We start from the raw sequence: 105,431 nt of genomic DNA on the forward strand, positions 1-105,431 counted from the left end.
TGAATATGTTATAATATATTCAATGACAATTAAATATCGGAAGGGTAGCGAAGAGGCTAAACGCGGCGGACTGTAAATCCGCTCCTTCGGGTTCGGGGGTTCGAATCCCTCCCCTTCCATAGTTTTACGGGCATAGTATAAAGGTAGTACAAAGGTCTCCAAAACCTTTGGTGTGGGTTCAATTCCTGCTGCCCGTGTTTGTATTATGGCGGATGTGGTGAAGTGGTTAACACACCAGCTTGTGGCGCTGGCACTCGCGGGTTCGATTCCCGTCATCCGCCCTTTTAATGGGGTATAGCCAAGCGGTAAGGCAAGGGACTTTGACTCCCTCATGCGTTGGTTCGAATCCAGCTACCCCAGTTCAAATATTTTATTTGGAAAAGTCTGTTGCCGAAGTGGCGGAATAGGCAGACGCGCCAGACTCAAAATCTGGTTCCTTCACGGGAGTGCCGGTTCGACCCCGGCCTTCGGCATAAAATAAAAGATCTAAGTATTCTTAGGTCTTTTTTGTTTTTATCTAAATGTAAAAACCACTTTCACAAAAAGTAAAAGTGGTGTAATATGTTTAGGCAAGAAAAGTTTTGTTGAGTTTTTTGATAATGAACTTTTCAATTTCTATCACGATGAAAATCACGAGAGAGAGGAGTATAGCGATAAGCCAGTGTGTTGTTGTGAGAGGTACTACATCAATGAATGTTCGTAAGGGTGTAAGTGTGAAGACAAAGGTTATGATTAAGGATATAATGGTTGTCAAGAAAATTGTTTTATTTGAATATAAACCATCTTTAAATATAGAATCGTTACTCCGAGCATTAAAGATATGGTAGGTTGAAGCGAGGGCAAGAACGAGAAATGTCATCGATTGTCCGACTTGCATACTTGGAGTAGTTCCCGCTATCTCTACAAATCTACCAAGATAGAATCCGATAAGCGAAATAATGATAAAGGTTGTGGAGGATGTGAGAATACGTTGTGAAACACCTCTAGAGAAGAGACTTTCGTTTACATCGATTGGTGGTTTTTTCATAATATACTTATCAGAGGTTTCTCGACTTAAGCCAAATCCAGGAATACCATCTGCGAGAACATTGATATAGAGAAGCTGCATACCTGTAAGTGGCAGACCCCAACCAATAATAGCCCCAAATAGCATAATAAGGATTTCGGCAACATTGGCAGATAGAAGATAATAAATTGTTCTTTTAATATTAATGTAAACACGGCGGCCTTCAGCAATTGCACTAACAATAGTTGCAAAGTTATCGTCGCCTAAGATGATGTCAGAGGCATTTTTGGCCACTTCTGTTCCGGCGATTCCCATTGCGGTTCCGACATCTGCTGCTCGTAGAGAGGGAGCATCATTGACACCGTCACCGGTCATGGCAACTATATGTTTTTTATCCTGCCATGCTTTAACAATCCGGAGCTTGTCTTCAGGCGAGACACGTGCATAGACTGAAATTTTTTCAATCTTTTCCTTGAGGTCCTCATCTGTCATGTTTGCCAAGGTAATGCCGTCTACGACCTAGTCTCCTTCACGAGATAAATATCAAGTTCCTGTGCGATTGCTTTAGCAGTTAAGGCATGATCCCCTGTAATCATTACAGGAATAATTCCAGCAGTACGGGCTTCGGCTACAGCATGTTTACTTTCGGGCCTTGGAGGATCAATCATTCCAATTATTCCTAAGAATGTTTGGTCTTCTTCCAAGCTTTGATGGTTTTCTGGAATCTCTTCAATTACTTTGTAGGAAAGTGCGAGGACACGCAAGGCATTTTCTGCAAAGGTGTCGTGAATATTATGTGCTTTGCTAAAGTGATTAGGGACAAGCCGATCAAAGGCTCCTTTTGTAATAACGAGGTAGCCCCCGCTTTCGTTAGATACAACAACCGTCATTTTTTTTCTGGTCGAATCAAAAAGGAAGTTCTAAGAGACGTGGGGGATTTTTATCAGGATGATAAGAGTTATGTGCGATAAGGAAGTTGATGATGGCTGTTTCTGTTGGATCGCCGTATGTTACCCATTTCCCCTCGTCTTTTACGGCTGTTGCATTAGATACTAAACCAAACTTGTAAATTAAATCTTTTTCTTTATCAGAGAGTTGGTCCTTATGCCAAATATCTTCTCCCTGTACCCAAAGCCGTTGAATAGTCATCTGGTTTTGAGTAAGTGTTCCTGTTTTATCGGAAGCAATGACCGAAGCATTTCCCAGGGTTTCAACAGCAGGAATGTTACGAATAATGGCTTTTTTATATGCCATATTTTCTACACCATAAACGAGTGATAAGGTCACGATGACAGGAAGAGTTTCCGGCACGGCAGCAATACCAAGAATAACAGCCGTCATCATATTTTCACTGAAGGGAATGCCACCGTGCAATAAGTTGACAATAAAGATGATTGCCCCTGCACCAAAAGCAATTGCAGCAAGGCGTTTTGCCAGAGAATCAATACGTTTTTGTAAAGGTGTTTTCCCTTTAACCTGGTCTTCTAAAAGTTGGGCAATTTGTCCCATCTGACTTTTCATTCCTGTAGCTACAACAATTCCCTGAGCTGTACCGTTAAGCACATTTGTTCCCGAGAAAACCATGTTCACTTGGTCTCCCAAAGGCACATCTTCGAGGATCTCACGTGAAGCATCTTTTTCTATTGGTTCAGACTCTCCTGTTAGGGAGGATTCATCGACTTGTAAGCTATTTGCTGAAAGGAGACGAACATCAGCACCAACCTGTTCTCCAGCGCTCAGTTGAAGCAAATCACCGACAACCAATTGCTCAGAAGGAATTGTGCTGAGCTTCCCTTCACGTATAACCGTAGAATTTGGAGCCGATAATTTCTTGAGGGCGGATAAGGCGGTTTCGGCACGTTCCTCTTGCATGTGGGCAACGATGACATTGATGACCACGATTAACAGAATAACGATTGGTTTGGTGAAGTTTCCAGTATCCATCGATAGGTAAAAAGCAGGAACTGAGACAATGATTAAAACAAGATTCATTACCTCAAGTAGATGTTTCAAAAGCTTTTGAAAAATACTTTTTTCTTTGGCTTCTTGAAAAACATTGCTGCCGTATTTGGCTCGGTGAGCAGTAACTTGTTTTTTATTTAAACCCTCTGAAGCGCTTGTTTTATAGTACTCTTTAATCTTTTTTATATTACTTTTCTTATAATTCATAAATCCTCTATTCTACTTTTGTCATATTTATAAAATGTTTTATAATAGAATTATAATATTTTTATCATTTATTACAAAACGATTTAGCATTCAGAAAAAGCTGTATAAATAGCTAAAAATGTGGTATTATGGTAGATATGGAAACGAAAACAGTAAGTGAACTTGCAGAACTTTTTGGTGTGACTCGCCAAGCGATGAATAAACGCATCAAGCAGCTAGACGAGCAATATGTAGAGAAAAATGAAAAAAATGTTACTGTAATTAACGAAGGCGGTATTCATGAACTTGAACGCCTTTATGGCAAAGTTGTGACAGCGCAGGCGGAAGTTGTTGATGGTAAAGATGAAACACAAGAACTTTCAACAGCGCCAACGGACACAGCTGTTTTTGAGTTGGTTTCAAACCTGATGAAAGACAAGAATGCAGAAATTGACCGTCTAAATCAGCAATTGATGGCCAAAGATGCACAAATTGCAGAAAAAGATAAGCAAATCAACCGTCAACAAGAACTGATGGAAAAATCTTTGAGTGATAATAATCAGTTTTTACTTGAAATGAAGGCTGAATCAGAAAAAGGCTTCTTTGCCAAACTTTTCGGAAAATAATAACAGTGGCAAAACTGTTATTTTTTTATTAGAAATATAAGGAAGTAGACAAATGTAAACGTTTTCCTCTTCGTTCCCACGGTTGTGCCTATTTTCCGGCTTTTATGTTTGCAAAATCTCAAAAAAGTGTTAAAATGTAAGAGTAAGTTAAATGATTAACTTAGTGATAGAGAATTTCTCTATAAACAAAATTTTAAACCTATAAGGAGACTTACTCATGGTAGTTAAAGTTGGTATTAACGGTTTCGGACGTATCGGTCGTCTTGCTTTCCGTCGTATTCAAAACGTTGAAGGTGTTGAAGTAGTAGCAATCAACGACCTTACAGATCCAGCAATGCTTGCTCACTTGTTGAAATATGACACAACTCAAGGTCGTTTCGACGGTGAAGTTGAAGTTAAAGATGGTGGTTTCGAAGTTAACGGTAAATTTGTAAAAGTTACTGCAGAAGCTAACCCAGCTAACATCAACTGGGCTGAAGATGGTGCAGAAATCGTTCTTGAAGCAACTGGTTTCTTCGCAACTAAAGAAAAAGCTGAACAACACTTGCACGCTAACGGTGCTAAAAAAGTTGTTATCACAGCACCTGGTGGAAACGATGTTAAAACTATCGTTTTCAACACTAACCACGAAATCTTGACTGGTGAAGAAACAGTTATCTCTGGTGCATCATGTACTACTAACTGTCTCGCACCAATGGCTGATGCTTTGAACAAAAACTTCGGTCTTAAAGTTGGTACAATGACAACTATCCACGGTTACACTGGTGACCAAATGACTCTTGATGGCCCACACCGTGGTGGTGACTTCCGTCGTGCACGTGCTGCAGCTGAAAACATCGTACCTAACTCAACAGGTGCTGCTAAAGCTATCGGTCTTGTATTGCCAGAATTGAATGGTAAACTTCAAGGTCACGCACAACGTGTACCAGTTCCAACTGGTTCATTGACAGAACTTGTATCAGTTCTTGATAAAGAAGTTACTGTTGAAGAAGTAAATGCAGCTATGAAAGCAGCATCTAACGAATCTTACGGTTACAACGAAGATGAAATCGTTTCATCTGATATCGTAGGTATCTCTAACTCTTCACTCTTTGACGCTACTCAAACTGAAGTTACTACAGCTGACGGCGTTCAATTGGTTAAAACAGTTGCTTGGTACGATAACGAAATGTCTTACACATCTAACCTCGTTCGTACACTTGAATACTTCGCTAAAATCGCTAAATAATTCTGTTATTTAACGTTAGAAACAGAGAAGCTTAGCTCCTCTGTTTTTTTGTTGTCTTTATTTTTTAGAGCGTCTTTGAGATTTTTTTCATAATATAGTACACTATAGGGAGTAGTGGTTGAGAAAGCAGGAATTGGATTATGGATAAAAATTCGAAAAAGCGAAGAGTTATTTTTGGAAGTATCCTTACGGGTCTTTTACTTGTTGGCATAGCTATATTCCTGATTGTTGTTGTCTATTCAACACCTAAAAAAGATACCTCGCGGGCTTTAAATCATCATAAAACTTCAGAAAGTTCAAAGATGAAGATGAGTTCAACTCAAGGGAGTAAATCAGATCCGATACAGACAGCTTTAACGGAATGGAAGGGTTTAGCTCTTAACCAACAAATTGCTTTATTGGCTCAGTCCTATGCTAAATTAAATCCTCAGTCCACAATTTTATCATCGGACCATATGGCAATGACAGGGGATATTGATGATGGTACAATAGAGTGGTATGATTCAAACAAAATTATCCATAAGGTTAATGTGAAAATTAACCAAACGATGATTAAATATAACTACATCAATGCTGAAACATGGGAAACAGAAGAGCAAGTAACAAGGATAGATACGGTTCTTGCAGATTATTTTGAAACCCCCACAGCTAAACAAGTTACTGAAGAAATAGCTTCCAGGCTAATCGATTCTGCCAGATTGACAAGCTTAAATGCTGAGATGAATTTAGAACAAATTGCTCAAGGAGATTATTCAAGTGTGCAAGGCACTTGGAAAAATTTGGCAGGCAGCACACTAACTTTTGAAACTAATCAGTGTTACATAGTGGAGGGTGAACAGAAAACCAGACTTATTCTGACTACTCTATCAGCAGATAATCCGCAAAATCAAGGATTCCTTATGGTAAATAGCAATCCTGAAGGCTCTCCTGCTGGAGCGGGACTCTCCTTTATTCCAACAGGTTATGATTGGGCAGATACAGACAAAGCGAAACCTCGTATTTGGTTGTCCAACACTTTTGGTCCAAGTGTACAGAACTTACCAGAGAGACAAAAATTAGGAATACAAGAAGCAATTTACTATAAAGTAGATTAAACACATAATAAACAATAAAAAAAACAGAAAATGGAGAAAAAATGGAAACACCTAAATGCCCAACTTGTTCAAGTGAATATACTTATGAACTCTCAGACACGACATTTGGATGCTCAGAATGCGGCAACGAATTTACACAAGCAGATTTAGAAGCAGATAAATTTGTTGTGCTTGACAGTGTCGGACAACCTTTAGCTGATGGGGATGCTGTAATTATCATACAAGATCTTCCAGTAAAGGGAATGCCAAAGTCCATTAAAAAAGGTACAAAAGTTAAAAACATACGTATCAATGAATTTGGGAAAAATGAACACTATATTGATTCAAAAATTGATGGTTTTGGGGCCATTGGATTGAAGGGATCTGTTGTCAAGAAAGCATAAGCAATAGAAAAATGACCTTCTGGTCGTTTTTTTTATTTGAGTATAAAGGAGAAGGTAGTAAAACAGCTTTTCTGCTATAATGAACTTATGAAATATATGTATGTATAACTACGAGTAATAAGGCTTTAATAGCTGTCAATAAAAAATACTAACCAAGAAACTAACCAAGCAAGAGTAATTTTTTTTGTGTTTAAAATTTATAAAATAAAGGGTTGCTAAACTGTAAAATATTTAGCAATTTTTTATTGTGTTAATTTGTAAAGGAGTATTTTTACATTGGGAGAAAATACTATCTAAAAAATTGTATTGTGTATCAGATGAAAAAAAGGACTTTTGTTGATATAATAAAAATAAAATAATATCTAGGAGTTTAAATGAGCTCAGGAAAAATAAAATCGAGTACTGTCGATGCTCAAAATGCAATTTCAGAACTAACTGGACTTAAAGGGATAACCACATCTAAAACAGTAGATTTTGGAGAAAGTACAGTTTCGTCTATGCTTAATGGCAAGCAATTAGCCAACTCACTTATGGGAGATGTTTCCCAAGTCATTTCTTGTGTGCTCACACAAGCCAATAAATTCCCAGAGCTGGCGCAAAGTATTGAAGAACGTGATAATCAAGATGCTAAAAATTGGAATTAGAGGAAAATATGCCTAAAATTTTATATGAAGCCGATAATTTTAGCTCTTTCACTTGGAAGGACTTACCTAAAGAAGCCCTTGCATTTGTTCATGAACATTTCATTAAAGAAAAGATGACCTTTGAAGAGTATACTAAAACTTACTTTGATAATAAAATTCCAGACTTTAAACATGAAACGGATCGACTTTTTGAAGAAGGAAAGAAGAAAGCTCTTGCGGAAGGAGCTTTTCCTAAGTCCTTATCGGAAATTTGGACAAGTCAGGTTATAAAAAAATCAGAAGATACCTCTGCTCAGAAAATAGTTTCTGTGTCTCCCAAAAAACTAAAGGATAAGAATGCCAGCCAACGTGCAAAGCTTAACCAGAAAATTAATCAAAATGAAGAAGAGTTAGAGGAACTCACTCGTATGAGTTATAGTGTTGAGGAGAACAATGCGCAGGTCATTAGGGGAATGAATAACCTCATGAGTGACACAGAGGCGCTTATAGATTCCAATACTAAACAGGGTGCCAAGGAACACTCCTTATTGTTAGAAGTACAACATGCTCTCTTCTCTGGAATAAATCGTCAAAATGAAACTTTTGAAGATATCGGACAAAAAACGAAACGGAAAAAAGAAGAAAATCTTGACAGACTCCAGCAAGAAAGGAACAAACTTGAATGGTAATTTATAACAGTGGGGATTCTGATAATCTCATTCAGACACTCTCTGAAAATCTCAAAAGTGCTAAACAGATTTTTGAAAAAGTCAATCGAGGAACACAGCATCTTAATTCTGTCATTGATTCTGGCACATTATCTGGTGCAGCCTATCGTGCAGGACAAACCCTCTTCCAATCGAAGATTACACCGATGATTCAAAAACTGAGTTTGGCAATCAACGATATTCAAGGTGACCTTGACAGCTACAAGAAAGCTGAACAAGAAGTTCGAGCCTTAGATAGTCGTCTTGATGAGGAGTACCTCACACACATGCTTAACAATGTAAATCAAATGATTCATCTTGTCGAGCAAAAGATTGAAGAGGATAAAAAAATACTTAAAAAGTTTATGTCTGGGGGATTTGATGAACTTGCACAGGGATTAGCAGAGATACCGGGACTTGAGCAACAACTTGAAAATCTAAAACAATTGAAATCTGATTATGAAAAGAAAATCCAAGCCCTTCAAAAATTTGCGAGCCTAACAAACTCACTCTTCACGGACAGTATGCAATCCTTTAAGTATGCTTTGCAAGGCGTTGATATTATTAATCAATCCAAAGCAAGTTCGGACGGCACAATCACTTTCCCTGCAGGAGCGAATATGTCATGGTTATCCAATCTTCAAAAACAAAAACTAAGTTCTAGTCTTTCAAAAGATACAACAACCAAGCCAGAAAATATTACTGTTAAGTGGACATCGATGAATGGAATGGGTGAAAGTTACCCTGAAATTTATGTGAATGGGAAATTAGATAAAGAAAAAACAGCCAATGCACGTTGGGCTATGCAAAAAATGGGCTGGGCTAATTTCAAGAAACTTGCGCCAGATGTCCTTGCAGAGCTTCTCTGTATCAATGATGTGAAAACTCTCTTAGATCCAAATTCGAGCTTTGCACAAGATGGAATGAGTCTATTTTCAATTCTGTTAACCTATTTCCCAGCTTCAAAAGCTGTAAAACTAGCAAAAGCTATGGAAACTGCGAAATTGCTTGAAGCAGGAGGAGAAATTGCAGTTGATTTAAATAAAATCGGGAAAACTGCAGGTCTTACAGAAAAGGAACTTGAAGCATTTAAGGACATGTGGAAGACAGAGCAAGCAAGCGGAAAATTTGCGACTGAAGTCGATAAATTACAACCTAACAAAGTTCACCACATTATGCAAGGGCATCATGATTGGGAAAAAGTAGTCAATCCTCCAATTTGGGAAAACGTGAAACCGCTTGTTGCTGAGGTTATGCAAAACGGAATTGAAGAAATTTCAGGAAAAGCATTTAAAAAAACATTAACAATTAATGGCAAAACTGTTGAAGTAACCTATCAAAAATTATCTAATGGCAAAATTGCCATTTCTGATGCATGGGTTAAATATTAATACTTTCGAAGAAAGAAGGTTCTACTATGAACATAGAAAAATTTAAGAAAGCAATTATAGATGGAGATTTTACAATTGCAAAAAAATATATAGATATTAAAGATTATGACCTTTTAGAAAACGAGTTGATGGATATGGGGGGGATTGATTCTGACAACCTTTCACCTTACTTTTTTATTTTATATTTAATATTTGAAAACGATAATGCTAAACTCAATGAAATTGCTTCATCATTATTAAGTTTTCCTTTTGCTTGGATTTCTGGAGCATACTCAGTGGCTTTCAATCATTTAAAAAAAGCAATGATGTTTGACCCTGAGAACATGTACTATAAAGAATTAATATTGTTTTATCACAATATTCCAGATCGCCTCTTATCTAAAGACGATGCAATTAAATACGCAAAACAAATACTAGAAGTTGATCCCTCAGTAAAAATTGCACAAGACATTATTGTTCAATATAATGAAAATTAATATTTTTATAGTATTTCTTATTTCAACAAATAAAAACTAATCACTCGTTCATACGGATTTATTAAAAGTGCCAATTATTCTGGATGAAAATAAATTGATGATTGGATTTAATTCAGAAGAGATTAGGAAATTTACCTCACGGGCTTACCGTCGATTTGAAGTATAATAAAATATGTTATAATAAGGGTCTGTTCTATTAGGTAAGGCTCTATAATTATAGAGTCTTTTGATATTATAAGACTAATATTTGTTATAAAAGAAATCATTTGTTTTTTATGTAAATGATCATTAAGTGGATGTATTTCAAGAAGAATAGGAAGAGTTTAGAATGAAGATGAGATCCGAGAGAAGGAAAACAAAAAATAAAACATGGAAGAATAAGGTTATCAATATTTTTATTATTTTGTTGTTTATAGTGGGTTTAGTTCTCGTATTTAATAAACCGATTAGAAATTTTTTTATTAGTAAAAATATCAATCATTATCAAGTCAACAAAGTGTCTCGAGAAGCTATTAAAGATAATGAGAAAGCAAAAGCGAGCTTTGATTTTGATGGAGTAAAGCCAATTAGTTCAGAGAGTATTGCAAGTAGTCAACTCAATGCGCAACATATGCCAGTTATTGGTGGGATTGCAATTCCAGAAGTAGGAATTAACCTTCCAATATTTAAAGGTTTAGCCAATGAAAATGTAGCATATGGTGCAGGCACAATGAAAGAAAATCAAATTATGGGGCAAGGGAATTATGCCTTAGCAAGTCATAACGTTACAGGATTTAATAGTAATACGGATTTACTTTTTACACCTTTAGAACATGCAAAAAAGGGAATGGTGATTTATGTTACAGACAAAGAAGACATTTATCAGTATCGCATTGATAATGTATCTGTCGTTTCACCAGAGCATTCAGAAGTTATTGAGGATCATGTTGGGAAAACTGAAATAACTTTAGTGACTTGTGCTGATCCAGGAGCAGTGAATAGAATTATTGTACATGGTACATTTGAGAAAAAAGTAAGTTATTCTGAGAAAACTGATGATATGGATAAGGCATTTTCAAAAAGCTATAATCAAATCCTTTGAGGAAGCTGTGTATAATCGAAAATTAAAATTAACTAAGCAATGAAAATATGTGTGTACTGAAACTTATAAAATAAAGGAAGATATGGAATGGATACAAGAGAAGATACATTGAAGTACCTAGGTAAAGTTGGTAGTGTATTAAAACCATTTTATGATTTTGAGACGAAAGTATATGGATTTCAAGAAGTAGGGAAACGAAAAAGGCCAATTTTTCTTATTAGCGGTATTATTTTTATTTTTTTAGCATTTACTGAGGGAAGTAAAGTTTTCTTAGCAGCTCATAATATGAAGATAGATCAAAATATAAATGTAATTCCTCTTTATATAATTGCTGGGATTCTGATATTCTTTTTGGGAGGTATAGGGCTATTTTTATTAAAAAAATATGTTGGTAGTATAAAGAGACATGATGAATTGAAAAGAAGAAATGAAGAAATGAAGAGTTATTCTTTTCAAGAGAGCAGGATTCTTTAAAACTACAGCCTTTTGTTGCTGATTATAAAAAATATGAAACAGTGTTTCCTAAAGAATTTTATAACTTTCAAGATGTATCAACTCTGTATAATTTGATAAAAACACAACAAGCTGATAACCTGAAAGAAGCATTTCAAGTTTTAAGGAATAGAAGATTTCAACAAGAGCAACAACAAAAGTTGGATAATATTCAAAACCAACAAAATATGATTCAACGCAAACAAAATTTAGCTTTAGTTTCTCAATTATTGATGAGTAATAAACAAAATGCGATGCAAAGAGATATTAATAAACTAAAAAAGCGCTAATTTTAGCGTTTTTTTAGTTTGTTTGTTTTATATAATATTCTTCCATAATAAGTTGTTCGAGTAAATGATTACGTGTAGAGTGTGCATATTCCAGTTCTAGAATTAGTTCATTAATGGATAGGCGTTTTAAAAAGGATGAACAGGCTGTTTTATTTATGAAGTTTCCGTTACTGATTTTAATTGGAGGGCTATTGTCAATTGAGTGTTTTGTATTTTTCTGTAGTACAAGATATTTTATTTTATCAGAAGCTTTTTGATTATTATTCTTAAGTCCTAGTACAAGTTCTAAGGCTTGTGGGCGAGGAAGTCTCAAAATATAATATAAATAATTTATTAGTCGATTATGTAGCGCTTTATTGCTCATATTAGTTACTAAGGCTATTTTATTAAAAGAATAATTATTATAAAATAATGATTCTAGTTTAGTCGTAGGACAGAATAAAATGGAAGTAATAACATTCGCTTCATCTTCATATGGGAGGACACTATTAGAATAAATTCCATAGAATTTTGAAGCAAATATTTTTTATTTTCTTCTATGTTATGGAAGTATAAATGACAAAGTTCATGAAGAATTGTATAAATAACTCGAGAACGTGGCAAAGTTTGATTAACCATAATAACGATTCTTCCATTACTAGGGTAAGTAAATCCTGGCAGACGATTAGCTAATTTAATGTTTACACATTCGAAGCTAGAATTTCGTACCAGACCTTCAAATTTATTTATATTGTGTGAAGGTGCTTCTTCAAAGAAAGTGAAAAGGATATTATAATTTATTTCAAAAAATTCAATTATATCTAAAGGAGTTATTTTTATTTTAGGTTTATTTAAAGTTTCAGATATTTGCTTTAAAAGTATATTGGCTTTTGTAAGACATTGATTATAAAATGTAGGACTTACTGCTCGATATTCGAATTGTTTCATAAAAATAACTTATTTTTTCCATTTAGAATCGTCGTTTAAAAGTCGTTTTGCTATTGCCATCATTTCTTTAATGGCTTCATTATATTCGGCTTGTTCTTCTAAGCTCATATTATTATTATCCAGACGAAAAGCAGCAATAACTTCGTTTTCTTCTTCAGTTAAATCAATATCTGTTCTATTTTCTTTACGCCCAAGAAGATAATCAGTGCTTACACCAAAATATTTAGCAATTTCTTCTAATCTTTTTGCAGAAGGTTTTGAGCGTTTGTAGCTTTGGAGGGTATTCCGAGGGTAATCCAATTCAGTTTCAATTTGATTCATTGATTTTCCGGTTTCTTCAATCAATTTTGTAAGTCGTTCGTAGAGCATACTATCTCCTTTAAAATAAAAAATAATTTTTTTGATTTATTTCTTGACATATGTAGAATTGAATGCTACAATAATAAATGTAGAAAATAATTCTACAAAATAAATAAGCAAATAGCCCCAATAAATGGAGCTTTTGCAACATTATAAATAACTCAATTAAGTAAAACAAAAAAGTTAAACCTAATTGTGCTACTAATAGTACATGAACACTACTATTATAGCATGAAGAAGTATTTGCTTCAAGTGTGATTAATTGACTGATGGTGGTTACGCAACAGTAAAGAAGCTGTAAAAGGTGAGATAATGTGTATCAGACTCTGCAGGTGAATGAAAGATACGACTGAGCGGAGCAACTTCAGAGAGATAGGAGAGCCTAGAAAATCTGAAGGAGTATAAAGGTGGCAGGAAACTGCCCTTTGGGATATAGGATTCATGCTAGCATTATGCAATAGCAGAAGAACTCGTGTGAATCGGAAACCAAACCGACTTTCATTGCGTTTGTTATCCTAAAAGTCCGTGCCTTTCTTGCTCTTGGTGACAAGGGATTAACAAGTTGCTCAAACAAAAAACTAATAAGACTGCTGAGTTTCAGGGTATAATATCCACGCTTTCTCAGCTAAAACAAAAATATTTAAAGAAATAGTGATAATGTTGAACGATTGATTACATTATCTGGATATTGAGTTTCAGGGTATCTTCCACGCTTTCTCAATTCAATCAAAAATATCTAAAGAAAAGAAAGAATATCTGACCTTCTGAAATAATAGATAGGGCTTGTTCTGAAAAACAGTAAAAACTTAAGTCAATGAACAACTAAATAGATTGTGTTTGTTTTTTTTATTTATAAAGAGAAACTTAAGTCAATGAGTTGCTCCTAGAGTAATGTTTGTTTTACTGGCAGTAATGTATGATGAAGATATTTTAATAGTATATGTTATAAATTTTAAAAAATCGGCTTTTACAGCTGATTTTATAATGACTGTTAGTTTAATGCAAAACACCTTTGGTTTTCATCAGAGTACCAAAGAAAATACAGGTTCGATTCCTGTACGGTCAATAGTGAATGCTTAAAGGCTTCACTGCTCTCTTTCTTCTTGGTCGTGGAAAGAGCTTTTTTTGTTTTTCAAACCTTGAACTATTTGCTAGTACGGCAGACGGAAGGCGGTAGTCGATAAGCAATGAAAATCAAAAAGTATAACGCAAAGATAAAATCTAAAAGAAAGTAGGACAGTTTATAGAGTTATAAAGCTATGGTATAATCAAAGTAGAAAAAGTAAAGGAGATAAGTTATGGCTATGCTGAATATATCACGTGAGGAAATGGTTACCATTTCTAAAAGAGAATATGATGATATGCAGAATGAACTGCGAAAACTCCGTAATCAAGTTATCCTAGATGGCAAACTTATGGAGGGCTTATCTTCTGCTTACAGAGAAGGGACAGTAGATGCTGATGAAGCATTGGGAAGATTAAAGGTTAAAGATGAACAACGTACGTTTATCGACTAAAGCAGCTCGTGACCTAGAACGCTTAAGGGACTTCCTTTATCATCAAACAAGGTCAAGACAAGTTTTAAGAAAATTTGATAGAGAGTTTGAAAATGCTAAGGATAGTATTTCAAAGAATCCATCAGGTTATCCTTTACTTGAACACAATAAAAAAATACGTAAAAAATACCAATGGAAATATTGGTATTTTTTTATTGATTATTCAGATGAAGTTGTTATTCAAAGGATTTTTCATGAGAGTGAGAACTGGTTGAATAATTTAGAATAAGAGAGGAAACTATTTGACAGAAATAGAGCGACGTTGCAATTTGATATATGATAATTTTCATATGGACTGTTGTTTACGTTATGACCAAAGAACAGCCTTGCAACTGTCGTATAAAAAAGCGATAGATCAGCTACAAAAAATAAAAGCTTCCAGTAATGACTGGGGCTTTTTGAATGCAGAACGGACTTTAACACGTGTTAAAGCAACATATAAAAAATTTATGTCTTAAGTAAATATTTATTGAGGTTATGAAAATATGATTTATGATTATTATGAAGTGCCAAATGAAGATGAAGAAAATGTTTCTTTAGTGATTATATTAATGGCTATGGTTATTTCAATTGTGTTATTACCATTATTAATTTTCAAATTCATATTTAACCTGAAAAAATGATGTCCTAACTTTGTCTGCTATGACATTAACTAGTAAAAATACATTAATCTTAAGGAGAAAAAATGATTAAAATTCCAATTAAAGCAAAAAGTTTCCTAGGTGAAAAAATCACTGTTGATAAAAAAATCGAAATTGTTCCAAAACGTGGTGTTGAATCAGGTTATACCTTATATCATGCCACAAGTAAACGTCATCCAGAAGGCTTTGAAATCCGTGTCGAAGGCTCTAGTGCCGCAAAACCTACACGCCGTCAAGAAGTAGCGTTAACAGGTGTTAAACTGGCACAAGTTCGTAATCGTACTCAAAAAGGAAAGTTTGTTTATGAGTATGTAATTTATGCCGAATCATTGAAACTAGTCTAAAAGGAGAAATGTATATGACATTGAAATTAAGTACAGTATTTGAAAAACAAAATGTATTGACTGAAGAAATTGCGGATTTTGATAAAGCGCTTGGGAAATTGCTCTTTATGTCTGCAGAGCCGCAAATGGTTTTTGAAGATTATGAAGCAGAAGAAGGCGAAATCAAGAGCCGTATTACTGAAGAAGTGGATTATTACAATGTGAAATTGTACTCTGAAGCTATGGAAGAACAAATTGAAGTGAAAATGCCTGCATCCACAAAATTTGATGGTATTGATTATGAAGATGAAGTTAAGCTCGGCAATCGTTCTGCTTTCTTCTGGAATGATAAAGAAGTAACGACTTATGCTGGTCAAAACCGTACAAATTACTATGATGGTGTGAAGTTCCGTGCTGATAGTATTGAAAAAGCAAGTAAAGTTAATCACTCCAATCCAACTGCTGCTCCAAAAACTGAAAATAAATCAGAAAATAAAGCTGCAGACCAAAAATAATAGCCTATGGGACAAAAAAATGTGTCTAAGGGTTCTCGGTTAAGGCTGTCTGATAAATATGACCGTCAAAGTTTTGTAGGCATTGTAGGGCTTATTTTGAGTAGTCCTAGTGCAGCTTTTTATAAAGATTTTCAAGCAATGGATTCTAAAATGCTCGCTCTTGTTTTGACAGGCATTTTTTTTGTTGCTTTTTCTTTAGGTTTTGGTCTGCTCATATTCACGTATAGTCACTTTAGAAGTTTTTCTATGAAAAATTATAAACGGCTCTTATTGAATTATTTGGTGCAACATAATCTTATTGAGAAAGTGACGGTTAAAACAGATAAAGGAACAAGAGAACGACATAAACTTGCTCGAATCTATGTGAAACAGCCCAATTCTTATGAGTTACATACTTATTTCCCAATTGATGGAGGTACACATCAAGAAAAATTCTTATCTCTTTCTGCAGAACTCGAAACAACTTTTTTTGCGGACTTTCAAGAACAAAACTTTATTAATGAAAATAGGGTTTTAGCTAAAAGGTCTTATGTGGAATATGTGTTTGCGATTGATGGAGAGCGAAATAGAATTGGTGTTGATGATGTTGTTATCGATAAGAAACTAGGTTTGAAACTCATGAATGGGGTGTACTGGAATTATGAATCAGACCCACATTTACTGATTGCAGGCGGTACAGGGGGAGGTAAGACAGTGCTTTTAATGTCCTTACTCTCAGCCTTAGCTCGTGTAGGTAGAGTGAGTATCTGTGACCCTAAGCGCTCGGACTTTGTCGGTTTAAAGGATGTTCCAGTTTTTAAAGACCGTGTTTTCATCGATAAAGAAAGTATGATGAATTGCTTAAGGCAAGCTGTTGAATTTATGGATCAGCGCTATGATACCATGACCAGTCATCCAGAATATAAGCCAGGCAAAAGGTATTCAGATTATGGGTTACCTCCTGACTTTATTCTTTTTGACGAGTGGGCAGCATTCATTGCAAGTTTATCTTACCAAGAATATGATGAAGTGATTCAATGGGTCACTCAAATTGTCTTAAAAGGCCGTGCTTCAGGTGTATTTCTTATCTTGGCTATGCAACGCCCTGATGGGGAATATCTTAAAACAGCACTCCGTGATAACTTCATGAAACGTTTGGCGGTTGGTCGTTTAACGGCTTCAGGTTATCGTATGATTTTTGGGGATGAAAACGAAAAGAAAACCTTTAAATACATTAAAGGGAAAATCGGTCGTGGCTATGTTTCAAATAATGGTGAATTGGCACGAGAATTTTATAGTCCACTTGTGCCTATTGCGGAAGGCTATGATTTTATCTCAGAGCTTGCAAAACTTCCTGTGTTGGAAGAAGTTCAACCTGTTCAGCTTGAAGTACCTCCTATCTCAAATACAGAGCAGGAACGTGCTGAAGCAGGACAACTAGAAGATAAAACTTATACTATCACATCTTTAAGTCGCAAATTGGAACAGCCAAATAAAACTGTAAAAACAGTTATTGAACGTTTAGCTGCAGGGGGTTTTTCTATTCGAGAAGAAGCTCCTTATACTGAAGATGATTACTATGCCATTCAATCTGTCTTTTCTGCCAAAGAAGCAGGAGAGTTGACCTTGAATGCGGCTATCGATGAAATCTTGGCGGATGAAGCGGAGTACAAAAAAGATTTTGAGAATTTCAATAAGCCTGTGGCTTAGATTTATTCAAAAAAATTGCTAAAACCTGCAGTCGGCGGTGCGTAAATTATAGGACTTGTCCGTCTGTCCGAAGGACACTTGCCAAAGGCAAGCAATTTTCCACGGTCGCACTGCCCTCACAAACGGTAGTGCGTGACAGCAGTTTCCACTTATTGAGAAGTAGCTTTCTCTATTTGGATTTAATGCGTGCAGTAGCGTAAGCATAGCTCCGTGCGCAGCGTAAGGAGTGAGCGTGCGAATGCACGGAGTGGTGGCGTAAGTCGCCACTCGATAAACCCCCAGAGTGCTAATGAGGGGGGTAAGAAGTGACACTAGCGTAACAATCCCAGTAAACAAGCGAGTTCAGCAGGTGTCACCTGTATAAAATGTTCTGAGATATGACATAATCGTGTGACTGGTGCTTGATTGCAATTAGATAGTGATTAAATAAATTTACTGAGAAGGAGGTCTACAAAAATTGATGTAAAATCTGTAAGGAAAGGCGCTCATGTTACACAACAATTTATGTCTGATGTTCTTGGTATTTCTTTAAGTTATTATAGAAAAATCGAGAAAGGAATTAAACCTCTTACTCCTGAATTAAAGGAAAAGATAAAAATGGCTTTCTTTAAAAGATTTGATAGTCACTACAAAATTATTGCGACGATTGACTATGTGAATATTCGATTTCAAACTTTAAATGTCAACGAAGTGATAAAAGAAGTTTTGGGGTTAAAAATCGAAAACTTTCACTTGAATGATATGAAACGTTACAATTATCCCTTCTTTCTTAATTATGGACATATCAATGTTTACTATCATGATAAAGACTCTAAAGCAGGTGTCTTGATTGAAATGAGTGGTCAAGCATGTCGTGAATTAGAATATGAGTTTGAATATCACCAAAATAAGAAAACATGGTATGACTTCTTTTCAAATGCTATTGATTATGGGTTAAGAAAAGCGCCTGAAAATGAAAATTTTGTAAAAGTAACACGTTTTGACTTGGCACTTGATGAACAGTATAACGAAAAAGAAGGAAACTTCGATTTATTTAGCTTATTGAGTGCCGCACGTGATGGACGGTGGAACGGTCGGAAAAAAAGTTATGCGGCTATTTTGGGAGGAAGAAGAACTGCAGAGGGGTTAGTCAATGATGGCTTATCTCTTTATTTTGGTTCAAAACGTACACACTTATTTTTTCGTTTCTATGAAAAAGATTATGAACGTGCAGAACAAGAAAAAGTTTCAGTCGAATCTGTTCGAGATCTCTACGGTTTAAAAAATCGCTATGAAATAGTCATGCGTAAAGAAATTTCTAATGCTTTTGTAGAGCGTTTTGTCAATGAAAATTTTAATTTTGCGGAAGAAGGGGTTAAGTTGATTAATGATAACTTGACCTTTTATGATAAAGAAGGCAATTTGGATATGGACTGGTATAAGTTGATGGGAACAATGAATGCTTATCACTTTACTGTGCAGCCTGAAGAACCTGATGTCAATAGTATGTTTCATTGGTTTGAAAATGGTGGACCTGCTTCAACATATTTATTATTGAGTAAATATGATGAAATGATGGGAGATAGTCGTTTACAAGAAATCATAGAATCTGCGGAAATAACAGAAAGAAATGAAAAAATACTGGAACAACTCGAACTTATCAAAGGAGGTTAGCCATAGAAACTAATTTGAAACACTTTCACAAAATGCAGGAAAAGCGGCTTTCAAATCATGCAAGATTGCTGAAGATAACTTTAAGCAGTTATACGTTTGATAAAGAAAAGTATGATAATAAAGTTCATGATTCTTTGTACTTTCAACTTACAGATGAAGAATCGGCTCTAAAGACATTAGATGAAGTAGGCTTAATGTTTCCTCATGAAGCGCAACTTTCAAGAAAAAGTTATTATGAAAAACATAAAAATCAAAAAATAGGAACGTTGCCCTATGGTTATAGATTAGCTGTGTATTTTTTAATTGATAATGGTTATGCGGAAGCCGTTTTGTAGAAATTAAAACAATTAAGGAGAATTAATGAAGAAAGTTTTAGGAGTAGTATTGGTCTGGTTTGGTAGACTGGTACTGTTTATATCATTTTGGGTGTGGCTTACAACTTTACTGGCTTGGGAAATATTTACTAATTTAACTGCAGCAAAACTAATCTATCCCTCGTTTTTTATTATGCTTTTCGGCTTAGTTTTTTTGTTAGTTGGAACGCATATAATTTTTAAAGAGATGAAGGAATAAATTTAGAGAAAAAATCTCTTAAAAAAAGAGTAAAGCTGTTATGAAAGCGGCTTTTCAAAAATAATAACATTCAACGTAAGGGAACAGAGGTTCTCTATTTTTTATTTAGAACGGAGGACAAAGTGTTATTTTATCAGAGAAAGAATATACGGAATTAATGGAAAAAATTCAAGCTGGAGAAGAATTGACTGATCTAGAATATCGTTTAATCTTTTCTAGCTTGGATAAACGCCTAGGTTACAATGCAGACGGTACAAGTCGTATTATAGAAGTTTTTGCGGAACGTTGGACTGCTGAAATTTTTGGATAAACATTTTTTATTGAATAATTTCAGATGTGTGAAGGCAAAATCAGAGGAGGGAAAAAATAGAAAGAATAGGAAAACAATATGCCAACACTATCACAAGAAATTAAATCACTTCAAGCAGAAGTAAACGACATTGAAGCACTCTTTGCTGCAGGAAACACTTTTCAAGAAGCAGCTCAAAAGCTCAAAGGAAAAGGTAAAGTTTTACGAACAGTTGAAAATGATACAACGATTTTGGATGATACAATTGAAATTATTGCAAATCGTACAAATGATGTTATTAAAAACTTGGTTAAAGCTTCATCATCTTACAATTTTTCAAAAAAATCTTTCAATGAATTGAAAGCAAAACTTGAAGATGTACAAGCGCAAGCTCGCCGTAGCGCAAAATAAAAAAACAGCGAAAATAGTATAAAAAATGGGTGGGATTTTGCTTTCACACATCTGAAATTATATTAAAAAAGTACTGTTAAACCCTGTATTTATAAGGGAAAAATGGTATAATAGTTATATAAATAAAGCCGAGCAATAATAGCTTCTCGAAGGTGTGGATTTGGGCAAAAGCACCGTTTATTTTCAATAAAAAATGAAAATGGAGAAACTCTGATGAAATTAAACAAAAAACAAACTATTGTAGGTGTTAGCTTAGCAATTCTTTTGCTTGGTGGTGCAGCAGGCGCTACATATTCTCACAATGTGAGAGCTGAAAAGGCTAAACAAGTCCAACAGGAAAAAGAGAAAAAACAAGCAATTGAAAATGCAAAACAAGCAGATAAAGAATTATTGATAAAAGCTAAAGCAAGTCTTGCTGAAGCACAAAAAAGCCCTAGTGCTAATAATTTAGAACTTGCGAAAAAAGCTATTTCTCTTGTAAAAGATGATAAAGCAGCTCAACAACTGACGAAAGAATTAGACGGTATTAAAAATCGTGTAAAACTTGAAACGGAAGCTAAAAAAGCAGTTGCGGATTATCAAAAAAATGCTACAAACGCAGATAAATTGAAAAAAGCACAGACTGCTGTATCAAAATTGACTTCTGATTATAGCAAAACTTTAAAAGCAAAATTAACAAAAGATATTGCAGCTTCAAAAGCACAGGCAGATAAAGCCAAAAAAGCAGAAGAAGCTAAAAAATCAGCTCAAGCTGCAAAAACTGTAGACAATTCAAATCAAACAGCCAAAAGTAATGCTTCAGAAGTGAATCAACCACAAGCTGAAAATTCAGTTGTGACTGATCCAGCACCTGTAAATGATGGTGTAGCTACAAATGATAATGTTAATGCTTATCAACCTACCCCTCAAACGCCACAAGCTCCTGCAGGTGGTGGAAACACCTCAAATCCTAATCCTCCAAGTACTGGTGGCGGTAATGCTGTAACACCACCAACAGGTGGTGGAAATGGGAACTCAGGAAATAATGGTGGCGGAAACGTTACACCACCACCTGCAGAGACATTTACTGGTTGGGTAAAAAATCGAGCAGGACAAACAGTTTGGTCACAAGGTGGTTTTCCTTCACTTGAAGCAGCAGCAAGTGCAGCAGCAGCTTGGGCAAATGCTCAACCTAATCCAGAGGACGCATGGTCATCAGGTGCTTATTAATATAAAAAAGAACGGTGGTTTCTTGTGAAACTGCCGTTTTTCTATTTTGCCCTCAATCAAGGCATAAAAAGGTTTGTAGGAAGAAGAGGATAAAAATAATTTGAAACATGAAGCCTAGAGCCACAACTAGGCTTTTTTATTTTGCGCAAAATAAAAAGATACATAGGAGAAAATTTATGTCTAAATTTAGAAAGAAAAAATTACAAAAAGCACTCACAGAAGAAAAACAAACCCGTTTTCGATTACGTAAATCGGGAAAACATTTTGTGACAACAGCTATGTTATTACTTACCGTAGGTGGGACAGTCGCAGGTCTTGCACAAGCAGATGTCATTAACATTAAACCTTTTTCAAATCCTTCACGTTCGCTTACTCTTCCTGATAAAGGGAGTGTAAATTATAAGTTTTCAGGTACAGGGACGGTCAAGTGGTCGAATGGGCATGACGCTTCCGCAAACTTTATGGAAGTTAACGGTGCGACAATATTCTGTTTAGAACCATTTGTAGATGTCTTTAATGGTGCTTATGCGACAAAGGCAGGGCAAAGTGAAGCAGTTTATCAATTGTGGAACAACATGACAGAGTATCAACGTAATCTTGTAAATAATATTACTTACATTGGTGAAGTGAATAATGCGGAAGCAGACAAAAACATTAACCTTGCGACACAGTTTGCTTTATGGTTGGTTGAAGCAGGACAAAATGAAGTTTCAGGACTTCTTCCTAAAGTTTCAGAGGTTGACACTTCAAAACTGAATAATGTTGTAGGTGGGAATAAAATTACAGGTTTAGAGTCTACTGGTGCGGATATATCTGAGGTTGTCAAATATGCGACTACAATTTTGAAACAAGCAGTCGAAAGTTCTAAAAATCCGGATTTTAACCCTAATCCTTTGACCGTTATTGCAGGTTCAAGTGCAACTGCCACAGATAAAATAGGAGTGCTTGCAGGCGGCGCAGGTGGATACGGTACTCCATTTGATAAGCTTGTTCCTTCAAAAGGGCTGAGTGCTAAACGTGAAGGAAATTCCTTAGTAGTTTCTGCCACTCCATCAGCTATTGGAAATGGTGGTAATGTTAAAGTTTATAACAACATTAATGAAAATTTTGTTCCACATTATATTTACGGCACAATTAATCCTGATGGAAAAGTTGGACAAACGTTATTCGCTACAACAGACCCAGCTCGTTTAGATGGGGAGTTGAAAATAAAAGTTATTGGCTTAGGCGAAGTGACACTTCAAAAAACTTCCACAAACAATGCTTTTGCCAATAAGAAAATGGCAGGCGCAGAATTTACACTCTATACTTCTGATGGCAAACCTGTGAAATGGACGGATGGACACGCAGGATATCCGATTACTTCTACCGCAGGTACGAAAGCTAACAATACAAATGTCGTATTGAAAATGGGTGAAGATGCGAAACTTGGTGTCAAGAACCTTGATTACACCAAATCATATTATTTCATGGAAACAAAAGCTCCAGCTGGTTTTGCTTTAAATGCGGTTAAAATTCCTGTGACTTTTGACGAAAACTCTAAATTTGATGGTACAACAAAGAACTATCAAGATGATGTAGCCACCCAAGATATTCCTACAGGATCAACAACTTTAACAAAGGTGGATGCTGACACTGACTCTTCCGAGACACAAGGTGAAGCCACACTTAAAGGTGTCACTTACGGTCTTTTCCATACGGACGGTAAAGCTGTTGAATGGTCTGAGGGGCTGACAGACAAAACAGCAGGTTCAACTGAAAATCTTCCAATTACACCTACATTTGGTACAAAAGCAGATGATAAGAAGGTAGAGTTGACCATTGACGACTCTAACAAAGTTGGTGTTCAAAACTTACCGTTGAAAGAGAATGGCAAAGCCTTCTACTGGCAAGAGCTACGCACTTCATCAGGTTATTCTCAATCTTCTAAGAAAATTCCAGTGGTCTTTGATGATAAGAGTGAAGTAGATGTTGCGACAAATGACTTTGCGGATAAAGACAAGGCTTCAAACAAAGTTAATGTCTTTAACTTCATGTTTAATAAATCGCAAGAAGTCAACGGTTCACTTACAGGCCTGAATGGTGCAGAGTTTACACTCACGCCAAAAGAAGGGACAAAGGGTAATCCGATTAAAGCCATATCTGGTACAGGAGTAGACTCTAACGGCTTTACTGTCAATGGCTTAACGGTCTTTGATGGTAAAGCCAATGAAGAAGCAGGAAACCCTTCTAAAGATGGTATTGCTATCGGTGACTATACTCTATCAGAAACAAAAACACCAAACGGCTTAAAACCAATTAATGATGTGGATGTTTCGATTGAAGATGAAGTGGACGACAAAGGCAATCCTTTATCTTACACTGCAACCTTTACAGATACAGTCACAGGGCAAGTGATTGATAAAATTAAAGTTGATGCTTCGAGCTTAGTAGATAACAATTTGATGTTTAAGGTTAATCTCGGTATCTTTACAGATAAAATGCAAGCTCAACCTAAAATCACAACAACTGCGACAGACAAAGCAGATGGCGATAAGACATTGGGTGTTGGTCATGCACAAGTTACAGACTTGGCGAAAATCTCAGACCTTCTGCCTAACACTGAATACACGCTTACAGGTACGGTGGTTTATAAAGGCACAGGAAAACCTGTCATGGGTAAAGATGGTAAGCCTGTGACTGCAACGAAGAAATTTACCACGGACAAAGAAGGGAATGCGGAAGTACAACTGGACTTTCCACTTATTGACAATTCACAAGATGAAAACAAGGAGTATACTGTGACAGAGCTTGTGAGTGACAAAGAAGGGAACACGGTTGTAGAAGAAAATAACTTTAAGGAAAATCCTTCTCAAACAGTAAAAGTTGCGGATGCGGACGGTCACACTGAAGTACAAACGAAGGAACTTGAAGTCGGTAAAAATTCTATCACGGACAAATTCTATTATAAGGATTTGGTCGAAGGTACAGAGTACACGGTAAAAATCAAGCAAGCCTATGACCATAACTTGAAAAGAGTGATTGATGTGGATGGTGAGTTAACCTTTACAGCTAAGGGTTCGTCAGGTACGGTTGATGTGCCTGTCAAAATTGATACAGCAAAATATGCAGGGCATAAGATTACCTTGTATGAGGATGCTTGGGTAGGCAAGGAAACGGAGAAAAACCGTCCTATCATCCATCACCACGATAAGAATGATGAAAGTGAAACATTCACTGTTAAGCCAAAAACACCAACTCCTACACCAAAAACGCCTGACACTCCAAAGAGTGTTCTCCCTTCTACAGGTGAAGAAAAAGCTATTTGGAGCTTGGTAGGTATTGGTGCAATCCTTGTAGCATTAGCTGCTGCTCGTCGTGACAAGATTAAAGCTTTTTTTAACAAAGATAAAAAATAATAATAAATATTGACCGTGAAAAGCGGTGAAGTGGTGGGATGGTGGAAAAATATGGAGGTAAAACTTGATAATTTATGAATTGGCAAGGGAGTTAGGTGTGGATAGAGAATCGCTTCTTTTCTTTGCTCAAAAACAAGGTATTGAAGCGAAAAGTATAGCTTCAGAACTGACTTCTGATGATAAGGTTAAATTACTTCAAGCTTTTGATGAAGCAGGAGGAGTTTTAGAACCTGTTGAAGCTGTTTCAAAAATCACAGCACCTCAGGTCACTAAAAATGAAGTATCGCAAAAACAAGGTTTTTTCAAATCAGGTCTTTCTAATTTGAAGAAATATGAAAAGCAGCCAAAAGAACCTAAAATTCCTAAAACTAAAGCAGTAAAAGAAGGAACAGCGCTACGCATTTATAGGCTAGTTGCTCTACTTGTTATTGCTTTGTTCATTGGATTAGGCTATTCGGCTTATAATGCAAATATTCAAGTCACAGAATTAACAAAAAAAGTGAATGAAACGACTCAAACTTTGAGTGAGAATCAAAAAGTTCTTATGGATCAGAGTGAAAAATTGACAGGTCGTGTAAAAACATTAGAAGATGGTCAGAAAAAGTCAGAATCATCCTCAAAGAGTACTGATAAAACGACTTCAGCGCCTAAAGCTAAAGTACAGCCGTCTAAAAATAAAAAATAGAAAGTGGGATTAAAATATGAGTATTGAAGATATTAAACGTGGTTTTATAGTGTTACTCGCTATTGTTGCAGGGGTAATGATTTTTAAGCATTGGAAAAATGGAGCTTGGGTCGAGATACTATCTGTTCTTGGAATTGGTGGTATTATGTGGGCGCTATTCTCAGGTAAAGATATTTTTGCTATGATGTGGCAATTTATCACTGCTATTCTAAAAGTATTTGGAATTCATATAGCGTGATTGCCTATGGAAAAACAAGAGAAATTACATTATGATTATGCGATTGGCTTAGAAACACCTTACTGGATTCAAGAAATCAGGCTACGTGGGAAGGTTTACTGGACTTTTCAAACGCCCTTATCCGTTCCATTTTTAGGTGTCATGAGTTTAAGTGCAGTCGCAATTTTTCTTTTCATTCATCCGCTGCTGCCTGTTTTAAGATATGTGCCTTTTGTGCCAGTTTCGCTCTGTACGATAGTTCCTTGGTTTATAGGAAAAGCCTATGTTGAAAAAGAGCCTGACGGTAAAAAAATGCACTACTTTATTTATGGTACATTTCGGTTTATAAAAAATTTCGGTTTTGATAAACGTTGTATTTATGGTGAGGAACGGAGGGAAGAAGTGCAAGAAAAGATTGTATTTGAAAAAGTAATGCTTTAGATAAAGCTAGAAAGAGGAATATGAAACTTAGTTACCCAATAGAACGTTATAAGGAGAATTTAGTCTTAACCAAAGAAAGAGAAGTAATGGCATTTTATACTATCCCTTATTTTTCTTCTTCTCCAATCAATTTTAAGAAAAAAAGAGAAACAAAAGAAACAATAGAAAAAGCAGTAAAAAAATTATTGCCAAATGCCTATTTTGAACTTTCTTTAGTCTCACGTGATTTTCTTTTGGAAGAAAAAATGTCAGACCTTGCGGAAACATTCGTATCTGAAAATAAAAAATCAGGAGAAGTTTATCTTAAAGAAGTAACGGAACGTTATAAAAAAGAGATGGAGATTCCTTATAAGTATGTTTGGTTACTAGGGGTCTATCTCTCAAAAGAAATGAAAGATATGTCTTTCAAAGAGCTTATTCAAAATGCAATTACAAAACAAACAACAGCTTTGATGAATGCTTTAGGGCGATATGTTCAAGTAGGAGAGGATTGGTCAGAAAATTGGTATCATGCAGAAATGGAACTCAGACAAACTCTTTCAGCGTTAAAACCTGTACCTTTGTCTGATGAACAAATGTATTATTACCAAAAACTTCAATTTTTACCTTATATCCCACATTTGTTTAAAGATGTACTGGAATCAAGAAGTATCAACAATATTACGGATACTATGATTTATGCGAATAATATGGGGGAGTTACAGTTTGTGAGTCCTTATGGTACAAGTTATCTTTCAATTTTACCTATCGGAAAGTCTACAGGAATATTGACCAACAATCATATTGATGAAATTGTTCAAAGTTTCAACTTTCCAATTGGTCTTAAGAAGAAGTGCCATTTTCCTGATATGAAGAGTACTTTTGGCTATAAATCTAAAATGAGCCAAAGTTTAGTTCGTTCAAAAACAATTATGCGAGAAACGGCAAATACAGGAAATGTTATGCACGACCGTATTATTATTGGGCGTAAAGGTTTAAACGACATGGCAAAAAAAGTTCAAGCAAAAGAGCCTATTATTGAATATGGCGCTTTTTTATTTATCGCAGCTTCAAGTCGTGAACAATTGAGAAGCCGTGTAAAAACAGCAATTGGTGCATTTGAAGGTAAATTTGAATTGGAACGTGCACGTATGGATCAAGCCTATCTTTTTCAATCGTTACTCTATGGCGCAAAATTAGACCGTACGACACGTTTTTGGTATCACTCTTCAGATTCTGCAGGTTTTTCTCAACACTTGCCATTTACTACAACAAAGAGCGGTTCAGATTCAGGTTTTCCTTTAGGTCGAGTAGACACAAATTATCACAAGTGGGAAAACTTAGACCAAGCCATCCATGCTTCTAGAAATATTGTTCTCTATAACCCTATGCTTGCCAATAAAGAAGGGATTGCAGGGAAAATTACTAATAATCTCTTAACTACAATTACTGGTATGACAGGTTCTGGGAAGACAATTCTTGCACAAAATCAATTTTTACAAAATGTTCACTCTAAAATTAAATCACTTTATATTGACCCTAAACATAAAGTTAGAGAACAATGGCAAAGTAAATTGAAAGACCCTGTGTGGTGTAAGAAAAATCCTGAGTTGGCAGATGTTGTTGAGCGTATCAATTATGTGACACTTGATTATCAGCAATCAGAAAATACAGGTGTTCTTGACCCTATTGTCTTTTTGAACCCAGAAGATGCTTTGACTGTGGCTAAAACCATGCTTAAGTATTTGGGTGAGGGAACGTGGAAAAAAGATGAAACCACAGCTATTTCTCAGGCAGCAAAGGAAGTTGTCAAGCGTAAAATTAAAGGCGAAACAGTTGGCTTTATGCATGTTATTGAACTTTTAAGAAAATCAAAAAATGAAGTTGTAAGGGCTGCAGGAGAGTATCTTTTTGAAGCAGTGGATGGCTCTATTTTGTCTTTAGCCTTTTCTTATGGTGATGTCAAGGGGATTTCTTTTGAAGAACATGGTACGCTCTTAGAGATTGCGGATTTAGAATTGCCTGAATCTGATTCAGATGATGAACTTTCAGAAGAAGAACGTAACTCTGTCGCAGTGATGATGGCATTAGGGACATTCTGTAAACGATTTGGTTCAATGAATGATAAAGAAGAAACAGTCGAATTTATGGATGAAGTTTGGGTGATTACAACTTCTAAAGAAGGTAAACGTATCATCAAAACTATGAAGCGTGTCGGACGTTCTCAAAATAATAAGTTAGTTCTTATTTCGCAGTCTGTCAATGATGTGAAAGATTCAAAAGATACAACGGGCGCAGGTGAACGTTTTTGTTTCTATGAGGACGGAGAAGAAGAACAAATTTTACGTACCTTGAAATTAGAAGTCAATGAAACTAATCTTCAATGGATTCGTAACATGAATCAAGGGCAATGTGTGTACTTAGATGTTTTTGGTAATATTAATCGTATTTCAATTGAAATCCCTGAAGCGTGGCTAGAATTATTCTCACCAGAAATTGATTCAGAACAATCTCAGTTAGAAAAACAATATCAAAAACGTTAGGAGGTAAATATATGGATTTTAGTATTCTATATAAAGGTATAATGAAATATGAAATTTACCGAGAAACAGTTGGAGGTAAGATTGCAGAGCCAGTGCCTTTATTTTGGAATTTCATATCAAGTATTCTTATTGGTATGCCATTCCAAATCTTTAAAATACAGGCAGTAATGGTTAGTTTTTTGACAAATCTTCTTAATATTTCAAGCTCTTTGAAATCTGTTCAAGCAACCATGATGACCAATGCTAAAGCTATCTTCTTAGGTTTTATTGGTGGTTCAAATGGTGCAATTGCGCAGGCTTCAGGGGCAGGAATGTTATTGGTTTTCACAGGATTTTACTTGTTTTACCAATATACTAATGGTAAAGGCAATTTCATGCGTGCCTTTATACATTTGATGGCAGTTGTTGCGACTATGTTTTTCTTTTTTGGAAATTTTACGGTAACAACACAAGCAGGAAATAGTAAAACAGCTATGGGCGGTCAAATCCTCTTTGATACAGTAACCAATATTGCAGATACTGCTAAAAAAGAAATTAATAACGGTATGACTGGTTTTTCTAATACAGAAGAATCAGGTGATTTTATTGAAAACTATGTGGTTAAACCTACCGCAAATTTTATCAATACAGGTAACCCTGCAGGGATCATTGATTTTGAAACTGGAGAAGCATTTGATTACAATAAAGCAAATGGAAGTGGTGGACAAGCATATGTAGATAATTTAGCTAGAGGAGGTAAAGGAAATCCTTATCTTAAAAATACAGGTAAGCAGTTAGGATTTCAAGTTGCTGCAGGTTTCATGGGAGGTATGAATTTATGGATTTATGCTGTTCCAATTATTGCAGTCAATTCTACTATATCAGCTCTTTCACTCTTGGTTTGTGTTTTTGTTATACTCATACCTTTGAGCGCTCTGTTGAGTTTTGTTCCGTGGTTTAGAAATGCTTTCTTTACGACAATAAAAACAACGCTTGGCTTATTGGTTGCACCGTCTATTTTAAGTGTTATGCTTGGAATGTTATTCTTTTTAATGATACAGATTGATTATGGTGTGTTAAGTCTGATTATTGGTAAACCACAAACGAATTTAGAAGCCGCAGTATCAGGGTTAAGCAGTATAGAATTTCTTATATTTTTCCCAGTTGTTTTTATCCTGAAAGTAGTATTCATGACGATATTATGGAAAAATCGCTCTGGTATTTCTCAAAAAGTTGCAGGTACAAATATGGCTACAGGCAATGCGGAGCTTTCACATATGAAGATGGAATGGGAAAACTTTAAAAATGGGTTTAAGGAAAAAGCAGAAGGTGGTGCTAAGGTTGCAGCAGGTGTTGCGACAGAAAATCCAGCACTTATTGCTGATGGAGCTTCCATGGTTGCGCCTAATATGACGAATGGATATAATCGTTTTCAAGAAATGAAGCAACAGTCTTCTGAAAATATTCAGGAACCTGAAAAACAGCCTGAAGAACAAAATTCCAATGATAGTCAAGTTTCAGATGCAGCGCAGCCTGAAGAACAGAAATTTGCAGAAGAAAATCCAAATATTGAAATATCACCTGAAGCAGAGGTATTAACTATGGAAGATGATAATACCGAACATGAAAATACAGAAAACTTTATCTCTGAAGAAACACAAACTATTGAAAATGAGAATGAAGAAACAATGGAACAAGTAAACATACAAGTTTTACAAGATAATTCTTTTATTGAAAATTCATTTGCAACGGAAGAAGTTCCTATTATTGAAGGGGCTATTGATGAAAAAGATTTAATTAGTTGGGAAGAAGCGAATCATGATCTCCAAGAAGTGAGGGTATAGTATGAAGAAAATAGGGTTAATAATTGCAGGAGTTCTCACTCCTGTTTTTCTTTTCTTTGGACTTATCTTGGTTCTCTTTGGCTCAATGTTAAGTATTGGTAGTCAAGAAGAGCTACCTGATATTTCAGGGAACGGCACACCGCCAGTCACAGGACAAGCCCTTGAAGTTGCGACAAAAACTTATCAGCACTTGATGAAAGAACATAAGTTTACTTCGGCAGGTGCTTCAGGGGCGCTTGCAGTAGGTCAGCGTGAAAGTATGTTTAACCCACAAGCTATCAATCCTGCGGGAGGTGTTGCAGGACTTTTCCAATGGTCTGGATGGGGGAGTTTCATTAATGGAGACCGAATTCATTCAGAAGGTTCGATTCAAGGTATGGACTTGTCTACACTGACACTTGAAAATGAATTTAAACTGATGGATAAAGAATTAAACGGTTCTTATTCAAAAGTAAAAACTTTGTTAAGCAAATCCAAAGACCCTGTGCAGGCAGCTAAAGATTGGTCGCTTTACTATGAAGGTGTGAGCCTATCTGATGGACAAACAAATTTGGAAATGATTTCTCAGTTAGCGAATCAATGGTATGCCTACTTTAACGGTTCAGGTTCATCAGGTGGAGATATAAAACTCCTTAATGATGTATTAGGTAAAAAGGTAGGGACAGGACAATGTTATGCTTTATCTGATTACTATGTGAATAGTATCAGTGGTTTTCATCTTCAAGGACTTTGTGCGTTTAATATTGGTTCAGACAACTTTAGTGCCTTTACTTCTCACGGTTGGAAGGTCATTATGAAACCAAAAGCCAGTGAACTTGTAGCAGGTGCAGTTGTCAATTGGGGCTTCGGACCAGTCGCAGGTTCGGCAAGTGAGAATCCTTACGGACATACTGGTGTCATCAGTACAGTAAAAGGGAATAGTTTTACAACCTATGAGCAAAATGTAGGGGGAGTTCAAATTGTTCAAAAAATGAATCGCACATGGGATGACAGTATTACAAGTATTGCTATACCACCTAAAAAATAGTAGGGGAGACAAAAAATGAAAAGAGTAAATTTATTAATATTTGGAGTTTCTTCATTGTTGTTACTTTCAGCTTGTGGCAATAACGAAATTGTTAAGCCAGATAAAGTAGAAGTATCATCTTCGCAACAAATAAAAAAATCATCTTCAAATGAAAAGGTAGAATCGAATAAACCTTCAAAAAGTGCATCAACCTCTGAAGATAAATTTGAAGCAGCAAAAGCAAGAGATGTAGTCGGAGAATTTCTTGGCAGTTATTACAATTATGATTCAGAAAACAAGCGTAATGAATTGACTAAAGCTTTTTGTACTTCAGAGGTTCAGAAGAAGCTGCACTTAGTCAAAGTGGAAAAAGAAATAAAAATGGAATCATCCATCATTTCTTCAGATATTTATGAAGGAGAAGAAGGACAATATTTAGCTTTGGTTACTTATTCACTTAATGGCAATCAAGTGACACCACAGGTATTAAAAATAAATGTGGAGCAAAAAAGCAATCAGTACTTAATATCTAGTGTTGATTTTCCATTAATGAATTGAGGAGGATGTTTTGAGTACAAATAGAATAAGAGATGAATCATGAGGTTCATTTCATATAAAAATTAAGAAGTAAAGACTTGTCGTGGAACAAGTCTTTTTTATTTTAAAGGAGAAGATATGGAAACACCCAAAATATATATTGTAAACTTAAGCAGCTATAATAATGGCAATACAAGGGGCAAATGGTACGAACTGCCAGTTGATATTGGTAGAGTTGAACGAGAATTGCAGCTTGATCCAGAGCATGGGGAAGAATATGCAATTCATGATTTTGAAAATTTTTATGGATTTTCAGTAGGCGAATATTCTTCTATTAGTGAACTTAATGATTATGCGGAAAAACTAGAAGAAATATCAGATTTAGACCACATCAAAGAATTTTTGGAAATATATTCAATAGAAGATGTTATTTCTTCTAAAGATGATTTGGAATTTGTAGAAGCTGAAGATGATGAAGATTTAGCAGCGGAAGTGGTTGCACAAATGGGAGGAGTAGAAACTCTAAGCCAATCCACTTTGGAACAGTATTTCAACTATGCAGCTTTTGGTCGTGACTTAGCAATAAGTGATTATTCTCAAACGTCACATGGCTATGTACGTAACATTTAGGAAATTAGTTTAGGCAGTGATAATTGCTGCAATGTAAAAATAAAATCGGTGAATATTAAGGGTGAGAGAAATCTCGCCTTATTTTTGGATAAAAAGAGCTTATCAATGTTTGATGGGTTCTATTGTGTCTAAAAAATAGAGAAGGGAAAAAGAAATGGAAGAACGATTTACAGATTTATGCACACCAAATAAGTTAGCAGAAATTTTTGAATATGAGAAAAAGACAATACAAAATTATATTAGTCAGATGAGAGGGAATCATGAGTTCAGTAAATATGTAGTTGGACCACGAGGGCACACTATGGTAAGTTATGCAGGGTTTTACGATTATTGGATAAGTAAAGGAGAAAAGCAACGAGAAATGTTATAATAACGGTATACACATTTTCTTGCTTGGTTTACAGGGAGAATAAATGTTTTATAAAAAGTTAGAAAATGGTAAGTATCGCTATTTTGAAAAATTTTTTGACAAAAATCAAGGGAAATGGCGACAAACAACAATTACACTTAATTCAAAAAGTAGAATTGCACAGTCAGAAGCAAGAAATAGATTATCTTTAAAAATTGAAAAAATACTTTTAAAAGAAGAAGTTCAAATTCTACAAGAAGTACCTACAGTTGACGAAGTTTTTAAAGAGTGGAGAGAAATTCGAGATGAAGAATTAAAGGCTTCATCTGTTCATACTGAAACATGGGCTTTCATTAAGTTTTTGAAAAAGTTTGGAACAAAACCAATATCCAATGTTACAGGACAGGAAATACAGAGATTTATTTTAGATTTAAATTTAGCACCGACAACACGTGTGATAAGAAAAACTTATTATAATTTGTTATTCGAGTATGCTCAAAAGGTTGGATATATAAAAAGTAACCCAATGTTGCAGGTTGTTTTACCTAAAATTAGAGCTACTTCAGATGATGTAAGAAGAAAACAAAATGGGTTTCTTGATCGTAAAGAAATGAGATTAATTCTTAATTATGGGTATAGTTTGTCAAAGTATCGAAGACAGACAGCATTATTTGAATTTATGTTTCTAACGGGTTTACGTATAGGAGAATTGCTTGCTTTAAAATGGGAAGATATTGATTTTCAAAAAATGTCTCTAACTGTTAATCATACTTTAAATTTACATGGTTATGTAGCGAATGCAAGACAGTTGCTTTCACCTAAGACTGCGCATTCATATCGTACTATTTCATTGAATAAAAGATGTATGGAAATATTAGAGTTATTTTCTAAGGATAGTTATGATAAAGAATTTATCTTTGTAAGTGAAAAAGGTCGTATTTATGGGAGAGACGAATTATCAACCTATTTTAAGAGAATTTGTTCTAAAAAGTTGGGGAGTGAAGGTGAAGAACGGCGTTATCATTTACATATGTTAAGACATTCTCATATTTCATTATTAGTTGAAATGAATGTACCTATCAAGGTGATTATGGAACGAGTGGGGCATTCAAATGAGAAAATGATTTTACAAGTGTACAGTCATGTGACCAAAAATATGCGAAATGATTTAAATTTTAAAATGAATGAGCTTAGTTTTTAGGACTAACCAAAAACTAACCAAACTAGGCGGAAAGAGAGGGAAAGTTAGGGAAAACAGAGGAGGTGAGATTATCTTGAATAGCTGTGAAACAGCTTATTTAAAGGGTTTATGGGCTTCTGTTTTCTAAAATGAACTTATGAAACTAACAGACAGTATACAATACCTGAAAGGTGTCGGACCTAAATCTTTTGAAAATTATCAAAAGCTTGGCATTTCCACAATACAGGATTTATTGCTTTATTTTCCTTTCCGTTATGAAGATTTTGCTGGACGCTCCATTTTTGAGTTAGTAGATGGAGAAAAAGCAACGGTGATTGGTGAAGTGGTAACACCCGCTAATGTCCAGTATTATGGATTTAAACGCAACAAACTTACTTTTAAACTCAAACAAGGGGAAGCTGTAGTTGCTGTGAGCTTTTTTAATCAGCCCTATTTAGCGGATAAGATTGAGGTTGGAAAAGAGGTTGCGGTTTATGGCAAATGGGAACAAAAAAAGCAGCAACTGCTGGGCATGAAAATATTAACACAAGCAGAAGATGGCTTTTCCCCCGTGTATCATCTTACCGCAGGGATGAAGCAATCCAGCTTGGTGAAAACAATTCAAATGGCTTTTGAGAGTGGGCTTTTATCGGAATTAAACGAGAATCTGCCAGACTATTTATTGAAAAAGTACCGATTGATGCCTCGGCAGGAAGCGGTACGTGCCATGCATTTTCCAGATGATATGGAGATGCACAAGCAAGCTTTAAGGCGCGTGAAGTTTGAAGAACTCTTTTACTTTCAACTGAAGTTGCAGGCTTTGAAACATAAAGAGAAAGCACAACGCTTTGGACGAAGGGTTATTTTTGACCAGCGGTTGATGGAAGAAAAAATTAAAAATCTTCCTTTTGAACTGACAGGAGCCCAACAAAAATCCTTAGACGAAATTTTAGCAGATATGTCTTCAGCTTACCATATGAACCGTCTTTTACAAGGTGATGTCGGTTCAGGGAAAACAGTTGTTGCTAGTTTAGCAATGTATGCAGCAGTCTTATCTGGGCTTCAAGCTGCTATAATGGTTCCGACTGAAATTTTAGCGCGACAACATTTTGCTAACTTACAAAATCTTTTTCCTGAACTAAAAATTAGTCTTCTTGTTTCGGGATTAAAAGTTGCGGAGCGAAGAGCGATACTAGAAAGTTTAGCAAGTGGTCAGACACAAATGGTTGTGGGAACGCACGCTTTAATTCAGGAAGGGGTTGATTTTTATGATTTGGGGCTGGTCATTACCGATGAACAACATCGCTTTGGGGTTAACCAACGGAAAGTCTTACGCGAAAAGGGTCAAAATCCTGATGTACTTATGATGACTGCGACACCAATTCCTCGGACCTTGGCGATCACAGCTTTTGGTGATATGGATGTCTCCATTATCGACGAATTACCTAAAGGGCGGCAACCGATTACGACCAGATGGGTAAAACACGAGCAACTTCCAGAGGTCTTGAAATGGATAAAAGAAGAACTGGAGCAGCAGGCACAAGTCTATTTTATTTCACCACTTATTGAAGAATCAGAAGCTTTAGATTTAAAGAATGCTGTAGCTCTTTATGAAGAACTAAACCAATACTTTGGCGAAGAAACAGGCATAGGTTTACTGCACGGGAAAATGAAAAATGAAGAAAAAGACCAGATCATGCAGACCTTTAAAGCAGGGGATTTGTCGGTTCTGGTTTCCACAACGGTTATTGAAGTTGGTGTGGATGTGCCAAATGCAACGATTATGGTGATTATGGATGCGGATCGTTTTGGGCTCTCTCAGTTGCATCAGTTAAGAGGCCGTGTAGGACGGGGGAGTAAGAAGTCCTATACGATTCTCGTTGCCAATCCCAAGACAGAATCAGGTAAAAACCGGATGAAGATAATGTGTCAAACGCAGAATGGTTTCCGTTTAGCTGAAGAAGACCTGAAGATGCGCGGATCCGGAGAAATATTTGGCGTACGTCAATCAGGTTTACCAGAATTTCTAGCAGCTGATATAGTGAATGACTACAATATTTTAGAAGTGGCACGTCAAGAAGCGCAGGAAATTTTTAAAACACCTGACCGTCCAGAATATCAGATGATGCTTGCAGACTTGGATGTTGACGGTGGTTTTGATTAACGTTTCAATTATGAATTCAAGAAAGGATGATAAAAATGGGACTTCTCTTAGCATTTCTAGGTGGTGGACTTTCTTTGCTGAACTTTTCTGCCGAATGGCGGTTTCTTTCCTTGCAGCTTATTTTCACTCTCCTTTCCTTAAGTAGTATGTTCGCCTATAAAGGAAAGCGCACAAGAAGATCCTATGAAGGAGATGGCACAAGTATCTTCACCTTTGGCTTTGCCTTGTGTTTCCTTTCATTTATCGGATCAGCATCGATTCTTCTGGCCTTATTCATGGGCTGGCAGTGAATAAAAAAACATAAGTAGAATATCTCCTACTTATGTTTTTTATTTTCCTAAGCAGAACTGACTGAAAAGCTGAGTAATCAGTTCATCTGGTGCAGCTTCTCCAGTTATTTCACCAAGCAATTGCCAACAACGTGTGATATCTACTTGGATGAGGTCCACAGGAAGTCCCATCGCCAAACCTCTATTTGCTTCCTTCAAGGCATCTAAAGCTTGTTCGACTAGGCCGATATGACGTGCATTGGAAAGAGTAGTTGCATCTTTTGTTTCAATCTCCCCAGAGAAAAATAGCGCGCGTATTTGTTTTTCGACGGCATCAAGATTTTCATTTTTTAAGGCAGAAATTCTGATAAAGTCTTTAGGGAGTTTTTCGAGCTCAATTTTTTCTGGTAGATCGGTCTTATTCAATAAGACGATACGGTTTGTCGAAGAAGAAAGTTCCAACAATTCCAGATCTTTGGGAGTTAAAGGTGACGAAGCATCAAGCACAAGTAAGACCAAGTCGGCTTCTTCTAAGGCTTTTTGACTACGCTCAACACCGATCTTTTCGACGATATCCTCAGTTTCTCGTATACCAGCAGTATCAATTAACTCAAGGGGCACACCACCAATATTGGCAAACTCTGTGATAACATCACGTGTTGTTCCGGCTATGTCGGTAACTATGGCTTTTTCCTCACGTAAAAGTTGATTGAGCAAACTTGATTTACCAACATTTGGTCGGCCAATAATTGCTGTTCTCAAACCTTCACGCAGAATCTTACCGCGTTTAGCTGTGGCAAGAAGTGTTTCCAGAAGTTGCTCAAAATGGGCTGTTTTTTCCAGAAGCATTTGACTTGTCATCGTTTCAACGTCATCATATTCGGGATAATCAATATTGACTTCCACTTGCGCGAGCGATTCTAAAATTTCTTGACGAATGTTGTTAATCAAGTTAGAGAGGCTTCCATCGAGCTGTTTTACAGCAATATTGGCTGCCTGATCTGTTTTAGCACGAATCAAATCCATTACGGATTCGGCTTGCGCCAAGTCAATACGTCCATTTAAAAATGCACGTTTAGTAAATTCACCTGGTTCAGCGAGGCGAGCGCCAGAGCGCAGCAGGAGTTGCAAAATTTCTTGGGTGACAGCAATTCCGCCGTGTGTGTTAATTTCCACAAGATCTTCACGCGTAAAGGTTTTTGGAGCTTTCATTACAGAGAGCATAACTTCATCAACGAGACGGTCCTCGTCAAAGATATGACCATAGTTGATGGTGTGTGAAGCAACTTTATCGAGATCTTTCCCTTGAAAGACCTTTTTAGCGATTGAGACAGCATCGCTACCAGACAATCGGACGATAGCAATTGCTCCTTCACCTAAAGGTGTGGAGATGGCTGCTATAGTATCAAATTCTTTTGTTATCATATTTTTATCCTAATTACTAATTTCAGTATGCCCTATTATATAACAAGTCGTCATAAAAATAAAGATTCGTCAACTCTTTCTTAAAGGTTTATCTTATCCATATTAAGCAAAATTCTAGTAAAATAAAAGTATGAGATTGGATAAATATTTGGCGGAAGCCGGGCTGGGATCACGTAAAGAAGTTAAGGTGATTCTCAAGACAGGAAAAGTGACAGTGAATGATCAGAAGGTGAAAGACGGCAAACTACATGTTGAGCCAGATAAAGATTCTATAAATTATGATGGGCAACCCATAGGCTATCAAGAATTTTATTATTACCTCCTTAATAAACCCGCTGGTGTTGTTTCGGCAACGAAGGATAATAAGGACAAAACAGTTGTCGAATTATTAAAGGGAAAAGATTTTCGCGAAGATCTTTTCCCTGTAGGGCGCTTAGATAAAGATACAGAAGGCCTTCTGTTGCTTACAAATGATGGGCCACTGAGCCATAATCTTCTGAGCCCTAAAAAACATGTAGAAAAAGAATATTTTGCTCAAATCCAAGGCCAGGTTACACAAGAGACTGTTCGAGAATTTGCAGCAGGTTTGACCTTGAAATCTGGAGAAAACGTCAAACCAGGTCAACTTTTTATTGAGAAATCAGAGGAGAATAAAAGTGAAATTCGCCTGATTATTCATGAAGGTAAATTTCATCAGGTCAAACGAATGTTTGAAGCTGTAGGGATGAAGGTAACTTATCTCAAACGGTTACGTATGGGAAGTTTAAGATTGGATCCGGAATTAACTAAGGGAGCATACCGTCCGCTCACAGAAGAGGAAATTTTAAAACTCAAGGAGTAGCTATGGAAGAAATAGTTTCTGTAAAAAATCTAAGTGTCCAATTTGAAAAAGAAGAGGTTTTAAAAAAACTATCTTTAAGTCTCTTTGCAGGAGAGATTGTTGGACTCATCGGTCCTTCAGGTTCGGGAAAGTCAACTTTTATGAATGCATTATTCGGGATTGTTGCTCCTAATAGTGGAGAAATCAAACTACTTGATATCTCGATTCCTAACCGCAAAGTGATGCGCAAAATTGGCTATATGGCACAGTCGGATGCCTTGTTTACAGAACTTACAGGGAAACAAAATATGGAATTTTTTGGAGCCCTGCAAGGAAAAATAAGTGAAGAGGAGCTGCTCAAAGCTGCTCAAACCGTTGGGTTAACATCAGCTTTGTCCAAGGCTGTTTCGAAATATTCTGGTGGAATGAAGCGTCGCTTATCTTTAGCAATTGCTCTCCAGACGGGTGCTCCTCTCTGATGCCTAGATGAGCCCACAGTTGGTATTGATCCAGAACTTCGACAGGAAATATGGACAGAGCTTAAGCGACAAGCAGAGATGGGCAAAGCTATTCTCTTGACGACACACGTAATGGAAGAGGCAGAGCGGTGTGATCGAGTTGTTTTATTAAGAGACGGGCACTTTGTGGCCCAAGGAAGTCCTGAAGCCCTTAAATCCCAGTTTCATGTTACTACTGTGGAAGAGGCATTTATTCAAGCAGCTCAAGCAGGTGATTATGATGAGAATTAAAGCGATTTTTAAACGTATACTGCTACAAAGGTTGAGAGATAAACGAAGCTTGGCTTTACTTTTCTTTGCTCCCCTTGGCATTATCAGTCTTTTATATTTTCTTCTTCAAGTTCCTTCGGATATAAAATATCGTGTGGGTCTACAAGAAAACCAACCTGTTTTAGCACAAGTTCTCAAGCAGAACGAAAAACTAAAAGTGATTGAAATAGAAGAAACGTTAAATACTCGAGAAACAGTAAATACTCACAATTTAGATGCTCTGATACAGCTGGTAGGAGATGAAATAGAAGTAACTTATGCAAATAGAGATACGTCAAAAACACAGGCACTTACTCAGATGATTGGACAAATTGCTCAAAAGATCCCAGCGAGTATGCGAGAAAACCAAGCAAAAAGTTCTGCAGAAAAAGTGCCGCAAGCCTCGTTAGAAACACTAGCTCTGAACATAAAAAGTCATTATCTTTATGGTGACAGTTCCCTGAGTATGTTTGATAATTTAGCGCCACTGCTGGTAAGTTTCTTCGTTTTCTTCTTTGTCTTTTTAATATCAGGCATTTCACTTGTTAATGAACGAAGCAGTGGTACACTTATGCGAATGCTGGTTACACCTGTAAGACGTACTGAAATTGTGGCAGGTTATACTTTAGCCTACGGTTTCCTCGCACTACTTCAAACAAGCTTAATTGTACTTTGGACACGTTATGTTTTACAAATGCAGATTTTGGGGAACTTTATATTAGTCTTGTTGATTAATTTATTGATTGCTCTGATTGCGCTGTTGATTGGACTTTTGTTGTCTGCCCTTGCGAAAACTGAATTTCAATTTATTCAGTTTGTTCCGATAGCTGTCGTACCACAATTCCTTTTTTCAGGTATTATTAATGTCGACACAATGGCAGCGCCCTTACGCTGGATTGCACATCTTATGCCTCTGTATTATGGCGTTGATGCACTTCAAAAAGTAGTGAAACAAGGCGAAGGTTTCTCTCAAATTGGAAACAACCTGTTTATTTTAGGAATGCTTGCTCTTGTATTTTATGTAGCTAATGTAGTGGCTTTGAAAGGTTTAAGAAAAACTTAGATATTCAAATAAAAAGCGAGTTGTTTTCGCTTTTTTGTTATAATGATTGAGAAGAGTATTTGAAGGGATTTTACAAATGGAAAATTTAAAAAAACAAGTGGGTATAAAAGCAGCTGAGTACGTGAAGTCTGGTATGATTGTTGGATTGGGAACAGGTTCAACGGCAGCTTTCTTTGTGGAAGAATTGGGGCGCCGTGTTAAAGAAGAAGGTTTAGATATTGTTGGAGTAACGACGTCAAATGTAACCAGTCAGCAAGCTGCAAGTCTTAATATCCCTTTAAAATCAATTGATGAAGTGGATTATGTTGATTTGACAGTAGACGGTGCAGATGAAATTGATACAGCCCTTAATGGTATTAAAGGTGGTGGTGCGGCCTTGCTGATGGAAAAAATCGTTGCAACATATTCTAAAGATTATATTTGGATTGTTGATGAAAGTAAACTTTCAGAAAATCTTGGCAGTTTTAAAGTTCCTGTCGAAGTTATCCCTTACGGCTCAGAGCAGTTGTTCCGAAAATTTGCAGCGGCTGGTTATGCACCAACATGGCGGATGAATGCCCAAGACAAGCTCATCACTGATATGCAACATTATATTATTGATTTGCATATTGAGAAGATTACTGAGCCAGAAAAGCTGGCTGAAGAGCTTGATTTAACAGTGGGAGTTGTCGAACATGGTTTGTTTAATAACATGGTCAAAAAAGTTATTGTTGCAGGACAAGGCGGAGTTAAACTTATAGAAAAATAAAAAGAAGGAGTGTGCTCCTTCTTTTTATTTGTTCTTAAGCCATTGTTCTACGCCCCACTTATGAGAACCGCGCTTGAGTTTAACCAAAGCAGTCGGAACGTCAAACCAGAAAATTTTATTGAAATCCTCAAGAGGAACCTGATCAAAATGAACTTCCAAAGTCTCATAGATATAAGCAGGATTGCAAAAATATTTATCCCGATGTGAGCTATAAAAATATTCGTCGGCCTGTCCGAAATAACGTCCTAAAGTCGCAGTCGCACCTAACTCTTCCAGAAGTTCTCTTTCTAAGGCGCGAGCATGGTTTTCATCTGCTTCAATTTCTCCACCAGGGAGAAAAAAGGCTCCGTTTGGTGCTTGCACAAGACAGATTTGGCTCTTGTTTTCACGTGAAACAATACCATACACTCCATAGCGGTATTGGTAATCAACTCCGGCAATTTTTTCACCGAAGACTGGAATTTCTTGTTGTGTCATATTTACGGACCTCCGATATAATTTTATAGAAGAAAATTTAATTATATTCTATCAAAAAGTTGACAATTTTGATAAAATAAAGAGGCTAAACAAAGCTCTTGCGAAGGGAAATATGAACAGTGAAAAAATTCAATCTTAGTAAAATGATTATTATCGCCTTAATTATTGTTATTTCAGCATTTACAGCAATCTTCATCTCGGCTGATAATTTTAAAAATAATAAAAATCCATCAACGATGACACAAATTATTAATGATGGTACAGGAACCATAGACAGAATCATTGGTGCACCGATCCGCTTTGTTCAAGACAAAGCCAATCAAGTGGGCAATCTTTTTGATACATACAAGCAAAATCAGTCCCTAAAAACGCAGGTGGCAGACTTAAGTAGTTCAAAAAATAACCAAGAAAGTCTAGAAGTTGAAAATAAAGAATTAAAAGAAGCATTGAAGCTTCAAGAAACATTGACAGACTATAAGAGTATTTCTGCAAATGTGATTACCCGTAATCCGGCCAGTTGGGCAGATACGCTCGTAATTGATAGCGGCAGTAAACAAGGCATCAAAAACCGTCAACTCGTCATGGCTAATGGGGGTGTTATTGGGCGTGTAAGTCAGGTAAACGAAAATTCCTCTAAAGTTTCCTTGTTGAGCTCCGATAAAGGTATTGACGCTAAAATCCCCGTTCGCCTTGGTAGCCCGAGTGATCCAGTAAATGGACTTCTTGCGAGTTATGATGATGATCAGAATGCTTATGTTGTCACTTCTTTAGTAGGGGAAGGTAATATCGAAAAGGGAAGCCAAGTTGTTACTAGCGGTCTTGGAGGAGATTCGCCGCGGGGTCTCTTGCTTGGAACCGTAATTGATGTTAAAGAAACAGATCAAGGCTTGAACCGTAAAGTATATGTGAAACCTGCCAGCAATTTGTATGATATCCGGTTTGTCTTTGTGATTCAAGGCATGATTGGAGGCAACTAAATATGAGTCGTTTTAGCTTCCAATTTTTTAGTCCCTTATTTCTTTTTTTCCTACTCTTGCTTGATGGGCAGCTGACGCATTTCTTTACGGCTTTGTCTGGTGGAAGTATCATGCCTGTAAGCCACTTGTTGCTCATTTTTATGGTATATACTGTGACACAGCACCGTCATAGCTATGTTCTTATCGTAGGTGTTCTTTTGGGAATTATCTATGACAGTTACTTTTTGGGAATTTTTGGTATTGCAAGTTTGATTTTACCTCTTATTGCTCTTTTCGTTTATCAAATCCAAACGGTTGTCTTTACCAATCGTTGGACACGTTTATTTACAGTGATTATCATTGTTTTTGCTTTTCAAGTTTTAAGTACGCTTATTGTTAACTTAGTTGGTGTTGTCAATGTCAACTTTGTCTCATTTATCGTTAGGCAACTTGCACCAACGTTAGCCCTAAATATTGCCTTTGCAATACTGCTGCAATGGCCTTTAGAAAAGATGTATCGCCTTCGGTGAACATCTTTTTGTAATTAAAGAGTAAAAAAAGTATTCTTAAAGAAATTAAATTGACTTGATTAAGTTATAAAAGAGTGTTATACTTGGGACTATCTTAGCGTTATATTTATAAATTATAGAAAACGGGAAGAAAAGAAAACTATGAAAAAGAAACTTATCACAGCATTGATGTTGTCGACAGTCATTTTATCTTCGGGTGCAAGCCTTGGAGCGGTAAAAGCGGACAGCACAGACGATCAAATCGCAAAGCAAGATGCAGCAATCAGCGCTGCTAAAAGTTCTTCTGCTGAAGCGCAAGCAAAAGTAGATGCGATTCAATCACAAGTAAATAGCTTACAATCTAAAAAAACTTCAACAGCAAATGAAGTAAATAAATTGATGAAGGAGCAAAAAGAACAATCAACAGAGATTGCTCGTTTGCACAAAGACATCAAAGAACGTAACACAGCTCTTGAAGCACAAGCACGTAGCGCTCAAACAAGCGGTTCAGCGACAGACTATATGTCTACTATCTTGGATTCAAAATCTTTGACTGATGCAATTCAAAAAATGACAGCGATGGCAACCGTTTCTGGTGCCAACAAAGCCATGCTTGAAAAGCAACAAGAAGATGAAAAAGCTATTCAAGCTAAGTTGAAAGATAATGAAGCAAAATACGCTAAAGCTACAAAACTTCAACAAGAGTTAGAAACACAAAGTAACGAGTTGGCAAGCCAAGAAGCCGCCCTCAAAGTTGCTCAGTTAAATTATCAAACAACAATTGCTAACTCTGAGAGTAAAAAACAAAGTTTGATTGATCAAAAAGCAGCTGCAGTAGCTGCCCAAGAAGCTGCAGCTAAAAAAGCTGCAGAAGTGGAAGCTGAACAAGCTGCTCAAGCTGCTCAAAAAGCACAAACAGAACAAGCTGCAGCATCTAAGAGCGAAAATAAATCAGATGCAAGTACAGTAAATACAGAAACAGTACCTGTTGTTACAGCACCTGTTGAGACTACTCCAGCGGCTTCTGCACCAGCAGCATCAACGCCAGCTGTAGAAGAAAGCAAACCAGCATCAAACAATAACACAACAACTACGAATACTGGTTCAAACTCAACTACAACTACTGATACTGGGTCAAATAATACTAACAATAATAATGTATCTGGTGGTTCAGGTTCATCAAGTACTCCAGGAACAAGCTTGAGCAATCCTTACCCTTGGGGACAATGTACTTGGGGTGTTTGGGAATACTTCGGTGGAAGTATTCCTACTTACGCTGGTAACGCCGGTGACTGGGTAGTTTACGCAAATAGTGGACCAGCAGTTGGTACAATTGCGGTATTCCCTCCAGGTAACCAAGGCGCAGGTGGCGTAGGTCACGTTGCTGTGGTCACAGCTGTAAATGGTGATAAACTTACTGTCTCAGAAACAAACTTCTCAGGTCCTAATGGTGGAGGCCTCGGCATCCGCACAACTCGTGAAGTGTCAGCTGCAGGTGTAAGTTTCATCCGCCCATAAGAAATAACTCAAAACAAGTAATGAAATATTGCTTGTTTTTTTGTGCATTGATAAAAAACAGAAACCGACAGAAACAAATTTAAACGTAACTGTAATTTATTTGTTACAAAACAGGTGAAGGCACATGATACAATATACTATATTCACCGAACTAACCTAGGGAGGCAAATTTAAAATTTTATGAAGAAAAAACTTATTACAGCATTGATGCTCTCGACAGTCGTGCTTACGGCTGGCGCACCTTTTGCTGCCGTAAAGGCTGATTCAACAGATTCAAAAATTGCACAACAAGATTCAAAAATCGCTAATGCAAAGAATGAAGCTGCTAAAGCGCAATCACAAGTTGATTCAATTCAATCACAAGTAAGCACTTTAAAATCAAAGCAAACATCAATGACTAAAAAAGTTAATGAGTTGATGGCTCAACAAAAGGAACAATCACAACAGATTCAAAAGTTGAGTGAGAGTATCAAGGAGCGCAATACTGCCCTTGAAGCTCAAGCACGTAGTGCACAAACTGATGGTTCAGCAACAAACTATATATCTGCTGTACTAGACTCAAAATCTTTAACAGATGCGATTCAAAAAATGACAGCAATGGCAACTGTTGCTGGCGCTAACAAGTCAATGATTGAGCAACAACAAGCTGACCAAAAAGCTATTCAAACGAAGTTAGCTGATAACCAAAAGAAATATGCTGAAGCAACAAAACTTCAACAAGAGTTAGACGCACAAGCTAATGAGTTGGCGACACAAGAAGCTGCTCTCAAAGTTGCTCAGTTAGACTACGAAGCTACAGTAACTACTGCAGAAGGCAAAAAACAAGATTTATTGAGCCAAAAAGCAGCAGCAGAAAAAGCAGCTCAAAAAGCAGCAGCAGCAGAAAAAGCAGCAGCAGCGAAGTCTGTAGTAGCTCAACAAGAAAAAGCTGTAGCTGCAGCACCTGCAGCTTCTAATCCAGCTCCAGCTGCTAATAATACTGCTGACAATAGCAATTCGTCTACACCATCGACTGGAAATAATACAGGTGGCAATGGTAATTCTTCTAAACCAACGCCAACACCAGATCCAGACCCAGAACACAGTGGTACTAACCCTTATCCAGCTGGTCAATGTACTGCATTTGTTTGGGACTACTTTGGTGGTAACATGCCAACATACATGGGAAATGCTGGTGACTGGGTGGCTTATGCAAACAGTGGACCTGCAGCAGGTACAATTGCTGTATTCCCTCCAGGTAATCAAGGCGCAGGCGGCGTAGGACACGTTGCAGTTGTTCTTTCTGTATCTGGTTCAAAAATGACAGTTATTGAAGGAAACTTCAACGGCGGTTGGGGAACAACACGTGAATGTTCAACAGCTGGTGTAAGTTTCATTCGACCATAATTAAATAAAATTTAAATACAAACTACGGTTTGTATTTTTTATCTCTAGGATTTAGCACTCTTTATATAAGAGTGCTAATTTTTTTGCCAAAAGTCATAAAAAATGCTAAAATAGATTATGGTAGAAGTGAATATAGTCTACTTTTAGAGAGTAAGTGGTTGAAAAACCAAGTAAATCTCTAAAAATTCCATGTCAAGAAGGTTTAAATCATATGAATAACACAGAATTTTACGAACGCCTAGGTGTGGATAAAAATGCCAGCCAAGACGAAATTAAAAAAGCTTATCGAAAGATGTCTAAAAAGTATCACCCAGATATTAATAAAGACCCGGGTGCAGAAGACAAGTACAAAGAGGTTCAAGAAGCTTATGAAACTTTAAGTGATGAACAAAAACGTGCCAGCTACGATCAATATGGTGCTGCAGGTGCTAATGGTGGTTTTGGCGGAGGTCAAGGTGGTTTCTCTGGCTTTGACGGTTTCCAAAGTGCAGGCGGCTTTGGCGGTTTTGAGGATATTTTCTCAAGCTTCTTTGGTGGAGGCGGTGGCCAAGCTGATCCAAATGCACCACGCCAAGGAGATGACCTACAATATCGTATCAATTTGACGTTTGAAGAAGCTATTTTTGGTGTTGAGAAAGAAATCAAATACCATCGCGAAGAGATTTGTCACACTTGTGCAGGATCAGGTGCCAAACCAGGTACTCATGCTGAAACATGTCATAAATGTCATGGACGAGGACAAACACAAGTTATTCGAGACACTCCATTAGGGCGTATGTCAACAAATGTCGTCTGTGATGTTTGTCATGGTACAGGTAAGGAAATCAAATCTCCTTGTCCAACATGTCACGGTACAGGTCACGAAAAATTGGCACACACAGTTAAGGTAAAAGTACCGGCTGGTGTGGAATCAGGTCAACAAATGCGCCTCCAAGGTCAAGGTGATGCTGGGACAAACGGTGGCCCTTACGGTGATCTCTATGTCCGTTTCCAAGTTGCTGCAAGTGATAAGTTTGAACGTGATGGTAGCGAAATTTATTACAAGATGCCATTGAACTTTGTTCAGGCAGCCTTAGGGGATGAGATTGAAGTTCCAACTGTTCACGGTAATGTGAAGTTGAAGATTCCTGCTGGTACGCAAACAGGTACTAATTTCCGACTTAAAGGTAAAGGTGCACCTAAATTACGTGGTAGTGGTCAAGGTGATCAACACGTTGTGATTAATATTGTAACACCAGAAAAATTGAATGATGCTCAACGTGATGCTTTGCGTGAGTTTGCAAAAGCTAGCGGACAAAATGTATCAGAACAGAAAAAAGGATTTTTCGATAAATTTAAATAAAAAAGCTGTCGTTAGACAGTTTTTTTGTTTATCAATTAGGTAAATGCTGCTGTATTTGGTATAATGTTTTTATGAAACTTGTGAATTATAAACCAGACTATCTTCTAGAAGCTGTGTATAACTTGGATGTGGAAAACTTAAAAAAGCGAGATATTCGAGGAATTATGGTGGACTTAGATAATACACTTATTGCTTGGAATAATCCCGATGGAACACCCGAATTGCATCAATGGCTACAAACAATGCGTACAAATGGTATAAAGGTTATTGTTGTCTCAAATAATAAACATGACCGTGTCAAACGTGCGGTAGCTAAGTTTGATGTTGATTTTGTTTCGCGTGCGATGAAACCTTTTGCTTGGGGAATAAATAAAGCCTTAGTTAAACTTAACGAACGACCGGACCATGTCATTATGGTTGGTGACCAATTAATGACAGATATTCGAGCTGCACACCGTGCTGGGGTTCGCAGTATTCTTGTGAAACAATTGGTAGAGTCTGATGGTTGGAGTACCAAGTTTAACCGCTGGCGTGAACGCCGTGTGTGGAAAAAGTTGATTCGGAAATACGGCTATCCTAAATGGAATACAAGATTATAACTCTGCAGAGGCAGAGTTATTTTCTATTATTGGGCTTTTCCCGAGGTTTTCCACTGTATTTTTCTACTTATCCCAAGTTTTCCACAGTTTTACACACCTTATTCACAAAAATGTGGAAAACTGTGAATAAATGTGTGGAAAAAAAGAAACCTCAATGAAGTTTCTTTTTTTTATTTACATTAAACCGCGTTCTTTATACCATTGATCAGGTTGCCAGATCCACTGTCTTCCATCTTTTTTGAGAAGTTCAAAGGCTTCCTGTGGTCCCATGCTTGCTGCAGGGTATTTCGGAAGGTCTTGATGCGCTTCATCCCATGCTTGGCGGATAACATCAATAAGTTCCCAAGAACGGGAAACTTCTTCCCAGTGGGAGAAGTTAGTGCCATCACCATGTAAAACGTCAAGCAAGAGTTTTTCATAAGCTTCAGGAGAATTTCCTAAAATTGCTGCATCATGACGGTAGCCCAATTTGATAGGCGCGATATTGAATCCTTGGCCAACTTCTTTCCCATTAATTGTAAGGGAGAAGCCTTCAGTAGGCTGGATATAAATGGTAAGGATGTTTTCCCCAAGATCTGTATCAAAAATATTATTAGGGTCCTGTTTGAAAACAATGTTAATTCGTGTTCCTTTTTCTGTCAGACGTTTTCCACTACGTACGTAGAAAGGAACACCAGCCCAACGGTCATTATCAATAAGGAATTTTCCAGCGACAAAAGTTTCTGTGTTAGAATCTGGCGCTACAGAGGGTTCAGAACGATAATCTACAAAGTTCTTACCGTCAATCTTACCCTCAATATATTGTCCAGGGATGAAAGCTTCAAGCGCTTCTTGTTTGGAATATTTACGAATGCTATGAAGGGCCTTAACCTTTTCGTTCAAAATATTTTTTTGTGTAAAAGTCTGAGGCTTTTCCATAGCCAGTAAAGCCAAAACTTGAAGCACATGATTTTGAATCATATCCTTGAGCGCGCCGCTCGTTTCGTAATAACCACCGCGATCTTCAACGCCAATACTTTCAGCAAAAGTAATCTGTATATTATCGATGTGGTCCTTGTCCCAGATGGATTCAAACATTTGGTTGGCAAAGCGGATAGCCGAAACGGATTGAATCATTTCTTTTCCGAGATAGTGGTCAATACGGAAGGTTTGATCTTCTGAAAAGACATCTTTAAGTGCAGTATTCAGTTCTTGAGCTGTTTCCAAATCACTTCCGAAAGGCTTTTCGATAATCACACGTTCAAAACCTTTACCTGTCAGAATCTTTTCTGATTTGAGGTGGTTAGCAATGATTGAGAAAAATTGTGGCGCCATAGCCAGATAGAAAACTTGGTTGCAAGCAGTATTATACTTTTCTCGGAGTTCATCTCCGAGCTCCTTGAGGGCATGATAGTGACTGCTGTCATTTACATCATGGCTTTGATAGTAGAAGTGGCTCGAGAAGTCATTGAGTTCTTCTTGGTCACTGCTTAAACCAGCTAAAGATTCCATAACGATTTGGCGATAATACTCATCGGTCCATGGGCGACGAGCAGTACCAATCACTGCAAAATTTTCTGCAATTTCGCCTTTTTTATAAAGTTGGAAAAGGGCGGGATAAAGTTTCCGTTTTGCGAGGTCACCAGTAGCCCCGAACATGGTAAAAAGTACTTGTTTACTCATAAGTCTCTTCTTTCTATTGATTATCAAACATCATTTTCAGCATAGTCGATATAAGTATCAACATAATCCAGATAGTCTTTATTTAACTGGGTCTTTATATCTTGATACTCAGCTTCAGTATAATCACGCTCAGCAATTTTAGCACGATAAAAAGGTAAGTTTAATTCTTTTTGAAGTCTCTCTTCAAGCTCTTTACGATTCATAATGATTTCCTTATATGAGAAAAATTTACTACTAAGAAAATTATATCACAAAAATATCTTTGCGCCCTCCAACTGAGATTCTTTCGAATGAAAGTGATAGAATAGGAATATGTCTTTATTAACTTTTACACTTTGCATGCTCATACTTGGCGTTGTTGCCGGTATTGTAGGAAGCATTTTAGGTCTCGGTGGTGGAATTATCATCACACCGATTATTACCTCTTTTTTTGGGGTTGATATAAAATATGCAATCGGTGCAAGTATTGTCGCTGTTATTGCAACGAGTTCAGGTGCTGCCATTTCTTATTTGAAAGATGATCTGGTCAATGTTCGGGTCGCCATGTTTTTAGAAATTTTTACCACAATTGGTGGATTACTAGGAGCGATTTTGGCCGGACTGTTTAATGCTGCGGTATTAAATATACTTTTTGCTTGTTTATTGATTTTTCAAGCCTATAATATGTGGCGTAAGCTACATCAAGGTGAAAAAGTCTTGCAAAATGTTACCTCAGACAAATGGGCAGAAAAGATGAAGCTTAATTCTTCTTACTTTGATAAGCAAACAGGAAAAGAGGTCGCTTATCAAGTGGAAAAAGTCCCAGCTGGTGCATCGATTATGTTTGGTGCAGGAATAGCTTCAGGACTTTTAGGAATCGGTTCGGGGGCATTTAAGGTTTTAGCTATGGATACAACGATGAAAATGCCATTAAAACCGTCAACCGCAACCTCAAATCTCATGATTGGGGTAACTGCAGCAGCTTCAGCGACGGTCTACTTCTTTAACGGCTATGTTGATCCGTCCTTAGCAGGACCTTTAGCGATAGGAATTGTAGCTGGCGCAGCTATTGGTTCGCGTATTATGCCACATTTGCCTGCTCGGACGATTCGCTTGATATTTATTCCTGTAATTGGTCTTATGGCTTTACAAATGATACTTAAAGGACTTGGTTTATGACGGAAGAAAAAGAAAAATTACTTGAAATTGAACTCAGAATAGGAAAAATTTTAAGAGCGGGTGTGTTTATTAGCTCGGCAATTATCATTATTGGTTTAATTATGTTTGTTTTCACGGGGCATTCTGGTTACCCCGGGACGACTTATCCTCGAGGCTTGTCGGAAATTGCAGAGGGGCTTGTCGCTTTTAAAGCCTTCGCTTGGCTTATGACTGGTCTGTTTCTTTTGATTTTAACACCTGTCCTTCGGGTAGTTGCTTCTATTTTTGCCTTTGCAAAAGAAGGTGATAAAATGTATGTCATTATTACGATGATGGTACTCGCTGTATTGATTATAGCTATCCTTTTAGGGCATACAGGTGCGTAAGCTATTTCTTGCAAAACACTATTGAAACTGGTATTATAGGTAGTGCTGGGGGAGTGGTGGAATGGCAGACACGCATGCTTCAGGTGCATGTGCTCGTAAGGGCGTGGGGGTTCAAATCCCCTCTCCCCCATAACCAGTTACAATCTCGCTTAGGCGGGATTTTTTATTTAAGAGGTGAATATATGGCAAGAAGATTGACAAAAGAAGAGCTACAGGAGCGTATAGATGAAAATCCCCTCCGTGCTCTAGCAAGTATAGGAGAGGAAGTAGGTTTAACACGTGTTGGGATTGAAAAATTGCTGAAAAGCTATAAATTAGAAGATTATCGTAATCAAAAGATTAAAGCCTTACGTCGAACAGTAGCAAGGCAAAGAAGATTGAACAAATAAAGGAGAAATCATGGCAAAAATCGGATTTATCGGTACAGGAGTAATGGGCGCAGCAATGGCAGGTCATCTACTTGATGCAGGCAATGAACTGTATGTTTATAATAGAACAAAAGCAAAAACTGATTCTTTAGTAGCGCGTGGAGCAACTTACTGCGCGACACCGCAAGAAATTGCAGAAGTAACGGATATTGTTTTTTCTATTGTAGGCTATCCCAAAGATGTTCGCGAAATTTATTTCGGCGAAAAAGGTGTATTTAAGGCAGATGTACAAGGCACGTTTTTGGTGGATATGACGACATCAGAGCCGGCTTTGGCTCAAGAGATTTATCAGGCTGCAAAAGAAGCAGGAGCTTCGGCTTTAGATGCTCCAGTATCGGGAGGTGACATTGGGGCAAAGAATGCCAGCTTAACAATTATGGTAGGTGGTGAGAAAGAAGCCTATGAACATCTCTTGCCTTACTTTGAAGCTATCGGCAAAACGATTACACGTCAAGGAGCAGCAGGAGCGGGTCAACATACCAAAATGGCCAACCAAATTGCTATTGCAGGAACGATGACTGCAATGACAGAGCTGATGGTTTACGCAGATAAAGCTGGTTTAGATGTGGAAAAAGTTCTTCAAACAGTAGGAGGAGGCTCGGCAGCCACTTGGTCAATGACTAATTATGCACCGCGTATTTTACGTGAGGACTTTAGTGCGGGTTTCTTCGTTAAACATTTTATTAAAGATTTAGGAATTGCTTTAGCTGAGGCTGAAAAAATGGGGATTGAACTTCCTGCCACAGCAGGAGCGAAAAAACTTTATGATCGTTTAGCAGAAAAAGGATATGAAAATGATGGCACTCAGGCGCTGATTAAACTTTGGTGGCCAGAAGGCGTGAGACCGAATAAATAAAAAATAGACCATGTGGTCTATTTTTTTATTTGAAAACTTACATTTCCTCTGGTGCTTCTACACCAAGCAGACGCAATGCTTCTTTTAAGACAAGAGAAGTTGCATTAGCAAGTGCTAAACGTGCTTGAAGCCCTTCGTTGTCCTCAAGGATACGTACATGTGCATAATATTTGTTAAAAGCTTGTGCTAAGGAAATTGAGTATTTCGCAATGATAGAAGGTTCATACTTATCGGCAGCACGTTTAACAATGTTACCAAAGTCTTGGAGTAGTTTCACAATTTCCCAAGCTTCAGCTGGTGTTTCTTCAACATTGACTGGCTGCGGTACATAGTTTGCTTTACGTAAGATTGAACGGATACGTGCATACGCATATTGTACGTAAGGGCCAGTCTCACCTTCAAATGAAACCATCTCTTCAAGGTTGAAGTCATAACCATTGTTACGGTCGGTTTTTAAGTCGTAGAACTTCACGGCACCAACCCCAACTTGTTGTGCAACACGCTCTTTGTTTGGCAAGTCAGGATTTTTATCGTTGATTTGCTTCAGAGCACGTTCTACCGCTTCGTCAAGTGTTGTTTCTAACTTAACAACGTGACCTTTACGTGTTGAGAATTTTTTCCCGCCTTGCGTTACCATACCGAAGGACACGTGTGTCATGTTGTCTGACCAGTCATAACCGGCTTCCTTGAGTACTGCCTTCAATTGTTTGAAGTGGTTTTGTTGCTCGCCACCAACAACATAAAGTGATTTTACAAAATCAAAAGTTGCTTTACGGTACATTGCTGTTGCTAAGTCACGTGTAATGTATAATGTTGCACCGTCAGTTTTTTTAATCAAGGCTGGGTTGAGGTTGTATTTTTCGAGGTCTACAACCATCGCACCTTTAGATTCGTGCATTAAGCCTTTAGATTCTAGGTCTTCAACAACGGCATCCATCTTATCAGAGTAGAAAGATTCACCTGTAAAGTGATCAAACTCAATGCCTAATTTACCGTAAATACGGTTAAATTCAATCAAGCTGACATCAGAGAACCATTTCCAGATGCGAAGGGCTTCCTCGTCACCTTGTTCCATTTTAAGGAACCAAGCGCGACCTTCTTCGTCTACCGCGGGATCTTCTTTAGCTTCGGCATTGATTTGTACATAAAGCTTCAATAACTCATCGATTGGATTGGCAGTAATTGTCGCTTCATCACCGTATTTTTTATAAGCAGTGATCAAGAGACCAAACTGTTTGCCCCAATCTCCCAAGTGATTGATTTTGATTGTATTGTAACCAATCTTTTCATAAATTTTTGAAAGCGAGTCTCCGATAACAGTTGAGCGCAAATGACCAATAGAAAAAGGCTTGGCAATATTTGGAGCCGACATGTCAATAGGAACATTAGCACCATGACCGATATTTTGGTCGCCATAGTCTTCTTTTTCAGTGATAACTTCGTTGATAACTGCTGTGGCAACAGCTTTTTTGTCAAGGAAGAAATTCACGTAAGGACCAGTAGCAACTACTTTATCAAAGCCAGTAGCATCAATGTTCTCAGCGATTTCACCAGCGATGATTTGTGGGGCTTTGCGCAAAGTCTTGGCTAAACTGAAAGCTGGAAATGCGATATCGCCCATTTCTGATGATTTTGGTTTTTCAAGCAAATTTTCGATTTGTTCGAGTTCAAGCGCACCATCGAGTACGGCGAACAAAGATTTTGCTGCTAATAGTTTTTCATTCATGGAATAATTATACCATAATAGAAATAAAAAAGTATAGTGCTTATTGTGTTAAATTTTAAGCTTTATGAGTGAAGTGAGCCAAATAACTTATAGGATAAGGAGCATTCTTTTTCAGAGATGTTTTTTTGTGTGATGTGTTGAATTTACGGACTGAAAAAATTATAAAAGATATATTTTGTATTTTTATACATTTTTGATTAGAAGGTGGAATGGTTGAAGCAAGGAAGAGGTCTCTTTATTCATTGGTATTATGAGGATAGGTGCATATATTTTTATCCTAAGAGGTAAAATGTGTATAAATAATAACTTAAAATAATGACAAATGTACCTTCATTCTTGTATTTTGTTGAGTATTTTTATGCTATAATGAGACTATGAAAAGAGAAGAACGATTAAATTTAATTAAACAAATTATCTCTGAAAATAAGATTGCGACACAGGAAGAGCTTCAAAGTGTCCTAGAATCTAGAGGGGTAAAGATTACGCAGGCGAGTCTGTCACGTGATATTCGTGAGCTGCATATTATTAAAAAGCGTGAAGACGGCAAGAGCTTTTATGTTTTTTTGACAGAGCTTAACTCGCCTTCCCAATCTTTGCTGCAACAATATCTGACTAACTTTGTACTGAAAGTTGATGTTGCCAGTGTTAATGTAGTTGTACACACGCATCTGGGTGAGGCAGATCTTTTGGCGAATGCTTTTGATGATGAGCAACGCCCGGAAATTTTAGGGACTTTGGCTGGTGCAGATACTTTACTACTCATTTGTAAGGATGAAGCGGCTGCAGAAAGCTTAGCCTTGGAGATTGAAGATGCCTTATAATGCAAGTAAAGAAAAATTGATTGCGCATATTCTTGATTTGGATTATGTTAAGGCTTTTCAAAAAGCAGAAAATACCTTACAGGAAGAAAAAGAGCTGTTTGAGCAACAAAGTAAAATGAAGGAGCTGCAGAAGGAAGCTGTTCTCTATCAAAAAATAGGTAAAATACAGGCCTTTAAAGAAACATCTAATGCAGCACAAAAGATACACAAGTCTTTAAAAAATGATCCCTTAGTTGAGGATTATCTTTTAAAAATGCAGCCTGTTGATGCTCTTTTGAATCATGTGACAGGTGAAATTGAAAGGAAAGTTAATGAAGCCTTAGGACATTAGGTCGCTAGGAGAAGGACCTTGTGTCCTTTTTGTTTTTACCTACAAGCTTAAGCTGGCTTTTTGTATGTTATAATAGAAGCAAACAATTTTCAAAAGAAAGAAGAATTATATGTCTGAAAAAATTTCACCAGGAATGCAGCAATATCTTGATATCAAAGCTGATTATCCGGATGCTTTCTTGCTCTTTCGTATGGGAGATTTTTACGAGCTTTTTTATGAAGATGCGGTGAATGCAGCCCAAATTTTAGAATTGTCTCTGACTTCGCGCAATAAGAATGCAGAAAATCCGATTCCAATGGCAGGTGTTCCTCACCATTCAGCAGATCAATATATCGAGCAGCTTGTGAATTTAGGCCATAAAGTTGCCGTGGCAGAGCAAATGGAAGACCCTAAAACAGCTGTCGGTATTGTCAAACGTGCCGTCACTCAAGTTATCACACCAGGAACAGCTGTTGATGTGGGCTTAACAACGGAAAATAACTTTTTAGTGGCCCTGGATAAAGCTTCTGAAACATTTTCCCTAGCTTATATGGATCTATCGACAGGCGAATTTAAAGCGACACAGTTCTCTGATTTTTCAGCAGCCCTCAGTGAGATATCATCTCTAAAAGCACGTGAGATTGTCGTCGGTTATGAGCTATCAGATGATGACAGGCAAGTCTTTGAAAAACAGTTGAACGTGATGGTTTCAGAGCAATACGAGTATGAAGACGTTGCTTCCACACTTACTCCTTTGGAAAATCAAGTGGCTTCAAAGCTCTTGGCCTATGTTAATCGCACTCAATTGCGGGATTTGAGTCACTTACAGGAAGTGGAACACTATGAAATAAAAGACTTTCTGCAAATGGACTTTGCAACAAAATCTTCTCTAGAGTTAACCGCAAATAAACGCGAAGGAAAAAAACATGGGACACTCTATTGGTTGCTTGATGAAACCAAAACAGCTATGGGCACACGTTTACTCCGTAACTGGGTAGATCGTCCGTTGATTTCTGCCAGCGCAATCAATAAACGTGCGGATATTGTACAACTTTTCGTGGACAATTTCTTTGAACGGGCAGATTTGATTGAGGCTCTAAAGGGAGTTTACGACCTTGAGCGCTTGGCTTCCCGTGTGTCCTTCGGTAAAGTTCTTCCCGTGGATTATTTACAGTTAGAAAATTCTTTATCTAATGTCCCAGGCATTAAAAATGTTTTACTGACCATGAACAATCCAGCCTTGAAACCCTTGATCTCTCAACTGGATGAAATTCCAGAGCTTATCTCCTTGATACGTCAGGCAATTGACGAATCGGCGCAACGTGTCATCACTGAAGGGGGTGTCATTAAGTCAGGTTATAATGAGCAACTGGACAAGTATCGCGAAGCTTTAACAAATGGTACCTCGTGGATAGCAGAGTTGGAAGCGAAAGAAAAAGCCAACACCGGAATCTCGACATTAAGAATTGATTTTAACCGCAAAGATGGTTATTATTTCCATATTACGCAGAGTCAGCTTGGTAGTGTTCCTGACCACTTTTATCGTAAGGCAACGTTGAAAAATTCAGAGCGTTTTGGCTCAAAAGAGTTGGCTGAAATCGAAGAAATTATGCTTGAGGCACGTGAAAAATCAAGTATTTTAGAATATGATCTTTTTGCGCAAGTACGTACAGAAACTGAACAATATATATCGCGCCTGCAGAAATTAGCAAAAGCAATTGCCAGTATCGACTGTTTGCAAAGCTTAGCGACTGTTGCCGAAAAATATCAGTATATCCGTCCAATTTTTACTCCAGAACGTAAGGTTAACATTATAAAAGGGCGTCATCCTGTGGTTGAGAGCGTTCTTGGGGCACAAGAATATGTACCCAATGACATTAAGCTACCGGACCAAACTGCAATTCAACTCATCACTGGGCCAAATATGTCTGGTAAATCAACTTACATGCGTCAATTTGCGATGATTGTTATTATGGCACAGCTAGGTTCTTTCGTACCAGCTGAGGTTGCTGAACTTCCAATATTTGATGCGATTTTTACACGTATTGGTGCAAGTGATAATCTAATCTCAGGAGAGTCGACCTTTATGGTAGAAATGATGGAAGCCAATCATGCTATCCAACATGCTACGCCGCATTCTTTAATTATTTTTGATGAACTTGGACGAGGCACTGCAACCTATGATGGAATGGCTTTGGCGCAGTCGATTATTGAGTATATTCATGATAATATTCATGCTAAAACACTCTTTGCGACGCATTATCATGAGTTGACGGAGTTGGCAGATAATCTTAAGGAGTTAGAAAATGTTCACGTTGCCACCTTAGAAAAAGGCGGTAATGTGACTTTCCTGCATAAGATTACGGAAGGTCCAGCAGACAAATCCTATGGTATTCATGTGGCTAAAATTGCAGGATTGCCAACAAAATTACTTGAACGTGCCGATATTATTTTACAAAAGTTGGAGAATAAGCCTGTGATGAGCAAGGCACATGAAGTTGAAAAAGAGCAATTGAGCCTTTTCACTTTTGAAGATAACCATCAAGAGTTGATTGAGATGCTAAAAGAAACGAATGTCGATAATATGACAGCACGCGAAGCTTTGAACTTTTTGTGGGATCTCAAAGACAGGCTGTAAGATTTGGTTTTTAATGGTAAAATTGTTAGAATAAAGTGAATAAATATAGAAGTGTTAAAAGGAGAGTGTATGGCGGAAGATAAAGATAAAATCGTAGAAACACCTGAAGTCCCCGAAGTTGAAACTATGGAAGAAGATGGTGTTGGCGTAACTCCTGAAGGTAAACAGGAAGAAACACTTATAGTATCAGAAACAGAGCGCTCTGTCTCGCCTGTTTCGGAGCCTGTGGAAATCGTGGAAACTACAATTGAAGAAGAGGTTGCAGCTCCCGATGTAGCATCCAAAGACGAGATTCTTCCTGAAAAAGAAGAAACTGAAGCACCTCAAGTTTCTCCATTTGATTATGCAGATGAGCCATTTTTGGCAGACAACCGTGTCAAATCAGGAATAACTCCAAAATGGAACTGGGGTGCAATGGCTATGCCCGTCTTCTTTGGTGTAGCTAATCGCTCTTATCTCGGTTTGCTCAGTTTACTTGTATGTATTCCTTGGCTTGGCTGGATTTTTGGTATTGTTTGGGCTATTGTTTTCGGTATTAATGGAGAACGTTGGGCTCTACAAAATCCAGACAATCGCTACCGTGATGAAGAAGAGTTTCGTAAGGTTATGGACGGTTGGAATCGTGCTGGATTAGTTGCCTTTATCATTGGTGCAGTAGTTATCGTACTTCTCTTGCTTTTCTTTATGATTCTTGGCGCAGCTATATTCAGTAACATGGATCAGCTTCAGTATTAAAATAGATTAATGAAGTGATAATATGAGAGACCTCTCCGGTGTATTTCAGGAGAGGTTCTCTTTGTTGTCATGAAGCTCTTCAGCTTTCAAATTTCTCTCTTTAAAATATGCTATAATAAGTACTGACTATGAAAAAGAGAAACAGTCGCTTGATGCGGAGGTCTGAATAAGTGGGAAAAATAATCGAACTTGATGAAGCACTTGCTAATCAGATAGCAGCTGGTGAAGTGGTAGAACGGCCTGCTAGCGTTGTAAAAGAATTAGTAGAAAACTCAATTGATGCCGGTGCAACGCGTATCATTGTGAAAATTCAAGAGAGTGGCTTACGACTCATTGAAGTGATTGACAATGGAACGGGGATTGAAAAAGAAGATGTTGCTAAGTCTTTGAAGCGGCACGCAACCAGTAAAATCAAAAATAAAGCGGATTTGTTTAAAATCCGTACTCTTGGATTTCGGGGAGAAGCGATGCCTTCAATTGCTTCAGTCAGTGAATTTTCTATTGAGACAAGTGTGACAGATGAAGAGTCAGGTACACGCTTGATTAGTCATGGTGGAAAAGTGGACACATTAGAAGCAATTGCCCAAAGAGAAGGGACCAAGGTTACTGTACAAAATCTTTTCTACAATACGCCGGCACGCTTAAAATATATTCGCTCCTTGCAAGCAGAACTTAGCCATATTACGGATGTCATTAATCGTCAAAGTATGGCTCATCCCGAGATTTCTTTCACACTGATCAATGAAGGCAGAGAATTGATGAAAACGGCGGGAAATGGTGATCTACGTCAGGTTATCGCCAGTGTTTACGGCCTTTCAACTGCCAAAAAAATGTTAAAAGTAGAAGCGGAAGATTTAGATTTTACGATTTCGGGATACGTGAGTTTGCCTGAGCTGACACGTGCTAACCGTAATTACATTACCTTGATGATAAATGGCCGATTCATCAAAAATTTCTTGCTAAACCGTGCAATCCTTGAAGGATACGGTAATCGTTTGATGGTGGGGCGTTTTCCTATCGTTGTGCTTTCTATTGAGATTGATCCGCAATTAGCTGATGTCAATGTGCACCCGACAAAACAAGAAGTACGCTTATCAAAAGAGCGTGAACTAATGCGTTTGATTACAGAAGCTATTCAAAGTGTTTTTGTAGAGCAAACTTTAATTCCTGATGCATTGGAAAACCTTAATTCACGGCGGGCGAAAGTAGAGGAACAACCAGAAGTTACAAATGAGAGCAAATCAACAAACCTTTATTATGATAAGGTAAGTCAGGATTTCTTTGTGAATAAGACTCAGGTACATGAGGAGTACAGCATGCCTCAGGAGAAGGTTGTTCCTCCAGATGAAGCCCGCACACCTTCTATTTTCGAAGAAACTGTGGTCGAAGAAAAACAACAGGCTGAAAGCTCAGAGAAAATAGAAGAAAAAACGGCCTTTCCTGATTTGGAATACCTGGCACAACTGCATGCTACTTACCTGCTTTGCCAAGCGCAAGATGGACTTTATATTATTGATCAACATGCCGCCCAAGAGCGGATAAAATATGAATATTGGCGTGATAAAATTGGTGAAGTAAGCATGGATCAACAAATTTTACTGGCCCCTTACATTTTTAGTCTACCTAAGAATGATTTTTTGATGTTTTTAGATCGAAAATCTATTTTGGAAGAAGCAGGATTGTTCCTTGAAGAATATGGAGAAAATCAATTAATTCTCCGTGAGCATCCCACTTGGCTTCAAGAAAATGACTTAGAAGAAACAGTTTATGAGATGATTGATGAAATCCTTTTGACAAAAGAATTCTCAGTCAAAAAATATCGACATGATTTAGCAACAATGGTGGCATGTAAGAGTTCGATTAAGGCAAATCATCCGCTTGATGTAGAATCAGCGCGGGCATTAGTCAAAGAACTTGCTACTTGTGAGAATCCTTACTCTTGTGCGCATGGACGTCCAACAATTGTCCATTTTAATGGCGGAGATTTAGAAAAAATGTTCCGACGCCGTCAAGAAACACATCTTTCCAAAGCCGCAAGTTGGAAGAATATAAATTAAAAATAGGAAAAGAAGAAAAATGACAACTTTATACATGGTAGTCCCTTGTTACAACGAAGAATTGGTACTTGATGAAACATCACGCCGCCTTGAAGAGAAATATGCAGCTTTGAAGCAAGCTGGCAAGATTGATGAAAAAAGCCGTGTTGTTTATGTTAATGATGGTTCGCGAGACAGTACCTGGGAAAAAATTCAAGAAAAACATGCGGCCAATCCGATGTTTAGTGGTATCAATCTCTCACGCAACAGAGGGCATCAAAATGCGCTCTTGGCAGGTTTGATGCAAGTTAAAGACTTAGCAGATGCCGTTATTTCAATGGATGCAGACTTACAGGACGATATCAATGCGATTGATGCGATGCTTGAAGAGTACGAAAAAGGTTACGAAGTAGTTTATGGCGTACGTGATAATCGTGACACAGATACGGCATTTAAACGTCGTACAGCTATGGCTTTTTATGGCTTGATGAAGAAACTAGGCAGTGAATCTGTGCCCAATTCGGCAGACTTTCGCCTGATGAGCAGTCGCGCCTTAAATGGTTTAGCTGAGTATGAGGAAGTAAACCTCTTTTTACGTGGAATGGTCCCTCTTGTGGGATATAAATCAACAAATGTTTACTATAAACGTGGGGAACGTTTTGCAGGGGAAAGTAAATATCCTCTCAAAAAGATGGTGAGTTTTGCGATTGATGGTATTACTTCAACTTCAGCAACACCGATGCGCTTTATTTTTTGGACTGGATTGACAATGTTCCTTCTTGCTTTTGTAGCTGGAATTTATGTTGTAGCGCGTCATTTCATCGGAGGCTTTCCAACGACTGGTTGGGCCTCAATCATGGTTGCTATTATTGGTCTGGGTGGAATTCAACTCTTGGCTCTTGGGATTATTGGTGAGTATATTGGTAAGATCTTCCTCGAAGTTAAAGCACGCCCACGTTTTATTATCCAAGACTTTATTAACACAGAAGGTGATGAGGGCTAATGTACGAATACTTCCAAGGCAAGTTAGTTAAAATTACACCAACATATATCGTTGTTGATGTCGCAAGTGTTGGCTATCTCATCAATGTAGCAAATCCTTATGCTTGGTCCCATATGATGAACCAAGAGATTAAAATATATGTACACCAAGTGATTCGGGAAGATGCACATAGCTTATATGGCTTTATGGATGATGCAGAGAAAGCTTTGTTTTTACGTTTGATTAGTGTATCGGGCATTGGACCAAAATCTGCCTTAGCAATCATCGCTGCAGATGATAATGTGGGTCTTGTTCATGCGATTGACAACAGCGATATCAAGTATTTGACGAAATTTCCAGGTGTCGGGAAAAAGACAGCGATGCAGATGGTTCTGGATTTAGCTGGTAAGTTTGATGCTACGACTTCAGCTGAAATGGTCAAAACTACGGCTAAAAATGAAAATCTAGCTCTTATTGAAGCGATTGAAGCTTTGCAAGCTCTAGGCTATAAAGCAACCGAGCTTAAGAAAATTCAGAAGAAACTTGAAGTTGAATCTGGATTGACCAGTGAAGAGTATATCAAAGCCGCCCTTAAATTAATGATGAAATAAAATCCGTACAATACGGATTTTTGTTATAATAAAAACAATGAACGAAAACTTATCACCAACACCACTTGAAGATGAAATGATGGTTGAGAAGTCTTTAAGGCCTCAATTTTTCAATCAATACATCGGTCAAGACAAGGTTAAAGAACAACTTGAAATATTTATCAAAGCAGCAAGACTACGTGAAGAAGTACTGGATCACGTGCTTCTTTTTGGCCCTCCTGGATTAGGTAAAACAACCATGGCCTTTGTTATTTCGAATGAGCTGGGGGTGAATATCAAACAAACATCGGGACCAGCAATTGAAAAACCAGGTGACTTGGTCGCTATCTTAAACGAACTTGAGCCAGGAGATGTCCTTTTTATTGATGAAATCCACCGTATGCCTATGCAAGTAGAAGAGGTTCTTTACTCTGCCATGGAAGACTTCTATATTGATATCATGCTCGGATCTGGCGATGGCAGTCGCTCAGTTCACTTGGATTTGCCGCCTTTTACATTAGTGGGGGCAACAACGCGAGCTGGGATGCTTTCCAATCCTCTGCGTGCGCGTTTTGGAATTTCGGCACATATGGAATATTACACTGAACGTGACTTGGAGGAAATTGTCAAACGGACAGCGGATATATTTGAAGTGGAGATTGTGGACCAAGGTGCGCTTGAGATTGCATTGCGAAGCCGAGGCACACCACGTATCGCAAACCGCCTGCTGAAGCGCGTTCGAGATTTTGCACAAATTATGGGTGACGGTCGCGTAGATAAAGAAATCACAGATAAAGCACTTCAGATTTTAGATGTGGATAATGCGGGACTTGATTATATTGACCAAAAAATCTTACGCACAATGATCGAAATGTATAATGGAGGTCCTGTAGGTTTAGGAACGCTAGCGGTTAATATAGCAGAAGACCAAGAGACTGTTGAAGATATGTATGAGCCTTATCTGATTCAAAAAGGGTTTATCATGAGAACTAAGCAAGGACGTAAAGCGACACCCAAAGCTTATGAACATTTGGGCTACCCTTATCAAGAGAAATAAAAAATACTCCGTATGGAGTATTTTTTATATGTCTTACTTAAGTAAATTTCCATTATATGATATTTTTTATGCTCATAGCTGTGCTATAATGAAGATATGGAAAAAATAGTATTTGTCTGCTTAGGTAATATTTGTCGAAGTCCCATGGCTGAGTTTGTCATGAAGGACTTAGTTGAAAAAGAGGGGAAAAATTTCGAGGTGGAAAGTAGAGCCACATCGAGCTGGGAACACGGGAATCCCATCCATCCAGGGACACGTTCTCTTTTAACTACGTATGGCATCCCATTTGATGCTGCCAAAGGGAGCCAACAGATCTCACGGGAAGATTTCCAATATTTTGATCAAATTATTGCAATGGATAAATCTAATAAAGAAAATTTAGAGAAAATGGCTCCTGCAGACCAAAAACATAAAATAAAAATGCTTTTGAATAAATCAGTCCCAGATCCTTGGTATACGAGAGATTTTGAGGAAACTTACCGCTTGGTAAAAGAGGGTTGTTTAAATATTTTAGAAAATAATGGCAATTGATGTTATATGATATGACATAAACCTTTGACAAGAGATAAAACTAGGTTTATAATATGGCCATAGAGTTGAAGTTGAGGAGATGACGGGTGAAAGAACGTGAATTGAGACACTCCCTAGCAGTGCTACCTATTGGTACTGTTATGAAACTAACAGGATTGAGTGCAAGACAAATTCGCTATTATGAGGAACAAGGTTTACTTTTTCCAGAGCGTAACGAAGGTAACCGTCGGATGTACTCTCTTAATGATATTGAGATTGTTTTTGATATTGCTGATTTACTGTCGGAAGGCAATAATATCGCTGATATTAAGCGTATCTATGCTCAAAGACAGAAAAAAGCTATGAAAAATCTCTCTATCAGTGAAGTACATCTTGCTTTAGAACGTGAATTTGCACAGCAAGGACGCTTCGGACATCCAACATCAACTCATTTTAACCAGCCGCGTATGTAAGAAAAAACTTACATCAAAGAAATTGAAGCATCGTTTATTCTTAAAAGGAGCCGTATTATGGGAATCACAGCAGCAAACATCCGTCGTGATGTCAAAGAAAAAAATATTAAGTTTCTACGTCTAATGTTTACCGATATTTTAGGAACACTTAAAAACGTAGAAGTTCCAGCAACTGATGAACAGTTAGACAAACTTTTTGACAACAAGATGATGTTTGATGGCAGTTCAATTGAAGGCTTTGTCCGCATCAATGAATCAGATATGTACCTCTATCCAGATTGGGACACATGGATTATCTTCCCTTGGGGAGATGAGTACGGAAAAGTAGCTGGCGTTATCTGTGATGTTTATACAGCAGAAGGACAACCTTTCCCAGGAGATCCACGTGGCGTATTGAAACGTAATCTTAAAAATATGGAAAAATTAGGCTTTAAAAAATTCAATCTTGGTCCAGAACCTGAATTTTTCCTCTTCAAGCTTGATGAAAATCAAGAACCAACACTGGAAGTAAACGATAAAGGTGGATATTTTGATCTCGCACCGACCGACTTGGCAGGAAATACACGTCGCGAAATCGTAAATGTCCTTACTGACCTTGGTTTTGAAGTAGAAGCAAGCCACCATGAAGTAGCTGTTGGGCAACACGAGATTGACTTCAAGTATGCCGATGCATTGAAAGCTTGTGACAATATTCAAATCTTTAAACTTGTGGTAAAAACAATCGCACGTAAACATGGTTTACACGCAACCTTTATGGCCAAACCTAAGTTTGGTATTAATGGATCTGGTATGCACTGCAACATGTCGCTCTTCACAGAAGATGGGCAAAATGCTTTCTATGATGAAGCAGGTGATATGGGACTTTCGGAAGCTGCAAACTACTTTATTGGCGGTTTGCTCAAGCACGCTTATAACTATACAGCCATCACTAACCCAACAGTTAATAGCTACAAACGTTTAGTGCCCGGATATGAAGCACCAGTTTACATTGCCTGGGCTGGTCGTAACCGCTCACCGCTAATTCGCGTACCAGCATCCCGTGGTATGTCTACACGTGTCGAGCTTCGTTCAGTAGATCCATCAGCCAATCCTTACTTGACAATGGCTGTTCTCCTTGCCTCTGGTCTTGATGGGATTGAAAATAAAATCGCCGCACCAGAAGCTGTTGAAGCGAATATTTATGTAATGACCGAAAGTGAACGTAAAGCACATGGTATTACAGACTTGCCGTCGACTTTACACAATGCTGTGAAGGCACTACGTGAAGATGAAGTAGTAACAGCTGCCTTAGGTGAGCATGTTTTGGTTAACTTTGTGGAAGCTAAAAAAATCGAATGGGCGAGCTATGCACAATTTGTAAGTCAATGGGAAATCGATAACTATTTGGAACTTTACTAAAAGAGATAAGCATCTTTAAGATGCTTTTTTTGAATTTTTATACTAAAAAGACTAAACTATACATATGGATATAAAAGAAAATTTAAAAAATATTATAGATAAATTAGACTATGGACAGGTTGCAAAACTTGCAATGTTGGAGAGAGGAGCTTATGCAGTATCTGGACCGCAGGAAGCAGCTGCTGATGGTGACCTGTTTGAGGACTTTGCATCCAAATACTTGTCGGAGAATGAAGATTTGACGGTTGTTAATCGCAAAGACCCAGAAGTTGCACTTCAACCAGAAGATTTTGAGGTATTGCTTGGTCAACTAAAAGCTCCTCAACATATCATTTTCGTAGAATGTCTTGAATTAGGTACGACTGAAATTAAGGGCTTTTTGAATGCCTTACTCTCGGCTGGTTTAATCGAAAGTAGCAAGGTAGTTCTCTTGGACTTGCCACAATTAGAATATATGGCATTACGTTCAAGTATGAAAGGAAAAATCGCTATTTAAAGCGATTTTTTTCTTGATATTCTCGGGAACGTTTCATAATTTCTTTATAGATAGAGTGGATAGCTGGCTCGTATTGGAGTTTCTCTGTCCTTTTTTTTATCTTTTCGAGAATAAAGTATTCTCGATCCGCATCGTAGACATTTTTATTTTCTTCTGCCTTAGCTGTGATTACCTCGTCAACCAAGGACATGCGTCTTTCTAAAAGCGCAATAATTTGATCGTCTAGTGCATCAATTTCTTTACGGGTTTTTTCTAAAGTCATATTTTTATTATGACACAAAAGCTTCTGGAGGACAATTTTTAAATAAAAAAAGCAATCTACATTTATTAAAATGAAAAAGTTTGTCTTTCGACTTTAATAATGTTAAACTTTAATAAATAATATTAAGGTTGGAGAAATTATGGATTGGTTTTTTAATCTGGAAGATGAAGAACAAGAATTTATCAAACAATTTATTTTTGCATCGGGTTCTTTGAAAGAGTTGGCCAGGTATTATGGGGTGAGTTATCCTACAGTGCGGTTGCGTGTAGACCGTTTAATTGAGAAAATTGCTCTGAATGATACTAAAAAGGATTCCTTTGAAGTGAGTATTATGCAAATGGTTATTGATGAAAAAGTGAGTCTGAGCAGTGCAAAAGAGATTATAAGAAAATATAGGGAGATTTGAGATGAATCATTTAATGGATATAGCAATAATTGGAGTCATTATCGCATTTCAGACATTTGCGGGATATAGGGAAAATAAGTACTTGGGTGCCATACTTCCGCTTGCTTTCTTGGCCGCTGTAGGTGTTTTCTTATACAGAGGTGCTCTCGGGTTTAATTTTAAAGATATTGTGATGCCCTTTGTTGGACTCTTTGTCTTAATCATGCTGTATCAAGGAGGAAAAGAGTCAAGAAAAAGCAAGATAAATAAAGAGTTAGAGAAAATGAAAGCCAAAGATATTTCAAAAAGAAAATAAGAGATAATTTAACCGCAAGTATTGACTCTATTGTGGGTTAAGTTTATAATTATAAGATGAATAAAAGCGAAAAAATTGAAGGATATGAACTCCTTAACCTACAATTGAAAGGTTTACTTTCAACACAAAACTATACATTGTCAAATCTCTCCAACGCATCAGCTCTTCTTAATGACTTCTTGCCTAATCAAGTCTTTGCAGGGTTTTATTTGTACAACGGCGAACAACTTATTTTAGGTCCTTTTCAAGGTGGGGTTTCTTGTGTCGAAATAAAGTTAGGCGCTGGAGTATGTGGTGAAGCCGCAGAAAAACGCCAAACATTGATTGTTGACAATGTTAAAGAACATAAAAACTATATTTCTTGTGACAGCCGAGCACTGTCAGAAATTGTAGTACCGATTATTAAAGACGGCGAATTAAAAGGAGTTTTAGATTTGGATGCTTCAGAAACTTCCTTTTATGATGATGTCGATCAAAAATATCTTGAAGAATTTTGCCACATTTTGTCAGATATGACTGATTGGAAATTTTTTTGAGCGAGGTAAACAATGAAGGAAACAGTAAATAACTTTATAGCAGATAAATTTGGTACCAGTGAGGTGAAGCCTGTAGGTTTTAATGCTTTGGCTCAACCTAAAGCATTTGCTCAAGATTTGGGTAACTTTGTGTATCAGTTGCACCAATTAGAAGCAACGGGAGCCGAAAGCCCAGCCTTAATGTTGCCGGTCATCGAAGCTGAATTTTTGACACTGTTGGATCAAATGAAAAGAATTGCACCTGTAGAAGGTCTGCGCTTGTATTGGGATAAAGCTTCTAAAAATCCATGGACTAAGCCCGCGGTCGTGTTACATGGGGATTTGAACTTAGATACCGTGTGGAAGATGGCCGACAAATTTTCGGGAGTGGCTGAAACAACAGCTTCCATAGTTGGCGATCCAGCCTGTGATTTGACTATTGCATGGGAAATATTTGATGAGAAACAAAGAAAGATATTTTTCTCCGCCGCTGAAGCCGATAAGGCAACAGTCATCCGCGCTCGCGTTTGGGCTATTTACAAGGCAATGAAAAATTATAACGCTGCCGATATTGATCAGTCTATACTGGCGCGTGATGTTCTTTTCCGAATCAATGAAGAGCTCGGTCTTGGCGCAGAGCCAGACCTTTATTAGAAGGAATGAAAAATGGCTTACCAAGCTTTATATAGAAAATACCGTAGTCAAAGATTTGATGAGATGGTTGGCCAAGAAGTGGTGGCCACAACCTTAAAGAATGCTATCGTTAATGGGCAGATTTCCCACGCTTATCTTTTTAGTGGTCCACGTGGGACAGGAAAAACTTCCGCGGCAAAAATTTTTGCCAAAGCAATTAACTGTCCTAATCAGAAAGAGGGAGAGCCTTGTAACACTTGTGATATTTGTCAAGCTATTACCCAAGGCAGTCTTGAAGATGTGATTGAACTTGATGCTGCTTCGAATAATGGAGTTGACGAAATTCGTGAGATTCGAGATAAATCAACCTATGCAGCCAGTCGCGCAACTTATAAGGTTTATATTATCGATGAGGTTCATATGCTTTCAACGGGAGCATTCAACGCTTTACTGAAAACCTTGGAAGAACCTACAGATAATGTTGTCTTTGTTTTAGCAACAACTGAGCTTCAAAAAATTCCGGCAACAATTATTAGTCGTGTGCAGAGATTTGCTTTTAAAGCTATCACGACAAATGATATTCGTCAGCACTTAGCAGAAGTTTTAGCTGATGAGAAGATTGAGTTTGAAGATGCGGCACTTGATGTCATTGCAAAATCTGCCGAGGGAGGAATGCGTGATGCCTTGAGTTTATTGGATCAGGCCTTAAGTTTTTCTGATGGCAAGCTTGCAGAGAAGGATGCTCTTTTAGTGACAGGCTCCATTGCCAATGAAGCGCTTGTCTCTTATGTTGCAGCATTGACCGCTTCAGATGGACCAACTGCACTTGATGCTTTGGAGAAAATCTTTCTTGAAGGTAAAAATATGTTGCGTTTTACGGAAGATCTCTTAACTTATTTCCGTGATTTGCTTTTGCGGGAAAATAATGAAATCCCACGACCTCGTCTTTACCAATGGATCAACATTGCGATTGAGTCTCTGAAAATTATTAAAGAAACAACACAGAGCAAAATTGCTGCTGATGTGATGACGATGCGTCTTGTAGATGCAGGTGCTTATTCTTCTGCGGAAGATAAGGAAGTTCCGGAAAGTTTGAGCCATGAGCTTCAGGCTTTAAAAGCAGAAGTTGCAGAGCTAAAAGCTAAATTGGCAGAAACGGGCAACCAAACGGTGGTATCCACTGTCAGTCAAGAAGTTCAAATTAAGCAGCAAGTGAAAACGAAAACAGTCACCGAAAAGTACACTGTAAATCAAGATTTGGTTTTTAAAGCTTTAAAGGAAGCGACCAACGAAGCTCGTCAAGCAGTTTTTGGTGCATGGCCTGAAATTGTTTCCAGCTTTACCAAACCTTCAGACCGTGCCTTAATCAATAATACTGCCCCCGTGGCAGCCTCAAGTAATTTTGTGGTAGTTACTTTTCCTCATGGTAATTTAGCAAAGCGTGTTACGGAAAATGAAAACCTACAATTAACTTTTGGCAATTTAATGTCATCAATATTGGGATTCTCGCCTGAGATTATTGCTTTAGCAGAGCAAGATTGGCAGTCTGTACGTCAAGAGTATGTCTTAAGCCTTAAAAAAGGGGAGCAGCATGTTACAAAAGATACGGAATCTGAGCCAGAAGCAGAAGAAGTTCTTGTAAGTAAGGCTAAAGAATTTTTTGGCGAAAAAGTGAAGATAATCAACGACTAAAAAAACGCCTTATGGCGTTTTTTTTTTTAGTCGTTTTAATCAATATCACGGCTTAAATCAACTTCTTCAAGCGGAATAAGTTTTGTTTTCTTCACGATTTTGTAAGAGAAATATAAAATCAAGAAGAGAGGTAAAGCAAGGTAGGTCGTAATGATGCTTTGCGCATTCATCGTTACGGTAGTAATTTGCCCGATAACGATAATGATTGAAAGAATAAGAGCGATGATTGGTCCAATAGGGAACCATTTAGCATGGTAGCCTAACTCAGAAAGTTTATGACCTTGTTTAATAAAAGCACGGCGGAAGCGGAAATGGCAGATAGCAATTCCAATCCAAGCCAAGAAACCAGACAAACCGGAAGCAGCGACCAAATAGAAATAAATTTCAGTTCCGAAGATACTTGTTAAGAAGGCCAAAAGACCGATGGCAACAGTCGCTAAAATTGCATAAATTGGTACGCCGTTACTTGTATTTGTTTTAGCGAAGATTTTCGGTGCATGCCCCTCTTTTGCCATACCAAAAAGCATGCGAGAAGCAGCATATAACCAAGAGTTTGCAGATGAAATAACCGAGGTTAAGATGACAGCATTCATAACGGATGCAGCAGCAGCTAAGCCAGCACGTTCAAATACCAAGGTAAATGGAGAAACGGTAATGTCGCTTTGGGTTGCTGCACGGAGAAGACTAGGGTCTTTATAGTAAACCAAGGCACCGATTACGAATATTGAGAGGAAATAGAAAATAATAATCCGCCAAAAGACTTGTTTAATCGCTGAGGGTACATTTTTCTCAGGGTTTTCTGACTCGCCGGCTGCGATACCAACGATTTCTGTACCTTGGAAAGAGAAGCCTGCAATCATGAAGACAGCAATCATACCTCCAATACCACCGACAAAACCATGATTTCCTCCAGCAGAAAGATTGCGTGCCACATCTGGCTTATAACTCATAACTCCAAAAATTGTTGCGAGACCAATCACGATAAAGGCGATAACAGCGATGACTTTAATTGTCGCCATCCAAAATTCTGCTTCACCATAAGCTTTAGCTGAAATGAGGTTAACCAAGAGGATGAGCGCAATCACAATAGTCGACCATATCCATGTGGGCACATGGGGCAACCAGAACTGCATAATAACACCAACTGTAGCTGCCTCAACCGCTACAGTAATTGCTGAGTTAAACCAATAGTTCCATCCCATAGCGAAGCCGAAAGCTTTATCTACATAACGGTCAGCGAAAGAAGCAAAAGAGCCTGATACTGGAAGATAGGAAGCCATTTCACCTAAAGACGTCATAAGGAAGAAAACCATGAGCCCAATGGCGACATAGGCAACTAACGCGCCTAAAGGTCCAGCTTGAGAAATCGTTGCGCCTGATGCAACAAATAGCCCGGTGCCAATAGTTCCTCCTAAGGCAATCATTGTTAAGTGACGATGTTTAAGGCCACGTTTAACTTGCGTGGATGGCGTGGCCTCATTATTTGAAGTATTATCCATTACTTCTCTCCTAAATTTATAAATATTAATACAAAAAGCAATCCCTAGAGATTGCTAAACGTCAGAAAGATCTTTCATCCGAATAGCGCATCATGGTCATAGTTAGACCACGACAGTTTAACAGGTATTTCCCGCTAAACCAAGAAAAGTCGGTGAGCATAACTTTTCTTTCGGCAACCGCTCCTGGGCTAAACTTCTCAGCATGCTCTAGCTCTGCTTAGCTTATTATTGGTTGCGACCTCTATCGTTTATTAAGTATTTATGAATATTTTAGATTAATTTGAGAGGGATGTCAAGGACGAGCCTGCTAGATTTGAATAATTATACACGTTGTTGTTTAAAATTACAGATTTTTTAATGTTTAGCCATTAAAAATCTAGACATTTGTTTTAGAGATTAAAAAGAGTTATAATATAAGAAGAGATGATTGCGTTTTCATCTCAATTATATCTGGAGGTGGTTTTCAATGACGTTTACCCCAAAATATGTATCTCCAACTTACGTGGGAGAAAAAATAGTATGCGTAACCCGTAGCCAGGAAGGGGAAATCTCCCACTTATACCAGCGCTTTGATAGCCGTTGCAAGTTGCATTTTATCGTGAAAAAGCTTGGCTATTATCAATCGAAAGAAGGTGAGTATCGCTACATTCCAGCTAATGTGCTTGAGGTAGTCGCTTAATAATAAAAAATGATGAGAAATCTTCTGCAGAGGCAGAGGGTTATTTTTTATTTTATAATAGAATAAATAAGATAAATCAACTTGCAAAATGTAGCTAAATTTGATAGAATATATACTTGTGAGTAAAAACTCATAACTTACACAGGCTCCAACCTGTGTCATTAGTCCAAAAGGAGGAAAAATCAATGACAAAATACGAAATTCTTTATATTATTCGTCCAAACATTGAAGAAGAAGCAAAGAAAGCCCTCGTTGAACGTTTCGATAGTATCTTGACTGACAACGGTGCTGCTAATCTTGAGTCTAAAGACTGGGAAACACGCAAACTCGCTTACGAAATTCAAGACTTCCGCGAAGGTATCTACCACATCGTAACTCTTGAAGCTGCTACTGATTCAGAAGCTTTGAGCGAATTTGACCGTCTTGCTAAGATTAACGGCGACATTCTTCGTCACATGATCACTAAAGTAGAAGCTTAATTCTAGTTTAGCTGGACAAATTTAAAGGAGAAGCATCATGATTAATAATGTTGTTTTGGTCGGACGCGTTGTGCGTGACCCTGAACTGCGATACACACCGCAAAATACTGCGGTTGCTACATTTACGATTGCTGTTAACCGTCGTTTTAAAAACGCGCAAGGCGAACGTGAAGCTGATTTCATTAACTGTGTCATCTGGCGTCAATCTGCTGAAAACTTGGCAAATTGGGCTAAAAAAGGTGCCTTGATTGGTGTAACAGGTAGTATTCAAGTGCGAAATTATGAAAACAAAGAAGGTCAACGTGTTTACGTGACCGAAGTATTGGCTGATAACTTCCAAATGCTTGAAAGTCGTGCCGCACGTGAAGGTGGCTCTGGTTCATATTCTGCACCACAGCAACAACAATCACAAAATCGTCCTTTTGCTGGCTCTAACAGCTCAGCAGGAAATTCAACACCTGATTTTGGTCGTGATGCAGATCCATTTGGTGGCTCACCGATGGAAATCTCAGATGATGATCTTCCATTCTAATAAGTAAGGCAGCTGTACAAGGCAGTCTAACTGAGCCCTATTCGTTGAGTATAAAAGCGGTATCCGTATTGACTTTTCTACTCAACAACATCATACAATAATATAAGGAGAAACACACTATGGCTTTTCAAAAACGTGGTGGCTTCAAACGCCGTAAAAAAGTTGACTTTATCGCAGCTAACAAAATCGAAGTTGTTGATTACAAAGACACTGAACTCTTGAAACGTTTTATCTCAGAACGTGGTAAAATCTTGCCACGTCGCGTAACTGGTACTTCAGCTAAAAACCAACGTAAAGTGGTTACAGCTATCAAACGCGCACGTGTTATGGCTCTCTTGCCATTCGTAGCTTCAGACGAAAACTAAGAAATAACTAGGCACCTTCGGGTGTTTTTTTGTTACGTGCTTTGATACAATAGGGAGCGTGAATCTCATTATGAAGAATAAAAAATCTGAATATGGTAAAATAAAGCAATGACATGGATTATAATTTTACTTTTCTGCCTTTTGGCTTATGGTATTTTCGTTGAACCGCATTTGATGCGTGTGCGACAAGTGAAAATTTCAAACACAGCCGGGCTGAAAGTTGCACACTTTACCGATACACATTTTAATTGGCACACACATCCACGCCGCTTTTTTAAATTTTCAAAACACATAAATAAAACACAACCTGACTTGATCTTGTTCACAGGCGACTTATTTGATAAAGTCGATTGGGCGCAAGCGCATGATGTTGATAAGGTAAAAGAAATTTTAGCAGAACTTGAAGCACCCTTAGGAAAATTTGCGATTTTGGGTAATCATGATTTTTCGCATGAAGGGGATGCTAACTATATAAGAACTTTTCTAAAGGAAGCAGGTTTTACTGTACTTACCAACCAATCACTCATGTCAGGAACAGTATCATTAACCGGACTTGATGATTTACGTGAAGGACAACCAAATTTTAGTATGGTCCCTGAGCAAGGAAAGTTTTCGATTTTAATGATTCATGAGCCGGATACGATTTTACAAGTAGAATTTCCTGAAAAATATGATTTAGTCGTTGCAGGACATAGCCATGGTGGGCAAATTCGTCTTGGTAATTTGCGCTTACGTAATGATGGCTCAAAGGTGTATGATTCTGGTCTATACATATTAGGGAAATATACAAAACTTTTTGTCAATGCCGGTATTGGCCTAACCTTTTTACCAATCAGATTTGGTGTTCCTCCAGAAATCGTCTATTATGAAATTTAAAAAGTCTCCAGAATTTTATCTGGAGACTTTTGTTTAACGTTCTTGTGAAGAGATAATGGTTTCTTTACCATTATTATCAACAGCATGGAAATGCCGAGGCCAAGAATTATTAAAAGGGTATTGGAAATCAACTGTAATGGTTAAAGGATTGTGCGGCTGTGAAAATTTCACAGAAAGCAGTCCTTTTTGGTTGAGTAATTCAAAATTGATAAGGGGCTCAAGCGGGATAACGCCTTTTAGCTGATTGTCAATGATGAACCAAAAACTGTCAATGATTTCACCAGGAATACTAGAGACAGTTCCATAGCTTGCATAGCGTCCTTTTGTTTCAGTAAATGCCATTTTGGTCCTCCTTTATCATTAACTTTCTAGTTTAATTTAAACGGGTTTGGCTGATCACTTCTCGAATGTTTTCCAAAGTATCTTCGATTGAATCCTGAGCTTTCATCCCGTACATCAAAAAGATGGCATCGAGAAGACTAATTTGAGAAACGGTTGAAGCGACAGCTTCAGGTCGAAAAGATATTTCTTCAGCGATTGAAATAAGTGCCAAGTCGCTTTTTTTCACCAAGGCTGAGTTGGCAAATGACGTAATGGCAATCACAGGAACGTGATTGCTCTTCAAAATATCAACGATTTTCAGTGTATCTTTGTTTTTACCAGTATGTGAGATAACAAAAGCACAGTCTTTTTCGGTCAGTTTAGAAGCCAACATTTGTTGATAATGAAAATCCTGATGATATACCGTTTGCAGTGGCATACGCAAAAATTTATGGTAAGCAATTAAAGCAACGGCATTAGAGCCACCCAGACCAAAAAAACCACATGTTTTGGCGGATAGGAGGATGTTCATAACCTTATCCAAAGTTTCGCTCTCTATCAGCTGCAATGTTGCATTGAGAGAAGAAATATTACTTGTAAAATTCTTGGCAAGAATATCTTTATAGCTATCTTCTGGCGATAGTTCGCTGAAAAAGTTGTCGGATTTAAATTTTTCGGTGCTGTGGATAGCTAACTTTAAATCTTGAAATGAATCAAAACCGATTTTTTTGGCAAAACGCGAAATGGTTGCAGTAGATACTTTAGTATTCTTTGCGAATTCTTGAATGGATAAGCGGGCAGCCGTGTCCATATTTTCAATCAAGTAATTTGAAATGGCTTGATCAGATTTACTGAGATTATCGTAATAAGAGTTGATACGTGTGATGAGAGATTGTGTCATATGCTTTCCAGTCTTGCTTTTATTATATCATAACACAATTTTGAGGTGGAAAATGGGAAATGCTTTTAAAGAGAAAGTTGATTTATTCCTCTTCAAAATCATAGTCTCGTATTGCGCTAGAAATATCACTAAAGTCGAAACCTTTACGGGCTAAGGCTTGGGTGATGCGTTGCTTAAGCTCATAGCCTTCGTATTTTCTACTGTATTTACGGGCACTTTTGTCGAGTTCAGTGTAAAGGAGCTCTAACTCATTTTCTTCATCCACTTCAAGTTCTAGACTTTCAAGAGCTATAGCGCTAATGGCATAGGAAAAACCCTTAGCAGTGAGTCCTTGTGTGATTTTTTGTTTTAGTTGTTGTCGAGTGTGACGACTTGCTTTTTGACGGACTATCTTTTCCGCAAGAGCGACAGCCACGTCAATTTGTTTTTCTTCATTGAAAACTTGTGCTATACCCTCATCAATAAGTTGTAAATCTAGCCCCTTTAGGTGGAGTTTCTGTTTGATCTGATAAGGACCAGCACTTGCTGTGCGTACTTTTCCCTGGATATAACTTTCGATATAAGCTCGGTCGTTGAGGAGACCATTTTTAGTAAGGTTGTCAATGATCGCTTCGATTTGAATTGGTTGGATATTGTGTTCATAGAGGTACTTTTTGACTTCTGATGATGTCCGAGCCTTGTAGGAGATAAAGTAAAGTGCTAAGGATTTACCTTGCGCAAAATTGTCAAAAGCTAACAGCTGCTCCAGTTCCGCTGTAGAAAAGGCTTTATCCCTCGTCAGCATATATTTTACAACTGTATCCTCACAGACGTAAATTTTATCTTTAGCTTCCTCCCAGTCCTTATATGAAAAAGGCTCTGTTAGTATAACTTTATAAAGCTTTTTGAGTTTTGTGATTTCCTTGATTTTTATCATAACTTTATTATAACAGAGTACCGGATGAAGGAGAAATAGATTTTTTGGATCTAAGAAAAAAGCACTAGCGAATGAACTAGTAGCTTTTTCTAAAGTTGTCTTTGTTTTTTATCTTGGAGTGATTTATTTGATAGCAACTTTTTGTTTTTGAGCCCCAATAATGAGAAGCATAGCAAGGAGGACAATAACAATCCCTGCAAGTGGTGTATAGATAACGCTACTTATCTTCGCTACCTCGCCACCGGCAAATGAACCCAGTGTAATACCAATGTTGAAAGCTGAAATATTAAAAGCTGAAACAAGAGTGATGTCTTGGGGAGTGAATTTTTCAGCCAGTTGGACAACATAGAGTTGTAAACCAGGCACGTTCATGAAGGCAAATAAACCCAGCAAAAGCGTTGCAAGTAATCCAAGCCACTGAGAAGCCAATAGTGCTGCTATAAAAAGGATAAGCAAACTTGCAGTTAAAGCACCAAACATTTTGAGTAATACAGGTAAAATATTTTTATTTGAGTAATGTCCACCGATAGTATTACCGATTGCTACCATTATACCGTAAGCGACCAGAACGACAACAACAGTACTTGAGCTGAAATTAAAGGTATCTTCTAATAAAGGAGCTAAATAAGTATAAGCAGCAAAGGTACCACCGTAACCAAAAGCAGTAATAAAGAAAGAAGTCATAATGTATTTATTGCGGAAAATTCTCGCAAAACCACTTAAATTTACTTTGCCTGGTATAGGGAGGTTTGTCGGAATTAAAAAGATGCTCGCTAATAATCCAATCAATCCAATTGCGGCAATGAAGATAAAGGACATATGCCATGTAGAATGTTGTCCGATAAAAGTTCCCAAAGGCACGCCGATAACAGTTGCTACAGTAAGTCCTGTAAACATCAAAGCAATAGCAGAAGCACGTTTTTCAGGACGAACTACATTTGCAGCAATAAGTGTTGACACCGACATAAAGATACCATGTGCTAACGCTGCTAAAATACGTCCAACTAAGAGCAGGAGGAAAGTTGGAGCAAAAGCAGATAAGAGATTACCGCTGATAAAGAGTAGCATAATAGCTAACATTAATGAGCGCCGATTCCATGTGCCTGTAACAATCGTAAGAAGAGGTGCTCCAATAGTCACACCTAAGGCATATAAAGAGACGGTAAGTCCTGCTTGAGATAAATTGATATTAAAAGTGTTCACAATCATCGGCATAAGACCAACACTGATGAATTCTGTTGAACCTATGGCAAAGGCATTAATGGCTAAAGCCAATAAGGTTAGGCTTGGTGAAATTTTTTTCATGAAGGTTTCCTATTTTTTAAAAATTAAATGTTTCTGGATTTGGTCCCACGCGCAGATTTTCATCAAGATTGTTGAGGAGTTCCATATCATCTTGATCCAGAGAGAAATCAAAGATATCACGGTTGGCAAGCATACGTTCTGTTTTGACAGATTTCACGTTAACCAAAATACCTTGCTCTAAATGCCAACGAAGGATAACTTGTGCTGTTGATTTATTGTGCTTCTGAGCAATTGTTTTAATTGTTTCATTGTCTAACAGTTGTCCTTGCATCAATGGGGACCAAGCTTGTACTTTAATATCGTGTGCTTCTAAAAAGTGACGCAGTTCTTTTTGAGCAAGTTTAGGGTGAAGCTCGATTTGATTTACTGCAGGGATAATTTGTGCATAATTAAAGAGACGCTCTAAGTGATGTTTTTGGAAGTTACTTACACCGATAGCTTTGATACGACCGTCTTTGTAGAGGTCTTCCATAGCTTTCCAAGAAGCTTCAAACCCATAATCAGTACCTGGCCAGTGAATGAGATAAAGATCAAGGTAATCCAGACCTAATTTTTCTAAACTTGTTTCAAAGCTTTGAATGGTTTCCTCATAAGAAAGGTTGCTGCCCCATAGTTTTGATGTGATGAAGAGGTCTTCGCGTGTAAGATTTGTGTCTTCAAGGCCAGCCTTGATCCCTTGTCCTGTGCCTTCTTCGTTACCATAAATTTGGGCGGTATCGATCAAACGATAGCCGTTGATGATTCCGTTTTTTACGACTTCAGCAGTTTCCTCATTTGAGATTTGGAAAACGCCTAATCCTAATTCGGGGATATGTGTTGTATTGTTAAGTTTCATTGTCTTTTCTCCTTAGGTTTTCTTTTGACAAAAAATAGTATATAATAAAAATAACTTGTTGAATAGTACCTACTTTTTTGTCATATACATACAAAAAAGTAAGTTTTGTTTGAAATAAAGGATTTAGAAAGGAAATTTTTTTTGGAAAAAACTTATAACATAGGTGTAGAAGCCACAATGGACGTCATTGGTGGAAAATGGAAATCTATCATTTTGTGTAACCTCAGACACCAACCACGCCGTCCAGGGGAACTTAAACGAAGTATTCCAGGGATCAGTCAAAAAATGCTTACACAACAATTACGTGAATTAGAGCTGGATAATATCATTGTCCGCACCGTTTACAATCAAGTGCCGCCAAAAGTTGAATATTCGCTTAGCCCATATGGTGAAAGCTTGAATAACATTTTAGATAATCTTTGTTCTTGGGGGGAAGATCACGTCCGTAATCTCAAAGCTCAAGGAGAAGAAGTCTGCATCTTGGAAGAAGATGAACTTACGGCTGAGAAGATAAGATAGAGGGAAACATGTATACACCAAATTTTAAGAGCATACATCATATCGCTATTATAGGGAGTGATTATGAAAAATCACGACACTTTTATGTAGATATTCTGGGATTTCCAGTAATCAGAGAAAGCCATCGTCCGGATAAAGGGGATGTGAAAATCGATCTTCAAATGAATGACAGTACTGAAATAGAGCTCTTCATTAAAATTGATGCCCCTGAGCGTGTCTCCTATCCAGAGGCGAAAGGTTTACGTCATTTGGCAATACAGACCGATAATATTGAAGCAGACATAGCTTATTTATCGGATCAAGGGATTAAAGTTGAAGAACTGCGCGTGGATGAAATTACCAATAAAAAGATGGTTTTCTTCTATGATCCTGATGAATTGCCAATAGAATTACATGAATAGAAAAAAATTCCAGTGAAGGTACTGGAATTTTTCTTTACAATTAGGAGAATCCTTGGATTTTAGTGGTCCAATTATAGGGAAATTATGTTAAAATTGGGATATGATTAATCTGAAAATTGGACAAAAAATCCCACTCAATATCGAGCGTATGGGTATCAATGGCGAAGGAATCGCCTCTTACCATGGGCGCTTGGTATTTGTGCCTTATGCACTGCCTACAGAAGAAATTTTGGCAGAAATTACAGAAAATGCCCGCAATTTTTCACGCGCAAAAGTTGTCAAGATAAATAAAAAGTCAAAATACCGTGTTAAGCCTGAAGATCGTGTTTACCATGAGCTGAGCGGCTCACACATCATGCATCTTGCTTATCCGCAACAATTAGAGTTTAAGCGTGATTTGCTCCGTCAAGCTCTTGAAAAATACCGTCCAACAGGTTGGAAGAAGTACGAACTTCGGCCAACACTTGGTATGGAAAATCCTTTACGTTACCGTAATAAGTTGCAATTCCAAGTGCGCCGTCTAAACAATGGCGATGTTATTGCTGGATTGTACAAAGAAGGCACACACCATTTGGTGAATTTAGAGAATTGCTTGGTCCAAGACGAAGTCATTCAAAATATCGCTAATCGTATTTGTCGCTTGATTGAAAAATACAATTTACCTGTTTATGATGAGCGTAAAGTCATGGGGATTCGCACAATCGTTGCGCGACGTAGCCAAAAAACAGGTGAAGTCCAAATTATTTTCGTGACATCTGCACGCATTAGTCTAGATGGACAGGTTTGGCCTGCCCCACGTGAAGAGCTCTCAAAACGTCAACGCAAAGACTTGGTGAAGATGGATAATATTTTATCTGACTTGACGGAAGAGTTCCAAGAGATTGTTTCTGTATCGGCCAACTTCCATCCGAAGAAAACCAGCGAAATTTATGGTGACCGTACACAGATGCTTTTTGCGGAAAAAGAAACGATTACCGAAGGCGTTTTGGATTATGACTTTGAGTTGTCACCACGTGCTTTTTATCAACTCAATTCAGAACAAGCTAATGTGCTCTATGGTGAAGCTGTACGTGCGCTAAATCCGAAAAAAGATGACCGTGTGATTGATGCCTACTGTGGCGTTGGGACAATCGGTTTTGGTGTGGCCAAGAAAGTAAAATCTGTCCACGGAATGGATATTACGCCAGAATCTATCGCAGATGCTAAAATCAATGCAAAACGTCTTGGCTTTAAAAACTGTCACTATGAAGTAGGTAAGGCGGAGCGTATCATTCCTAACTGGTATAAGTCAGCCCATAGAGCCACAGCCCTTATCGTTGATCCACCGCGTACAGGATTGGATGATGCTTTGTTGGAAACAATCACCACTTATACACCAGAAAAACTGGTTTACGTGTCTTGTAATGTTTCAACATTGGCAAAAGACTTAGTGATTCTTTCGCAATTTTACAGCATCGAATATATCCAATCTGTCGACATGTTCCCACATACAGCTCGTACTGAAGCGGTAGTGAAAATGCGTAAACTTGCCCAACCTTTGGCAGCACCTTTCCGTGCGGAAAAACCAAAGCAACAATATGACAAGCCACGTAGAAAAAGAAAATAAAATAGGGCGTTTAGTTTGAGCGGGGAGAAAAAACATGATTTATTTAAGAAAGGCAACCACAGCAGATATCGTAGCTATTATGCCGATTATTGCTCAGGCGCGTGAATTTTTGGGCAAATCAGGCAGCGATCAATGGCAAGCAGAGTACCCCGCACAAAGTGATATTGAAAATTTTCTTCATAAAGCTGTAGGTTACGTTCTGATTGTAGATGAGAAAGTTGCAGGTTTTTGTGCGGTTATTACTGGAGAAGATACACAATATACGAAAATTTATAATGGCAAGTGGTTGAATGATAGCTTGGACTATGTCACTGTCCATTGTTTAGCACTATCCGACCAATATCGTGGTTTGGGTCTGACAAAATATCTTTTTTCAAATATCTTTACTTTGATGCAGGCACGCGGTTATAATGATTTCCGCGTGGATACGCATCCAGCTAATGCAGTGATGCAGGCAGTCTTTGAACGTGAGGGCTTTGAAAAGCGCGGCATGGTTTTCTACGAAGGAGATCGCTTCGCTTATCAACTCCTTTTAGGAGAATAAGATGGATAAAGAAAACTGGCTAGAGTTTTGCTTAGCGCTTGGTCCAACTTTTGCAGATACACCTTTTGCAAAGATGGAAAAAGGGCCAGCGACGATTGTAGTGAAGCATCTAAAAAATAAAAAATCTTTTGTCTACATCTCGGAGCGTGACGGCGAGCTTGTTTTGGCTGTCAAAGGTTTACCTTCAGTCAATGAGGAACTGCGTGAATCTTTTGTCTCAATACGACCAGCTTGGCACATGAATAAAATACACTGAATTTTAAAACAGGGAATAAAAAACTCTGTTTAGGTTCAATTGAATAAAACGCACTGGAATGATATTCATTTTGGTGGTGACGTTTCAGAGAAGCAAGCGAAACAGATGATTGAGAACAGTTATCATTTAATCAAACCAAAAAGAGAATAAAAATGGAATATAAAGAAAAATTTTTAAAAGATTTTAGTGAGTGGGTGGACCAACAGGTTCAACTTTCAGAAATTGCAATGAAAGCCGCAGAAAAAATTGCGCATGAAGATAAAAAAATTGAAGCAAAAGAAGCAGCTATTCGTTATGAAAGTCGTCTCGATGCCTATCAATTTATTCAAGGGAAATTTGAAAACTATAAAGCAGGTAAAGATTTCCACGACGTACCAGACTTAGGTACCAAAACTTTTTAAGTAATAAGGAGGGTTTTATGAAATTAAATCCTATGGTTGGTAAACAAGTGCGAGTAACTGCTCTCGCGTAAGTTTACCGCTAAGTTAACAATATTCTCACTTAGCGGATAGTTAAGGAGAAAAAATGAAAGCATATGAATACAACAGAATAAAATACCTTACCTTTGACCTCATCAATGTCTACCATTCGGTTAATGATAAAGCCACGGTAGAAGCAGTTTATGCTCAAACTGTAGCTGAAATAGAAGAGCTCTCGAAAGCAAAAGAAGTCGGGGACTTTTTAGAGAGAATTGCTGACAGTAAAACAACTAAAGAGCAAGCAGAACGAGATTTGCTCCATTTAAAGAATTTAGTTGAACCTTTTGCCTTACCATCTGAAAGTCAGATTAAAAAGATTTTTAGGAAGGTCAAAAAGCTTAAAGTTCCAGCTCAAGCATCTTGGGACATGAAAGAACTCACCTATTTTGCTTGGAATGAAATTTCCAGTCAGCGAAAATATATCGTGACAAGTGACGGACGAGGTTTTTATGGGACGACTTCTGGAAGTATAAAAAATATCTGTGCGATTTGTCAAAAAACAAGCCAAGTGACACAGTTTTTAGCAACCACTAAAAGAGGTTCTGATGGTACCTATACTAAGAACGGAACATATATCTGTGTTGATAGTGTGAACTGTAATCGACAAATGCAAAAAATAGAAGGTTTAGAGCATTTCTTAGAAATAATCAAAGAACGCTGAGCGACCTTGCAAAAAACTGACAAATCTGATAGAATAAAAACACTAAATGAGGAGTAACAAGTCTAGTCTTTGAGAGAGAAATCGGTCGCTGTGAGATTTCAGATGAAACTTGTGAAGGTTGCATTGTGGTCAGTTAAATAAAATTAAGTGTCTGCTTTAAAAAAGGCAGGAATTTAGGTGGTACCGCGCGTGAGCGTCCTATTTTGGATGTTTAGGTGCGGTATTTTTTTATTGACATACTCTTGAACTTCTCCCTCGACATTATTAACTGTTTTCATACCGAAAGGAAAAATAAATGACAGAAGAATTATCAACAAAATTTAATCCTGCTGAAGTCGAAGCAGGGCGCTATGAAAAATGGCTCGAACAAGGTGTTTTTGCCCCTTCAGGGGACAAAAAAGCAAAACCCTATAGTATCGTTATCCCACCACCAAACGTAACAGGGAAGCTCCATTTAGGACATGCTTGGGATACAACCTTGCAAGATATTATCATCCGTCAAAAACGTATGCAAGGTTTCGATACCCTCTGGTTGCCAGGTATGGACCATGCAGGAATTGCAACGCAAGCCAAAGTGGAAGCGCGTTTAGCTGAAGATGGTATTTCCCGTTATGATTTAGGCCGTGAGAAATTCTTAGACAAGGTTTGGGAATGGAAAGACGAATATGCCTCAACCATCAAAGAACAATGGGGTAAAATGGGTATCTCTGTTGATTATAACCGTGAACGTTTTACTCTAGACGAAGGTTTGTCTGCTGCAGTCCGCAAAGTTTTTGTTCAACTTTACAAAAAGGGCTGGATTTACCGTGGTGAGTTTATCATTAACTGGGATCCAAAGGCCATGACTGCGCTCTCTGATATTGAAGTTATCCATAAGGATGTCGAAGGTGCCTTCTATCACATAACTTATCCTTTGGCGGATGGTTCAGGTGCACTTGAAGTAGCGACAACGCGTCCAGAAACTTTCTTTGGAGACACTGCTGTTGCTGTTAACCCAGCAGATGAACGTTATGCCAAATACATTGGTCAAAGTGTTATTCTCCCTATCATTAACAAAGAAATTCCTATTGTTGGTGACGAACACGCAGACATGGAAAAAGGGACAGGTGTGGTTAAAATTACCCCTGCCCATGATCCTAACGACTTCTTGGTTGGTCAACGTCATAACTTGCCACAAGTTAATGTAATGAATGCTGACGGTACAATGAACGAGCTCACAGGCGAATTTAATGGTATGGATCGTTTTGAGGCCCGCGAAGCTATCATTAAAAAATTAGATGAGCTCGGCAACTTAGTTAAAGTTGAGAAAATGATGCACTCCGTTGGGCACTCAGAACGTACAGGCGTAATGGTTGAGCCTCGCTTATCGACACAATGGTTCGTTAAGATGGAAGAGTTGGCTAAAAATGCAATCGCAAATCAAAAAACAGAAGATGCTGTTGAGTTTTATCCTCCACGTTTTAACGACACTTTCCTCCAATGGATGGAAAACGTACACGACTGGGTTATTTCACGCCAACTTTGGTGGGGACATCAAATTCCTGCATGGTACAACGAAGCTGGCGAAATGTATGTTGGCGAGGAAGCCCCAGAAGGTGAAGGTTGGGTTCAAGATGAAGACGTACTTGATACATGGTTCTCTTCAGCCTTATGGCCTTTCTCAACTATGGGCTGGCCGGATGAAAAGGCAGAAGACTTCCAACGTTACTTCCCAACATCGACATTGGTTACGGGCTACGACATCATCTTCTTCTGGGTTTCGCGTATGATTTTCCAATCACTTGAGTTTACAGGAAAAGCACCATTTAATAATGTACTTATCCACGGTTTGATTCGTGATGAAGAGGGACGCAAGATGTCCAAATCTTTGGGGAATGGTATTGACCCAATGGATGTGATTGAAAAATATGGTGCCGATGCTTTGCGTTGGTTCTTGTCCAATGGTTCAGCTCCTGGACAAGATGTGCGTTTCAGCTACGACAAAATGGATGCAGCTTGGAATTTCATCAATAAGATATGGAATGTTTCACGCTATATCTTGATGAATGCAGGAGATATCACAGCAGAAGAAATTTCTGCTCATCTTGACCAAGTGGCAGCGAAAACAGCAGGTAATGTTACCGATCGCTGGATTCTCACACGTTTAAACGATACAATTGCGCGCGTTACGGAACAAATGGATAAATTTGAGTTTGGTGTTGCAGGTCATATTCTGTATAATTTCATTTGGGATGAGTTTGCCAACTGGTATCTTGAGTTGACTAAAGAAGTAATGTTTGGCGATGATGAAGCAGAAAAAGACGTCACACGTTCAGTACTTGTGCATGTCCTTGATCAAGTGCTTCGTCTGCTGCACCCAATCATGCCTTTCTTCACAGAAGAAATCTTCGAAAAACTTCCGACAGCTGAAGGCAAATCTATTGTGGTATCTGAATATCCAGAAGTACGTCCAGAATTTGATGATGTAGAAGCTGGAGATGGTGTTGCCATGCTCATTGAAATTATTACAGCTGTACGTAATATTCGTGCGGAAGTGAATACGCCTTTATCAAAAGCCGTGCCAATGATGATCAAATCAGACAAAGAAGCCTTCCTGAACAAGGTAGCGCCTTATATCAAACGCTTCACTAACCCAAGTGAGTTAACTATTGCAGCGGATGTGACAGCACCAGAACAAGCCATGTCAGCAGTTGTTACTGGTGCGGAAATCTACCTTCCATTAGCAGGCTTGATTAATATCGAGGAAGAAATTGCTCGTCTCAATAAAGAACTAGACAAATGGCAGAAAGAACTCGATATGGTTAACCGTAAGCTTTCTAATGAAAAATTTGTGGCAAATGCCAAAGCAGAAGTTGTAGATAAAGAACGTGCTAAATTAGCAGACTATCAAGAGAAGTTTGAAAGCACACAAGCCCGTATTGAAGAGTTACAAAAATAGTTTATGAGACGTGGAAAAGTTCCTAATTGTGGGAACTTTTTCTTTTTGGTATAGATAGGTTTACAATATCTTAAATTTTCATTTCTTGTTAAACCTATGGAAAAGTGATAAAATAAACAAAGAAAAAAACTCTAAGGAGAGATATAAGATGGCACATATTAAATTTGACTATTCTAAATTGAAACCATTTGTAGCTGATAAAGAACTTGACGAAATTCAATGGCAAGTTGATGGCGCAGATAAACTTCTTCGTGAAGGAACCGGTGCTGGTTCTGACTTCATCGGTTGGTTAGATCTTCCAGAAGACTATGATAAAGAAGAATTTGCACGCATTCAAAAAGCAGCAAGCAAAATTCAATCTGACTCAGAAGTTCTTATTGTTATCGGTATCGGTGGTTCATACCTTGGTGCCCGCGCTGCAATTGACTTCTTGAACAACAGCTTTGTTAATCTTCAATCAAAAGAAGAACGTAAAGCACCACAAATTCTTTATGCAGGAAATTCAATTTCTTCAAGCTATCTTTCAGACTTGGTAGAATATGTGGCAGATAAAGATTTCTCTGTTAATGTTATCTCTAAATCAGGAACAACAACTGAACCAGCAATTGCTTTCCGTGTCTTTGAAGAACTTTTGGTTAAAAAATATGGCCGTGAAGAAGCAAATAAACGTATCTATGCAACAACAGATAAAGAAAAAGGTGCCGTTAAAGTTAATGCTGATGCAAACAACTGGGATACTTTTGTTGTGCCGGATTCAGTTGGCGGACGTTTTTCAGTTTTGACAGCTGTTGGTCTCTTGCCTATCGCAGCATCAGGTGCTGATATTACAGCTCTTATGGAAGGTGCTAACGCAGCGCGCAAAGAATATACAGCCACAGACGTACGTGAAAATGATGCTTATGCTTATGCAGCGCTTCGTAATATCCTTTACCGCAAAGGTAAACTTTCAGAAATCTTGATTAACTATGAGCCATCATTGCAATACTTCTCAGAATGGTGGAAACAGTTGGCAGGTGAATCTGAAGGCAAAGACCAAAAAGGTATTTATCCAACATCAGCAAACTTCTCAACAGACTTACACTCATTGGGTCAATTTATCCAAGAAGGTACACGTTCTGTATTTGAAACAGCTATTCGTGTTGAAAAACCACGTAAGAACATTAACATTCCTGAACTTGAAGCAGATCTTGATGGTCTTGGCTACTTGCAAGGTAAAGATGTTGACTTTGTCAACAAAAAAGCAGCTGACGGTGTTCTCCTTGCACACACAGATGGTGACGTTCCAAATATGATCGTTACTTTGCCTGAGCAAGATGAATTCACTTTAGGTTACACTATCTACTTCTTTGAGCTTGCAATTGCGATCTCAGGCTACTTGAATGGTATCAATCCATTTGACCAACCAGGTGTTGAAGCTTACAAACGTAACATGTTTGCACTTCTTGGCAAACCAGGATTTGAAGAATTGAGTGCTGAATTGAACGCACGTCTTTAATCAAAAATGAGATAAAAACAAAAACCACAGTACATCATTGAACTGTGGTTTTTTTGATGCTTGTGGGCGAAGAAGACACAGTGTGCTATAATAGAACAATGAGAGTTGTAGCAGGAAATTATGGTGGTAGACCACTGAAAACATTGGCAGGAAAAACAACACGTCCAACGACAGACAAAGTTAAAGGAGCAATTTTTAATATGATTGGTCCATATTTTGAAGGTGGACGAGTTCTGGATTTATTCTCAGGTTCGGGTTCGCTTGCTATAGAAGCTGTATCACGTGGGATGGACAATGCTGTAATGGTTGAAAAAGACCGTTCAGCACAGCTGGTGATTGCAGAAAATATTAAGATGACCAAGGAAGAGAAAAAGTTTCAACTTCTTAAAATACCAGCAGAACGTGCTTTGGCTAATCTTTCTGGACAGTTCAACTTAGTTTTATTAGACCCACCTTATGCGAAAGAAAGTATTGTTGCTAACCTAGAAGAAATGCAGAAAAAAAACTTGTTGGCAGATGATGCTGTCGTGGTTTGTGAGACGGATAAGGAGGTCACACTTCCGGAAAATATCGGTCACTTGTCGTTAAGTAAAGAAAAAGTATATGGAATTTCAAAGGTAACCATCTATGAAAGATAAAATCGGTTTATTTACGGGCACTTTTGACCCGGTCACAAAAGGCCATCTTGATATCATTGAACGTGCCAGTAAGCTTTTTGATAAGCTTTATATCGGTATTTTTAAAAATGAAGCTAAAAATCCTTTGTTCAGTCTAGAAGAACGTGTAGCTCTAATCGAAACAGCCTTAGCAGATTTACAATTAACCAATGTGTCAGTCATTGCACATGCGAGTGATCTGACAGTAAATATTGCGGAGAAACTTGAGGTAACAGCGCTTGTTCGGTCCGTTCGCAATGCGGCTGATTTAGACTATGAGAAAAATATGATTTACTTTAACCGTGAAATGACAGGGATCGAAACCATCTTACTGACTGCAAAACCAGAACTCGAAAATATTAGTTCTACCCGAATGCGTGAACTTTATCATTTTGGTCAAGACCTAAGTCGATGGTTACCTGCAAATGTTATTGAAACATTGAATGAGAAAAAAGCACATGAAAAATGAAAAAATAAAAAAGCATAAAAAACTAAAGCTATTCTTTGCCATCGCGCTACCGCTTCTTATTGTAGTGGGTTTATTCTTCCCCTTACCTTACTATATCGAGCAGCCAGGAGGAACCATTCCAGTTAACCAAATGGTTGATGTTGCAGGGAAAAAAGACGAACATAAAGGCAACTTTTATTTAACGACAGTTGAAATGGTTCGCGCCAATGCAGCAAGTATGCTTTATTCCAAGTCGAACTCTTTTGCCACTGTTGTGAGTAGTGAAGAGATGACGGGTGGAATGACCAATCAGCAATTTGACTTGGTCAACCAGTTTTATATGCAGACAGCGCAAAACACGGCTATTTATCAGGCCTTTAAGTTGGCAGGGAAACCTTATGAGATGAAGTATCAAGGTGTTTATGTTTTGAGCATCACTGAGGATTCAACCTTTAAAAATGACTTACAACTTTCAGATACGATAACGGCAGTTAATGGACATACTTTCAAATCTTCAACTGAGATGATTGATTATGTATCGCAACAAAAAGTTGGGGATAGCGTTACCATCAAATATACACGTGTGGATGGCAGTAATCATGAAGCCACAGGTAAGTACATTAAGTTGAGTAATGGTAAAACAGGGATTGGTATTGGTTTAGTAGATCATACCCAGGTTGTGACAGACCCTAAAGTTAAAATCGATGCTGGAAGTATTGGCGGGCCAAGTGCTGGTATGATGTTTACCTTGGAAATATATAGCCAAATCACAGGCAAAGATTTACGTCAAGGACGCGAAATTGCAGGTACTGGAACGATCAATGAGGATGGCAGCATCGGGCAAATAGGTGGCGTTGATAAAAAAGTTGCTACAGCAAGTAATGCGGGCGCAAAAATTTTCCTTTGCCCAGATGAAACGGAAGAACAGACAAAGGCTTCTGGTACAACAAATAACTACACAGATGCGCTTGCGGCAGCTAAAAAGTTGAATACAGATATGAAAATTGTACCTGTAAAGACGATTCAAGATGCGCTAGATTATCTCGAAAAATAAAAAAAGCTGTAATTTACAGCTTTTTTTATGCTTAATATTGATCTTGTAAGAGTGTTTTAAGCTCTGAAATACTTGGCTGGCGTGGATTTCCAGGTGTGCATTGATCATCATAAACAAGGTTTGCAAGCTTATCGAGTTCACGCTCCAAGTGGTTTTTATCAACACCATTTCCTGATAGAGTGACATCGATATCGATGCTGTCCGTCAATTTTTTAATTTCCTTAATAAGTTTGTCTACGAGTTCCGCATCATCTTTACCTGTAAGACCAATATAACGCGCAATTTCAGCGTAATCTTCTTGGGCACGGTAAATCTCATAACGTGGGTATGGTGTACGTTTAACGTTTCCTGTTACAGCGTTAAATTTAATGACGTGAGGCATAGCGATAGCGATAGCTAAACCATGTGGTAATTCAAACTCACCACCCACTTTGTGGGCTAGGGAGTGATTAATACCGAGAAATGCATTGGCAAAGGCCATACCAGCTAAGGTTGCTGCATTGTGCATATTGGCGCGTGCGACTTGTCCTTCTTTAGAAGGCTTTGATGGGTCGTAGTGATATGAGGTTGTCAAATTATCAAAGATTAACTTAATGGCACGAAGTGATAATGGTTTAGTATAATCCGAAGCCATGACTGAAACATAGGATTCAAGCGCGTGACTGAGGGCATCAATACCTGACCAAGCCACAGTACGTTTTGGCACGGTCATAACAAATTCAGGGTCAACAATAGCTACTTGAGGTGTAAGTTGATAATCAGCTAAAGGATATTTAACATGGGTTTCATCATCGGTGATAACAGCAAAGGGCGTTACTTCAGAACCTGTACCAGAAGTGGTCGGAATACATACCAATTGCGTTTGATCTTGATGCGGGAATTTGACGATACGTTTACGAATATCGATGAATTTTTGCGCCAACTGCTCAAATAGAGCTTTTAGTGCAACGTCATCATTGAGGTCAACCTCTCCACGAACAGAGTATTCATAAATCAAGCGGCCAATTTTTGCTGCATCAAGTGGAGAACCACCGCCGAGTGCGATAACTGTGTCAGGTTTAAAATCAGCCATTTGTCGAGCAATTTCAATCGCTTGTGAAAGTGTTGGGTCAGGTTTTACAGAACCATATATTGAAGTTTGAACTTGTGTTTCACGAACGGCCAATTGCTCAAGCATGTGGTCGACAAAGCCAAATTGCAACATGCCGTGGTCTGTGACGACAAAAGCACGCTCGATATTAGGCATTTCTTGTAGGTAAGAAATAGAGTTGTTTTCGTAGTAAATTTCTTTTGGCAGACGAACCCACTGTGGGCGATTACGACGACGTGCCACTGTTTTGATATTCAATAGATCATATGTACTCAAATTGTGTGAGATTGAATTTTTCCCCCATGAACCAGTTCCTAAAGTCAGCGATGGACGCATTGCATCAGTATAGATATCACCAACGCCTCCAATAGAATCTGGTTGGTTAACTAATATACGTGCAGCACCAATAGCATCAGCATATTCTTTCACAAAAGGATCGTCTTGTGCACCTATCTGGATAGCCGCATTATGCCCAGCGCCTTGATAAGCCAAAAGTTTCTGAACGATGGCGGTACCATTTTCGCGTGAGGTAGATTTGTAAATTGACAAAAGCGGGCTAAGCTTTTCAGAAGAGAGAGCTTCACCAATGTTTTTTTCTTCCAATTCAAAGAGAAGAACATCTTTTCCTTCAGGTACTTTTACGCCTGCTTGTTCAGCAATCCATGGGCCAGGACGGCCGGCAACTGGACCAGTTACTCCGAAGCCCTCACCCGCACGCTCAACAAAAACAAATTTTTCGATGGCTGAATAATCTTCCTTTGGAACATTGTAAGCACCGTGAGCTTGAAGTTTTTCGAGGAATTCATCGTAAATTTCTGCAGCAACTACAGCAGAGTTTTCGGTAGCGCAAATCATGCCATTATCAAAACGTTTAGAAAGTAGCAGGTCTTCAACTGCACGATCCACATTTGCAGTAGCATCAACGAAGACGGCACCATTACCTGCGCCCACTCCTAGTGAAGGGTTGCCTGACTTGAGTGCTGCGTTAACCATTCCGGGTCCACCTGTAGCTAGAATAGAAGCAATACCGTGGTTTTGGATAAGTGCAGTAGTGTTGTAAAGACTTGGATCTTCAACCCATTGGATAAAGTTCTCAGGTGCCCCAGCTTTTAGGGCAGCTTCGTAGACAATACGTGCGGCATGAGAGGAACAATTTTGGGCTTGAGGATGAAAGGCGAATACGATAGCATTTCGTGTTTTTGCTGTTAAAAGTGATTTGAAAATTGTTGTAGAAGTAGGGTTGGTTGTTGGTACAATTCCTGCAAGCACACCCAAAGGGGCTGCAATTTCTACTGAGCCAGCAACTTTGTTCTCGCTGATTACTCCTACTGTTTTATCATTTTTAATTGAATTATAAACAGATTCTGAAGCAAAGCGGTTTTTAGTATCCTTATCCTCAACGATTCCTCGCCCTGTTTCATTATGAGCTTCGTGCGCAAGTTCAAGGGAATGTTCGCTTGCCGCTAAGGCCATTGCTGCGACAATTTTATCTACTTGCACTTGTGTGTAGCCTTCAAATTGTAAAGCGGCTTGATGTGCTTTTTTGACAAGACCGTCTGTATATTGCTCTGCTTTTTCCGCAAGTACAGCTTTATCAGCGGTTGTTAGTTCTTTTTTGGTATTCTTGCTTGACATATTTAAATTTCTCCTTTGTGAAATTTATCACGTTATTATTTTAACAAACTTTGAAAGTGCTGTCAAATAATATTGTGTAAAACCACACAAACTTTTTTTGATAAAATACTATCTGCATTTTAATGATAAAAAAACCGCCTTAAGGGCGGTTTTCATTAGAGTGTTGGTAAAATACATGTGCCCTCTGGGCTATAAAAATCTTTTTGCTTAAGTGTGAGCATTCCTGTTTTCCTATTACGGCGGAAAAGACTAATATTATCGCTATCTTGATGTGCTACGATAATAAAATCTTCTGTACTGTTGAAATTGAAATCGCGGGGCGTTTCCCCTTCAGTTTTTACAATATCTTCTAAAGTTATCTTTGTCCCTAAGGGGCTCACACTGTAGATGGCGATAGAATTATGTCCACGATTTGAAGCATAAAGAAATGCACCATCGGAAGAAAGACGGAGAGCAGATGCGCTCTTTGTGCCTTCAAAATCTACTGGAAGAGTACTGATTGTTTCCAGTGCAGCAAAGCGTCCTTTTTCTTCATTATAGCTGAGAACAGTTACAGTAGAAGAAAACTCACCAATAGCATAAGCAATCTTACCATTGGGATGGAAAGTAAGATGACGTACTCCAGTACCTGCAGGCATACGATAGAGGCTTACAAGAGAGAGCTTGCCTTCTTCACCAACAACATCGTAAACTGTAATCTCATCTGTACCCAAATCACAAGTAACTAAGCGTCCGTCAGGTGTAAGATCTGTGTAATGCACGTGAGGGCGTTCTTGGCCAGGGTGTACTTTTGATCCCTCGCCTTCATGTTTTACAGTGTCTGTTAAGGTAAGCGACCCATCTTTTTGAATTTTGTAGACACGGATTTCCCCTAAGTGATAATTGGCACCGTAAACAAAACCACGTTTATTATCAACGGCTACATAGCACAGAGGTGCGCCAACACTAGTAACATAGTTGAGAAGCTCTGTTTTACCTCTTTTATAGCTGAGAGCAGCAATACCGCCACCATTTTCATCTGCAGCACAAGTGTAAAGGTGTTGTTTTGTTTTGTCCAAAGCAAAATAAGTAGCATTTTGAACATGAGCAACTTCAGTTAGATTAGAAAGTTCTTCCTTTGCAATATCTAGGTCAAAACTATAAATCCCCTTTGATTCACGCTTAGTGTAACCGCCAACTAGAATTTTTTCACGCATATCTTGGCTCCTTTAACATTTAATATTCGTATAATTATTTTATCATAAATGAGCGTTTTCAGGAAACTAAATCTCTCGGAATTTGTGAAGACAGGACAGTCAACAAAATGACACAACAAGCTCTTGCAATAAGGGAGTGTTTAGTGTATAATAGTACTGTTGTCTATGGGCAATAATTTCACATTTTGACTTGACAGTGTCGTAGTGCACTTGTGTAGCGGCATTGGCTGACAGTTAAAAGAGGAAAAACTATTTTAAAAGGAGACATTAATATGTCAGTTATTTCAATGAAACAACTTCTTGAAGCTGGTGTTCACTTCGGTCACCAAACTCGTCGTTGGAACCCAAAAATGAAACCATACATCTTCACAGAACGTAATGGTATCCACGTTATCGACCTTCAAAAAACAGTTAAACTTGTTGACGATGCTTACAACTATGTACGTAACGCTTCATCTGAAGGTGCTGTAGTACTTTTTGTTGGTACTAAAAAACAAGCTTCAGAAGCTGTTAAAGAAGAAGCACTTCGTGCTGGTCAATACTATGTAAACCACCGTTGGCTTGGTGGTATGCTCACTAACTGGAATACTATCCAAAAACGTGTAGCACGCCTTAAATCAATCAACAAAATGGAAGAAGACGGAACTTTCGAAGTATTGCCTAAGAAAGAAGTTGTTCTTTTGAACAAAGAACGCGAACGTCTTGAAAAATTCATCGGTGGTATCGCTGACATGCCTCGCATCCCAGATGTGATGTACGTTGTTGACCCACACAATGAACAAATCGCTATCCAAGAAGCTCAAAAATTGGGAATCCCAGTTGTAGCAATGGTTGATACAAATGCTGACCCAGATCCAATCGACGTTATTATCCCAGCAAACGATGATGCTATCCGTGCAGTTAAATTGATCACTGCTAAAATGGCTGACGCTATCATCGAAGGTCGTCAAGGCGAAGATTCAGTAGAAGCTGAACTTGCGGTTAAAGATACTGCTGCTTCAGAAGAATCACTTGAAGAACTTGCTGAAATCGTTGAAGGCAAATAATTTGTAATGAATAATACAGGCGAGGCCCTACGCCTCCCTGTTTTTTTATAAAATATAATAATAGGAGAATTATACAATGGCAGTAACAGCAGCTCAAGTAAAAGAATTGCGTGAAAAAACTGGTGCAGGTATCATGGATGCTAAACGTGCACTTGTTGAAACTGATGGAAATATGGAAGCAGCCGCTGAGCTCCTTCGTGAAAAAGGTATTGCGAAAGCTGAGAAAAAAGCTGACCGTATCGCCGCTGAAGGTTTGACAGGTATCGCTGTAAATGGTAATACTGCAGCACTTATCGAATTGAACTCAGAAACAGACTTCGTTGCTAAAAATGAACAATTCGTTGCCATCGTTAAAGAAACAGCTGAACTTATTGCAGAGAAAAAACCTGCAACTAATGAAGAAGCTTTGGCTTTGACAACTGCAGAAGGTATCAGCCTTGAAGATTCTTACACACAAGCTACAGCGACAATTGGTGAAAAAATTTCATTCCGTCGTTTCCAACTTATCGAAAAAACAGATGCGCAAACCTTTGGTGTTTACCAACACAACCAAGGTCGTATCGGTGTAGTTACAGTTGTTGAAGGTGGAGATGCTGAGCTGGCTAAAGCAGTTGCAATGCATATCGCTGCGATGAATCCAACTGTTCTCTCTTACAAAGAGTTGGATGCTGAGTTTGTTCATGATGAGTTAGCTAAATTAAACCACACAATCGATGAAGATAACGAAAGCCGCAAATTGGTAAACAAACCAATGCTTCCACATCTTGCCTACGGATCACGTAGCCAATTGACTGAAGAAGTTCTTGCAAATGCTGAAGTAGAAATGAAAGAAGAACTTTTGGCTGAAGGTAAACCAGAAGCGATCTTGGGTAAAATCATCCCTGGTAAAGTTGCAAAATTCATCATTGATAACACTAAAGTCGACCAAGCCTACACACTTCTTGGACAACTTTATGTTATGGATGACAGCAAAACAGTAGAAGCTTTCCTTGAGTCTAAAGGTGCTAAAGTTGTAGCATTCACACGTTACGAAGTGGGTGAAGGTATCGAGAAAGCAGAAAATAACTTCGCGGCTGAAGTTGCTGAAGCAGCAGGTCTTGCTTAATTATAAAAAAACAGTTCATTAGAGCTGTTTTTTTTATGACTATTTGTGTGAAGCGCTTCTTTTTCATGGTTTTAAACTTATAGTGTGTGTAATCTAAAAAATGTAGAAAAGTGATGTAAAATCAAATATAATGTGCTATAATAAAGAGTGAAACTTTGTATTTAAAAATAAGTTTAAATAAAAAGATAAAATTACCTAAAGTTTTGGAGAGAAGATGTCAAGTACAATAATTATTCTTTTGGGCGTTCTCATAGTGATTGTCGTTGGATTCTATGTATTTTCAATGGTAATGCGTAAGAAAACAGAAAATCGTATTCTTGAGTTGGAAGAGCGCAAAGAGCTGCTTTTTGATTTACCTGTGCAAGAAGAATTAGATGCCGTCAAGAAGATGCATCTCGTTGGACAGTCACAGACCATTTTCCGTGAGTGGAACCAAAAATGGATTGATTTGTCATCAGATTCATTTGCTGATTTAGAAAACCATATTTTTGAAGCTGAGCAATTGAATGACTCCTTCCATTTTTTCCGTGCACGTGAGTCTGCTGATGATAGCGAAGCACAAATCGAAGTTATGGAATCTGAAGTCGAAGCGATTCGTGCAGGTGTTGCAGAGCTGGTCGAACAAGAAAAACGTAATTCGACAAAAATTCAAGAATCTCTTGACCTTTATGAAACACTCCGCGATGAAATCACTGATAACCAAGAAAAATATGGTACAGTTATTGACGAAATTAACCGTCACTTAGCAAACATAGAAACAGAATTTTCACAGTTTGTTACGCTTAACTCAACAGGGGATCCGATTGAAGCAGCCGAAGTGTTAGAAACTGCGGAAGAACATACAATTGCTTTGCGTGCAATTACAGAGCAAATCCCAGACTTGCTTGTTGTTGTCGATAAAGAGTTGCCAAAACAAATTGAAGAGTTAGAAGAAACAGTTCATAAGTTCGAAGAGGAAGATTACGTACTTCCTGCAAGTGTTAACCTTGAGAATGAAATGAAAGCTATCCAAGATGATTTGGAGGAAGCTAAAGCCCTTCTTGACAGTTTTGAACTTGAAGCAACGGAAGCCCGTATTTCTTCAATTAATGACCGTATTAACGGTATTTATGACATTTTTGAGCGTGAATATAAAGCACGTCGTAGCGTAGAAAAACGCGTCAATATTCTCCGAAGCTATATCGAACACACACGTGCAAACAACAAAAACCTCTTGTTAGAAATCGACCACACGATGCAGTCATATTTGCTGTCTGACAATGAAAAAGCAGCTGTACGTAGCTACTCTGAACATCTTGATATCCTCGAAGGGGAAGTTGACAGTGTGCTTGAAGCAGTTAAAGAAAAACAAAAACCTTACTCTGCTTTAGGTGGAAATGTAAATTCAATCATTGAAGCTTTGGAAGATATCGAAAAGAACCAAATTAGTATTAGTGAAGGACTTGCTAACTTACGTGAGCAAGAAAAAGTTGCACAAGAAGCTGCTGATCGCTTTGACTCAGAATTACGCATCATCAAGCGTTATGTGGAAAAACGTAACCTTCCAGGTTTACCGAAAGATTATTTAGATCTCTTCTTTGCGACAAGTGAGCGCTTAGAAGCCCTCTTTAAAGAATTAGGTAAAGTACGTATTAATATTGATGTAGTGAACCATCAACTTGACACATCTACTCAAGATATGGAAGCCTTGAAAGATGCAACAGATGATTTAGTAGATCATGCCGTTCTTGCAGAACAGTTGATGCAATATGCTAATCGTTATAAAGCAAGTGATGAACGTATTGCTGGAGCCATTGCTCGAAGCTTACAACTCTTTGATCGTGCGCGCAACTATGATGGAGCTTTTAACGAAATTTCAAACGCTCTAGAAATGGTTGAACCAGGAGCAGCAGAACGTATTGCAAATGTATACAATAATCACAAAGAAAAACCAGATTATCGTTAATAAAAAGACGTAAGGAAACTTACGTCTTTTTATTTTATATCATTTTAAAATGTCCTTTCCTAACAAGCTCAAGTCTCGAATAAAAGCACAAATGGTTATTGTATGAAATATGTTATAATAGGCCTATGAATGAAACTGAAAATATTATGGAAGAATTGCATTGCATTGGCTGCGGTGCATTGATTCAAACAAAAGATAAAAATGCCTTGGGTTTCCTGCCTGCAGGAGCGCTAGCGAAAAGAGGAGAAGATGACGCACTGTACTGTCAACGTTGCTTCCGCCTTCGTCACTATAATGAAATCGCTGATGTCAGCTTGACAGACGATGATTTTTTGCGCCTTTTGAGCGAAATCGGTGAGCATGATGCGTTAATCGTGAATGTTGTTGACATCTTTGATTTTAATGGCTCCTTAATCCCAAGCTTGCATCGTTTTACGGGCAATAATGACCTTCTCTTAGTAGCCAATAAGAAAGACATTCTGCCGCACTCATTAAAAGTTGGTAAAATGAGCGCTTGGCTCAAGGAGCAAGCAAAGAAAGCTGGTCTCCGTCCTCTTGATGTTCTTGTAACTTCAGCTAAAAATCAAGATGATGTTCGAGAACTCATGGAAAAAATTGAGAAAATGCGTAAAGGTCGTGATGTTTACGTAGTTGGTGTAACGAATGTAGGTAAATCTACATTAATTAATGCCATTATCAAACTTGTCACAGGGGATGACAATGTCATTACCACTAGCCGTTTTCCAGGGACGACTTTAGATAAGATTGAGATTCCTCTTGATGATGATAGCTTGCTTATTGATACACCGGGGATTATTCATCGTGGACAAATGGCGCACTATCTTGAAGCAAAAGACCTGAAACTCGTTTCACCTAAAAAAGAAATCAAGCCTAAAACTTATCAACTTAATGCAGGGCAAACTCTATTTTTAGGGGGGCTTGCACGTTTTGACTATATACAAGGTGAAAAACAAGGGCTTACTGTTTTTTGTGATAATGAGTTAGATATTCATCGTACAAAATTAGAAGGAGCTACTGAATTTTATGAAAAACATGTGGGTGGTTTACTTCAACCGCCACGTGCGAAAAATCTTTCGGACTTTCCAAAACTCATCCGTAAAGAATTTTCTGTCAAAGAAAAATCAGATATTGTCTTCTCTGGTCTAGGATGGATTCGGGTTGCGGAACGTGGCGTTGTGGCAGCATGGGTACCAGAAGGTGTAGACGTAGTTCTGCGTAAGGCATTGGTATAAGTATGATAAATCTAGAAGAAAAACAAGAACGTGTCTTACTCGCTGGCGTAGAGACCTTTGAAAATAGCGAAAATTTTGAAAGCTCGATGCTTGAACTTGCTGAACTCACAAAAACAGCAGGGGGGATTGTGATTGATGCCTTTACACAAAAGCGGGACAAATACGATACTAAATTTCTGATTGGAACCGGCAAGCTTGAACAAATGAGGTGGGCAATTGAAGTCGGAGAAATAGACACGGTTATTTTCAATGACCGTCTGACACCTCGCCAAAACATTAATCTGGAAGAAGCTTTAGGAATCAAAGTTATTGATCGGATGCAATTGATATTGGATATTTTTGCATTGCGGGCGCGGTCTCATGAAGGGATGCTTCAAGTCGAACAAGCTCAGCTTAGCTATTTGTTACCACGCTTGGTCGGCCAAGGTATCATGCTCAGTCGTCAAGGAGGAGGTATCGGCTCCAAAGGTCCTGGTGAAAGTAAACTTGAAACAGACCGTCGTTATATTCGGATACGTATTGAAAATATAGATAAACAGCTCCAAAAAGTTGAAAAAACCCGTGAAACGATTCGGAAAAAGCGTAAAGAAAGCTCTATCTTTAAAATCGGATTGATTGGCTATACGAATGCCGGGAAGTCAAGCATAATGAATGCTTTGACTGAAAAAACGCAATATGAAAAAGATGAACTTTTTGCTACACTAGATGCAACAACCAAGTTGGTAAAAATAAAAGAGGATTTTACAGTCAGTCTTACAGATACAGTTGGTTTTATTCAAGATTTGCCGACGGAGCTGATTAAGGCATTCAAGTCGACTTTAGAAGAGTCGACTCATGTGGATTTACTCATCCATGTCATTGACGCGAGTAATCCCCATCATGAAGTCCATGAAAAAACAGTCCAAAAATTGATGGAAGAAATGGATATTCAAGGTATTCCTGTGTTAAATGTCTATAATAAGATGGATATTGCTAAGGATTTTGTACCTACTTTGACACCAGCAGTACAGCTTTCGATTAAGTCAGACGAAGGTGTCCAGTGGTTGCGTACGGCAATTTTAGAAAAATTGCATGAGCTCTTTGTTGCTTTTGAGTTAGATTTGCCTTATGCAATGGCTTATAAACTACCTGAACTGAAAAAAATAGCCATGGTCAACGAAGTTGTTGAAGGTGAAACAGCTTATAAAGTTAAAGGGATCATTGCTCCCAGCATGACCTGGAAGCTGGATAATTATTAGAAAAGAGAATTAAAATGGAATTAACTGGAAAACAAAAGCGTTACCTGCGAAGCCTCGCAGTAAATATTCGCCCCATAGTTCAAATCGGAAAATCTGGACTGTCGAACGAAATTCTTACAAGTATTCGCCACGCTGCAGATGCGCGTGAATTAATTAAAGTTAACATCTTACAAAACTCTGATGAAACTGCCAAAGATGTTGCAGCGATGATTGATGAAATGGGGCTCAACGTTGTCCAAATTATCGGACGTAATGTAGTAGTCTTTAAGGTTAGTGATCGTAAAGAAAATCGTAAAATTTCAGAAGATGTAAAAAAGGTATAAGTTATGTCGCTTGAACTTCTAACACCTTTTACTAAGGTGGATCTACAAGAGGAAAATGCTCGTGTTCGCCGTGCCATCGGTCTTTTTTGGGGAAGTTTCAATCCTGTACACATCGCACATTTAACAATCGCTGATCAAGTGCGTCAGCAGCTGAATTTAGAACAAGTTGTGTTTCTTCCGGAACATAATACCGATGGGCATGTTACCCGCATGTTAGAGCTAGCACTGGAAGGAAAAGAAGGTCTTGTATTGAACAAATGCCGCTGCCAAGCAGATGAAGGCATATATGAAACAGTAAAGGCCCTCAAGGAAGAACATCCCGATACAGATTTTTACTTTATCATTGGGGGAGATTTAATCAATAGTTTACCAAGTTGGAAAAATATTGAGCAACTTTTAGAATTAGTACAGCTGGTTGGCGTACGTCGACCACGCTTCCGCGCGGGGACAAGTTATCCTATTTTGTGGGTGGATGTACCGGGAATGGATATCTCTGGTAATATGATACGTGAACAATTTAGCCGAGGGCTTGTTCCAAATTTCTTGTTAGCACCCAAAGTACTTGCTTATATTAAGAAAGAGGGACTTTATGTTTGATTTTTATCCAGAAGTAAACTTGTCAAGAGAAGAACTACTTGCGAAGATAAAAGCTCAAATGTCTGAAAAACGTTTCCAACATATCCTAGGAGTAGAGAAAGCAGCAGTTGCACTTGCTGAAAAATATGATGTAAATGTGCATAAAGCAAGTCTTGCTGCTCTGTTGCATGATTACGCAAAAGAAACAGCAGATGACATCTTTTTAGAACTGATTGAAAAGTATAACTTGAATCCTGATTTGAAAAATTGGGGCAATAACATATGGCATGGTACAGTGGGCATCTATAAAATGCAAGAAGATTTAGGTTTGAAAGATCCCGAAATTCTACATGCAATCGAGGTGCACACTGTAGGGGATGCAGCGATGTCTGACTTAGCAAAAGTACTTTATGTGGCGGACTATATTGAAGAGGGACGTGATTTCCCGGGTGTTATTGAAGCGCGAGCTATCGCGGATTACTCTCTGAATATGGCAGTTGCCTTTGAGACAATGCGACTTATTGATTATCTGGCTGAACTTCGTGTAAAAATTTACCCCCAAAGTATCGAAACATATAACGCATTTATCAAATATCTTAAAAAATAATAATAAAAATAGAAAATAGGAATAAAATGAATTCAAAACAATTACTCGAAACAGTTGTAAAAGCAGCCGATGATAAAAAAGCTTTAGATATTGTAGCACTTGATGTCGCTGCTGTGTCAGGCGTTGCAGATTATTTCGTTGTCCTTGAAGCAATGAATACACGTCAGATTGATGCGATTGTTGATAATGTCGCTGAAGAAGCAGATAAGCTTGGTGTTCAAGCAGCAGGTCATATTGAAGGAGATGCGCGTACAGGATGGGTTTTAGTTGACTTAGGTGACGTGATTGTCAATGTTTTTGACCATGATTCACGCTTGCGTTTTAACTTAGAGAAACTATGGTCAGATGCACCACTTGTTGATATTAATGAATGGATTTCTGAATAAATGACGGCTTCTTATGAGGAATTTGCCCGGGTCTATGATTCCGTAATGGATGAGGAGCTCTATGACTTGTGGTTTGAGTTTAGTCAAAGACATTTTCCAGCAAAAACGCAAAATATCATGGAATTGGCATGTGGTACAGGGATTCTCTCGATAAGATTTAGTCAAGCAGGCTATGAAGTAACCGGTGTTGATTTGTCAGAGGAAATGCTGACCATTGCAGATAAACGTGCACGTCAGATGGGGGCAAAAATTACTTTTGCTGCCGGAGATATGCGTGAATTATCAGGAGAAACCACATTTGATGTTGTGACTTGCTATTCGGATTCGCTTTGTTACATGTCGAATGCTTCTGAAGTTCAACGCGTTTTTGATGGTGTTTATAATTCTTTAAATGCGGAAGGTGTGTTTATCTTTGATGTCCATTCGACATATCAAGTGGATTCGGTCTTTCCAGGTTACTCTTATCACGAAAACGATGAAGATTTTGCTTTTCTCTGGGATTCTTTTGTAGGGGATTACCCTCATTCAGTCGTCCATGAATTGACTTTCTTTGTTAAAGATTCCGATGGAAAATTTGTGCGTAAAGATGAAGTACATCAAGAGAGAACGTACCCAATAAAGGAATATTTGACAAGACTTCAAAAATTTTCTAAAGTAGAAGTATATGCTGATTTTGAAGATGAAAAACCTGAAGAAGAAAGCTTACGTTGGTTCTTTGTATGCAAAAAATAATAGGAATTGTTGCTGAGTTCAACCCTTTTCACAATGGACATAAATATTTATTAGATCAGGCAGGCGATGGTATAAAAATCGTTGCCATGTCTGGTAATTTTATGCAAAGGGGTGAACCGGCTCTTTTTGATAAATGGACAAGAGCTGAAATGGCTCTAAAAAATGGTGCAGATATCGTGGTTGAGCTTCCTGTCATGGGAGCTGTCCAAGCTGCTGATTTTTTTGCACAGGCAGCAGTGGATATTCTTGATAAAATGGGGATTGGTGAACTTGTTTTTGGTTCGGAGTCTACCCTTGATTATCAAAAAATCGTGAATCTTTATGAAGAGAAGTCAACCGAAATGGAGAACTTCATTAAAGATTTACCTGATACATTGAGTTATCCCGAAAAAACTCAGATGATGTGGCAGAAATTCTCAGGCTTACATTTTGATGGAAATACACCCAACCATGTCCTGGCTCTTGCTTATGCCAAAGCCAGTGCGGGCAAAGATATAAGACTACAAGCCATTCAGCGTAGTAACGATTTTCATTCTCGTAGTTTATCTGGTGAAATTGCTTCAGCAACAGCTATTAGAGCAAATATCGACCAACAAGATATTTTGAATTTTGTGCCGGAAAATTTAAAACAACTCTATCAGCACCCCAGAGTTTCTTGGGATAATTATTTCACTTTGCTTAAGTATAAGATAATCTCCCATGATTTGAGCCTTATTTTTCAAATGAATACAGAGTTGGAAAGTCGGATAAAAACAGCCATCAAGCAAGTGAATACTGTCGATGAATTGATAGAGGCAGTGCATACAAAACGATATACTAGAGCACGTGTAAGACGGCTTTTGACCTATGTTTTATTGGATATTCCACGTGATTTTCAGTTGCCTCAAAACATTCATGTTTTAGGTTTTACAAAGCAAGGACAACAACATCTGGCTAAAGTGAAGGATAAGCTTGTGACTCGCATTGGAAAAGAATCATGGGACTTACTTACGCAAAAATCAGATGATATTTATCAATTAGGAAATCGTAATTTTAAAGAACAGAACCATGGGCGCAAACCATTGATTTTGTGATATAATATTTAAGAATAAATTGAAAATAGGAGGTGTCCCATGGGACGCAAATGGGCCAATATTGCCGCAAAAAAATCAGCTAAAGACGGAGCAACATCAAAAGTTTATGCAAAATTTGGTGTTGAAATATATGTAGCCGCAAAGCAAGGGGAGCCAGATCCAGAGTCAAATACCGCGCTCAAGTTTGTTATTGAACGTGCGAAACAAGCACAAGTTCCAAAGCATGTTATTGATAAAGCGATTGACAAAGCTAAAGGTGGAGCAGAAGAAGCTTTCGTTTCTGGACGATATGAAGGATTCGGACCGAATGGATCAATGATTATCTGTGAAACGTTAACTTCAAATGTAAACCGTACAATTTCTAATATCCGCACAATTTTCCATAAAAATGGTGGGAATATTGGTGCGGAAGGTTCTGTAGGCTACATGTTCGATAATACAGGTGTGATCGTCTTTGCTGGTGATGATGCTGACGAGATTTTTGAATATTTGATTGAACAAGAAATTGACGTCCGTGATGTTTCTGCGGAAGAAGGACAAATTATTGTTTATACAGAACCTACAGATTTACACAAAGCAATTGCTGCTCTCAAAGAAAAAGGTATTACTGAATTTACAACAACTGAACTTGAGATGATTGCACAGAGCGAAGTTGAACTTTCTGGTGAAGATTTAGAAACCTTCGAAGGTTTGGTAGATGCTTTAGAAGACGACGACGATGTTCAAAAAGTTTATCATAATGTGGATATGTAAATAAAAAGATGGCCAAGTGGCCATTTTTTATTTACATAACGATGTTCTTATCTTAATTAACTGGAAATCACAAAAAAAATAAATGGCGTAAAGCCCAGTAAATGGGGGATAAACCGAACAAAGGTAAAATTTTTTAAAAAAA

At 38.0% G+C, this 105,431-nt stretch carries 112 protein-coding genes, 6 tRNA genes, 4 pseudogenes, 1 riboswitch and 1 other annotated feature; of the genes and pseudogenes, 104 read left to right on the forward strand and 18 right to left on the reverse strand.

All coding sequences use genetic code 11. From position 1 onward, the window contains the following. Positions 1-38 precede the first annotated feature (38 nt). The 5 genes from LACDD01_RS09715 (at position 39) to LACDD01_RS09735 (ending at position 473) form a co-directional block, all read left to right on the forward strand. A tRNA-Tyr gene (locus LACDD01_RS09715) sits at positions 39-119 on the forward strand. Positions 120-126: 7 nt separating this feature from the next. Next, a tRNA-Trp gene (locus tag LACDD01_RS09720) sits at positions 127-197 on the forward strand. 11 nt (positions 198-208) lie between these two features. Then, positions 209-281, forward strand: a tRNA-His gene (locus LACDD01_RS09725). A gap of 7 nt (positions 282-288) precedes the next feature. Further along, a tRNA-Gln gene (locus tag LACDD01_RS09730) sits at positions 289-360 on the forward strand. A 29-nt stretch (positions 361-389) separates the two neighbouring features. Further along, a tRNA-Leu gene (locus tag LACDD01_RS09735) sits at positions 390-473 on the forward strand. Between the two features lie 92 nt (positions 474-565). Here the strand turns inward: LACDD01_RS09735 and LACDD01_RS12670 are convergent. After that, positions 566-3,175 (reverse strand): annotated as a pseudogene (locus LACDD01_RS12670) (cation-translocating P-type ATPase). 128 nt (positions 3,176-3,303) lie between these two features. On the opposite strand from LACDD01_RS12670, the gene LACDD01_RS09745 reads away from it, so the two are divergent. The 12 genes and pseudogenes from LACDD01_RS09745 to LACDD01_RS12455 all read left to right on the forward strand — a co-directional run bounded on the left by LACDD01_RS09745 (position 3,304) and on the right by LACDD01_RS12455 (position 11,545). Further along, on the forward strand, positions 3,304-3,780 hold the full coding sequence (locus LACDD01_RS09745) for a DUF536 domain-containing protein (RefSeq protein ID WP_019291465.1): 477 nt from the start codon (positions 3,304-3,306) through the stop codon (positions 3,778-3,780). Positions 3,781-3,997: 217 nt separating this feature from the next. Continuing rightward, a complete protein-coding gene (gap, locus tag LACDD01_RS09750) occupies positions 3,998-5,008 on the forward strand; it encodes a type I glyceraldehyde-3-phosphate dehydrogenase (RefSeq protein WP_003133076.1) in 1,011 nt (336 codons plus the stop codon). A gap of 140 nt (positions 5,009-5,148) precedes the next feature. Beyond that, positions 5,149-6,102 (forward strand): DUF6287 domain-containing protein, encoded by a 954-nt coding sequence (locus LACDD01_RS09755; protein WP_061414812.1) that lies wholly within the window; start codon positions 5,149-5,151, stop codon positions 6,100-6,102. Between the two features lie 41 nt (positions 6,103-6,143). Next, positions 6,144-6,485 (forward strand): zinc ribbon domain-containing protein YjdM, encoded by a 342-nt coding sequence (locus LACDD01_RS09760; RefSeq protein WP_019335732.1) that lies wholly within the window; start codon positions 6,144-6,146, stop codon positions 6,483-6,485. A 374-nt stretch (positions 6,486-6,859) separates the two neighbouring features. Further along, on the forward strand, positions 6,860-7,129 hold the full coding sequence (locus LACDD01_RS09765) for a hypothetical protein (protein WP_061414815.1): 270 nt from the start codon (positions 6,860-6,862) through the stop codon (positions 7,127-7,129). Positions 7,130-7,137: 8 nt separating this feature from the next. Next, positions 7,138-7,797 carry a hypothetical protein gene (locus LACDD01_RS09770; RefSeq protein WP_061414817.1) on the forward strand — a complete coding sequence of 220 codons (660 nt, stop codon included), beginning with the start codon at positions 7,138-7,140 and terminating at the stop codon, positions 7,795-7,797. Then, a complete protein-coding gene (locus LACDD01_RS09775; RefSeq protein ID WP_061414820.1) occupies positions 7,791-9,206 on the forward strand; it encodes a polymorphic toxin type 35 domain-containing protein in 1,416 nt (471 codons plus the stop codon). Before LACDD01_RS09770 ends, LACDD01_RS09775 begins: the two co-directional genes overlap by 7 nt. A 26-nt stretch (positions 9,207-9,232) precedes the next feature. After that, positions 9,233-9,682: a hypothetical protein gene (locus LACDD01_RS09780; RefSeq protein WP_061414822.1), complete on the forward strand. Its 450-nt coding sequence runs from the start codon at positions 9,233-9,235 to the stop codon at positions 9,680-9,682. Between the two features lie 61 nt (positions 9,683-9,743). Beyond that, positions 9,744-9,848: pseudogene (locus LACDD01_RS11655) on the forward strand (hypothetical protein); the annotation flags it as partial. 168 nt (positions 9,849-10,016) lie between these two features. Next, a complete protein-coding gene (locus LACDD01_RS09785) occupies positions 10,017-10,763 on the forward strand; it encodes a class A sortase (protein ID WP_061414958.1) in 747 nt (248 codons plus the stop codon). Between the two features lie 87 nt (positions 10,764-10,850). Further along, positions 10,851-11,237, forward strand: a complete 387-nt coding sequence (locus LACDD01_RS12450) for a hypothetical protein (protein WP_231863432.1) — start codon at positions 10,851-10,853, stop codon at positions 11,235-11,237. A gap of 41 nt (positions 11,238-11,278) precedes the next feature. Further along, positions 11,279-11,545, forward strand: coding sequence for a hypothetical protein (locus LACDD01_RS12455; RefSeq protein WP_231863433.1), 267 nt, complete (start codon positions 11,279-11,281; stop codon positions 11,543-11,545). Positions 11,546-11,558: 13 nt separating this feature from the next. Here the strand turns inward: LACDD01_RS12455 and LACDD01_RS12460 are convergent, their stop codons facing one another. From LACDD01_RS12460 to LACDD01_RS09800, 3 genes are read right to left on the reverse strand one after another with little or no spacing between them, the layout of a single operon-like run. Beyond that, positions 11,559-11,909 (reverse strand): hypothetical protein, encoded by a 351-nt coding sequence (locus tag LACDD01_RS12460; protein ID WP_231863434.1) that lies wholly within the window; start codon positions 11,907-11,909, stop codon positions 11,559-11,561. A gap of 53 nt (positions 11,910-11,962) precedes the next feature. Next, positions 11,963-12,472, reverse strand: coding sequence for a SprT-like domain-containing protein (locus LACDD01_RS12465; protein WP_231863435.1), 510 nt, complete (start codon positions 12,470-12,472; stop codon positions 11,963-11,965). Positions 12,473-12,481: 9 nt separating this feature from the next. Beyond that, positions 12,482-12,841 carry a helix-turn-helix domain-containing protein gene (locus tag LACDD01_RS09800; RefSeq protein WP_061414825.1) on the reverse strand — a complete coding sequence of 120 codons (360 nt, stop codon included), beginning with the start codon at positions 12,839-12,841 and terminating at the stop codon, positions 12,482-12,484. A 976-nt stretch (positions 12,842-13,817) separates the two neighbouring features. Between LACDD01_RS09800 and LACDD01_RS11895 the strand changes: the two are divergent. From LACDD01_RS11895 to LACDD01_RS09925, 26 genes and pseudogenes are all read left to right on the forward strand, one after another. Continuing rightward, positions 13,818-13,898, forward strand: a pseudogene (locus LACDD01_RS11895). Between the two features lie 232 nt (positions 13,899-14,130). Further along, positions 14,131-14,349, forward strand: coding sequence for a hypothetical protein (locus tag LACDD01_RS09810; RefSeq protein ID WP_061414831.1), 219 nt, complete (start codon positions 14,131-14,133; stop codon positions 14,347-14,349). Further along, positions 14,324-14,617: a type II toxin-antitoxin system RelE/ParE family toxin gene (locus LACDD01_RS09815; protein WP_061414834.1), complete on the forward strand. Its 294-nt coding sequence runs from the start codon at positions 14,324-14,326 to the stop codon at positions 14,615-14,617. The genes LACDD01_RS09810 and LACDD01_RS09815 overlap by 26 nt, the downstream gene beginning before the upstream one ends. A gap of 13 nt (positions 14,618-14,630) precedes the next feature. After that, positions 14,631-14,846 (forward strand): hypothetical protein, encoded by a 216-nt coding sequence (locus tag LACDD01_RS09820; RefSeq protein ID WP_023889147.1) that lies wholly within the window; start codon positions 14,631-14,633, stop codon positions 14,844-14,846. A 227-nt stretch (positions 14,847-15,073) separates the two neighbouring features. Further along, positions 15,074-15,373 (forward strand): hypothetical protein, encoded by a 300-nt coding sequence (locus tag LACDD01_RS09825; protein WP_061414838.1) that lies wholly within the window; start codon positions 15,074-15,076, stop codon positions 15,371-15,373. A 14-nt stretch (positions 15,374-15,387) separates the two neighbouring features. Then, positions 15,388-15,867 (forward strand): DUF961 family protein, encoded by a 480-nt coding sequence (locus LACDD01_RS09830; RefSeq protein ID WP_061414841.1) that lies wholly within the window; start codon positions 15,388-15,390, stop codon positions 15,865-15,867. Positions 15,868-15,873: 6 nt separating this feature from the next. Continuing rightward, entirely contained in the window at positions 15,874-17,556 is a 1,683-nt protein-coding gene (locus LACDD01_RS09835) for an FtsK/SpoIIIE domain-containing protein (protein WP_061414848.1), read from the forward strand. 456 nt (positions 17,557-18,012) lie between these two features. Next, positions 18,013-19,209: a replication initiation factor domain-containing protein gene (locus LACDD01_RS09840; protein ID WP_348795238.1), complete on the forward strand. Its 1,197-nt coding sequence runs from the start codon at positions 18,013-18,015 to the stop codon at positions 19,207-19,209. Between the two features lie 14 nt (positions 19,210-19,223). Next, a complete protein-coding gene (locus LACDD01_RS09845) occupies positions 19,224-19,544 on the forward strand; it encodes a hypothetical protein (protein ID WP_231863438.1) in 321 nt (106 codons plus the stop codon). 25 nt (positions 19,545-19,569) lie between these two features. Next, a complete protein-coding gene (locus LACDD01_RS09850; protein ID WP_061414852.1) occupies positions 19,570-19,782 on the forward strand; it encodes a hypothetical protein in 213 nt (70 codons plus the stop codon). Positions 19,783-19,939: 157 nt separating this feature from the next. Then, positions 19,940-20,092 carry a hypothetical protein gene (locus LACDD01_RS12105; RefSeq protein ID WP_197458048.1) on the forward strand — a complete coding sequence of 51 codons (153 nt, stop codon included), beginning with the start codon at positions 19,940-19,942 and terminating at the stop codon, positions 20,090-20,092. 78 nt (positions 20,093-20,170) lie between these two features. Further along, entirely contained in the window at positions 20,171-20,482 is a 312-nt protein-coding gene (locus LACDD01_RS09855; protein ID WP_061414855.1) for a hypothetical protein, read from the forward strand. Positions 20,483-20,695: 213 nt separating this feature from the next. Further along, positions 20,696-21,691: a hypothetical protein gene (locus LACDD01_RS09860; protein WP_061414859.1), complete on the forward strand. Its 996-nt coding sequence runs from the start codon at positions 20,696-20,698 to the stop codon at positions 21,689-21,691. Positions 21,692-21,867: 176 nt separating this feature from the next. Continuing rightward, positions 21,868-25,089, forward strand: a complete 3,222-nt coding sequence (locus LACDD01_RS09865) for a VaFE repeat-containing surface-anchored protein (RefSeq protein ID WP_061414861.1) — start codon at positions 21,868-21,870, stop codon at positions 25,087-25,089. A 64-nt stretch (positions 25,090-25,153) separates the two neighbouring features. Then, positions 25,154-25,774 carry a translation initiation factor IF-2 N-terminal domain-containing protein gene (locus LACDD01_RS09870; protein ID WP_061414864.1) on the forward strand — a complete coding sequence of 207 codons (621 nt, stop codon included), beginning with the start codon at positions 25,154-25,156 and terminating at the stop codon, positions 25,772-25,774. A 16-nt stretch (positions 25,775-25,790) separates the two neighbouring features. Beyond that, on the forward strand, positions 25,791-26,012 hold the full coding sequence (locus tag LACDD01_RS09875; protein WP_061414868.1) for a TcpD family membrane protein: 222 nt from the start codon (positions 25,791-25,793) through the stop codon (positions 26,010-26,012). 6 nt (positions 26,013-26,018) lie between these two features. Beyond that, a complete protein-coding gene (locus LACDD01_RS09880) occupies positions 26,019-26,432 on the forward strand; it encodes a conjugal transfer protein (RefSeq protein WP_061414874.1) in 414 nt (137 codons plus the stop codon). A gap of 20 nt (positions 26,433-26,452) precedes the next feature. Further along, a complete protein-coding gene (locus LACDD01_RS09885; RefSeq protein WP_061414877.1) occupies positions 26,453-28,954 on the forward strand; it encodes an ATP-binding protein in 2,502 nt (833 codons plus the stop codon). An 11-nt stretch (positions 28,955-28,965) separates the two neighbouring features. After that, a complete protein-coding gene (locus tag LACDD01_RS09890; RefSeq protein ID WP_231863439.1) occupies positions 28,966-30,777 on the forward strand; it encodes a hypothetical protein in 1,812 nt (603 codons plus the stop codon). A 1-nt stretch (position 30,778) separates the two neighbouring features. Next, positions 30,779-31,804 (forward strand): phage tail tip lysozyme, encoded by a 1,026-nt coding sequence (locus tag LACDD01_RS09895; RefSeq protein ID WP_061414878.1) that lies wholly within the window; start codon positions 30,779-30,781, stop codon positions 31,802-31,804. Positions 31,805-31,819: 15 nt separating this feature from the next. After that, the gene (locus LACDD01_RS09900; RefSeq protein ID WP_061414881.1) at positions 31,820-32,341 is read left to right on the forward strand and encodes an EF0163 family protein; all 522 of its coding nucleotides are present in this window, start codon (positions 31,820-31,822) and stop codon (positions 32,339-32,341) included. A 117-nt stretch (positions 32,342-32,458) separates the two neighbouring features. Continuing rightward, positions 32,459-32,950 (forward strand): antirestriction protein ArdA, encoded by a 492-nt coding sequence (locus LACDD01_RS09905; protein ID WP_061414883.1) that lies wholly within the window; start codon positions 32,459-32,461, stop codon positions 32,948-32,950. Between the two features lie 154 nt (positions 32,951-33,104). Then, positions 33,105-33,320, forward strand: a complete 216-nt coding sequence (locus LACDD01_RS09910) for a hypothetical protein (protein WP_042219031.1) — start codon at positions 33,105-33,107, stop codon at positions 33,318-33,320. A gap of 43 nt (positions 33,321-33,363) precedes the next feature. Next, positions 33,364-34,500 (forward strand): tyrosine-type recombinase/integrase, encoded by a 1,137-nt coding sequence (locus LACDD01_RS09915; RefSeq protein WP_061414885.1) that lies wholly within the window; start codon positions 33,364-33,366, stop codon positions 34,498-34,500. 136 nt (positions 34,501-34,636) lie between these two features. Continuing rightward, positions 34,637-36,643 (forward strand): ATP-dependent DNA helicase RecG, encoded by a 2,007-nt coding sequence (gene recG, locus LACDD01_RS09920; protein ID WP_061414888.1) that lies wholly within the window; start codon positions 34,637-34,639, stop codon positions 36,641-36,643. Between the two features lie 35 nt (positions 36,644-36,678). Further along, positions 36,679-36,933, forward strand: a complete 255-nt coding sequence (locus LACDD01_RS09925) for a hypothetical protein (RefSeq protein ID WP_019335734.1) — start codon at positions 36,679-36,681, stop codon at positions 36,931-36,933. A 39-nt stretch (positions 36,934-36,972) separates the two neighbouring features. Here the strand turns inward: LACDD01_RS09925 and mnmE are convergent, their stop codons facing one another. Further along, entirely contained in the window at positions 36,973-38,337 is a 1,365-nt protein-coding gene (gene mnmE / locus LACDD01_RS09930; RefSeq protein WP_061414891.1) for a tRNA uridine-5-carboxymethylaminomethyl(34) synthesis GTPase MnmE, read from the reverse strand. A gap of 130 nt (positions 38,338-38,467) precedes the next feature. Here mnmE and LACDD01_RS09935 point away from each other — a divergent pair, with 130 nt between their 5' ends. The 4 genes and pseudogenes from LACDD01_RS09935 to rpiA all read left to right on the forward strand — a co-directional run bounded on the left by LACDD01_RS09935 (position 38,468) and on the right by rpiA (position 41,735). Then, on the forward strand, positions 38,468-39,178 hold the full coding sequence (locus tag LACDD01_RS09935; RefSeq protein ID WP_019335736.1) for a pseudouridine synthase: 711 nt from the start codon (positions 38,468-38,470) through the stop codon (positions 39,176-39,178). 2 nt (positions 39,179-39,180) lie between these two features. Beyond that, positions 39,181-39,906: pseudogene (locus LACDD01_RS09940) on the forward strand (ABC transporter ATP-binding protein). Beyond that, on the forward strand, positions 39,896-40,987 hold the full coding sequence (locus LACDD01_RS09945; RefSeq protein ID WP_061414894.1) for an ABC transporter permease: 1,092 nt from the start codon (positions 39,896-39,898) through the stop codon (positions 40,985-40,987). Before LACDD01_RS09940 ends, LACDD01_RS09945 begins: the two are co-directional and overlap by 11 nt. A gap of 76 nt (positions 40,988-41,063) precedes the next feature. Further along, positions 41,064-41,735 (forward strand): ribose-5-phosphate isomerase RpiA, encoded by a 672-nt coding sequence (gene rpiA, locus LACDD01_RS09950; RefSeq protein WP_061414897.1) that lies wholly within the window; start codon positions 41,064-41,066, stop codon positions 41,733-41,735. A gap of 24 nt (positions 41,736-41,759) precedes the next feature. On the opposite strand, the gene LACDD01_RS09955 is transcribed toward rpiA, so the two are convergent. Continuing rightward, on the reverse strand, positions 41,760-42,212 hold the full coding sequence (locus tag LACDD01_RS09955) for an NUDIX domain-containing protein (protein WP_061414900.1): 453 nt from the start codon (positions 42,210-42,212) through the stop codon (positions 41,760-41,762). A gap of 119 nt (positions 42,213-42,331) precedes the next feature. Between LACDD01_RS09955 and mreC the strand changes: the two genes are divergently transcribed. The 6 genes from mreC (at position 42,332) to LACDD01_RS09985 (ending at position 48,522) form a co-directional block, all read left to right on the forward strand. Further along, complete coding sequence (mreC, locus tag LACDD01_RS09960; RefSeq protein ID WP_019291475.1) at positions 42,332-43,189, forward strand: rod shape-determining protein MreC; 858 nt, start codon at positions 42,332-42,334, stop codon at positions 43,187-43,189. Between the two features lie 2 nt (positions 43,190-43,191). Then, a complete protein-coding gene (gene mreD / locus LACDD01_RS09965; protein ID WP_019291476.1) occupies positions 43,192-43,698 on the forward strand; it encodes a rod shape-determining protein MreD in 507 nt (168 codons plus the stop codon). A gap of 141 nt (positions 43,699-43,839) precedes the next feature. Then, the gene (locus LACDD01_RS09970; RefSeq protein WP_061414903.1) at positions 43,840-45,195 is read left to right on the forward strand and encodes a CHAP domain-containing protein; all 1,356 of its coding nucleotides are present in this window, start codon (positions 43,840-43,842) and stop codon (positions 45,193-45,195) included. A 180-nt stretch (positions 45,196-45,375) separates the two neighbouring features. Next, positions 45,376-46,581 (forward strand): coiled-coil domain-containing protein, encoded by a 1,206-nt coding sequence (locus LACDD01_RS09975; protein WP_061414906.1) that lies wholly within the window; start codon positions 45,376-45,378, stop codon positions 46,579-46,581. Between the two features lie 211 nt (positions 46,582-46,792). Then, positions 46,793-47,923 carry a molecular chaperone DnaJ gene (dnaJ, locus tag LACDD01_RS09980; RefSeq protein ID WP_061414967.1) on the forward strand — a complete coding sequence of 377 codons (1,131 nt, stop codon included), beginning with the start codon at positions 46,793-46,795 and terminating at the stop codon, positions 47,921-47,923. 71 nt (positions 47,924-47,994) lie between these two features. Then, positions 47,995-48,522: a YqeG family HAD IIIA-type phosphatase gene (locus LACDD01_RS09985; RefSeq protein ID WP_019291480.1), complete on the forward strand. Its 528-nt coding sequence runs from the start codon at positions 47,995-47,997 to the stop codon at positions 48,520-48,522. Between the two features lie 174 nt (positions 48,523-48,696). Here LACDD01_RS09985 and zwf read toward each other — a convergent pair whose 3' ends face one another. Beyond that, positions 48,697-50,184 carry a glucose-6-phosphate dehydrogenase gene (gene zwf / locus LACDD01_RS09990; RefSeq protein WP_019291481.1) on the reverse strand — a complete coding sequence of 496 codons (1,488 nt, stop codon included), beginning with the start codon at positions 50,182-50,184 and terminating at the stop codon, positions 48,697-48,699. A 23-nt stretch (positions 50,185-50,207) separates the two neighbouring features. Beyond that, positions 50,208-50,387 carry a hypothetical protein gene (locus LACDD01_RS09995; RefSeq protein WP_019291482.1) on the reverse strand — a complete coding sequence of 60 codons (180 nt, stop codon included), beginning with the start codon at positions 50,385-50,387 and terminating at the stop codon, positions 50,208-50,210. A gap of 109 nt (positions 50,388-50,496) precedes the next feature. Here LACDD01_RS09995 and LACDD01_RS10000 point away from each other — a divergent pair, with 109 nt between their 5' ends. The 5 genes from LACDD01_RS10000 (at position 50,497) to LACDD01_RS10020 (ending at position 52,991) form a co-directional block, all read left to right on the forward strand. After that, positions 50,497-51,342: a sulfite exporter TauE/SafE family protein gene (locus tag LACDD01_RS10000; protein WP_019291483.1), complete on the forward strand. Its 846-nt coding sequence runs from the start codon at positions 50,497-50,499 to the stop codon at positions 51,340-51,342. Continuing rightward, the gene (locus LACDD01_RS10005) at positions 51,339-51,707 is read left to right on the forward strand and encodes a DUF1634 domain-containing protein (protein ID WP_019291484.1); all 369 of its coding nucleotides are present in this window, start codon (positions 51,339-51,341) and stop codon (positions 51,705-51,707) included. Before LACDD01_RS10000 ends, LACDD01_RS10005 begins: the two co-directional genes overlap by 4 nt. 47 nt (positions 51,708-51,754) lie before the next feature. Then, positions 51,755-51,837: transfer RNA gene (locus LACDD01_RS10010), tRNA-Leu, on the forward strand. A gap of 52 nt (positions 51,838-51,889) precedes the next feature. After that, positions 51,890-52,096 carry a hypothetical protein gene (locus LACDD01_RS10015; RefSeq protein ID WP_019291485.1) on the forward strand — a complete coding sequence of 69 codons (207 nt, stop codon included), beginning with the start codon at positions 51,890-51,892 and terminating at the stop codon, positions 52,094-52,096. A 10-nt stretch (positions 52,097-52,106) separates the two neighbouring features. Then, positions 52,107-52,991, forward strand: a complete 885-nt coding sequence (locus LACDD01_RS10020) for an NAD(P)-dependent oxidoreductase (RefSeq protein ID WP_061414909.1) — start codon at positions 52,107-52,109, stop codon at positions 52,989-52,991. A gap of 37 nt (positions 52,992-53,028) precedes the next feature. Here LACDD01_RS10020 and argS read toward each other — a convergent pair whose 3' ends face one another. Next, entirely contained in the window at positions 53,029-54,717 is a 1,689-nt protein-coding gene (gene argS / locus LACDD01_RS10025) for an arginine--tRNA ligase (RefSeq protein ID WP_019291972.1), read from the reverse strand. A 374-nt stretch (positions 54,718-55,091) separates the two neighbouring features. On the opposite strand from argS, the gene argR reads away from it, so the two are divergent. The 12 genes from argR (at position 55,092) to LACDD01_RS10085 (ending at position 66,763) form a co-directional block, all read left to right on the forward strand. Then, positions 55,092-55,538: an arginine repressor gene (gene argR / locus LACDD01_RS10030; protein ID WP_019291971.1), complete on the forward strand. Its 447-nt coding sequence runs from the start codon at positions 55,092-55,094 to the stop codon at positions 55,536-55,538. Next, a complete protein-coding gene (locus tag LACDD01_RS10035) occupies positions 55,528-55,869 on the forward strand; it encodes a YlbF family regulator (RefSeq protein ID WP_019335749.1) in 342 nt (113 codons plus the stop codon). The genes argR and LACDD01_RS10035 overlap by 11 nt, the downstream gene beginning before the upstream one ends. A 109-nt stretch (positions 55,870-55,978) precedes the next feature. Further along, positions 55,979-58,486, forward strand: coding sequence for a DNA mismatch repair protein MutS (gene mutS, locus LACDD01_RS10040; protein WP_061414912.1), 2,508 nt, complete (start codon positions 55,979-55,981; stop codon positions 58,484-58,486). Between the two features lie 69 nt (positions 58,487-58,555). After that, entirely contained in the window at positions 58,556-59,221 is a 666-nt protein-coding gene (locus LACDD01_RS10045; protein ID WP_061414914.1) for a hypothetical protein, read from the forward strand. Between the two features lie 170 nt (positions 59,222-59,391). Beyond that, the gene (mutL, locus tag LACDD01_RS10050; RefSeq protein ID WP_061414917.1) at positions 59,392-61,278 is read left to right on the forward strand and encodes a DNA mismatch repair endonuclease MutL; all 1,887 of its coding nucleotides are present in this window, start codon (positions 59,392-59,394) and stop codon (positions 61,276-61,278) included. Positions 61,279-61,297: 19 nt separating this feature from the next. Beyond that, the gene (locus LACDD01_RS10055; protein ID WP_061414920.1) at positions 61,298-62,260 is read left to right on the forward strand and encodes a glycosyltransferase; all 963 of its coding nucleotides are present in this window, start codon (positions 61,298-61,300) and stop codon (positions 62,258-62,260) included. Then, positions 62,260-62,850, forward strand: coding sequence for a Holliday junction branch migration protein RuvA (gene ruvA / locus LACDD01_RS10060; protein WP_019335753.1), 591 nt, complete (start codon positions 62,260-62,262; stop codon positions 62,848-62,850). The genes LACDD01_RS10055 and ruvA overlap by 1 nt, the downstream gene beginning before the upstream one ends. A gap of 37 nt (positions 62,851-62,887) precedes the next feature. Then, on the forward strand, positions 62,888-63,886 hold the full coding sequence (gene ruvB / locus LACDD01_RS10065; RefSeq protein WP_019291964.1) for a Holliday junction branch migration DNA helicase RuvB: 999 nt from the start codon (positions 62,888-62,890) through the stop codon (positions 63,884-63,886). Between the two features lie 96 nt (positions 63,887-63,982). Beyond that, a complete protein-coding gene (locus LACDD01_RS10070) occupies positions 63,983-64,417 on the forward strand; it encodes a low molecular weight protein-tyrosine-phosphatase (protein WP_061414923.1) in 435 nt (144 codons plus the stop codon). Between the two features lie 86 nt (positions 64,418-64,503). Next, positions 64,504-64,869, forward strand: a complete 366-nt coding sequence (locus LACDD01_RS10075) for a MerR family transcriptional regulator (RefSeq protein ID WP_003133119.1) — start codon at positions 64,504-64,506, stop codon at positions 64,867-64,869. 57 nt (positions 64,870-64,926) lie between these two features. Continuing rightward, complete coding sequence (gene glnA, locus LACDD01_RS10080; RefSeq protein WP_019291962.1) at positions 64,927-66,267, forward strand: type I glutamate--ammonia ligase; 1,341 nt, start codon at positions 64,927-64,929, stop codon at positions 66,265-66,267. 64 nt (positions 66,268-66,331) lie between these two features. After that, a complete protein-coding gene (locus LACDD01_RS10085) occupies positions 66,332-66,763 on the forward strand; it encodes a hypothetical protein (protein ID WP_019293320.1) in 432 nt (143 codons plus the stop codon). On the opposite strand, the gene LACDD01_RS10090 is transcribed toward LACDD01_RS10085, so the two are convergent. Beyond that, entirely contained in the window at positions 66,756-67,025 is a 270-nt protein-coding gene (locus LACDD01_RS10090) for a chorismate mutase (protein WP_019293319.1), read from the reverse strand. The genes LACDD01_RS10085 and LACDD01_RS10090 overlap by 8 nt on opposite strands. Positions 67,026-67,164: 139 nt before the next feature. On the opposite strand from LACDD01_RS10090, the gene LACDD01_RS10095 reads away from it, so the two are divergent. The 5 genes from LACDD01_RS10095 to dnaX are packed head-to-tail and all read left to right on the forward strand — an operon-like array spanning position 67,165 to position 70,566. Continuing rightward, a complete protein-coding gene (locus tag LACDD01_RS10095; protein ID WP_061414927.1) occupies positions 67,165-67,431 on the forward strand; it encodes a DUF2089 family protein in 267 nt (88 codons plus the stop codon). 1 nt (position 67,432) lies between these two features. Continuing rightward, positions 67,433-67,726 carry a hypothetical protein gene (locus LACDD01_RS10100; RefSeq protein ID WP_061414931.1) on the forward strand — a complete coding sequence of 98 codons (294 nt, stop codon included), beginning with the start codon at positions 67,433-67,435 and terminating at the stop codon, positions 67,724-67,726. Between the two features lie 56 nt (positions 67,727-67,782). Further along, positions 67,783-68,262, forward strand: a complete 480-nt coding sequence (locus LACDD01_RS10105) for a GAF domain-containing protein (RefSeq protein WP_003133125.1) — start codon at positions 67,783-67,785, stop codon at positions 68,260-68,262. Between the two features lie 12 nt (positions 68,263-68,274). Next, positions 68,275-68,895, forward strand: a complete 621-nt coding sequence (locus tag LACDD01_RS10110) for a protein kinase family protein (protein WP_003133126.1) — start codon at positions 68,275-68,277, stop codon at positions 68,893-68,895. A 12-nt stretch (positions 68,896-68,907) separates the two neighbouring features. Continuing rightward, the gene (gene dnaX, locus LACDD01_RS10115) at positions 68,908-70,566 is read left to right on the forward strand and encodes a DNA polymerase III subunit gamma/tau (RefSeq protein WP_061414934.1); all 1,659 of its coding nucleotides are present in this window, start codon (positions 68,908-68,910) and stop codon (positions 70,564-70,566) included. 35 nt (positions 70,567-70,601) lie between these two features. Here dnaX and LACDD01_RS10120 read toward each other — a convergent pair whose 3' ends face one another. Next, positions 70,602-72,065 (reverse strand): amino acid permease, encoded by a 1,464-nt coding sequence (locus LACDD01_RS10120; RefSeq protein WP_019291956.1) that lies wholly within the window; start codon positions 72,063-72,065, stop codon positions 70,602-70,604. A 75-nt stretch (positions 72,066-72,140) separates the two neighbouring features. After that, a riboswitch (Lysine riboswitch) is annotated at positions 72,141-72,317 on the reverse strand. Between the two features lie 214 nt (positions 72,318-72,531). On the opposite strand from LACDD01_RS10120, the gene LACDD01_RS10125 reads away from it, so the two are divergent. The 5 genes from LACDD01_RS10125 to LACDD01_RS10145 all read left to right on the forward strand — a co-directional run bounded on the left by LACDD01_RS10125 (position 72,532) and on the right by LACDD01_RS10145 (position 74,996). Next, positions 72,532-72,744, forward strand: coding sequence for a hypothetical protein (locus tag LACDD01_RS10125; RefSeq protein ID WP_061414937.1), 213 nt, complete (start codon positions 72,532-72,534; stop codon positions 72,742-72,744). A gap of 185 nt (positions 72,745-72,929) precedes the next feature. Further along, on the forward strand, positions 72,930-73,223 hold the full coding sequence (gene rpsF, locus LACDD01_RS10130; protein WP_003133129.1) for a 30S ribosomal protein S6: 294 nt from the start codon (positions 72,930-72,932) through the stop codon (positions 73,221-73,223). A 37-nt stretch (positions 73,224-73,260) separates the two neighbouring features. Then, positions 73,261-73,755: a single-stranded DNA-binding protein gene (gene ssb / locus LACDD01_RS10135; RefSeq protein ID WP_017369521.1), complete on the forward strand. Its 495-nt coding sequence runs from the start codon at positions 73,261-73,263 to the stop codon at positions 73,753-73,755. A 119-nt stretch (positions 73,756-73,874) separates the two neighbouring features. Continuing rightward, positions 73,875-74,120: a 30S ribosomal protein S18 gene (gene rpsR, locus LACDD01_RS10140; protein WP_003133134.1), complete on the forward strand. Its 246-nt coding sequence runs from the start codon at positions 73,875-73,877 to the stop codon at positions 74,118-74,120. Between the two features lie 108 nt (positions 74,121-74,228). Continuing rightward, positions 74,229-74,996, forward strand: coding sequence for a metallophosphoesterase (locus tag LACDD01_RS10145; RefSeq protein WP_061414940.1), 768 nt, complete (start codon positions 74,229-74,231; stop codon positions 74,994-74,996). Positions 74,997-75,029: 33 nt separating this feature from the next. On the opposite strand, the gene LACDD01_RS10150 is transcribed toward LACDD01_RS10145, so the two are convergent. From LACDD01_RS10150 to LACDD01_RS10170, 5 genes are all read right to left on the reverse strand, one after another. After that, positions 75,030-75,338: a DUF960 domain-containing protein gene (locus LACDD01_RS10150; RefSeq protein ID WP_019291953.1), complete on the reverse strand. Its 309-nt coding sequence runs from the start codon at positions 75,336-75,338 to the stop codon at positions 75,030-75,032. Between the two features lie 31 nt (positions 75,339-75,369). Beyond that, positions 75,370-76,218, reverse strand: a complete 849-nt coding sequence (locus LACDD01_RS10155) for a MurR/RpiR family transcriptional regulator (protein WP_019291952.1) — start codon at positions 76,216-76,218, stop codon at positions 75,370-75,372. An 82-nt stretch (positions 76,219-76,300) separates the two neighbouring features. Beyond that, the gene (gene recX / locus LACDD01_RS10160) at positions 76,301-77,134 is read right to left on the reverse strand and encodes a recombination regulator RecX (RefSeq protein WP_019335761.1); all 834 of its coding nucleotides are present in this window, start codon (positions 77,132-77,134) and stop codon (positions 76,301-76,303) included. Between the two features lie 123 nt (positions 77,135-77,257). After that, entirely contained in the window at positions 77,258-78,439 is a 1,182-nt protein-coding gene (locus LACDD01_RS10165) for an MFS transporter (protein WP_061414943.1), read from the reverse strand. A 16-nt stretch (positions 78,440-78,455) separates the two neighbouring features. Beyond that, positions 78,456-79,274 (reverse strand): aldo/keto reductase, encoded by an 819-nt coding sequence (locus tag LACDD01_RS10170; RefSeq protein ID WP_061414947.1) that lies wholly within the window; start codon positions 79,272-79,274, stop codon positions 78,456-78,458. Between the two features lie 141 nt (positions 79,275-79,415). Between LACDD01_RS10170 and LACDD01_RS10175 the strand changes: the two genes are divergently transcribed. From LACDD01_RS10175 to LACDD01_RS10230, 12 genes are all read left to right on the forward strand, one after another. Continuing rightward, entirely contained in the window at positions 79,416-79,793 is a 378-nt protein-coding gene (locus tag LACDD01_RS10175) for a winged helix-turn-helix transcriptional regulator (RefSeq protein WP_019335764.1), read from the forward strand. Positions 79,794-79,801: 8 nt separating this feature from the next. Beyond that, positions 79,802-80,194: an SMU1112c/YaeR family gloxylase I-like metalloprotein gene (locus LACDD01_RS10180; protein WP_019335765.1), complete on the forward strand. Its 393-nt coding sequence runs from the start codon at positions 79,802-79,804 to the stop codon at positions 80,192-80,194. A gap of 100 nt (positions 80,195-80,294) precedes the next feature. Further along, on the forward strand, positions 80,295-81,800 hold the full coding sequence (gene rlmD / locus LACDD01_RS10185; RefSeq protein ID WP_061414949.1) for a 23S rRNA (uracil(1939)-C(5))-methyltransferase RlmD: 1,506 nt from the start codon (positions 80,295-80,297) through the stop codon (positions 81,798-81,800). A 34-nt stretch (positions 81,801-81,834) separates the two neighbouring features. Beyond that, the gene (locus tag LACDD01_RS10190; protein WP_019293307.1) at positions 81,835-82,344 is read left to right on the forward strand and encodes a GNAT family N-acetyltransferase; all 510 of its coding nucleotides are present in this window, start codon (positions 81,835-81,837) and stop codon (positions 82,342-82,344) included. A 1-nt stretch (position 82,345) separates the two neighbouring features. Beyond that, positions 82,346-82,600: an MmcQ/YjbR family DNA-binding protein gene (locus LACDD01_RS12470; protein ID WP_231863440.1), complete on the forward strand. Its 255-nt coding sequence runs from the start codon at positions 82,346-82,348 to the stop codon at positions 82,598-82,600. 152 nt (positions 82,601-82,752) lie between these two features. Beyond that, on the forward strand, positions 82,753-83,001 hold the full coding sequence (locus LACDD01_RS10200) for a DUF1912 family protein (RefSeq protein WP_003133144.1): 249 nt from the start codon (positions 82,753-82,755) through the stop codon (positions 82,999-83,001). Positions 83,002-83,125: 124 nt separating this feature from the next. Continuing rightward, a complete protein-coding gene (locus LACDD01_RS10205) occupies positions 83,126-83,740 on the forward strand; it encodes a FusB/FusC family EF-G-binding protein (protein ID WP_046401022.1) in 615 nt (204 codons plus the stop codon). Positions 83,741-83,773: 33 nt separating this feature from the next. Then, positions 83,774-83,944, forward strand: a binding site (T-box leader). Positions 83,945-84,035: 91 nt separating this feature from the next. Continuing rightward, a complete protein-coding gene (locus tag LACDD01_RS10210; RefSeq protein WP_019335768.1) occupies positions 84,036-86,678 on the forward strand; it encodes a valine--tRNA ligase in 2,643 nt (880 codons plus the stop codon). 148 nt (positions 86,679-86,826) lie between these two features. Then, complete coding sequence (locus tag LACDD01_RS10215; RefSeq protein WP_003133148.1) at positions 86,827-88,173, forward strand: glucose-6-phosphate isomerase; 1,347 nt, start codon at positions 86,827-86,829, stop codon at positions 88,171-88,173. Between the two features lie 98 nt (positions 88,174-88,271). Beyond that, complete coding sequence (gene rsmD, locus LACDD01_RS10220; protein WP_061414970.1) at positions 88,272-88,811, forward strand: 16S rRNA (guanine(966)-N(2))-methyltransferase RsmD; 540 nt, start codon at positions 88,272-88,274, stop codon at positions 88,809-88,811. Next, positions 88,801-89,298, forward strand: a complete 498-nt coding sequence (gene coaD, locus LACDD01_RS10225; protein ID WP_019291941.1) for a pantetheine-phosphate adenylyltransferase — start codon at positions 88,801-88,803, stop codon at positions 89,296-89,298. Before rsmD ends, coaD begins: the two co-directional genes overlap by 11 nt. Continuing rightward, entirely contained in the window at positions 89,288-90,331 is a 1,044-nt protein-coding gene (locus LACDD01_RS10230) for a SepM family pheromone-processing serine protease (protein ID WP_019293303.1), read from the forward strand. The genes coaD and LACDD01_RS10230 overlap by 11 nt, the downstream gene beginning before the upstream one ends. A gap of 31 nt (positions 90,332-90,362) precedes the next feature. Here the strand turns inward: LACDD01_RS10230 and adhE are convergent, their stop codons facing one another. Next, a complete protein-coding gene (gene adhE, locus LACDD01_RS10235; protein ID WP_019335773.1) occupies positions 90,363-93,056 on the reverse strand; it encodes a bifunctional acetaldehyde-CoA/alcohol dehydrogenase in 2,694 nt (897 codons plus the stop codon). A gap of 155 nt (positions 93,057-93,211) precedes the next feature. After that, complete coding sequence (locus tag LACDD01_RS10240; protein ID WP_019291938.1) at positions 93,212-94,252, reverse strand: lactonase family protein; 1,041 nt, start codon at positions 94,250-94,252, stop codon at positions 93,212-93,214. Positions 94,253-94,524: 272 nt separating this feature from the next. Here LACDD01_RS10240 and rpsB point away from each other — a divergent pair, with 272 nt between their 5' ends. The 12 genes from rpsB to LACDD01_RS10300 all read left to right on the forward strand — a co-directional run bounded on the left by rpsB (position 94,525) and on the right by LACDD01_RS10300 (position 105,289). Beyond that, positions 94,525-95,298, forward strand: coding sequence for a 30S ribosomal protein S2 (gene rpsB, locus LACDD01_RS10245; RefSeq protein ID WP_003133158.1), 774 nt, complete (start codon positions 94,525-94,527; stop codon positions 95,296-95,298). A gap of 76 nt (positions 95,299-95,374) precedes the next feature. Further along, a complete protein-coding gene (tsf, locus tag LACDD01_RS10250; RefSeq protein ID WP_061414952.1) occupies positions 95,375-96,403 on the forward strand; it encodes a translation elongation factor Ts in 1,029 nt (342 codons plus the stop codon). Positions 96,404-96,617: 214 nt separating this feature from the next. Beyond that, positions 96,618-98,348, forward strand: a complete 1,731-nt coding sequence (gene ezrA, locus LACDD01_RS10255) for a septation ring formation regulator EzrA (RefSeq protein WP_017369501.1) — start codon at positions 96,618-96,620, stop codon at positions 98,346-98,348. Between the two features lie 146 nt (positions 98,349-98,494). Next, entirely contained in the window at positions 98,495-99,601 is a 1,107-nt protein-coding gene (yqeH, locus tag LACDD01_RS10260; RefSeq protein WP_029343497.1) for a ribosome biogenesis GTPase YqeH, read from the forward strand. A gap of 2 nt (positions 99,602-99,603) precedes the next feature. Then, positions 99,604-100,839, forward strand: coding sequence for a GTPase HflX (hflX, locus tag LACDD01_RS10265; protein ID WP_061414955.1), 1,236 nt, complete (start codon positions 99,604-99,606; stop codon positions 100,837-100,839). A 14-nt stretch (positions 100,840-100,853) separates the two neighbouring features. Beyond that, entirely contained in the window at positions 100,854-101,162 is a 309-nt protein-coding gene (gene yhbY / locus LACDD01_RS10270; protein ID WP_017369498.1) for a ribosome assembly RNA-binding protein YhbY, read from the forward strand. Between the two features lie 3 nt (positions 101,163-101,165). Further along, positions 101,166-101,759 (forward strand): nicotinate-nicotinamide nucleotide adenylyltransferase, encoded by a 594-nt coding sequence (locus tag LACDD01_RS10275; RefSeq protein ID WP_003133170.1) that lies wholly within the window; start codon positions 101,166-101,168, stop codon positions 101,757-101,759. Next, complete coding sequence (gene yqeK, locus LACDD01_RS10280; protein ID WP_019335775.1) at positions 101,752-102,345, forward strand: bis(5'-nucleosyl)-tetraphosphatase (symmetrical) YqeK; 594 nt, start codon at positions 101,752-101,754, stop codon at positions 102,343-102,345. The genes LACDD01_RS10275 and yqeK overlap by 8 nt, the downstream gene beginning before the upstream one ends. Positions 102,346-102,371: 26 nt before the next feature. Beyond that, positions 102,372-102,731 carry a ribosome silencing factor gene (gene rsfS, locus LACDD01_RS10285; RefSeq protein ID WP_003133173.1) on the forward strand — a complete coding sequence of 120 codons (360 nt, stop codon included), beginning with the start codon at positions 102,372-102,374 and terminating at the stop codon, positions 102,729-102,731. Next, the gene (locus tag LACDD01_RS10290) at positions 102,732-103,463 is read left to right on the forward strand and encodes a class I SAM-dependent DNA methyltransferase (protein WP_019291521.1); all 732 of its coding nucleotides are present in this window, start codon (positions 102,732-102,734) and stop codon (positions 103,461-103,463) included. Then, a complete protein-coding gene (locus LACDD01_RS10295) occupies positions 103,451-104,536 on the forward strand; it encodes a nucleotidyltransferase (protein WP_019293673.1) in 1,086 nt (361 codons plus the stop codon). The genes LACDD01_RS10290 and LACDD01_RS10295 overlap by 13 nt, the downstream gene beginning before the upstream one ends. A 39-nt stretch (positions 104,537-104,575) precedes the next feature. Then, a complete protein-coding gene (locus LACDD01_RS10300) occupies positions 104,576-105,289 on the forward strand; it encodes a YebC/PmpR family DNA-binding transcriptional regulator (RefSeq protein WP_017369493.1) in 714 nt (237 codons plus the stop codon). Positions 105,290-105,431 lie beyond the last annotated feature (142 nt).

The organism is Lactococcus sp. DD01, from assembly GCF_001578715.1.
Lineage (GTDB): Bacteria > Bacillota > Bacilli > Lactobacillales > Streptococcaceae > Lactococcus > Lactococcus petauri.

Bases quoted from the DNA above. Each gene is read 5' to 3' on its own strand.
- LACDD01_RS09745 (WP_019291465.1), top strand. From the start codon at position 3,304: ATGGTAGATATGGAAACGAAAACAGTAAGTGAACTTGCAGAACTTTTT.
- gap (WP_003133076.1), top strand. From the start codon at position 3,998: ATGGTAGTTAAAGTTGGTATTAACGGTTTCGGACGTATCGGTCGTCTT.
- LACDD01_RS09755 (WP_061414812.1), top strand. From the start codon at position 5,149: ATGGATAAAAATTCGAAAAAGCGAAGAGTTATTTTTGGAAGTATCCTT.
- LACDD01_RS09760 (WP_019335732.1), top strand. From the start codon at position 6,144: ATGGAAACACCTAAATGCCCAACTTGTTCAAGTGAATATACTTATGAA.
- LACDD01_RS09765 (WP_061414815.1), top strand. From the start codon at position 6,860: ATGAGCTCAGGAAAAATAAAATCGAGTACTGTCGATGCTCAAAATGCA.
- LACDD01_RS09770 (WP_061414817.1), top strand. From the start codon at position 7,138: ATGCCTAAAATTTTATATGAAGCCGATAATTTTAGCTCTTTCACTTGG.
- LACDD01_RS09775 (WP_061414820.1), top strand. From the start codon at position 7,791: ATGGTAATTTATAACAGTGGGGATTCTGATAATCTCATTCAGACACTC.
- LACDD01_RS09780 (WP_061414822.1), top strand. From the start codon at position 9,233: ATGAACATAGAAAAATTTAAGAAAGCAATTATAGATGGAGATTTTACA.
- LACDD01_RS09785 (WP_061414958.1), top strand. From the start codon at position 10,017: ATGAGATCCGAGAGAAGGAAAACAAAAAATAAAACATGGAAGAATAAG.
- LACDD01_RS12450 (WP_231863432.1), top strand. From the start codon at position 10,851: ATGGATACAAGAGAAGATACATTGAAGTACCTAGGTAAAGTTGGTAGT.
- LACDD01_RS12460 (WP_231863434.1), bottom strand. From the start codon at position 11,909: ATGAGCAATAAAGCGCTACATAATCGACTAATAAATTATTTATATTAT.
- LACDD01_RS12465 (WP_231863435.1), bottom strand. From the start codon at position 12,472: ATGAAACAATTCGAATATCGAGCAGTAAGTCCTACATTTTATAATCAA.
- LACDD01_RS09800 (WP_061414825.1), bottom strand. From the start codon at position 12,841: ATGCTCTACGAACGACTTACAAAATTGATTGAAGAAACCGGAAAATCA.
- LACDD01_RS09810 (WP_061414831.1), top strand. From the start codon at position 14,131: ATGGCTATGCTGAATATATCACGTGAGGAAATGGTTACCATTTCTAAA.
- LACDD01_RS09815 (WP_061414834.1), top strand. From the start codon at position 14,324: ATGAACAACGTACGTTTATCGACTAAAGCAGCTCGTGACCTAGAACGC.
- LACDD01_RS09825 (WP_061414838.1), top strand. From the start codon at position 15,074: ATGATTAAAATTCCAATTAAAGCAAAAAGTTTCCTAGGTGAAAAAATC.
- LACDD01_RS09830 (WP_061414841.1), top strand. From the start codon at position 15,388: ATGACATTGAAATTAAGTACAGTATTTGAAAAACAAAATGTATTGACT.
- LACDD01_RS09835 (WP_061414848.1), top strand. From the start codon at position 15,874: ATGGGACAAAAAAATGTGTCTAAGGGTTCTCGGTTAAGGCTGTCTGAT.
- LACDD01_RS09850 (WP_061414852.1), top strand. From the start codon at position 19,570: ATGAAGAAAGTTTTAGGAGTAGTATTGGTCTGGTTTGGTAGACTGGTA.
- LACDD01_RS12105 (WP_197458048.1), top strand. From the start codon at position 19,940: ATGGAAAAAATTCAAGCTGGAGAAGAATTGACTGATCTAGAATATCGT.
- LACDD01_RS09855 (WP_061414855.1), top strand. From the start codon at position 20,171: ATGCCAACACTATCACAAGAAATTAAATCACTTCAAGCAGAAGTAAAC.
- LACDD01_RS09860 (WP_061414859.1), top strand. From the start codon at position 20,696: ATGAAATTAAACAAAAAACAAACTATTGTAGGTGTTAGCTTAGCAATT.
- LACDD01_RS09865 (WP_061414861.1), top strand. From the start codon at position 21,868: ATGTCTAAATTTAGAAAGAAAAAATTACAAAAAGCACTCACAGAAGAA.
- LACDD01_RS09875 (WP_061414868.1), top strand. From the start codon at position 25,791: ATGAGTATTGAAGATATTAAACGTGGTTTTATAGTGTTACTCGCTATT.
- LACDD01_RS09880 (WP_061414874.1), top strand. From the start codon at position 26,019: ATGGAAAAACAAGAGAAATTACATTATGATTATGCGATTGGCTTAGAA.
- LACDD01_RS09885 (WP_061414877.1), top strand. From the start codon at position 26,453: ATGAAACTTAGTTACCCAATAGAACGTTATAAGGAGAATTTAGTCTTA.
- LACDD01_RS09890 (WP_231863439.1), top strand. From the start codon at position 28,966: ATGGATTTTAGTATTCTATATAAAGGTATAATGAAATATGAAATTTAC.
- LACDD01_RS09895 (WP_061414878.1), top strand. From the start codon at position 30,779: ATGAAGAAAATAGGGTTAATAATTGCAGGAGTTCTCACTCCTGTTTTT.
- LACDD01_RS09900 (WP_061414881.1), top strand. From the start codon at position 31,820: ATGAAAAGAGTAAATTTATTAATATTTGGAGTTTCTTCATTGTTGTTA.
- LACDD01_RS09905 (WP_061414883.1), top strand. From the start codon at position 32,459: ATGGAAACACCCAAAATATATATTGTAAACTTAAGCAGCTATAATAAT.
- LACDD01_RS09910 (WP_042219031.1), top strand. From the start codon at position 33,105: ATGGAAGAACGATTTACAGATTTATGCACACCAAATAAGTTAGCAGAA.
- LACDD01_RS09915 (WP_061414885.1), top strand. From the start codon at position 33,364: ATGTTTTATAAAAAGTTAGAAAATGGTAAGTATCGCTATTTTGAAAAA.
- recG (WP_061414888.1), top strand. From the start codon at position 34,637: ATGAAACTAACAGACAGTATACAATACCTGAAAGGTGTCGGACCTAAA.
- LACDD01_RS09925 (WP_019335734.1), top strand. From the start codon at position 36,679: ATGGGACTTCTCTTAGCATTTCTAGGTGGTGGACTTTCTTTGCTGAAC.
- mnmE (WP_061414891.1), bottom strand. From the start codon at position 38,337: ATGATAACAAAAGAATTTGATACTATAGCAGCCATCTCCACACCTTTA.
- LACDD01_RS09935 (WP_019335736.1), top strand. From the start codon at position 38,468: ATGAGATTGGATAAATATTTGGCGGAAGCCGGGCTGGGATCACGTAAA.
- LACDD01_RS09945 (WP_061414894.1), top strand. From the start codon at position 39,896: ATGAGAATTAAAGCGATTTTTAAACGTATACTGCTACAAAGGTTGAGA.
- rpiA (WP_061414897.1), top strand. From the start codon at position 41,064: ATGGAAAATTTAAAAAAACAAGTGGGTATAAAAGCAGCTGAGTACGTG.
- LACDD01_RS09955 (WP_061414900.1), bottom strand. From the start codon at position 42,212: ATGACACAACAAGAAATTCCAGTCTTCGGTGAAAAAATTGCCGGAGTT.
- mreD (WP_019291476.1), top strand. From the start codon at position 43,192: ATGAGTCGTTTTAGCTTCCAATTTTTTAGTCCCTTATTTCTTTTTTTC.
- LACDD01_RS09970 (WP_061414903.1), top strand. From the start codon at position 43,840: ATGAAAAAGAAACTTATCACAGCATTGATGTTGTCGACAGTCATTTTA.
- LACDD01_RS09975 (WP_061414906.1), top strand. From the start codon at position 45,376: ATGAAGAAAAAACTTATTACAGCATTGATGCTCTCGACAGTCGTGCTT.
- dnaJ (WP_061414967.1), top strand. From the start codon at position 46,793: ATGAATAACACAGAATTTTACGAACGCCTAGGTGTGGATAAAAATGCC.
- LACDD01_RS09985 (WP_019291480.1), top strand. From the start codon at position 47,995: ATGAAACTTGTGAATTATAAACCAGACTATCTTCTAGAAGCTGTGTAT.
- zwf (WP_019291481.1), bottom strand. From the start codon at position 50,184: ATGAGTAAACAAGTACTTTTTACCATGTTCGGGGCTACTGGTGACCTC.
- LACDD01_RS09995 (WP_019291482.1), bottom strand. From the start codon at position 50,387: ATGAATCGTAAAGAGCTTGAAGAGAGACTTCAAAAAGAATTAAACTTA.
- LACDD01_RS10000 (WP_019291483.1), top strand. From the start codon at position 50,497: ATGTCTTTATTAACTTTTACACTTTGCATGCTCATACTTGGCGTTGTT.
- LACDD01_RS10005 (WP_019291484.1), top strand. From the start codon at position 51,339: ATGACGGAAGAAAAAGAAAAATTACTTGAAATTGAACTCAGAATAGGA.
- LACDD01_RS10015 (WP_019291485.1), top strand. From the start codon at position 51,890: ATGGCAAGAAGATTGACAAAAGAAGAGCTACAGGAGCGTATAGATGAA.
- LACDD01_RS10020 (WP_061414909.1), top strand. From the start codon at position 52,107: ATGGCAAAAATCGGATTTATCGGTACAGGAGTAATGGGCGCAGCAATG.
- argS (WP_019291972.1), bottom strand. From the start codon at position 54,717: ATGAATGAAAAACTATTAGCAGCAAAATCTTTGTTCGCCGTACTCGAT.
- argR (WP_019291971.1), top strand. From the start codon at position 55,092: ATGAAAAGAGAAGAACGATTAAATTTAATTAAACAAATTATCTCTGAA.
- LACDD01_RS10035 (WP_019335749.1), top strand. From the start codon at position 55,528: ATGCCTTATAATGCAAGTAAAGAAAAATTGATTGCGCATATTCTTGAT.
- mutS (WP_061414912.1), top strand. From the start codon at position 55,979: ATGTCTGAAAAAATTTCACCAGGAATGCAGCAATATCTTGATATCAAA.
- LACDD01_RS10045 (WP_061414914.1), top strand. From the start codon at position 58,556: ATGGCGGAAGATAAAGATAAAATCGTAGAAACACCTGAAGTCCCCGAA.
- LACDD01_RS10055 (WP_061414920.1), top strand. From the start codon at position 61,298: ATGACAACTTTATACATGGTAGTCCCTTGTTACAACGAAGAATTGGTA.
- ruvA (WP_019335753.1), top strand. From the start codon at position 62,260: ATGTACGAATACTTCCAAGGCAAGTTAGTTAAAATTACACCAACATAT.
- ruvB (WP_019291964.1), top strand. From the start codon at position 62,888: ATGAACGAAAACTTATCACCAACACCACTTGAAGATGAAATGATGGTT.
- LACDD01_RS10070 (WP_061414923.1), top strand. From the start codon at position 63,983: ATGGAAAAAATAGTATTTGTCTGCTTAGGTAATATTTGTCGAAGTCCC.
- glnA (WP_019291962.1), top strand. From the start codon at position 64,927: ATGGGAATCACAGCAGCAAACATCCGTCGTGATGTCAAAGAAAAAAAT.
- LACDD01_RS10085 (WP_019293320.1), top strand. From the start codon at position 66,332: ATGGATATAAAAGAAAATTTAAAAAATATTATAGATAAATTAGACTAT.
- LACDD01_RS10090 (WP_019293319.1), bottom strand. From the start codon at position 67,025: ATGACTTTAGAAAAAACCCGTAAAGAAATTGATGCACTAGACGATCAA.
- LACDD01_RS10095 (WP_061414927.1), top strand. From the start codon at position 67,165: ATGGATTGGTTTTTTAATCTGGAAGATGAAGAACAAGAATTTATCAAA.
- LACDD01_RS10100 (WP_061414931.1), top strand. From the start codon at position 67,433: ATGAATCATTTAATGGATATAGCAATAATTGGAGTCATTATCGCATTT.
- LACDD01_RS10105 (WP_003133125.1), top strand. From the start codon at position 67,783: ATGAATAAAAGCGAAAAAATTGAAGGATATGAACTCCTTAACCTACAA.
- LACDD01_RS10110 (WP_003133126.1), top strand. From the start codon at position 68,275: ATGAAGGAAACAGTAAATAACTTTATAGCAGATAAATTTGGTACCAGT.
- dnaX (WP_061414934.1), top strand. From the start codon at position 68,908: ATGGCTTACCAAGCTTTATATAGAAAATACCGTAGTCAAAGATTTGAT.
- LACDD01_RS10120 (WP_019291956.1), bottom strand. From the start codon at position 72,065: ATGGATAATACTTCAAATAATGAGGCCACGCCATCCACGCAAGTTAAA.
- LACDD01_RS10125 (WP_061414937.1), top strand. From the start codon at position 72,532: ATGACGTTTACCCCAAAATATGTATCTCCAACTTACGTGGGAGAAAAA.
- rpsF (WP_003133129.1), top strand. From the start codon at position 72,930: ATGACAAAATACGAAATTCTTTATATTATTCGTCCAAACATTGAAGAA.
- ssb (WP_017369521.1), top strand. From the start codon at position 73,261: ATGATTAATAATGTTGTTTTGGTCGGACGCGTTGTGCGTGACCCTGAA.
- rpsR (WP_003133134.1), top strand. From the start codon at position 73,875: ATGGCTTTTCAAAAACGTGGTGGCTTCAAACGCCGTAAAAAAGTTGAC.
- LACDD01_RS10145 (WP_061414940.1), top strand. From the start codon at position 74,229: ATGACATGGATTATAATTTTACTTTTCTGCCTTTTGGCTTATGGTATT.
- LACDD01_RS10150 (WP_019291953.1), bottom strand. From the start codon at position 75,338: ATGGCATTTACTGAAACAAAAGGACGCTATGCAAGCTATGGAACTGTC.
- LACDD01_RS10155 (WP_019291952.1), bottom strand. From the start codon at position 76,218: ATGACACAATCTCTCATCACACGTATCAACTCTTATTACGATAATCTC.
- recX (WP_019335761.1), bottom strand. From the start codon at position 77,134: ATGATAAAAATCAAGGAAATCACAAAACTCAAAAAGCTTTATAAAGTT.
- LACDD01_RS10165 (WP_061414943.1), bottom strand. From the start codon at position 78,439: ATGAAAAAAATTTCACCAAGCCTAACCTTATTGGCTTTAGCCATTAAT.
- LACDD01_RS10170 (WP_061414947.1), bottom strand. From the start codon at position 79,274: ATGAAACTTAACAATACAACACATATCCCCGAATTAGGATTAGGCGTT.
- LACDD01_RS10180 (WP_019335765.1), top strand. From the start codon at position 79,802: ATGTATACACCAAATTTTAAGAGCATACATCATATCGCTATTATAGGG.
- rlmD (WP_061414949.1), top strand. From the start codon at position 80,295: ATGATTAATCTGAAAATTGGACAAAAAATCCCACTCAATATCGAGCGT.
- LACDD01_RS10190 (WP_019293307.1), top strand. From the start codon at position 81,835: ATGATTTATTTAAGAAAGGCAACCACAGCAGATATCGTAGCTATTATG.
- LACDD01_RS12470 (WP_231863440.1), top strand. From the start codon at position 82,346: ATGGATAAAGAAAACTGGCTAGAGTTTTGCTTAGCGCTTGGTCCAACT.
- LACDD01_RS10200 (WP_003133144.1), top strand. From the start codon at position 82,753: ATGGAATATAAAGAAAAATTTTTAAAAGATTTTAGTGAGTGGGTGGAC.
- LACDD01_RS10205 (WP_046401022.1), top strand. From the start codon at position 83,126: ATGAAAGCATATGAATACAACAGAATAAAATACCTTACCTTTGACCTC.
- LACDD01_RS10210 (WP_019335768.1), top strand. From the start codon at position 84,036: ATGACAGAAGAATTATCAACAAAATTTAATCCTGCTGAAGTCGAAGCA.
- LACDD01_RS10215 (WP_003133148.1), top strand. From the start codon at position 86,827: ATGGCACATATTAAATTTGACTATTCTAAATTGAAACCATTTGTAGCT.
- rsmD (WP_061414970.1), top strand. From the start codon at position 88,272: ATGAGAGTTGTAGCAGGAAATTATGGTGGTAGACCACTGAAAACATTG.
- coaD (WP_019291941.1), top strand. From the start codon at position 88,801: ATGAAAGATAAAATCGGTTTATTTACGGGCACTTTTGACCCGGTCACA.
- LACDD01_RS10230 (WP_019293303.1), top strand. From the start codon at position 89,288: ATGAAAAATGAAAAAATAAAAAAGCATAAAAAACTAAAGCTATTCTTT.
- adhE (WP_019335773.1), bottom strand. From the start codon at position 93,056: ATGTCAAGCAAGAATACCAAAAAAGAACTAACAACCGCTGATAAAGCT.
- LACDD01_RS10240 (WP_019291938.1), bottom strand. From the start codon at position 94,252: ATGCGTGAAAAAATTCTAGTTGGCGGTTACACTAAGCGTGAATCAAAG.
- rpsB (WP_003133158.1), top strand. From the start codon at position 94,525: ATGTCAGTTATTTCAATGAAACAACTTCTTGAAGCTGGTGTTCACTTC.
- tsf (WP_061414952.1), top strand. From the start codon at position 95,375: ATGGCAGTAACAGCAGCTCAAGTAAAAGAATTGCGTGAAAAAACTGGT.
- ezrA (WP_017369501.1), top strand. From the start codon at position 96,618: ATGTCAAGTACAATAATTATTCTTTTGGGCGTTCTCATAGTGATTGTC.
- yqeH (WP_029343497.1), top strand. From the start codon at position 98,495: ATGGAAGAATTGCATTGCATTGGCTGCGGTGCATTGATTCAAACAAAA.
- hflX (WP_061414955.1), top strand. From the start codon at position 99,604: ATGATAAATCTAGAAGAAAAACAAGAACGTGTCTTACTCGCTGGCGTA.
- yhbY (WP_017369498.1), top strand. From the start codon at position 100,854: ATGGAATTAACTGGAAAACAAAAGCGTTACCTGCGAAGCCTCGCAGTA.
- LACDD01_RS10275 (WP_003133170.1), top strand. From the start codon at position 101,166: ATGTCGCTTGAACTTCTAACACCTTTTACTAAGGTGGATCTACAAGAG.
- yqeK (WP_019335775.1), top strand. From the start codon at position 101,752: ATGTTTGATTTTTATCCAGAAGTAAACTTGTCAAGAGAAGAACTACTT.
- rsfS (WP_003133173.1), top strand. From the start codon at position 102,372: ATGAATTCAAAACAATTACTCGAAACAGTTGTAAAAGCAGCCGATGAT.
- LACDD01_RS10290 (WP_019291521.1), top strand. From the start codon at position 102,732: ATGACGGCTTCTTATGAGGAATTTGCCCGGGTCTATGATTCCGTAATG.
- LACDD01_RS10295 (WP_019293673.1), top strand. From the start codon at position 103,451: ATGCAAAAAATAATAGGAATTGTTGCTGAGTTCAACCCTTTTCACAAT.
- LACDD01_RS10300 (WP_017369493.1), top strand. From the start codon at position 104,576: ATGGGACGCAAATGGGCCAATATTGCCGCAAAAAAATCAGCTAAAGAC.